Here is a 107,937-nt window from a genome sequence, read left to right on the forward strand (position 1 = left end):
TCTCAGGAATTCCATATGCGATAGCCCTGCCACGAGGGGGGAGATCGGCTGTATGCGGCGCTTGCGCCTCTTTCTTTGCGGCCATCCTTCGCGTAAGGCGCCGGGCAAATCCTTTCATCGCAGGCTCAGCCCCGGAAACCGTATGATCAGACTTGAAAGCATCAGCAAGCAGAACGGCCGTCAGCTTGTCTTCATCGAAGCGTCGGCGTCGCTGCAGAAGGGCGAGAAGGTCGGCCTCGTCGGGCCGAACGGCGCCGGCAAGACGACGCTGTTTCGCATGATCACCGGCCAGGAGCAGCCCGACGAAGGCCAGGTGCAGGTCGATCGCGGCGTCACCATCGGCTATTTCAGCCAGGATGTCGGCGACATGGAAGGCCACAGCGCCGTGGCCGAAGTGATGAACGGTGCCGGGCCGGTAAGCGAAGTCGCGGCCGAGATGGCAGCGCTCGAGGCAGCCATGGCCGATCCCGACCAGGCCGACCAGATGGACGAGATCATCGAAAAATATGGCGAGGCTCAGCACCGCTTCGAGGAACTCGACGGTTATGCGCTGGATGGCCGCGCCCGCGAAGTGCTGGACGGTCTCGGCTTTTCGCAGGAGATGATGGACGGGGATGTCGGAAAGCTCTCCGGCGGCTGGAAGATGCGCGTGGCGCTGGCCCGCATCCTGTTGATGCGGCCCGACGCCATGTTGCTCGATGAGCCAAGCAACCATCTCGACCTGGAAAGCCTGATCTGGCTGGAGTCCTTCCTGAAAAACTATGACGGCGCGCTGTTGATGACCTCGCACGACCGCGAGTTCATGAACCGCATCGTCAACAAGGTGGTCGAGATCGACGCCGGTTCGCTGACCGCCTATTCCGGAAACTTCGAATTCTACCAGCAGCAACGCGCGATCGCCGACAAGCAGCAGCAGGCACAGTTCGAGCGCCAGCAGGCGATGCTGGCCAAGGAGATCGCCTTCATCGAGCGCTTCAAGGCGCGCGCCTCGCATGCCGCGCAGGTGCAGAGCCGGGTGAAGAAGCTGGACAAGATCGACCGCGTCGAGCCGCCCAAGCGCCGCCAGACCGTATCCTTCGATTTTCTGCCGGCGCCGCGCTGCGGCGAGGACGTGGTCACGCTGAAGAACGTCCACAAGGGCTATGGCAGCCGCTCCATCTATGAGGGGCTCGACTTCCAGGTTCGCCGCCGCGAGCGCTGGTGCATCATGGGCGTCAACGGCGCCGGCAAGTCGACGCTCTTGAAGCTGGTCGCCGGCGCTTCCGAGCCCGACACCGGCACGGTCGCGCGCGGGCCGAGTGTGAAAATGGGTTATTTCGCCCAGCACGCGATGGAGGTGCTGGAAGGCGAGCGCACCGTGTTTCAGACACTGGAGGACGCGTTTCCGCAGGCCGGCCAAGCGCCGCTCAGGGCACTTGCCGGCTGCTTCGGTTTTTCCGGCGACGAGATCGAGAAGAAATGCCGCGTGCTGTCAGGCGGCGAGAAGGCGCGGCTGGTGATGGCGCTGATGCTGTTCGATCCGCCCAACCTTCTGGTGCTGGACGAGCCGACCAACCATCTCGACATCGCCACCAAGGAGATGCTGATCACGGCATTGTCGCAGTACGAGGGCACCATGCTTTTCGTCTCGCACGACCGGCATTTTCTCGCCGCGCTGTCCAATCGCGTGCTGGAACTGACGCCCGAAGGCATCCACACCTATGGCGGCGGCTATACGGAATATGTCGAGCGGACGGGGCAGGAAGCGCCGGGGTTGAGGAGCTAGCCCTACCGCAGCGAGATGCTCATACCACTAAGGTCGGCGTTGACCTGCAGGCCGACCTGCCTGCCCGTCAATTCGAGCCGGGCGCCCTTGTCATTGCTCATGACGATCACCTGAGCCCCTTTGCCAAGCGCGCCGCCACCGCCTGCCGCACCATAGACCCCGGTCACATCCCGTGCACGTTTGATGTGGCGCACGGTACCTTGAAAATAGGTCTTGGAGACGCCGAAGGCGAGACCGCCCGAGACGCCGCCGACCGAGATGGGATAGCGGCGGCCATGGAAGGTCAGCGTTCCTTCGCCTCCGGAGCCACCGACGAAGAAGGCAGCCTTGTAGACGGCGAAGCGGATCGTGCCGCTGTCGGCATGCGCGGCGCTGGCAAAGCCGATGCTCGCGGTGGCGATGGCGGCCACCGCGATGGAACGAAATCCGGATGAAATCTTCATGGTGAGAACTCCTCAATGTCGCCGCTTTGCCGGCCGCAGCGTGGGATCAAAGTTACAACTGAACAGTCTCGCCCGTGATTTGGTTCCAGGCCCCATGATTTGGTTCCAGGCATGGGTTCGAATCCGGCGGCTGGAAGGCCGGGAGAGGGCGGCGGATTGCGGAGGGTGGGGAAGGCGCCTGACCGCAGCTATCGCCTTGTGGGATGAAGAGGTCTATGCAGGCCCTTTACAAGGCTCAGGAGAGGCTTCGGATGAGAATCGCAATCTGCCTCGCATTGACCGCGGCAGTGGCCGGATGCGCGACCTCCCCGGTCGACTATGAGGCGTCGCTTTCGCAGCAGGACCAGAAATGGGCTTCGCCGGCATGCCAGCAGGCCCGCAGGGCGGCTTCGGATTACGAGGCTCGCGAGAAAGAGCATCCGGGGTGGGGTTTCGGCGTCTTGCTTGGTCCATACTCGATGGGGCTCGTCGCAGCCATCAAGGAGCATGAGCAGAAGCAACGAAAACTGTTCGCCCGCGAGGTGCACCTGCAATGCTCGAGCTTGCCGCTGCCGAAGGAACTGCAGGGCGATTTGAACCCTGGCGTGCCGCCGACGAAGTATCCATAGCCCTGCCGCGCCTTCCCAGCCCCAAAGGCACCGGGGCTGCGAAGCGGCGCGAGTGGAGAGCCGCCGTTGGACCTAAGCAGTCATGGCGCGATCAACATCAGCCAGTAAGTGCCAAGCAAGTCACCACTTGACCCGCAAGCCCAGTGAACCGGTCAGCGCATGACTGTCACCGAAGTCTTTGAGGCCCGTCCGGGCGGCGGCTTCGCCGAACACCGAGAACCTGTCGTCGGCCCAGTTGATCGTGCCGCCAATACCGAGGCCGCCCCAGAGTTGCTCGTTGCGGTTCGAAAGGGTGCTGCCGGCGAGGTCGACAGATGAGCCATCCTCAAAGTCGTAATAGAGGTTGGCGATGCCGTAGAGATTCGTGTGGCCGGCGCGGCCCGTGCGGTCCTGCCACTGCGTCTGATGGTCGAGCGAGAGGCCGAGGCGGCCAAGCAGGCTATCGTTGGTGCCTGGGGTGACCCTCGCGCCAAAGGCGTCGGTGAAGGCGTCGAGGTCGACCGACGACCAAGCCAACTGGGCTTGCGGCGTCAGCGACCAATTGGGATCGAGCATGATGCGTTTGCCCGCTTCGACGCCGAGCGCGTAGCCGACACCGTTGTTGCCGTCGACGAGCCGCTGTCCGGCGGTCGCCGAATCGAGATTGCTGTCGTACCAGATCACCTGCGCCTGGCCGTCGAGGTAGAAGCCTTCCGCGCCGTACCAGGTCAGCGAGCCGGAAACCCCGGTGCCGGTGCTGTCGATCGACCCGCTGCCGAAGACCGACGAGACGTCGGCGGACACGGTGCCATACTGGAAGGCGACGCCGCCGATGAGCTGGCCGGCCGCGCTATCGGACAAAAGCATGTCGGCGCCGGTCTGCAGCCTCCAGGTCGAGGTATCATACGTCGTTCCGGTGGTGGAGCCTTCCGGATTGTAAGAGCCGCTGGTGCCTTCGATCCTGCCCCACAAGCCGATGCCGGCCTCGGCCTTCACCTCGTCGGAGACCCCGTCGGCGCCCTGCGCTTCGATGGTCCACGAGCGGTTGCCGAGCCGCTGCTGTAGCGTGCCCAGCTGGTTGAAGCTCTGTAATGTGCCCGAATAGGCCTCGTACAGCGGTGCGCCTGCCTGATAGAGCGGAGTTCCGGGTCCGCTGCCGTCGATAAGGGCGGAGCGCAAATACCAGTCGCCGTCGCCGGGCGTGCTGACGCCGCCTTGGTACATCCGGTAGGCATAGGCACCGCCAACCACCGCCTGATCGCCTTCGAAGGTGTAGTTGCCCTGGAGGGAAAAACTGCCAGTCGATACTCCGCCGACATCGACGATCTTGATGCCTTCGACCGTCTGCGCCCCGCCACCGCCGAGATTGACAACCTGGAGCGTGCCCGTGCCTGACGTACCCCCGGCGATAACCAGCATGTTGGTCTGTGAGTTGTCGGCACCCAGGGCGGTGCCGATGAGAATATTGCCGCCATTGCCGACATAGTCGCCGCTGACGGTCAGCTTGCTTCCAAGGCTGCCGGCAATGCCCACGGTCCCGGCATTGGTCAGGCCAGCGATGGTCTGCGACGTGCCGGCGAGATCGAGCGTGGCGCCTGAGCCGACCGAGAACTGCGAGGAGGAACTGAATGCGTTCGCTGCGCCTGCGGCAAGCGTGCCGCCGCTGACCGATGTGGCACCGGTAAAGCCTGAGTTGTCGGATGCGAGCACCAGGGTGCCCTGGCCGTCCTTGATGAACGTGCCGGCACCCGACAGCACGCCGGCATAGCTGGCGTTGGCGACCTGGTCGAAGGTGAAGGAGTTGCCCGCGCCGATAGAGACATCGCCACCGAAGCGCTCGGCCGCCGAGACGAGGCCACCCTGGTCGACGGTCCAGTCGAGCAGCGAGGTGCCGGCTAGCTTCAGCGTGCCGGCACCGTCCTTCACCATCGTGCCGGTGCCGGAGATATCGCCGGCAAAGCTGGCATCCGCCACCTGGTCGAACACGACAGTGCCGGAATTGCCGATGTCGCCACGGATCGAAGCCGCGTTGCCGACCAGCGTGCCGGCACTCACCAGCGTGTTGCCGCCATAGCTGTTCGTTTCGGTCAGCGTCAGCGTGCCGGCGCCGGTCTTGGCAAGATTGCCGGCACCCGAGATCGCGCCGGACAAAGTGAGGTCGGCCAAGGTGTCGAAGGTACCGCCGGGCGCCGCAAGCGTGATGTCTCGCGCCGAGGAGAAGACGGCGGTGTTGCGCAGCGTACCGCCGGAGAGGGTCAGGTCGCCGGCGGCGTCGCCGAGATTGTTGTCGGCCGCAACCGAAAGCACGCCGCCCGAGACGGCCGTTCCGCCTGTGTAGGTGTTGGCGCCCGACAGCACCAGCGTGCCGGCATCGGTCTTGGTCAGGCTGCTCGCCCCGGTCAGCACGGAGGCGATGGTGGCGGTATAGCCTGCTCCGGCCAAGGTGCCGTCGCCGACCCGAATGATGCTCTCGCCGCCAGCGCCGGCAAGCGTGATGGCGTCTCCCTCGATGCGATAGCCGTCGGCGGCGAACTGCATTCCGGTGACCGCAAGCTCGCCAGCGCTGTCGTCGGCGCTGACGGTACCGCCAAGTGTCTGGAAGATGGCGAAACCGGGCTGCGGCTTCATCGCGCCTGTCACCAAGCCGGTGCTCGTCGTCCAGTTCGGGCTCGTCGCCGTCCAGGTGCCGTTGCCACCGTCGACCAGATTGTTGTTGGCATTCCCGGCCGCGTCACCGTCCCAGAACAACAGGTCATTGCCGGCGCTGCTGACCAGATTGACCTGGTTGGCGACCGAGGTCTGCACCGTCAGGTCGGCTGTCGTTACGCCGGCCGGCAGATTGCCCAACTCGAGGCCGTTGTCGGTCAGCGCGCCGCCATAATTGATCAGCCGGTAGACACCGGGGCCGAAGCCGCCGACATCGGTAATGTCGAGGCTGCCGTCCAGCGTCAGGTTTCCGGTCACCTCAATCAGGTCATTGACGCCGCCGCCGACAATGCCGGCTTGGCCAAGCTCATAATCAAGGATCGAGCCGGAGCTCAGGCTGAGCGATCCGACCGTGAGGGTGCCAGGGCTGGACCCCGGCGCCAGCATGCCGCCATCGGCGATGATGACCGCGCCGCCGATCGAGCCGGAGCCGCCCAGCGTCGCACCGCTGTTGACCGTCGTCTGCGAGCTGCCGAGCGAACCCTCGACGACAAGCTTGCCGGCCTCGACCGTCGTCGGGCCGCTGAGAGTGCTGGTTCCCGTAAGGCTCAGATTGCCAAGACCCTGCTTGGTAAGGGAGCCGCTGCCATCCATGGAGCCGGCAAAGGTGGCGTCGGTCGGCTGGTCGAAGACGAGCGCTCCGTCGTTGAGGATTCCGCCGGTGCCGAGGCTCGAGGCTTGACCGGTCAACGTGCCGCCGGTGATCACCGTGCCGCCGCTGTAGCTGTTCAGGCCGGTCAGTGTCGTGCCGCCCGAGCCCTGCTGAACCACCGCGCCGCTGCCTGAGATCGCACCACCGACGATCAATGCATCTGAGCGGTTGAATGCCAGCGTGCTGTCGTTGAGGACATTGCCGACAATGCTGCCGCCCTCGCCGACTTGGAGCGTGCCGTTATTGATGACAGTGCCGCCGGTGTAAGTGTTGGCGCCCGACAAAACCATCGTCCCGCCGCCTGCTTTCGTGAGACCGCCTGCTCCGGAGATGACATTGCTGAGCGTGAGGATCGTGCCGACATCAGTCAGAAACGTTCCGCCTCCTGTCAGGGCGATTGTCCGGCCGCTGGTGATGTCGGCGGTCGTCTGCAGTGTGCCGCCACTGAAGGTCAACCCGCCGGAGGCGGCGCCCAGATTGTTGTCATTCGAAATTTGCAGGGCCCCGCTGCTCAAAGTCCAGGGCGTAAGGGCGGTCGTCGTCCCCGTCAGTGTCCAGGTGCTGCTTCCTGTCTTTTCATACAATCCGAAGCCGTCGTATTTGGCGCCAGCGCCGATCTTGGACACATCAAAACTGGCGCTGCTGTCGCCGCCCAGCTTGAAAGTGTCGGCAGTGCTGAATGCAACCACATTGCCGCCGATTACCGAGCTCGCTTGAAGCTCCAGAGAATTAACTCCGCCTGTGAACTCGATAGCCTTGCCGGTGATCGGAGTTCCACCACCGGCGCCGACGGCGCCGCCGCTGATCGTGCCCGCATTGATAACCGCGATGTTGGCGCCCTTGATCCCCGCTGCGCCATCGCCGCCTGCCAAGGAGCCCTGGCCGCCACTGCCGCCAATAATCGTCGCACCTTGATTGTTGATGACGGTTCCACCTGAGAGCAGCAGAACAGCGGCGCCACCGTCCCCACCGCCGCCGAGAAGGGCTCTTCCGCCGGCGCCCCCCAGCAGATTCCCGCTGTTCTGGATTGTCCCGCCGCCGATCAGGACGATGGCAGCCGCGCCGCCGCCGCCGCCTGCTTGGGCCCCAACTGTAGAGCCACTAGTGCCACCGGTAACGCTGCCGCCCGCCTCTACAACGACATTTGCGGACGAGAATATGCCGACGCCGCCACCACCGCTGCCGCTGTTGCCACTGTTCCCACCTCGGCCCCCAGTGCCACCAACCACCGATCCTGTGCCAGTAACCGTAACGTCGGCCGTGGCACTGACGCCCACACCGCCACCACCGCCGCCGCCGCTCCTGACGACGCTGTTTGTGCCAGGTGAGCCCGAAGCGCCGGCTCCGCCGCTGATGCTGGTTGCAATGGTCCCGTCTGTGGAGATGACCAGACCCGTAGCACCAGTCGCACCGGCAACGCCGTTTGGGTTGTTGGCTGTCGAGCTTCCCGATCCCGACCCTCCGGGCGCACCATTGCCCGTCGTGAGATCAACGCCGCCACCACCGCCGCCGGCGGTAGCGCCATTGGGGACATTCTGACCCGTGGCACCCGCTAGTGCACCGTCCACACCCCCTTGTCCGGCGCCTACGCCGCTTCCATTGCCGCCATCGGCCCAAGCGGGCGCGACATTCAGCGCGAGTGTGACAGCAAGGATCGCAAGGGCGGAAGCGCTGCAGCGAAGCGACACGTCCTGCTGCAAGCGCGCGAGGCGCAAAACCCAAATCCCGTCGCGCGCCAAAATCCGCTCCGCCATGCCTAAGCTCCCTGATTCCTGAGTGCGCCGAAGGCAGCATGAAAGCTATTCGCCCGCAAGACGTTTATAGTCACGAGAGCTACCAAGAAGCTAACAGTGACCAGTAAAATCAAGTCTGCGACGTTTGAGTGACAGATAATACGTCGATATTAGATCTAGCTTATCAAAGAGACCTTACGGAATCGCGAGAACAATCTCGCCGCATGGGTCTGCAGGGAAATTTTCGGAGCTCCTGGCCCTCAGCGATCCCATCGAGTGAGCTCGAAGGCTGCCCAGCGCAAGCCGGGTGGACAGAGCGTCATCACTGGACCGGGATTTCCCTCTCACGCCATACCCCTGTCGCCGCGGGGGCCTCAGCGATGTCAGCTACTGGGATGCGGCTACAGTCTGTTCGATGACCGACATGAGGCGCGAAGCAGACTTCCTCCCGGTCGGACGCAATAGCGCTTCGTAGAATTACGGTGACAGTGTAAATTACGGCGGCAGTGCACTTTTTACCCTGTCAGTTGTCGCCTTACCCCCCGGCCAGCCTCGGCAGCAAAAAAATCTCCGCCCCCTCCGGCAGCTTCTTCGACCACGTATCGCGATAGATCGTCCCGTCGATCGCAACCGCGATGCCTTTCTCGATCCAGGGCTCGAGGCCGGGATACTGTTCAGCCAGCTTCCTGAACAGCTCCCTTATGTCCTTGGCCTCGATCTCGACCTTGCTGTTGCCTCCGGCGGTCGCGGCGAGCGAGCCCCAGAGCGTTACTTCGACCATTCGCGAGACCCCTATTCGGGATGGAGCATGATGTTATCCGAAAACCGCTTCGCACTTTTCGGCATCATGCTCTAGCCGCCTCGATCGCCGCCAGGATGCGCGGCGGCGACATCGGGATGTGCGTCATGCGCACGCCCGCGGCGTTCGACACCGCATTGGCGATGGCCGCCAGCGGCGGCACGATCGACGTCTCGCCGACGCCGCGCACCCCGTAGGGGTGGTTGGGGTTGGGGATTTCGAGGATCTGCGTGTCGATCATCGGCAGGTCCGAGCAGACCGGGATGCGGTAGTCGAGGAAGCCGGCGTTCTGCAGCCGCCCGTCCTTGCCGTAGATATACTCCTCGTTGAGCGCCCAGCCGATGCCTTGCGCGGCACCGCCCTGGTACTGCCCCTCGACATAGGTCGGGTGCACCGCCTTGCCGGCGTCCTGCACGACCGTGTAGCGGATAACCCTGGCGGCGCCGGTATCGGGATCGACCTCGATATCGCAGATATGGGTGGCGAAGGAGACGCCGGCGCCATCGGCGACGAGTTCGCTGTGGCCGGCGATCGGTCCGCCCGTCTTGCCCGATTCGACCGCGATCTCCTTCAGCGACAGCTTGCCGAGATTGCCGTGCTTCTCGCCCTTGGCGATCGCGTGGCCCTTTTCCCAGACCACGTCGTCGACGGCAATGTCCCACATCTGCGCGGCGCGTTCGCGCAGGATCTTGATCGCATTGCGGGCGGCCGAGATCGTCGCCATGGAAGACGAGAAGGTGCCGCGGCTGCCGTCCGTCATGTCGTTGTAGCCGAGGCTGGAGGTGTCGGCGACGATTGCCTTGACCTGGGAATAGTCGATGCCGAGTTCCTCCGCCGCCACCAGCGACAGCGACGCGCGCGAACCGCCGACATCGACCGTGCCGACGGCCAGCGAGACCGAGCCGTCCATGCCGATGTTGAGGTCGGTGCAGGTCTGGCCGCCGAAGTTGAACCAGAAACCGCAAGCCATGCCGCGGCCCTGGTTCGGGCCCAGCGGCGCCTTCATGTGCGGATGGCTCTTCACCGCCTCGAGCGTCGGGCCGATGCCGATCGGGCCGTAGACCGGACCGTAGGAGGATCTTGTGCCTTCCTGCGCGGCGTTTTTGATCCGGAAGTCGACCGGATCCATGCCGATCTTCTTGGCCAGCTCGTCAACAGCGCTTTCCACCGCGAACGCCGCCATGGGCGCGGAGGGCGCGCGGTAGGCCGCGGTCTTGGGCCGGTTGACCAGCACTTCGTAGCCCACCGTCTTGACGTTATCGAGCTTGTAGCAGGCGAACGCGGTCATGGCGCCGATCTCGGCCCAGGAGCCGGCATACGGGCCACAGCTGTAGCGGAGCGTCGCTTCGGCGGCGGTGATCGTGCCGTCCTTGCGGGCGCCGATCTTCACGTCGATCGAGGTGGCGCTGGTCGGACCCGAGGCGCGGAACACCTCGTCGCGGGTCATCACCAGCTTCACCGGCCGGCCTGCCTTGCGCGACAGCGCCAGCGCCACCGGCTCGGCCCAGACATGGGTCTTGCCGCCGAAACCGCCGCCGATCTCGGAAGAGGTGACGCGCAGTTTCGAGGCTTCCATGCCAAGCAGCTGGGCGCAATGCTGGCGGTAGACGAAATGGCCCTGCGTGCACACCCAGAGGTCGGCAGTGCCGTCGGAGCTGAAATTCGCCACGCAGGCATGCGGCTCGATATAGCCCTGGTGCGTCTGCTCGGTCTTGAAGGAGCGCTCGACGATGAAGTCGGCGTGGCCGAAACCCTGATGGACATCGCCATGGCCAAACTGGCTGCGCTTGGTGACGTTGGAGGGTTTTACCGGCTTCTCCTCGAGACCCTCGGTGAAGATGGCATCATTGATCAAGGGCGCCGTGTGCTTCGCCGCCTCGTCGACATCGGTGACATGCGGCAGCAGCTCGTACTCGACCTCGATGAGCTTCAGCGCCTGCCTGGCCGTGCGGGCGTCGATCGCAGCGACCGCGGCCACCGCGTGGCCGTCATAAAGGGCTTTCGTGCGCGCCATGCAATTGTCGAGGACGTCGTACATGGCGGCATCGCCATCGGTGAGGTCCGGCAGGTCGGCCGCGGTGATCACTGCCTTGACGCCGGGGAGCTTTTCCGCCTTCGAAATGTCGATCTTGACGATCCTGGCGTGGGCGTGCGGGCTTCTGAGAACACGCCCGACCAGTTGGCCGGCCATGTTGAAGTCGGCGCCGTAGCGCGCGCGGCCCGTCACCTTGTCGATGCCGTCGGGACGGATCGGACGCGTGCCGACGGAGGTGAATTTACGTCCGGAAAAACGTGGATCGAAATTCATCTCAGGCTCCCTTCATCACGATGGCCGCGTCCTGGACGGCGCGCACGATCTTGTCGTAGCCGGTGCAGCGGCACAGGTTCCCGGCGAGGCCGAAGCGGATTTCTTCCTCGGTCGGGTCGGGGTTCTTGGCCAGGAGGTCCTTGGCCGCGATCAGGAAGCCCGGCGTGCAGATGCCGCATTGCAGCGCCGCATGCTCGAGGAACTTCTGCTGCAGCGGGTGCAGCGTATCGCCATGGGCCATGCCCTCGATGGTCTCGACGCGGCGGCCTTCAGCCTCGGCGCCGAGCACCAGACATGAGCACACCAGCCGGTCGTCGAGGATGATGCTGCAGGCGCCGCAGTCGCCGGTGCCGCAGCCTTCCTTGGCGCCCGTCAGCCCCAGCCGATCGCGCAGGACGTCGAGCAGCGTCTCGTCGGGCTGGCAAAGATATTCGACAGCGTCGCCGTTGATTGTCGTTGAAACTGCTACACCAGCCATCATTTGCCTCCCGCACGTGCATAGGCGGTCGTTGCGGCCCGCTTGGCCAGCACGCCCGCAACTTTTCTTCTGAATTCGATGGTGCCGCGCTTGTCGTCGATGGGACGGCATGCCCCCGCGCAAACCTTGGCGAGCCGCTCCAGCGTCGCTTCGTCCAGCCTGGAGCCGATGAGCACCTCCGCCGCCTCTTCGACCAGAAGCACCGTCGCCGCCACGGCGCCCAGCGCCACGCGGGCCGATTTGACCACACCGTGCTCATCGAGCGTCAGGTTCACGCCGGCGCTGACCACCGCGATGTCCATTTCGGTGCGTGGAATGAAACGCAGATAGGCATCGCCCGAGCGCGGCGCTTGGCTGTCGAGCAGGATCGCCTCGATGATCTCGCCTTTGGCGAGCGACGTCTTGCCCGGCGCGGTCGGCACGCTCTGCACGGGGACAGTGCGCCTGCCCGCCGGCCCGACGACCACCGCCTTGGCGCCGGCGGCAACCAGCGCCGGCACGCTGTCGGCGGCCGGCGATGCGTTGCAGAGATTGCCCACGATGGTGCAGCGTCCCTGCACCTGCTTCGATCCGATCAGCTTGGCCGCCTCGACGACACCGGGCCATGCCTTCCTGAGCGCGGTGTTCTCCCCCAGGACGGCGCAGGGAACCGCCGCGCCGATGCTGAAGCCTTCAGCCGTTTCCCGGATCTCGCTCAAGCCGTCGATCGCCTTGATGTCGACGATCAGCTCTGGTTCGGCAAAGCCGCCCTTCATTCTGACCAGGAGGTCGCTGCCTCCCGCAAGGATGGCGGCCGTACCAGCCGACCCGGCCAACTGGCCAACGGCATCTTCTATTGAAAGCGGACGTATGTAGCGCATCGTCTCCCCTTGGTCATCGCGATTTCAGCGACCGTTATAAACAGTCTCCTCATAATGGCCATCCGGTTCCTCATCTGCGGCGATTGGGCCAGGCGCCGCAATATCCAGTCCAACAGACCGAAAGTGGCGCACTGAATGCGGCAACCGGCTTTGAGACGAGTTTCGTGAAACTTCGGTTGTGGATCAAGTGCGCTCATTCGCTTTTGTCCGCCTTTGGACCGGAACGGCCTTTAGGCCGGGCAGAGCCGCTGCCTGGCCGCCCCGGCTGAAGCCCCTGTGTTCGGCAGCCGCCCGAAACGCCTGCGGCGGCTGGCCAAGGGTACGCAGGAAGGCGCGCCGCATGCGGCCGGGATCGCCAAAACCGGCGGTTTCGGCGATGCGCTCAAGCGGGAGATGGCTGGTCTCGATCGCCGTTCGGGCCGTCTCAAGGCGCATGCGCTCTACGGCTTTTGCCGGCGTGACGCCGGTCTCGGCGGTGAAGGCGCGGGCGAAGTTGCGGGGACTCATGGCCGCGTGATCGGCCAGGCATTCGACGGTCAGCGGTTCGGCCAGGTTTGCCCGCACCCATTCGATCAGCGCGGCAAAGCGCCCGGTTCGCCCGCCCAGCTCGACGAAGGCCGAGAATTGCGACTGGCCGCCCGGCCGGCGCTGGTGCACGACGATCTGCTGCGCGGTGCGGCGCGCCACCTCAGCGCCAAGGTCATCTTCGACGAGGGCGAGCGCCAGGTCTATTCCGGCCGAGATGCCGGCCGACGTCCAGATGTCGCCATCCCTGATGAAAATACGCTCGGCATCCAGCCTGACCTTCGGGTAGCGGCGGTGGAAGTCGTCGCTGCTGGCCCAGTGCGTGGTCGCGCGGCGGCCGTCGAGCAATCCCGCCTTTGCCAGCAGGTATGCGCCCGTGCAGACGCTGCCGATGCGCCGCGCCGAGGCGCGCCTCAACCAGGCGACGATCTCGTCCATCGCCTCCATGGAGCGGATGATTTCGCCGCCCGATACGATAACGGTGTCGAAAGGGCCGTCGCGCAGAGGCCTGGTGAGGAGCTTCAGACCCGAAGAGCTTTCAACGTCGCCGCCGCCGGGCGCCAGCAAAACCAGCTCATAGTTGTCCGGGCGGCAGCGCTCCGCAATCTCGAAGACTGTAGTCGGCCCGGCCGCATCCAGAAGCTGGAAACCGGGGTGAACGACGACGGCAACTTGCCTGCGCATGGCAGTATTCGCCCGATTTATGTCATTTCGGACGAAACGTAACGCCGATACCCTCGTCGTCAAGCCATCTGGAGATCGGACCCCATGAGTTGGCGACTTGCGTTGTGGAGCAGTGCCGGTGCCGCCGGCCTTGTCGTGGCGGAGCACGGATTGCTACGCCAACTGGCCCACAGGGCGCTTGCTAGCGCCAGCCACGGTGCCCGCACGGCCGACTTCGTCGCCATGCAACTCGAATATCCCGGGTCGGGCGCATCGCGGTGACGATGCCGTGCTGAAGCGACGGCGGGTGTGTGGCCGTCTTCCGAGCACCGATTTTTCACAGCAAGGGAGTGACTGATGAAAGCATTGATCGCCGGGGCCGGCATCGGCGGCCTCACCACTGCTCTGTTCCTGCATGAGGCAGGCATCGAGGTCGAACTGTTCGAGCGGGCCGACGACATCCGCGAACTTGGCGTCGGCATCAACATGCTCCCGCACGCTGTCAAGGAGTTGGCCGGGCTTGGGCTGATGCCGGCGCTCGACGCGGAGGGGGTGAGGACACGCGAGCTTGTCTACACCAACCGCTTCGGCCAGATCGTATGGCAGGAATTGCGCGGCATCGATGCCGGCTATGAGGTTCCGCAAATCAGCATTCATCGCGGCAGACTGCTGGGGCTGATCCACAGGGCCGTGGTGAACAGGCTTGGCGGCGACATCATCAATACGGCAAGCCTTGTCGATGCCTTCGAGCAGAGCGAAGGCGGGGTCGTGGCGCATTTCCGCCGGCATGACGGCTCGCGAGGCGAGGCGCATGGCGACCTGCTCATAGGCGCTGACGGGATCCATTCCGCCGTCCGGGCCGTGCTCTATCCCGAAGAAGGGCCGCCGATCTGGAACGGCACGATGCTGTGGCGCGGCGCCACGCCATGGCCGGTCTGGCGCGACGGGCGCACCATGGCGGTTGCCGGCGGCAATTTCGCCAAGTTCGTGTATTATCCGATCGAACCGGATCGCGAAGAGCCGGAGACCAGGCTGACAAACTGGGCGGTGATGGCCAATACCGGTGATAGCGGCACATCACCGCTGCGTCCCGGCGACTGGAGCCGCCCGGGCGTGATCGACGATGTGCTGCCCTTCGTGCGCGACCGGTTTCAGCTTGATTTTGTCGACCCTGCCTCGATCATCCAGGCAACGGATGGCTTCTACGAATATCCGAACTGCGACCGCGACCCGCTGCCGCGATGGTCGTTCGGGCGGGTGACGCTGCTCGGCGATGCGGCGCATCCCATGTATCCGGTCGGGTCGAACGGAGCCAGCCAGGCAATACTCGACGCCGGTTGCCTCGCGATGCATCTGGCCGCGGGACCAACCGTCGAAGCCGCGCTCGCGCGATATGATGGGGAGCGGCGGCCGGCCACATCGGCCATCGTGCTGGCCAATCGGCAAGGCGGGCCGGAAGCGGTCATAGACTTGGTCGAGGCCCGGGCGCCGCATGGCTTTGATGACATCGACGCCGTCGCTTCGCGCGAAGAACGCAAGAGCGTGGTACGCGGCTATGCGTCCCTGGCCGGGTTTGCAAAACCGAATTGACCGGGAGCGGGCGTTTTTGCGCCCTAGAGATCGGCCTCGGCGAAGATGCGCGAGGCCCAGTCGAGGAAGACGCGCAGGCGTGGCGAGAGCTGACGGTTCTGCGGGTAGAGCGCCGACAGCGGCGTTGGCGATGGCGGATAGTCGACCAGCACCTCGACGAGCGTCCCATCCGCCAGATCCTTTTCGAAGCGATAGCGCGGCGCCTGGATGAGGCCGAGGCCAAGCCGCGCCAGATCGGCGGCGGTGTCGGAATTGTTGGCGGCGACGCGGCCTGGCAGCCGCACCTCACGGATATTGCCGGCGACGGTGAATTCGAACGGAAGGGTCTCGCCAGTGCGCGACGAAACAAAGCCCACCGCCTGGTGACCGTCGAGCGCATCGGGGGAGGCGGGCGTGCCGTGGCGTTCGAGATAGCCAGGGCTGGCGCAGGTGATCTCGCGGATGACAGCCAGCCGCCGCATGATCATGCCGCTGTCGGGTAGCTCGCCGACGCGGATGACACAGTCGACGCCTTCACGCTCGAGATCGACCAGCCGGTCGCTTTGGCCGATCTGCAGGTCGATTCTGGCATAGCGGTCGAGGAACTCCGGCAGGCGCGGCAACAGGAATGTGCGGGTGAGCAGCGTGCTGGCGTCGATGCGCAGCAGCCCGAAGGGCTCCGCATTGCGGAAGGCGGCTTCGGCATCCTCGATTTCGGCCAGGATCGACAGGCAGCGCCGATAGTAGGCTTCGCCGTCCTGGGTGGCGTTCACCTGCCGCGTCGTTCGTTCCAGAAGCCGCGCGCCGAGATGCTCTTCCAGTCGCCGGATGGCTTCCGTCGCCGTTGAACGCGGCAGGCCGAGATCGGCTGCGGCAGCGGTGAAGCTGCGCCGCTCCAGAACGCGAACGAAGAGCCGCATCGTGTCCAGTCGATCCATGGCCTTTGTTCGCAGTTTCCGAATAGTGATGTCAATAGGTGGCTGATTATCCGGAAAGCCGCCCGACCTATATCCGTGTCACCAACACACGGAGAGACTTCCATGACATCCAATCAAACAGATACGGGTGGCCAAACCAGAACCGCGATCGTGACCGGCGCCTCCAAAGGCATCGGCGCCGCCATCGCACAGCGGCTCGCCCGCGACGGCGTCGCCGTCGTCGTCAACTATGCACGGGGCCGCGCCGAGGCCGAAGAGCTTGTGCGCAGCATCGAAGCCGGCGGCGGCAAGGCGATCGCCGTTCAGGCCGATATCGCCGATCCGAATGGGATCGCAGCGCTGTTCGACGCCGGCGAGAAGGCGTTCGGCGGCATCGACATCCTCGTCAACAATGCCGGCGTCATGAAGATGTCGCCGATGGCGCAGACCGACGATGCTTCGTTCGACACGCAGATCGCGATCAATCTCGGCGGCGTGTTCCGCGGCATGCGGGAAGGCGCGCGCCGGCTTCGCGACGGCGGCCGCATCGTCAACTTCTCCAGCAGCGTCGTTGGCCTCTACCAGCCGGGCTATGGCGTCTATGCCGCCACCAAGGCCGGCGTCGAGGCGATGACCCACATCCTGGCCAAGGAGCTTGGCGCGCGCCGTGTCACCGTCAACGCGGTGGCGCCCGGGCCGATCGAGACCGCCCTGTTCACGGACGGCAAGAGCGAGGCGCAGATCGAGGCCATCGGCAAGATGATCCCGCTCGGCCGGCTTGGCCAGCCCGACGACATTGCCGGGCTGGTCTCGTTCCTCGCCGGACCGGACAGCTTCTGGGTCAACGGACAAATCATCCGCGCCAATGGCGGCGTCGTCTGAGGCGTCGCCGACCGCTCCACCCCGAACCTGAAACTCCACAGAAAGGAAAAGATCATGCCATTCGCCAACATCAAGTTACCGCAAGCAGCGCTCTCCAGGGCGCAGAAGGAAGACCTCATCCATCGAACGACAGCCATGTTCGTCGACTTTTTCGGCGAGGGTGCGCGCCCCTTCACGATGGTGCTGGTGGAGGAGGTCGCCGACGGCGGCTATGGCCGGGCCGACGAAGTGTTCGTCGTGCCGGAAGTTTTTCGCGCAAAGGAGTAGTGCCGGGCCGACCTCCTCTCCCGACTTCGTGAGGCGAGGAACTCCAGTCTAGTAAAGTTTGCGCCAGAACCCCCACCCGGACCTCCGGTCCGACCTCCCCACAAGGGGGAGGTAGGGAGCCCAGCTTTTCCGCATTTCCAAAAAAGGCGCTGTTCGGCAGGCGGGCAGGGCGCCTTCCTCACCCTCCCCCTTGTGGGGAGGGTCGATGCGAAGCAGCGGGGTGGGGGTCTGCGCGGCGCTGCAGCGCTTGGGTTTGCAAGCGTAGACCTCCGCTTCAATCGCCCTTCGTCGCGCCAATCCAGTCGGCCGCCACTTCGGCAAACAGCCAGTCGCGGAACGCCCTGATCTTTTTCTGGCGCAGCGCGCCGTCGCGGTAGACGACATAGTAGCGCGAGGCGGATTTCAACGCGAGATCGAAGGGACGAACCAGCCGCCCCGCCGCAAGGTCGGCCGAGACCAGCGCGCTTCGGCCGAGCAGCACGCCTTCGCCATGCACCGCGGCCTCGACGGCGAAGGTGGCGGAATCGAAGCGCACGCCGCGCTTCGGATCGACATCTGCCACGCCGGCATGTTGCAGCCATGTCGCCCAATCGATGCGAAAGGCATCATGGATCAATTTGTGATGCCTGAGATCCGCCGGCAAGCGCAGCGGATGTTCGCCTTGCAGCAGTTCCGGGCTGCAAACGGGGAAGACCTCTTCATCGGCGAGAAATTCCGCTGTCACTCCGGCATAGCCGCCCTTGCCGTAGCGGATGGCGATGTCGATGCCGTCGCTGACGAAATCGGAAAGCACGCCGGAGGTCGACAGCCGCACGTCGATATCGGCGTTGGCGCGGTGGAAACGATGCAGCCTCGGCACCAGCCAGCGGCCGGCAAAACCGTCCGAAGTGCTGACATTCAGGATGCCTGTCGTGCGGTCGGGCGTGGCGGCGATGGTGGCGGCGGCGATCTGGTCCAGCGCCGTCCTGACTTCCGATGCATAGGCGGCGCCCACCGGCGTCAGGCGAACGGACCGCGTTCCCCGATCGAAAAGCTGGATGCCCAGCCTGTCCTCGATGTTGCGGATTGCGCGGCTGACCGCGCCATGGGTGACGTTGAGTTCAGCCGCCGCCTTGGAGAAACTCAGATGCCTGGCGGCGGCCTCGAAGGCGGGCAGGGCAGTGAGGGGCGGTAGTTTGCGCGGCATGATCCACCTGTGAGCGTTGCTCACAAATCCTGCACAAAGAGTCGTTTGTCGTCCAGCCCAGAAATGTTCAATCTGTTGGTGTAGCAGCGCATGCAGATCGGATTCTCCATCTCACCGTTGCGCTGAACGACCAGAAACAGTGTGAGCAATCGTCATGCTCGTCCTCCGCGGACGGCGTCGGCACGCTTGCGCCTAGGCAAATACAGGAGACGGACAATGAACCCGACCTTCGAATCCATCGGCGCCGCGATGAGCGGTCTTGCACTCAGAACCGCTGCAGTCGTCGAGCGCCGCCGGGTGCTTCGCCGAGTTTCACGCTTCTCGAATCCTCGCTTGCACGACATCGGCTTCGAGCGCGACTGGGACGGTTCCATCCTGCGCAATGGGAGGGCGATATGACCAGCACCCTGATCATCGGCGCGACGGGGCTGCTGGGTGGCGAGATGGCGAAGGCCAGCGCAGGCAATGGCGATCGCCTGCACGTTCTGGTTCGTCCGGCAACAGCCGGTAATGAAGAACGGCTGCGTTCGCTGAAGGAGCTCGGCGCCAAAATCCATGTCGGCGATCTCGACGACTATGACAGCCTTGTCCGCGCCGCCGGTGCGGTGGATCGCGTCATCAGCTCGGTGCATGTGGATTCGGCCAGCGAGATGACGCTGGTGCGCGCGCTCAGAGATGCCGGCGTCTCCCGCTATGTACCTTCCGCCGGCTTCGGCCTCGACTTTGCCGCCGCTGCACCGGGCTCGGTTCCGCCGCTCGACCTCAAGCGAGCCGTGTTCGACGCGATCAGGCAAGCGGATCTGCCCTATACGGTGATCTACACCAACGGCTTCTTCTCGACCTGGGTGACGACGCTGGGCGACCTGATGCGCTTCGGCTCGTCGCCCTTGCCGTCCGAAGAGGTGACGCTTTATGGCGACGGCAATGTGCCGGCGACGTTTGTCAGCGAGAAGGACATCGCCGCCGTCACCTTGCGCGCGTTGAACGACCCCAGTGCCATCCGCAGCGAGATCCGCATCGCCCAGAACGAGATCACCCAGAACGAAATGATCGATCTGTGGCGCCGGGTGAGCGGCCGCTCGCCGCGCATCGTGCCCCAGAGTGCGGCGGAGCTTGAGGCGATGATCGCATCAGCCCCCTGGCTCGGACTGCTGCGGGCGTTTTGGATACGCGGTGAGACGGCGCTCGAAACGGCCACGCCGGAAGCCGGCGCGCTCTATCCGGAGCTGACGTTCGAGACCATCGAGAGCGCCTTTGTGGCGATGGCGGGCACCGCTGGGCGGTAGGAGCAGAAGCGCGGCGGCGCAACTGCCGATCTCCCCCACTTGTGGCAGGGCTATCGCATATGGAATTCCTGAGATGTCTGCCCGGCACGGACCCCCACCCCTAACCCCTCCCCACAAGGGGGAGGGAGACTTCCGTTGGCGCTGACCCAGGAGAATCGCCTGTCTTTCGGCGCCAAGAAGAATGGAAGGCACGCGGCAGCGTTCCCTCCCCGTTGTGGGAGGGTTAGGGTGGGGGTTCTTCCTCGCAAGAATCCATATGCGATAGCCCTGCTGTAAACGGGGAGAAGGACGATCCTATTGACGGGCGGCGCTGGCTTCGACAATTGAGCCCCCACTACATCGCAACCACGCGCCCCATTCCCCGCCGAACCGCCTCGCGATAGGCGAGATCGGCCGCCACCATGTCCTCCATAGCAACGCCCATGGCCTTGTAGACGGTGACCTGATCGGCGCTAACCCGTCCCGGCCGCCGCCCGAGCAGCATGTCGCCGAGCTCGGTTCCGGTTTGCGGATCGAGGTCAGCGAGTTCGCAGGAGCCGACCGGCGTCGGGGCAAAGGCCTCCCTGGTCTCGACGAACAGGCTGGCCCTGCCGATAAGCTCGACCGGCAGTTCGCCGCCGGGCGGGGCGACGCCGACCGATGAGATGTGAGTGCCGGGCCGCACCCAGTCGGCCGAGATCACCGGCGCATAGGAATGCGTTGCCAGGCAGACGACGTCGGACGAACGCACCGCGGCCTCGATATCGGCGACGGCGACGACGCCGGGATGCTGCGCGGCAAGCGCCTGCGCATCGGCGAATTCCTTCGAGACGACGCGGATCTCGGTGAAGTCGCGCACCAGCGGCAGAAGATTGAGATGCTGGCCGGCCTGCACACCGGCGCCGACCACCGTCGCGACCTTGGCGTCGCGGCGGGCGAGTTCACGCACCGAGAGCACGGCGGAGCCGGAGGTGCGCACGGCGGTGATGTAGGTGCCGTCCATGACGCAGACCGGCATGCCGGTCTGCGGATCGAACAGATGGATGGTGGCGAGGTGGCTGGGGATGCCTCTGGCGACGTTGCCCTCGAAGACGTTGACGATCTTCACCGTCAGATGCATGCCTGCCATCCATGCCGACATCGCCAGCGAATAGCCGACCTGCGGAATGTCGAGCTGCGGCCGTGCCGGATTGACCACCTTGCCGCCGGACAAGGCCTTGAAGCCGCCGGCGAGCACGTCGAGAAGCTGGCGCAGGTCGATGCAGGTTTTCACCTCGGCCTCGCTCAGGATGAGTACGGGCGTGTCACCCTTGGCCTGGGCGCTGCGGGAGGTCGATATCGCTGATGTCATGGAATCCGCTTTCGTTATGGGTTGCACGACAACGGTATTGCGATCTATCAGCGTGATGAAATATGCTGTTTTCGTTATTTTGGCGTGACTATCACGCGTGCCCGGCTCACAAAGCGTGAATCCTGAAATGGACGATCTCGACCGTATCGACCGCTCGCTGCTGCGTTTGTTGCAGGAGGACGGCCGCCGCACGACGCTCGATCTGGCGCGGCGGGTCGGCCTGTCGCCGACCGGGGCGACGCAGCGCGTCAAGCGGCTGTTCGCCGAAGGCTTCATCCGCGCCGTGCGCGCGGTGCTCGATCCTGCTCGGATCGGGCAGGCGCAGCTCGTCTTCATCGAGGTGCGGCTCGACCACACGGCGCCGCATGTCTTCGACCGCTTCGCCGAGGCGGTTCTGCGGGCGCCCGAGATCATCGAATGCCACATGGTGGTCGGCGGCTTCGACTATCTGGTCAAGGCGCGCATCGCCGACATGGCGATGTTCCAGGATTTTTTGCAGCGGGTCATCCTGCCGCTGCCCGGGGTGCGGGAAACGCACACCTACGCCTCGATCGCCAATGTGAAGCCCGACGCCCTGCTGCCGATCTAGACCGACGGCCTTTCTCCGGCATCCAGCAACCATTGCCGCACGGCCTGCGTCGGCTCGGGGTGGCGCTGTTTTCTCGGCATCACGACATAAAAATCCTGCGTGCCGCGCATTTCGCCGCTGACGGGCTGAACCAGGCGGCCCGTGGCGAGATCAGCGGCGACGAGGAAGCGGCTGGCCAGCGCAATGCCCTGGCCGGCGACGGCCGCGTCGATGGCGAGGCCCGTCTGGTTGAAGCGCATCCGTTTCAATTCGGTCGTCATCTTCAGGCCGACCGCTTTCTCCATGAATTCCGGCCACAGATTGTGGGCATCGTGCAGCAGCACATGGTGCTGGATTTCGGAGGCTGCGATTTCAGCAACACCTTCCAGCAGCAAGGCCGGGCTGCAGACGGCGACGATCTGCTGGGGAAACAGCAGGTCGACGATCAGCCCAGCGCCGAAGGGCGGGCGGCCTTGCCTGACCGCGATGTCGACGCCATCGGCCTGAAAGCTCGACAGGCTCTCGCTGGCCAGCACGCGCAGATCGACCAGCGGATTGTGCACGACGAAGTCGTGCAGCCTCGGGATCAGCCATTTGGTGGCGAAGCTCGGCGTCACGCTGATCGTCAGCCGTGCCGGTTCGGGGCGCAACAGCAGCGTCGCCTCCGAGATCAGGTCGAAGGCGCGGCGGATGTTGGGCACATAGGCGCGGCCCTCATCGGTCAGCGCCAGGCCGCGCGGCAGCCGCTCGAACAGCTTTGTGCCGAGATCGGCTTCCAACCCGCGAATGTGCTGGGCGACCGCCCCTTGGGTGACGTTCAGCTCTTCGGCGGCGATGCGGAAGTTGAGATGACGCGCCGAGGCTTCGAAGGCGCGCAGTGCATTCAATGGCGGCAGGCTGAGGAAGGCTTCAGGCATGCAGGAGTTTTTCTACAGGTTGATTTCAAGCATTCTGGTTCGAACCGGTGTGGAAAACCAGCTATATCGACGTTCAACTCCCGAAAACACCGTTTGCGGTGCCCGCCAACCCTGAGAGGAAAATCCGATGAGTGTAGAAAAAGTAGCTGTGGTGGTGGCCGGCGGCAGCGGCATGGGTGCGGCGGCGGCCAAGCGGCTGGCGGCGGACGGCTTCAAGGTCGCCATCCTTTCGTCTTCCGGAAAGGGCGAGGCGCTGGCTGGGGAATTGGGCGGGCTCGGCGTCACCGGCTCCAACCAATCCAATGAAGATTTACAGCGCCTCGTCGATCTGACGCTGGAGCGCTTTGGCCGCATCGACGTGCTGGTCAACAGCGGCGGCCACGGGCCGCGCGCGCCGATCCTCGAAATCACCGACGAGCAATGGCACACCGGCATGGATGTCTATCTGCTGAACGTCATCCGTCCGGTGCGCATCGTGGCGCCGCAGATGGTCAAGCAGAAGGGCGGCGCCATCATCAACATCTCGACCGCCTGGGTGGTCGAGCCGAGCCCGATGTTCCCGACGTCCGCCGTGTTCCGCGCCGGGCTTGCCGCCTACACCAAGATCTTCGCCAACACCTATGCCGCTGACAATGTACGCATGAACAATGTGCTGCCCGGCTGGATCGACAGCCTGCCGGCCACCGAGGAGCGCCGCGACAGCGTGCCGATGCAGCGCTACGGCACCTCGGAAGAGATCGCCGCGACCATCGCCTTCCTGGCTTCGGAAGGCGCCGGCTATATCACCGGCCAGAACATCCGGGTCGACGGCGGCATTATCCGCGCTATTTGAGGGCGTCGATCGGAGGGGGACTCCGGCATCTCACCCCAAGGAGCAAAGAATGCGGCTTTTGATACTCGGCACCGGCTGGATGGCGCAGGAACATGCGCGGCGCTTCATCGCCATCGAGGGCGTCGACATTGTCGGCGCGGTCGATGTCGATCTGGCGCGGGTCGGCGAGTTCGCCGACAGCTTTGACATTCCCAACCGCTTCACCGCGCTGGAGGAGGCGCTGGCATGGGGTGAGTTCGACGCGGTGGCCAATGTCACGCCCGACCGCATCCATCACCCGACCACCATGGCGCTGATCGCCGCCGGCAAGCCGGTGCTGTGCGAGAAGCCGCTGGCCGAAGACTTCGCCAAGGCGACCGAGATGGCCGATGCCGCCGAGGCTGCCGGCATCGTCAACATGGTGAACCTGACCTATCGCAATGTCGCCGCGCTGCAGAAGGCTCGCCAGATGGTGCTGGCGGGCGAAATCGGCATGGTCAGGCATGTCGAGGCGTCCTATCTGCAAAGTTGGCTGGTGTCGAAATTCTGGGGCGACTGGCGCACCGATCCGAAATGGCTGTGGCGCCTGTCGCGCGGCCACGGCTCGAATGGCGTGCTTGGCGATGTCGGCATCCACATCCTCGATTTCGCCAGCTATGGCGCCGCGGTCGACATCGACCATGTCTTCTGCCGGCTGCGCGCCTTCGACAAGGCGCCCGGCAACCGCATCGGCGACTACGGGCTCGACGCCAATGACAGCTTCGCCATGACGCTGGACTTTTCCAACGGCGCCTTCGGCGTGGTGCATGCCAGCCGCTGGGCAACAGGCCATCTCAACGAGCTGCGTCTGCGCATCTATGGCGAGAAGGGGGGCATCGAAGTGGTGCACAATCTCGATGGTTCGACGCTCAAGGCCTGCATCGGCGAAAACGTCGAGAACGCTATATGGGAAGAGCTCGACGCCGGCACGGTGCCGACCAACTACCAGCGTTTCACTGACGCAGTGCGATCCGGCGTGCAAGCCGAACCGTCCTTCCGCCATGCCGCCGAATTGCAGCAGGTGCTGGATCTGGCAGTGGTATCGGACGAGAAGCGCGCGGAGCTGCGGGCGAGTGCGGAAACGCGGTGAGCTGGGGCGAAGCGGCGGAGAGCGCGGGCGCCAGCGGTCGAGATAGCACTGCCGCCAACTTCGGATTGGAGGCTGCGCCAGTCAGGGGCCGGTCACGAGCGAAAAAACCAGTTTCTGCAAATTGCCGCCATCGCCGAATTCGACGCGGTCGAAATCTCGGCTTGCCTGCACACGCGCCTTCGAAATCGCGTCGAGCCGCTTGACCACCTCGGCCCTTGTCTTGCTGCATTTGGGATCGTCGGCGACGGTCAGGCCGTCCGTAGCGGCTTGGATATCGTGGACCATCTGGACCATGCTGGCGCCATGCACCTTCTCATGGGCGGCGACGCCGGCGATGAAGGTTTCCCAGTTCTTCTGGACGGCGGGCGGCAGGGAGCCGGAGGGTTTTGGCAAGGTGTAGGTGACGATCAGCTTCGGCCGCCCGGCCGTCAGCACGCAGTCCTTGCCCCTGGGCCGGTAGTCCCTTAACCCCCAGGTCAGCTTGAAATTGGTGTAGGCGATGGCACGGGCAATGCCGAGCTTTGGCCCTTTCTCGCCGATCGAGCGGTAGAGTTCGGCGCCGGACCGGCCCGAGATCGCGTAGGGCTCGATCTTCTCGACCGGCTTCCACTCGGCATGAGCGATGAGCGGCAAGGCCAGCAGGGCAACAAAGGACAGACACAGGCGAACGCAGGCTTTCAATCCAACTCTCCGCGAAACAGGACTGGTTGCCGCAACGGGCATGCCATCGGATCGCTTTTCCTATATGCTGCCGACGGGCGCTGCAAATGCCCTGGAGGCAGTCAATTGGGGGGAGTCATGAGAGCTGGACATCTCGTCGTCGTCGGTGCGGTTGCGGTCCTGCAGGCCGCGCAGCCGGCGTTTGCCGCGTCGTGCAACGGCTGGAGTGCGAAGATGGAGGAAGACGAGGGCGGCAGCGTGCTGACGTCTTCGGTCTGCGGCGGGCCGAAAGGCGATGCGCATCTGATGCTCACCTGTTTCGACACGCCGGTGCTGAGCTACGATCTCGGTGCCACCGGCCAGCAGCTGGAACCTGGCATCAGCGGTTCGTTCGCGTTCAAGGCCGACGGCAAGACGGTGACCAGGACGCTGCAGCTCGAGGCCATGTACAATTACTTCGTGGTCAACCTGGCGAAAGCCGATCCATTGCTCGACCTGTTGCGCGGGAAGGGCGATGTCAGCGTCAGTGCGGCCAAATATGGCGAGATCAGCTTTCCACTGAAGGGGTCGAGCGCGGCCATCGGCAAGGTGCTGGCGCAGTGCGGCAAGGCCGGGCCAGCGGATGGGGATTGAGGGGTTCTACAGTTCGATGCCGGCGCAGGAATGAGGCGGTTCTCGTTGGCTCACCGGGCTTGCTGCCGAACCACCCCACCCAGTCGCGCCGTCGCGGCCCTCAATTCCTCATCCGAAAACCCCGAAAAACCCAGCACCAGACCTTGCCGGGGCGCCCCGCCGATGAACATCGAGGACAAGGCCCTGGCGCCGACACCCGCCGCCTTCGCCGCCTCGACGATCGCGGTGTCAGGCCCGGCGCGCTTCAGCGTCGCCATCAAATGCAACCCCTGTTCGGGCACGGTTACTTCGAGGGCATCGCCGCAATGCGCCTCGAGGCCGGCGACCAGCACGTCGCGCGCGGCCTGGACGCGGCGGCGCACGCGCCTGAGATGGGCGGCGAAATGGCCTTCGTTCAACAGGTCGGTCAGCGCGCCTTCGGCCAGCGTCGAGGGGAAGCGGTCGGAGCGCGCCCTGACCGCCATCACGGCATCGAGCAGCGCTTCGGGCACCACGACATAGCCGATGCGCAGGCCGGGGAAGAGGATTTTCGAGAAGGTGCCGAGATAGGCGACACGGCCTGAACCGTCCATGCCCTGCAGCGAGGTCAGCGGTGGGCCGGCATAGCGGAACTCGCTGTCGTAGTCGTCCTCGATGATCCAGGCATCGTTGCGCCGCGCCCAGTCGAGCAAAGCGAGACGGCGGCGCATCGTCATCGTCACGCCGAGCGGATATTGATGCGAGGGCGTGACATAGGCCGCGCGCGCCTTGGAGCACAGGCTTTCGCCGATCTCGGGATCGAGCCCTTCCGCGTCGACCGGTACCCCAAAAACCCTGGCGCCGCTGCCGGCCAGCACGGCCTGCGCCATCGGGTAACAGGGGTTTTCGATCCAGACGGCATCGCCGGGGCTGAGCGCGGCACGCACCAGAAGATCCAGCCCCTGCTGCGTGCCCGAAGTCAGCACGATCTGGCCGGCGTCGCAGCGCACGCCGCGTGCGGTCCTGAGATAAGTTGCAATTGCCGTGCGCAGCGGCAGGCCGCCGCGCGGGTCGCCATAGCGGAAATGCTCCGGCCCGGGGCGGGCGAGGTGGCGCGACAACAGGATGCGAAACATATCGAGCGTGCGCGGATCCGACACCGCCACGCCAAGGCCGCAAGGCAGCGAGGTCGCCGCGTCGATCTCCGGCGGACGCGGCTTGACCAGTGCTGTCGGCAGATGCGGCACGTCAGGCGCGACGAAGGTGCCGGCGCCGACCTTGGCAACCGCAAACCCCTCCGAGATCAGGATTTCGAAACAGGCAACCGCCGCCGAACGCGACAGGCCGAAGCGCTGTGCGAGATCCCGGGTGGTCGGCAGTTTGGCCCCGGCGGCCAGCGCGCCGGTCTCGATCAGCCGCCGCAGCGCCGCATATAGTTCGCGGCTGCGCGGGCCGTCGCCCGGCAGGACCGGGATCAGCGCCGACCAATCCGGAAAATTGGTCTGGTTTTCTTCATCAGATTGGTTCTTTTATCAACCAATGTCATGGCGCATGGTTGGCAGACAACAACCAAGGATGCAAGCCGTGAACGACACGCCAGCCAGCTTTCCGACCACCAGCCGCAACCGTGTCAAGCGCCTGCACGAGCGCGGCAGCTACGACCATGCGGCAGTCTTCGCGGTGCTGGATGCCGGGCTGCTGTGCCATGTCGCCTATACGTTCGACGGCCAGCCCTATTGCACGCCGACCATCCACTGGCGCGAGGACGACATGCTCTACTGGCACGGCTCGTCGGCCAGCCGCATGCTGCGCAATCTGCGCGGCGGCACGCTGGCCTGTCTCACGGTGTCGCATCTCGACGGGCTGGTGCTGGCGCGCTCGGGCTTCAACCATTCCGCCAATTACCGCTCGGCGATGTGTTTCGGCACGGCGCGGATCATCGATGAGCCTGATGAGAAACTGAAGGCGCTGGCCGGCGTCGTCGACCGCTTCTACCCCGGCCGGAGCGAGACCCTGCGGCCGATCTCGGTGCAGGAGGCCAAGGCGACGACGGTGATCGGCATGCGCATCGAAGAGGCATCGGCCAAGGTGCGCGCTAAGGGCGTCGCCGACGACGAGGAGGATTACGGGCATCCGGTGTGGGCCGGCGTCATCCCGGTGCGGATGGTGGTCGGCGCCGCCGAGCCGTGTCCGAGGCTGCTGCCTGGGACGGTGCGGCCGCAAAACCTGGCTAGATATGCCGAGGGTGCGAGGCTCGATGAGGCGCTGACGCGGGCGCAGCGAGCGTATGAGGGCAAAGTTTAGCCAGCGCCTAGTGGGAGCGTATTCAAATCTTGCCGCTGCCGCCGCCTCGCGATATCTCGACACCATGATCACCTTCCGCCGTGCGCAGGCCTCCGACCTGCCTGATATCGTCGCGATGCTGGCCGACGATCCGCTTGGCGCCGGCCGCGAGGACGCCTCCTTGCCGCTGGCACAAGGCTATATCGACGCTTTCAACGCCATCGACGCCGATCCCAATCAGTTGCTGGTGGTGGCCGTGGATGGCGGCGAGGTGATCGGCACCTTGCAGATATCTTTCCTTGCGGGCCTGTCGCGCAAGGGCGCGTGGCGCGGGCAGATCGAGGCGGTTCGGGTTGCCGGCCACCGTCGCTCGGGGGGCGTCGGCAGGCTGATGACCGAATGGGCGATCGACGCGTGCCGGGCGCGGGGCTGCAGCCTCGTCCAGTTAACCACCGACAAGGGGCGGGCGGACGCGCACCGCTTTTACGAAAGCCTCGGCTTTACCGGTAGCCATCTCGGCTACAAGAAGAGCCTATAGGCGGGCGGCTGCACACTTTTTGTGGAACGGCTCGCGGCGTTCGAGCATCGCGCCACCGCTGGCGCATTCGGGAAATCGTTCAGGCATACTTCAACTCGCGACCAAGAGGGGATATAGGTCAGTCAAGTTGACCTATATTGCAGCGTCTGGGGAGGCGTGTCGTGACCCTTATGAATCTGTTGGCCTCGCGCTCATCGCGCATGAAAGCGTCCGAAATCCGCGAGCTCCTGAAGCTGCTCGACCAGCCAGACATAATCTCGTTCGCCGGCGGTATTCCCGATCCCGCGCTGTTCCCGGCCGAGGCGATCCGCGACGCCTATGCTTCGGTGCTCGGCGGCGCCGAGGCGGGTGCGGCGCTGCAGTACCAGGTCTCGGAAGGCTATCTGCCGTTGCGGCGCTGGCTCGCCGGGCAGATGGGCAAGCTCGGCGTCGCCTGTGACGAGGCCAACATCTTCATAACCTCCGGCTCGCAGCAGGCGCTGGATTATCTCGGCAAACTGTTCCTGTCGCCGGGCGATACCGCGCTGGTGACGTGGCCGACCTATCTGGGCGCGCTGCAGGCTTTCAACGCCTATGAGCCTCGCTACGATCGGCTGACCCCGGCCGGCGGCAACATGACGCCCGATGCCTATCGCGCGGCGGCGGCTGCAAATGGCGGCAAGGCCAAGTTCGCCTATCTGGTGCCGGATTTCGCCAACCCGACCGGCAACACGCTGAACCGTGAGCAGCGCGAGGCGGTGCTCGACCTTGCCGGCGAACTCGACATCGCCGTCATCGAGGATGCCGCCTATCGCGCGCTGCGCTATGACGGCGAAGGCGAGCCGCCGATCCTGGCGCTCGACTGCATCAGGTCCGGCGGTATCGACAAGGCGCGCACGCTCTATTGCGGCTCGTTCTCGAAGATCCTGTCGCCGGGCATGCGGGTCGGTTGGGTGTGCGCGCCGCGCCAAATCGTCGAGAAGCTGGTGCTGATGAAGCAGGCCTCCGACCTGCACAGCCCGTCGATCAACCAGGTGGTGATGCATCGCGTCGCCGAAGCCGTGTTCGACGGCCAGGTAGAAAAACTCATCGGCGCCTATCGCGAGCGCCGCGACGGGCTGCTCTCTGCACTGGAAGCCCACATGCCGGAAGGCGTGACCTGGAGCCATCCGGAAGGCGGCATGTTCGTCTGGGTGACGCTGCCGGAAGGGGCCGACGCCACCGAGCTTCTGGCGCGGGCGGTCAAGGAGGCGCGGGTGGCCTTCGTGCCGGGCAGCGCGTTTTATGCCGACGGCACCGGGCGCAACACGCTGCGGCTGTCCTTCACGCTCGCCGACCGGCGCGCGGTGAGCGAAGGCATTCCCAGGCTAGCCGCCATCCTGAAGGGATAGGCCGGCGCCGGAAGCCGGCTTTGCCTCCGCCATTACAGTCACCAGCCGCTCAAGCTTTGAAAGCCTGGTGCGAGCGAGCTTGCGGACCGGCTTTTCGAAACCTTCTTCGCCGTTTTCGACGACGAAGACCAACGTCATGAAATCGAGCATGAACTCATCTATGGCTGCCGCGACCTCGCGCGACCTGCCCTTGAACCGGCGCAGCAGAGCGGTTGCTTCCTCGATATCGTCGACACCGGCGCTGTCGACAAGCGCTTCGAGCCTCTGAAAACAATCCAATCGCAATTCCTCCCACCGCGCCACCAAACCCGGTTGCGAGCGGAAAGTTCCAAACTGAGAGTGGTCTCGCGAAAGAAATCGCCTCCACCGCTCGAATTCCGCGGTTTCGACCGGCCATCGGCAATTTTTTTGTTCGGGTGGAACCTCCGCGGCCAACAAAGGTTCTTACCAGGTCTGATCCCCCCTCAGACCTCTGAAGGCTAGACATGCTTTCCAAAGGCCCGCTGGATCCCCTCCCAGCGGGCCTTTGTTTGCTGGACGGAAGGAGTATCCGCATTGACGACGCCCTGTCCGAACCTAAATTCGAACCCACACGAGGAGGCGTTTTCATGGAAACCCAGGAATTGCATCGCGGCCGGCTCATCGACCACATCCAACTGGTGGTCGGGGACCTTGCGGCCAGCCGGCGTTTCTACGAGGCGGTCCTGCAGGCGCTCGATGTCCCGATTGGCGGCAGCGGCGCCGACTTTTTCTGGGCCGACGAGCTGTTTGTCTCCACTGCCGACAGCCGGGCCGCACAGGGAAAACTCACCGGCCGCCATCACCTGGCTTTCCAGGCAAGGGATCACGCCATGGTCGATGTCTTCTACAAGGCCGGGCTTGCGGCTGGCGGCACGGACAATGGCGCACCGGGCGAACGGCCCTATCACCCCGGCTATTACGCCGCCTTCCTGCTCGATCCCGATGGCAACAACATCGAGGCCGTCCATCACGGCCCCCATAGTCGCAGCGCCGCTTCGGTGAAGATCACCTTCTAAGCTGCCGATATTCAGCCGGCCGGGATCGCGGGCGCATGGGGCGATGCTGGAGAGAGAGGCTGCTTTGCGTTGCCAGATTGGTGGCCACGATGCTAACCGTGCAAATGGCGAGCGGGAATCGGTATCGAAGCAACGCGCGCTGCAAAATCCTCAATAAAACTCCCCTTACCCCCGTGGAGATATATTTTTTATGCAAAACCCAACAAGGGCGATCTGTGCCGCCACGCTTTTATTTGCGATCGGGGCCGGTGGCCTCACAAGTATATCACCTTTTGCTTATGTTTCATCGGCGCAGGCGCAGGAGGAATATCTTCCGACCCAGAAGGATTTTGTCGGTAAATGGAAACTGAACGGTGGGGCCATCCGGCCGCCGCGCGATATGAAGGATGCGCCGACACCGGAACAGGAAGCGGCCGCCAATGAATTCCAGCAGACGGTGACCGCGTTTTACGGGGCGTTCGACTATCTGGAGATCACGGCGGACGGCCGCTACAATTTTCATCAGCCGGGTGATCCGACGTCGGGGCCTTGCGTCTGGTGCGGAACCTGGTCCTTCAGCAAGAGTTCGGCGTGGCTCAAGCTGGAGACGGCGCCCAGGCTGGATATCTACGCCAAGGACGGCGACATGCAGATGACCTACACTGTCGAACCCGACGAAAAAACGAAATATGCATGGCTGGTATTCGGTTGGGCGAAGGCCGAGTAGGCGGCGGCGCACGGCTCGCCAAACGGGCCTAAGCGGCTTTTCATCTATCTCGTATCCTCGTATACAAGAGGGAGCCAGCCGCCCGAGGAGACCGCATGAACCCGCTGCCTGAAACCGTGCCGTTTTTCAGCCAGTGGGAGACGCCCGACCTGACGCTGGACGTCCTCGCCGACGGCGCGGATGTTGCGCTCAGGCGCGATCCGCTGTGGCGGAGGTCGGGCGCGGAAACTCTCGATGAGTATGCGGTCTGGGCCGCCAACATCTGCGGCATGGCGTGCCTGAAGATGATCCTGGCCAGCCGCGGCGAGATCGTGCCGACGATCGAGCTTGCCAGGCGCTGCACCTTATATGGCGGCTATGTCGTCAACGGGGGATCGATCAAGGGGCTGATCTACGCGCCCTTCGTCAGCTTCGTGAAAGAGGTTTTTGGACTCCGGGCCGAGGTGGTGACCAATGTCGCGACGGCGGAGATTCCGGCGATCATGCAGCGGACGCGCTTCTTCATCGCGTCGGTCAGCAGTTCGATCCGCTGGCCCGAGCGCGAGCCGCCCTCGAAGGGCGGTCATCTGGTGCTGGTCACGGCGGCGTCCGACGAGGGTTTCCGCTTTCACAACCCGTCCGGCCACGACCCCGCCACACAGGCAGACGCAGTGTTGGCGCCGGCCGATTTCGATCGCTTCTTCGCCAATCGCGGCATTGCCGTCGCCATTTGATTTTTTGACAGTCGAGGGATTTCGATGACCGGTAAGACAAGAGTGGCCATCCTCTATGGCGGGCGTTCGGCCGAGCATGACGTGTCGCGCCTTTCGGCCGCCAATGTGCTGAAGGCGATCGACCGGACGCGCTACGACATCGTGCCGATCGCTATTTCGCGAAGCGGCAGATGGCTGCTGCAACAACTTGATGACGCGGCAGGGGCGCCGGCATCCGAAGACGGCCCGGAGGTTGCATTGTTGCCCGGCGGCAAGGGCTGGCTGGTCGCCGTGTCGCGGGATGGTACGCAGCCTGACCTGCCCCCCATCGACGTCGTGTTCCCGGTGCTGCACGGGCCGTTCGGCGAGGACGGCTCGGTGCAGGGCTATGCCGAGGTCGCCGATGTCGCCTATGTCGGCTGCGGCATCCTCGCCTCGGCCGCCGCCATGGACAAGGATGTCGCCAAGCGGCTGATGCGCGAGGCGGGATTGGCGGTTGCCCGCTCCGTCACCGTGCATCGAAACGGCAAGCATTCCTTCCAGGAGATTGCCGGGATGCTCAGCCTGCCGTTCTTCGCCAAGCCGGCGCGCCAGGGCTCGTCCTTCGGGGTCAGCAAGGTGAATGACAGGGACGGCTTCGAGCAGGCCATCGACACGGCTTTCCGCTACGACCGCAAAGTGTTGATCGAGGAATTCGTCGAGGGTCGCGAGATCGAGTTCTCGGTGCTGGAGCGCGCCGACGGGTCGCTGACGGTGTCGCTGCCCGGCGAGATCATTCCGGCCGGCAAGCATGGCTTCTACACCTATGAGGCCAAATATCTCGATGCCGACGGCGCGCTGGTCAAGGTGCCCGCCGATGTCCCGGCCGATGTGGCCGAGAAGGCCAGGGATATGGCGCGGCGGGCATTCCAGGCGCTTGGCTGCGAAGCCATGGCGCGCGTCGATTTCTTTCTGCGCGCCGATGGCAGCCTGCTCGTCAACGAGGTCAACACCATTCCCGGATTCACCGACATCTCGATGTACGCCAAGGCGCTGGCGGCAACAGGCATCGGCTACAGCCAAACCATCGACGTGCTGATCGAGCACGCGCTGGCCAGGCATGCGGCGCGCTGATCCGAACGAGCGAGCCTGACTTCCATTCCGCGCGTTGAGAGCGCGGCCGACGCGGGCGGGATCATTGCCTGTTGAGTGAGGTGTATTTCATCGTTGGCTAAAGTTGTACGTCGGCTCTATATGCCCGATCATGGCATTTGGCAGGGAGGCATCACGTGGCCAATCGTCGAAACGGCACGGCGTCTTCGGCTGATGGGCCGGGGGACGCCCTTTCAGCGGCCGCGCTTCATCCGCGAACCTCATTGCCAAATGTGGCGGCCATCGTCACGACAGTGGCGGCACTGTATTTCGGGCGCGAGGTTTTCCTGCCGATCGCGATCGCGCTGCTACTGACCTTCGCCCTGGCGCCGCTTGTCTCAGCTCTTAAAAAGGTCGGTATCCCCCGGATTGCCGCCGTCATTGCCAGCGTGCTCGGCGCTTTCGCGGCCCTTGGCCTGTTCTCCTTCATCGTCGCCACGCAGGTCAGCGAACTGGCGCAGAACATCCCGGTCTACCAGACCAACATCCTGACCAAGATCCGCTCGCTCAAGGAAACCGGGGTGGGGGGCGGGATCCTTGCCAGACTGAGCAAGGTGGTCGAGCGGGTCGGCCAGGAGATCGACAGGCAGGACCCCTCGCTACCGGCTGCCACCCCGGAAAAGCCGCCGCGCGAGCCGGTGCCGGTCGAGATCGTCGCGCGCGAAAGGCCGCTCCAGGTCCTGCAGAACATCGTCGGGCCGCTGATCAGCCCGCTTGGGTCGGCCGGGCTGATCATTGTCGTCGTCATCTTCATGCTGCTCGAGCGGGAGGATCTGCGCGACCGCTTCATCCGGCTTGTCGGCTACGGCGACCTCCACCGCACCACCGAGGCGCTTCAGGATGCCGCCAAGCGGGTGGGCCGCTATCTGTTGATGCAATTGGTCGTCAACATCGTCTACGCCGTACCGATCGCGATCGGGCTCTGGGCTCTCGGTATTCCCAATGCGCTGCTGTGGGGGCTGCTGGCGCTGGCGCTGCGTTTCGTGCCCTATATCGGCCCGATCATAGGCATGCTTTTGCCGCTGTTCCTGGCGCTGGCCGTTGCGCCGGGCTGGTCGCTCGTGCTGTGGACGGCCGCCCTGTTCGTGGTGATGGAGCTGATCACCGGCAATGTCATCGAACCCTGGCTCTACGGTTCGCGGACAGGACTGTCGCCGCTGGCGATCATCGTCGCGGCGATTTTCTGGACGTGGCTTTGGGGGCCGCTCGGGCTGATCCTGTCGACACCGCTCACCGTCTGCCTGGTGGTGCTGGGCAGACACGTGCCGCAGTTTGAATTCCTCGACGTTCTGTTCGGCAACGAGCCCGTGCTCGAACCCCATGCGCGCCTGTACCAGCGGCTGCTGGCCGGCGATCCGGAAGAAGCCACCGACCATGCCGAGGAGATGCTGGAGGAGAAATATCTGGTCGAATTCTACGACAAGGTTGCCATTCCGGCGCTTCTGCTGGGCGAACAAGACCGTGTGCGCGGCGTCATGGGCGATTTGCAAAGGCGGCAAGTGGCGGCCAGTGCCCTGATGCTGGTCGCCAATCTCGACGACAGCGCGCAGGAGGAGGCAGGCGAGGAGGAGGAGCCGCCCGTGGCCGCAGAGGCGAGCGACGATGGCGATCCCAACGGGGAGGACGAGACCGACCTGCCCGATGGCACGGATATGTCCGTGCTTTGCGCCGGTGGGCGTGGCGAGCTCGACGACGCCGCCGCCGCGATGCTGGCGCAGGTGCTGGAGGTTCAGGGCGCGACGGTATTGAAAGCCGGCTTTGCCGATATGGAGCCCGCCAGCATTCGCCGCCTTGAGCTCGAAACCGTCGACACCGTCGTGGTCGGATTCCTGAACCGGGATTCCGTCAAGCACGCCCGTTTCCTGGTTCGCCGGCTGAAGCGCGCGAAGGCCGCACTTCGGGTGGGAATCGTGTTCTGGTCGGAGGCCGCTGCTGAGGACAAGGAGACGGCCGACAAACTGGCCCGTGACATGAACGCGGATTTCGTGGCGCATGGCATGGTCGACGCCGTGCTGGGCGCGCTGTCAAACGAGCCGCCGGTCGCGCTCAAGCTTGTCGCCAAACGGCGCATGCGGCGACAGCGGGCCGCGTCCAAGAAGGTCACGGCGGCAGCGGCGGGTTAGGCCCTGCCTTTGCCTTCTTCGGCAGTGTCGGGGTCGACAAGCCAGGCACGAATTGCGGAAAATAGTTCAGACCGATGTCGATTTCCGGGAGGCCCATTCGTCTTGACGATAGGGAGCCGAAGAATTCACCCAATCAGGAACGATGCGATGACAATCACCATCACGGCATTTAAGCGATCGCCCGATCGCGGCAAGGGACTGGCGCGCGATACGCGCGTTCGCTGGGCGCTCGAAGAAGCAGGGCAGCCTTATGAGGTTCGGTTTGTTTCCTTCGCGGAGATGAAGGCGCCTGGCCATCTGGCACTCCAGCCCTTTGGCCAGATCCCCACCTATGAGGAGGGTTCTCTCTCACTGTTCGAGACCGGCTCGATCATCCTTCATCTTGCCGAGCAGCACGCGGGCCTGCTGCCCGGCGATCGCGATGCCCGCGCGCGTGCGATCACCTGGATGTTTGCCGCACTTAACACAGTCGAGCCGCCGATCCTCGAATTAACGACGGCAAAGATATTCGAAGCTGACAAGCCCTGGAGCGAGGAGCGTTTGCCATTGGTGAAGGATCGTGTTCGCGCCTGTCTCGACAGGCTCTCGGCTCGCCTGAGCGCCGCCGAGTGGCTCGACGATGCATTCAGCGCGGGCGATCTGTTGATGGTATCGGTGCTGCTGCGACTAAGAATGTCGGGCATTTTGGACGAATATCAAAACCTTGCTGCCTATGTGGCGCGCGGTGAAGCTCGGCCCGCTTACATCAGGGCTTTCGCTGCGCAATTTGCGGTCAACGCCCCGAGCACGCTGGACAGGCATGGCGCGAACGCTCTGAGATGTTCGCAAAGCCAGGGATGATGCAGCGGATTGTAATTCTTGGAAATGCCGGAAGCGGCAAATGACCCTGGCGCGGCAGATCCCAGACTTTTGCAGGCGGTGAGGAATGCTTGAAATTCGCCCAGCCCAAGAAGCCGACCAGCCGGCGATCGTGCAACTGTGGCACCAGGGCTGGCATGATGCCCATGCGCATCTGGTTCCGGCCGAAATCCTGGCGTACCGAACGCCCGCGCATTTTTCGCTGTGGCTGGAGCAATCCGCCGATGCATTCCATGTGGCGGCAGCCGATGAACTGCTTGGCTTCGTCGCCATCAACGGAGCGGAGCTGGTGAAACTCTATGTAAGCCCGCAAGCACGGGGAAGCGGGACCGCCCGCGATCTGCTGTCACGCGCCGAGCATCTCTTGTCCGAGCAAGGCGTGGCTGAGGCCGAGCTTTTCTGCACGGCGGGAAATCTCCGCGCGCAGAGATTTTATGCCCGCGAAGGGTGGCGCTTGAGCCGCACCTTCGAAGACGCACTTTGGCTGCCGGACGATGTCGCCGGCAGGTTCACCGTGGAAACCCACTGCTATCGGAAGCATCTGGGCTTTCGGTAGCTTTGTCTATTCGGAACGACCTTGGCGAGACCGTCGCGGACGCTGGAGCAGGCACCCCTACCGATCGACCATCGCCATGCCCCGCTCGGTGTAGCGCGGGCCGGAGACTTTTCCCGGCGCAAGCGCTGCGTCGAGCGCGGCCATCTCGGCGGCATCGAGTTTGATGGCGGCGGCGGCGACGTTCTCTTCCAGATATTTTGTGCGCTTGGTGCCGGGGATCGGCACGATGTCGATGCCAAAGCCGTCGCCCTTCGCCAGCAGCCAGGCCAGCGCGACCTGGCCGGGCTTGACGCCGCGGGCAGCGGCAATGTCGCTCACCTTGGCGGCCGCCTCGACATTGGCGTCGTAGTTTTCGCCTTGGTAGCGCGGGTCGTTGCGGCGATAATCGCCGTCGGGATAGTCTTCCGCGCGCTTGACCTGGCCGGTGAGAAAACCTCGGCCGAGCGGCGAGAACGGCACCAGGCCGATGCCGAGTTCGCCAAGCAGCGGGATGATCTCCGGCTCCAGATTGCGCTCCCACAGCGAATACTCGCTCTGCACGGCCGACACCGGATGCACGGCATGCGCCCGGCGGATGTTGGCCGCACCCGCCTCCGACAGGCCGAAGAAGCGCACCTTGCCTTGCGCGATCATCTCGCCGACGGCGCCCGCGACATCCTCCATCGGCACCGCCGGGTCGACGCGGTGCTGGTAGAGGAGGTCGATATGGTCGGTTCCGAGGCGGCCGAGCGAGGCTTCCACGACCTCTCGAATGTGCTCGGGCCGGCTGTCGGTTCCGACCTGCTTGCCGTTTTCGATGCGAAAGCCGAATTTGGTGGCGATCGTCACCTGGTCGCGCTTGCCCGTCAGCGCCCGGCCAAGCAGGGCTTCGTTGTCGTAAGGGCCATAGACCTCGGCGGTGTCGAGGAAGGTGCAGCCGAGTTCGATGGCACGGTGCAGCGTGGCGATGGATTCGGCCTCGTCGGCCGGGCCGTAGGACTGGCTCATGCCCATGCAGCCGAGGCCGATGGCCGAGACCTGCAGCCCTTGGCTGCCGAGCTTGCGTGTGTTCAGGGTCATGGTGGGGTCTCCAAGGAGGGGATGCCGCGACTATAGCAGCCGCATCGACATTGGCCGATCAATCGACACTCTATTCGATCAGGATGTGGGCTTCACGCGCGGCCTCGACGAGCGCCGCCCTGGCGACGTCGGGGGCGACATCGCCGCTCGTTGCCCGCCGGCAGGCGCGCAGCGCGGACTGATGCTTCGGGCTGCCTGCGTCACGCCAATGTGTGGTGAGCAAATCAATGGCCTGCTGTGTGTTGGACAGATGGTGGATGGAACCGGTGACGCCGACCGAAACCGCCACAGGGTTCGAGAACCATGCCGTTTGCATTGGAACCACCTCGATAGGGCTGAAGCGATAACGCCTATGGCCGCTCAAAGGTTTCGTCGATGCCAATCAATCCTGTGTGAGAGTTGCCGATACCTCCCAATGGCATTGGGCGACCCCATCTTGTCCGCGCGGCTCACATGTTCGAGGAGACGTCGCGGGTGGACGGTGTTTTGGGTTTGTGGGCGGCACGTTGCCGCGGCGCCTGATGGGCGGGGCGGGGTTTGACTGTGTTCACGACAGTGGGCGCCTGCGCCTTGCGGCGCTTGAGCCAGCTGGCTGACAGTTCGGCAAGGAGACTGCGCAAGCCTTTCACGACGTCCTCCTCTTGTAAGGGTGACAAGGTAATTTTCGTCGCCCCAACTTGTTCCGCCGGAAATCATTCCGCGAAAAATAAAGGTTCTTGCCGGCGAAAGCGCCGGGCATCACCTGCCGATATAGGCGGCCAGTTCGTCCGGCGTCCCATTCGGGAAGGCCTGTTTCAGAAAATCCAGGAACGCCGACACGCGCGCGCTGAGCAGCCGCCGGGAGGGGTAGAGCGTCCAGAGAGCGATCTCCGGGCCATCGATGTCCCCCCAATTCACCAGGGTGCCGTCAGCCAAATCGTGGCTCACCAGGGAAATTGGGAGACGTCCAACACCGACGCCGGCCCGCACCGCATCCCGCACCATGATCAGCGTCGACAGAGCAAGGACAGGCTCGACCGCAATCGTCGAGCGGCCACCATGGTCCTTCACGTGCCATGTCTGGCGTTCGCCTGTGCCGCGTGCAACGCCAGGAGCGGCCTGCCCACCGGTCGTACGAGGAAGGTCCGGGCTCGCCACAACGACCAGGCGGTCGCGGAGAAACGCCCGTCCGACCAGGCTTTCGTCGGGTTTCGGATTGACCCGGATCACCAGGTCGTAACCTTCCTCGATCATGTCGACAGCCCTGTCCTCCGTCGTGACCTCAAGCCTCACCTCGGGATGCTTGAGGGTAAATCCCGCGGCGATCCTTCCCATCGCGGTCTGAGAAAAATGCAGAGGTGCGCTGATCCGCAGTCTGCCCTTGGGTCTCTGGCCGCCCGAGGCGATCTCGGCGGCCGTCTCGTCCAGCTCGGCGAGCAAGGTCCCCGTCCGCTCGAAGAGTGCTCGCCCTTCCTCGGTGAGCTTCAGGTTGCGCGCACCCCGTTCAAACAGGCGCAGGTCAAGGCTGCTCTCCAAGTCTCCAACCCGCCTGGACAGCGTTGCCTTGGGCCGGCCGGTGGCCCTTGCCGCTTTGCCGAAACCCCCATGGCGGGCAACGAGGTTGAAATCGGTCAGGGCCAGAAGATCCATGAGTGTTCCACCAGTGAGACGGTACGTCTAAAATTTCGGCCTGTTTGACTGTTTGTGAGCCACACATATTGGGCCTGTCAAGCAACCCAACAGGAGAAATTCCATGACCATCCTCGTTACCGGCGCCACAGGCAATGTTGGCCGCCAAGTCGTCGAGCACCTCGTCAAGCGCGGCGCCGATGTCCGTGCTCTCGTCCGCGATCCGTCGAAAGCCAGATTCCCGGCGGGCGTATCGGTCGCGCACGGCGACTTTCTCGATGTCGATTCGCTGCGCAAAGCCATGTCCGGTGTTTCCACCCTGTTCCTCTTGAACGCCGTGGTGCCGGACGAATTCACCCAGGCTTTGGTCGCGCTGAACGTCGCCCGATCGGCGGGCCTCGAGCGGATCGTCTATCTCTCGGTGATCCATGCGGACGTCTATGTGAACGTGCCGCATTTCGCCGGCAAATTCGGCGTCGAGCGAATGATCGAGCAGATGGGCTTCCAGGCTACGATCCTGCGCCCGGCCTACTTCATCCAGAACGACCTGATGATCGAAGACGTCATCACCGGCTACGGCACCTACACAATGCCGATCGGCACCAAGGGGCTCGCCATGGTCGACGTGCGTGATATCGCCGAAATCGCCGCTCTCGAGCTGCTGCGTCGGGAACGATCCGCAGAGCCGCTTGCGCTGGAGCGGATCAATCTCGTCGGTCCGCAGACACTGACCGGGACGGATATCGCGGCCATCTGGTCCGACGTGCTCGCACGCCCGATCAGCTACGGCGGCGACGATACCGAAGGTTTCGAGCAGAATCTCAAGCAGTTCCTGCCTGCCTGGATGGCGTACGACATGCGCTTGATGGGCGAGCGGTTCCTGACCGACGGCATGCTGCCCGACGCCGGCGACGTCGAGCGCCTGACCGCGCTTCTGGGCCGCCCGCTGCGTCCCTATCGGGACTTCGCCTCACAAATCGCCGGCTCCGCCTGACGGAACAGCTCTCATCATCACCAGGGTACAGAAACAGCAGGGCGGCCTTTTGAGGAGGCCCCCTGACTGGCACGGGACAAATGCGCGTTCAGCCGGAACTGCCCTACTGCAGGGTTGCCGGACCAGGCCTGTCGAGTTGGGCGATCACGTGCTCGCCACCGTCGCCACCGAGCCCATCCACGAACAGACCAGCTACGCCGTCGAAATTGGTGAGCCCGTCGAATTCAATTGCGGCGCCAATCAACTGGGCTGCCTGGAAGACAAGGTATTCGACGTCCTCGAGGGCGACGTTTTCGGCCAGATTCCTGACCCTTACATGCTCCGCCACCGCCGTGATGCTGACGATGCCGGTCTTCCTGAAGGCGATCTGGACCGCTGAACGGACGTCATCGCGCAGTCGCGCCGAGTAATTATACCGCATCGAAACCTCCCGAAGGGAACGGTTTTCTGTTCAGATCGCACAATGCGGCAAAGACTTCGCCTTGGCAAGTCACGAATTAAATAATACCCAAATAAATCAACCAGTTAGCATAGTTATGCAAGTGTGCGCCTTACGCCGAATACCCGTCAGGCTCATCATGAGCACGAGAAGCGGTTCACACATCGCGAGGTCTTGACGCGCTAGGAGCGGTTTCCTAATTATGAGGTAAATGAGTTGAATGCTCATTCGACGTAAACGTGGTCCAGAGCGAGGGAAGCGCGATGACTGAACTGGAACGCCCGGAACGGTTGCAGATCATGCTGACGTCAGACGAACTGGCGGCGCTGGAAAACTGGCGCTTCGACAAGCGCATGCCGAGCCGTTCGGCCGCCGTCAGGGAATTGCTGCGGCGCGGTCTTGCCGCGGATGGCTTCCTGACGGCGGAGCAAGGGGCGAAGTCGCAAGACTTCGGCATCCTGCCAACCGCCGACGGCAATGGCATTTCCGACGGCGGCAAGGAGTAGAGCGGTTCACCGCGCGTGGGCCGCCCTGGTCCCCGCAACGGTCGGCGGTCGCCGCGCGGTGCCGGCCGGCGTAGCGGACGATAACTCTCGATTCAGAGGATGTTTGTCGTCACTTCGACGACGATCGCGGCACCTTCCAGGCTGCCATTGGTGACGTGCACGACGCGCGATACCCGCAGATCCTGCGTGGTTCCGTCGATCGACAGCGCAACGCTTTCGCCAATCCGGGGAACCGCCTGGAAAACGGCGTCCGTGGCCTCCGGCCGGTTGTCGATCGATATGCGGCAGTTGACGGTCATGAGATGTCTCCTGTGTCGGCCCGGTGGTCAACGCGGGGTCCGCGAAATGGTTTCAGGAGGCCGGATGCAACTTAATGGCGCCCGGATCCGTAACGCAGTAATTGCTCCATTGTTCATCGTAACGGAGCAACAGGGCTCGCCGGGGAGGGCGTTGGGGCTGCCTCGGCGAGCTTGATCGCTTTGCCCGGGGGCGCTGCCTCACCGAGGTATGGAGACGAGTTTCGGCGCCCGCAATTCCCCGGCCATCCTTGCCGCCTGGAAAATTGTCATCAAAACCAGGATGGGCTCACCCTCGGTCGGGTTGATGGTCAGGACGACGCGGCCAAGCTCGTCGCTCATGCCGCAAGACCAGTCCTTGACGGCTATCACCTTTCTGGCGGCCATATGCCTTCTCCTGCACAGGAGGTTCTCTGCGGGCTACGCCGTCTGGAGTTGGTCGGCAGAACCTTCGCGCGATATTGCAACCAGCCGAAATGCGGCAAATGCGGCCAATATCATGAAAACCGCCGTGATGTTCAGGGACATCGCCGATGCAAGGACGCCCCCGTCAAAGCAACTCAGTTCCATGTCGCTGCACCCCTTCGATCCACTGTCGGCCAGGATGATGATCCTGCTTCGAGTGAAATACAAGCGCGCGCTAATACGCTGAAGCCGGCTGGCCAGTCTGCGCGCAGCTTCGAACCAGCCGAACGCTTGGTTGCTTGCTGGTTCCCGCTCATGGGCTCGAACCACGATTCACGCCTTCAAAGGGCGCTGTCCTACCATTAGACGAAGCGGGAAAATGCAAGTTGCCCCCACCCCTAGCCGGTTCCCGCGCCGGGATCAACGCAATGCGGCGGCAAAGCGACTTGAGGCGCGGTCTCAGTCCGGAAAGTTGGTGACAGGTTCCTCGCAGCGGTAGACGGGGCAGTTGCCGTCACGGGTCGGGACATAGGCCGACATCGGCACCTCCGGCCAGTCGCATTCGTTGCCGAACTGCCTGACATAGCGGTCATAGGTGTTGGGGCCGGTGGTCAGCACCACGGCATGATGGCTTTGGAGCAGTTGCCGGAGTTGGTCGCAACTCATCGTGCGGGTATCGGGCCTGGCTTCGGCGAGGCCGGTCGCGGCCAGCAGGATCGCTGCCGTCATCAAGGCAATTCGGCGCATCGGCATGGCTGTTCCCTCGAATGGATGTATTGGCCGAAACTCGCATCCCGGCGGGTGGTTCCGCAACCGCCGGCCGGCCGTCGGTGGCGGCGCAACCAAATGGTCCGTCGTGCATTGCTGGGGATGAATGGCAGGAAGCCCTACGAAACCCCGCAATGGCGTCCCGGAAACGGGGATCGCGAGGCCATGTGCTGTTCTTTTTGCGGCGGCCGCGACCACAGCTACGAGGACTGTCCGCAAAGGGATGCCGACGCCGATCCAGCACCGAATGCCCCTGACCCTCCCAAGCCGGACTGATCGGCACCGGTTGCCGCACCGGCGATATTCGCTGCGCCCCACCGGCATTCGCACATCTGCCTGAGGTCCTCGACGCCGTCCGGCTACATCCTGACCTTGCCGGTGTTACCGATTTCCGGGCGGCTGTCGCTGACCGTTGCCGCCAGCATCTTCACATAGCTGACCACGGTGCCGGGACTGTCCCAATACTGGGCATCTTTCGGCGTCACTTTAAGCACGCGGATCGAAGGGTCATCGGCACTGTCCCACCAGGCCTTGGCCGGGGTCGACCACAACTCCCTGATCTTGGCGCGGTCGTTCGAAACCGCCGCCAGACCGCTGACGGAAACATATTTCTGGCCGCCTGAATCGGCGAAGGCGAGACCGACATTGGGCTCGGCTTCGATCTCGTCGTCCTTATGGCTGTCGACATCGGTGAGGAAGTAGATTGCGTTTTCGTCGCGCACCACATGCGCCGCCATGGGTCGCGAGCGGATGTCATCGCCTTCGCGGGTGGCCAGCATACAGAAACCGATCCTGTCCATCAGCTTCCAGACCCGGTCGAGATCGCCGTCGCTCATCGTGTGCCTCCTTATTGAGCCATCCATGGGGGTGTCGGGTGCAACTCGCGCAAGCGCGCAAGGTTCCAGTGCAAGGTCCAGTCATGAACTGCCCGGACTGTTCCTGGGAGGAATGTTGGGAGGCGATTGCAACCAAAACCCACCGCGGCGCATTGGTGGCCATGCGCGCAATCCGCGCATGAGGGAGAAGGGGTCGACAGTGACAGATTTGGCGGGCTTTGATGCCTTGATCGCCATTACCGCCGATGCGCGGCTGGCGGCGATTGTCGATTCGTCCTTCGACGCCATCGTCAGCAAGGATTTGAACAGCATCATCACCAGTTGGAACGCGGCGGCGCAACGCATGTTCGGCTACACCGTCGAAGAGGCCGTCGGCCGGTCCGTGCTCATGCTCATCCCCGATCATCTCAAGGATGAAGAGACCGACATCATCAGCCGGGTCCGCAAAGGCGAACTGCTGGCAAGCTATGAGACGATCCGCCGACGCAAGGACGGCGGCCTCATCGCCGTGTCGCTGACCATTTCGCCGATCAGGAACGCGTCCGGCGAGATCATCGGCGCCTCGAAGATCGCCCGCGACATCACCGCCAGCAAGGAGAGCGAGCGCCGGATCAGGCTTTTGCTCCGCGAGGTGAACCATCGCGTCAAGAACCAGTTCGCGGTGATCCTCTCGATGATCCGGGAGACCAGCAAACGCTCGACCGATCCGCGCGAGTTCGAGGAGTTGATCCGCTCCCGCATCATGGCGCTGTCGCGGTCGCACGATCTGCTGGTGAACTCGGAATGGGCCGGCGCCAGCCTCTTCGACCTCGCCCAGGAGCAGCTCAAGCCGTTCGGCCACGAGGCGCGGGTATCGCTGTCCGGACCGCTTTTGACCTTGCAGCCGAATGCCGTGCAAAATCTCGGCATGGCATTTCATGAGCTCGGCACCAACTCTTCAAAATATGGCGCGCTGGCGAGCGAGGCCGGGCGGCTCGAGATCACCTGGCGGATCGTTGAAGGCGTTTCGGACAAGCGGGAAATCCATCTGGTTTGGGACGAGACGATGCCGGTGCGTGAAGGAGAGCGGCCCGGGGGGCGGCAAGACGAAAGCACGCGCAAGGGTTTCGGCACCGTCGTCCTGCAACGGGTCGCGCCGCAATCGCTGAACGGCTTGGCGGTGCTGGATCGCAGCCCGGGCCATCTCAAATGGTCCCTGACGGCGCCCCTGGACTCGATCATCGTTCCGGAGCTCGGCGCCGACCTGCCCGAAACCGAGACTTCCTGAGCCTTGAGGTCTGGTTCCATCAACCTCCCTTTGGCAGATGCGTTTTCAAAAGCGGCCGCATCCTTGCCGCACCTGGCGGTGGATTCAGGAACCGTGACCCGGCGGCCGCGTTGTGGCGTCACGCTTTCGGAGGGGACATCATGGAACAGCTCGTCGAGGAATTCGGCCATTCCACCTACACCTCGTTTCCGGTCATCGCGGCGCGGCTGTTGCTGGCGACGCTCTATGGCGCGGTCATCGGTTTCGAACGCGAATGGCGCAATCGCCCGGCCGGACTTCGCACGCATATTCTCGTCTGCGTCGCCGCCGCCACCTTCGGCATCCTGACGGTCGAGATCGTGCACGCGCCGATGTTCGCGGGGGAATCGGTCAAGGTCGATCCGATCCGGGTGGTCGAGGCGGTGACCGCCGGCGTCGCTTTCCTCGCCGCCGGCTCGATCATGTTTTCGCGCGGCGAGGTGCATGGGCTGACGACCGGCGCCGGCATGTGGCTGGCGGGCGCGATCGGCGTCGCCTGCGGACTGGGTCTTTGGCAAGTGGCCGGGTTCGGCACGCTGATCGTGCTGGTCGTTGCCGGCTTTCTGCGCCGGTTCGAACGCGGACCCGGCCTTGCCGCCGGTGATGAAGGCAGTCAAGCAAAGGCGGAGAAGGAGGGGGCTTCGGCCCGATCAAAGGAAGAGCGAAGGTAATTCCGATCGCCGGGAAATGCCGTGACTGGTTTCACCGAAGAAGCCGGCCAGCAGATCGGCCGTGCGCGCCGGATTCTCTTCGGGAAAGAAGTGCCCGCCCGGCATCGCCTGGCCACGCACATCGTCGGCCCAGCCGCGCCACAGCGCCAGCGGCCCGCCTTCGCCGGCATACCAATCCGCTAAGGCGCCCTGACCGCTCCATAGCGCCAGCAGCGGGCAGCGGATGCGCCGGCCGGCTGCCTTGTCGGCATGGTCGTGCTCGCGGTCGAGCGTGGCTGCCGCCCGATATTCCTCGCAGATGGCGTGGGCGTGGGCAGGCGCGCGCAAGGCCTCGATATAGGCCTGACGCACTTCGGCTGGAAACGCCGATGGCGGCGAGCCCCAGCCGTTGAGCGCATTGTCGACGATCGCCTCGGCGGCGCCGGACAGGATCTTTTCCGGCAACGGCTCAGGCTGCGCCAGCAGCGACCATGGCCAATAGCCCAGCGCCAGCCTGGCGTCGGCCCGGTCCCAGGCATCGGCGGTCGGCACGATGTCGAGAACGGCGAGCCTGTCGATGCTGTCCCGATGATCGAGCGCCATGCGGTAGGCGACACGCCCGCCGCGATCATGACCGGCGACCATGAAGCTGCTGAAACCCAGCTTCTCCATCAGCCTCCTCATATCGGCGGCCATGGCACGCTTGGCATAGGGTGCGTGGTCCGGAGTGGACGTCGGACAGGAACTGCGGCCATAGCCGCGCAGGTCGGCGCAGACGACGCTGAACCGGCTGGCCAGAGCGGGGGCGATGTCGCGCCACATCAGATGCGTTTGCGGAAAGCCGTGCAGCAACAGCAGCGGTGGGCCGCCGCCGGCACGCAGGCAGTATATGCCGGCATCGCCAATGTCGATTTCCGTGCTTTGAAAACCTTCGAACATGACCGCCTCCGGCACGCGCAACGGCCGGCAAACGGGTTTGGTTGCAATGCCGCCGGCGAGGCGGCCAACCTTTTTCTTCGACAGGCGTTGTCCCTGTGAAGGGAAGGTCGCCGCGGGCGGCCGTGAAAGAAAAGAAGGAGGCAGTGATGAGAACTCTCGCTATCATGCCACTAGGCCTCATGCTGGCGCTGGCAGTGCCGGCCGCGGCCCAGCAGCAGAACGACAGCCAGGCGCTGCAGGCCGACAAATGCAGGGCTCAGACCGAGCAAGGGGCAAAACAGCAGCCTGAACAGCAGGCCGATGACGGCAATTTGACCGCGAAGCTCAACGACTGCGGCGGCGTGCTGAAACCACCCCCGACGGGCGACCAGGGCATGGCGGCGCCCGCTCCCGACGAAGGCAAGACGCCGGTGATCAAGCCTGGTGAAGTGCCGCCCCAGCCGCCGAAACAATAAACGCCGGCTCGTTGGTATTATCGCGCAAGCTAATGGAACCTCGTTATCTTGGGAGCGTTTTTCTCACGACTTGAAATTTGGAGAGATTATCGTGAGAGATATTGCAGCCACTGCCACGTTGCTTGCCTCGATAGCGATCGTGATTGCCTTGATTCTGCTGGCGCCAAAGAGTTTTGGCTTCGAAACCTCTCACCCGATCGTACAGGGCGAGCTTCCGGCGGAATAATCGGATCGATTATTCGGATACGGAGTGATCAGGACCGATTTGCACGAAGCAGGCGAGGCACGATGCCCCGCCTGCCTTCTATTGAAACCGCTATCGCACCAAAACGCCGGAGTGGCTGCAGAGCGCTGCGAACGCTTCCTGTGCCTCGGCAGCACCTATCTTGGTTTCCAGGGCGGCTTCGACCTTCTCGCGCGCCGCCTGGTAGAACGGCCCGCGCTTGGCCTGCGGCCAGTCGATCAGGATTTCGCTGGCATCCTTGAGCGTGGCGACGTCGCGGATCGTATCCGACCCATGCGGCTTGATCCGCATCGGTGTGGGCAAAATGAGATCAGGCATGGCCCCTGTTCCAACTACTGGAGGAGTTTTGCTTCGCGCGCGGCGTCGATCATCGCCCGCATCGCTTTTTCCGCCGGCGTCCAGCCATCCAGCGCATCGCGGCAACTGCGCAACGCCGCCCGGTAGCGCCGTCCCTGGCCAGCCGGCCAGTCGCCGAGGCATTCCAGGCCTTCCCAGGCGCTGCGGATGATGCGCTCGCGCTCAGGCGCGAATTTCAGCCTGATCGGGCGGGGAAACATCTTGTCGTTCAACGGTTGTCTCCATGATTGCCGCAAGTCGCCGGGGCGACATGCGTGAGAGGCATCCGGTAACGTCGGCGGCAGGGCAGGGTTCCCTTCCCCGGAGATCAAATCTCAGCGTCGATGTCCGACAGCGATCTCGGCGTCGGCGCTTCGGCGTTGTGCTGCGCTGGGCGGTCGTGCTCGAACTGTTCGGTGCCGGACAGAGCGTGCAGCCAGGTCTCGCGCCTGGAGGTCCACAGTTCATATTCGGGCACGAGATCGGTCGGCGCGATGTCGAGGCTGCCGATCGCCACCTCGGCCTCGTTGTCGTCGACCCAGGCGACGCGGCCGCCGCAGGTCGGGCAAAAGCTGCGCGTGCCATAGGAGCTGACGAGGCCGGTCGTCTCGAAGGCCTCGCGCGGCCAGATGGCAAAGGCCGAGTAGACCGAACCGCCGGCCTTGCGGCAATCCTTGCAGTGGCACAGGCCAACGCGCAACGGCGGGCCGTGAACCTCGAACTGCACGCCGCCGCACAGGCAGCTGCCGGTCCTGCGTATGGTGTCGGACATGACGACCTCCCTCAATGCGTGGCGCTGCGGGCCGGGTGGGACAGATGCTCGTCTGCCGTTTCGTTGGCCAGGATGAGAAACCGGGAAAAAGACATCCTGTTCACCGTACCACCAGGCCCGGTTGACACGGCCCGCAGCATCTTCAACGCCGTCCAGGCGAAATGGTTTCGGGCCTAAAGCGCGCCGCGCCCGAACGAGTTCAGACGACCCGCTTCATGCATGTCGTTCTCCCAAAACCGAGATCCACTTGTGGGCGACATGCGCTAGCCGCGGGCCGCCATATGGGCGTCGAGCTTCTTGCGCGAGGGTCCGTAGCGCTTGATGATGGTCTGTGCCTCGCTTGGCGGAATGCCGTATTTGCGGGCAAAGGCGGCAACCTCGTAGGGCTCTTCACTCGAGACCTGCTTGCGGTCCTGCTTCGTCTTCGACTTGTCGTCAGCCATCTCAGGCCTCGCTTTCTGTTGTCGGGACGCGCAGCCTTCGGCGCCCGCGATCAACACGACATAACACAGATTGGCGCCGCCGGTTCCACCAGACGACATGGCCAGGCTGCAACCGGCCTGTATCAGGCCGATGGCCGCATGAGGTCGGCGCCGGAAGCGTGGTCGCCGTCACATTCGGAGCATGCAGCGCTGAGGCCGGGGCAGCCGCGCCGGTGCGTGCCGGCGGGGCAGCAATGGCCGTTGGAACTCGTCCAGCGCGGGCATTCGAAGACCTGGCCAGCGCCACCGCAGCCGCTGCACTCCAGCGGCGCCGACCGCACGCCATGAGATATTGCCCCAAACCTGACGCTTGTACGCAAATTTCAGCCCACCCAAAATCGCTGCGCCGGCACGCCGGTGCATTAGCCCCGACTAACGATAGCACTTCCGTGATTACCAACAAGTTTCAATCGCGCGATGCGCCGGAAAGCCGTTCGGGCCGGCGTGTCGTCAGGCCGGCTTCAGCCGCATCGCGGCGAGATACATGAGCGCCGAGGCGGCCTGCCCGCGGTCCCAGCCGGCGGCCTGGACCTTGCGGAGCAGGGCGGCAAACCGAAAATCGCTCTTTGCTGGCGCGGTGCGAGGCTTCGAAGCCTCCTTCGACCGCGGCAAGCGCCCTGTCGAGAAAAATTGGCCTGGCGTGTCGGACCTGGCGCCCGTCGCGCGTCCTAGGAGCGAGCAATCTGCAAAGCTGGAGAACGAGCATGTCGTCGCAAATCACTCAATCGCCGTGGCAGACCACGGCCCTTCTCATCGCCCGGCTGATCTTCGCCGGCGTCTTCCTGATGGCCGTGACCTTCAAGTTCATGGGCATGGACGCCACCGCCGGCTATATCGCCGCCGCCGGCTTTCCGTTTCCGCTGTTCCTGGCCTGGTGCGCGGCGATCCTGGAAGTCGCGCTGGTGCTGTGCTTCCTGACCGGCGCCTTCTTCTCGCAGGCGGCCCTTGTCGCCGCCGCCTATGTGCTGTTCCTCGCCCTGGCCTTCCACGGACCCAGCCACTGGGCCGGCAACCAGGCCGAGTTCGGCTTCTTCGTCGACCATTTTTCGTTCCTGGCCGGACTGCTGTTTGCGGCCGTGCATGGACCGGGCAAGGTGCTTTCGCTCAATTTGGGATGGCCGGGCAGGGCTTGAGGCGAGACCGACCGGCACCGCGCGAAGGACGCGCGCCGGGCCTGCCTTGGCACCCCCTCACAGCTGGTCGTTGTAGGGTTCCTTTATCTTGCCGACCATGCGGGCCAGCTTCGAAAAAGACGGCATCTCCGCCTCCGGCTGGCACTGGTTGGCGAGTTCCAGCAGCCGGATCGGAAAGTTGACGGCGTCGCGGCTGGACGCGGACATGCCTTCGGACCGCTCCTGGTTGGTTTCGCCTGCCTCGGTCTTGCGCAAGGCCAGGTCGATTTCCTCCGCCGTCAGCACCCCCTTTTGAACCAAGAGGCGGTTGATCGAGGCGACGGCCATCAACAGGCCTTCGAGTTGCAGGTTGGCGACATTCATGGCGATTGCTCCCGTGACTGGGGTTGAAACGCGCGAGCGGCATTTCCGCTCCAGAAAGGCTGCGGGCGAACGCCTATTCCTGCGTCAGCCGTTCGCCATATTCGCGCCACAGCGCCTTGACCTCCAGGCTGCCGAGGCTGCCGATCGAAACATCCCCACAGCTGATGGCGACGGCGCCGATGTCGTATTGGGGGTAGGCGTTGGCGACGAAACGGATGGCTTCGCCCAGCGAACGCACGCGGATGACCGGATCCGCCTGACCCTGGCCGGTGCTGCGCACGCCGGAAACCATGGCTGGTGCATGCCGCATCCTGAACACGGATGCCATGGCTGGTCTGTCCATCGTCCTCTCCCACAAGGCCGTGCGACGGGAATCATTCCATGAGCTTCGACGAATGATTTCACACCTGCCGGCTTGTGACCAGCCGCCGGAAAAAGGAGGGTTTTACGCGCTTTGCCAGCGTCGGTCAGGCCGGAATTGCGATCGATTTAGGAATTTTTTCTCAGAAAACGGTTGACGGGGTGAGTGCAGCTATGCTACATTTTTGTCCATGGTGCTGAGTTGCGCCAACGACCCGCCCCTGAGGCGGGGTTTTTGTTGCTGGGCTAGACATGTCGGCAGGACAGAGGGGGGCCCCAAGGAATGCCATCCTTCGCCCGATGACTCATTTCGCAATCCGAGAGACACCCATGACCCGCTACGCCACCATCATCACCGATGCTGACGGCCAGGAAATCGTCAGCGCGATCGGCGAATTCGAAGGCATTGCGCCGCAGCCATGGGGCGTCTCGAGGAGGTCGCGCCCGGCATAAAGATCGGCATGGTGCGGGACGACGCTGGCGAGTTCGGGTTCTCGCAGGCCGGCATCGCCGGGCACCTTGTCGGTCTGGTCATGGCGCGTCTCAGGGCGCGGGCCGGTCTGGCAAGGCCTGCCCCGGCGGCGAAGCCTGCCGACGCGGCAAAGCCAAAGCGCGTCCAGGGAGCCAAGAAGCGCACCAGGAAGAAATCCGCTCGTTCAAAGAAACCGGCCAGCCGGGCCGGATCGATGCCGAAGGCCGGCATTCCCGCTGCCAACGCCGTGGGTGGTGACGTCCGTGACTGACAAGACCGCCGCCGGGCCAACGCGCCGCAAGCCGGCAAAGCGCAAACCCGCCGCCAAACCGGCCGCGCAAAAGCCGCGCCGCAAGCGCGCCAAGAAGACACTGGGCGACGATTTCCTGGCTGCCGTGCGGGCTGATTTCCGCGCCTATGGCGCCGGCGTGATCGCCCAGGTGCGAGCCGACAAGCCGGACCAGTATCTGAAGATCGTGCTGTCGGTGCTGCCCAAGGATTTCGATGCCAAGATCAACCAAATGGACAGCCTGAGCGATGACGAAATCCGCAGCCGCATCCGCGCCCTCGAGACGATCGTCAAACCGTTCCTCGAAGAACCCGGTGATGTCCGTGAAGATGGAATATCTGGCGCTGCTGGCCGAACTGGACAGACGGCGCCGGACCAATCAATTGGCGGCCTATAGACCGTATGAACGCCAGGCCGAGTTTCACGCTGCAGGCGCGCAGAACCGCGAGCGCCTGTTCATGGCCGGCAACCAGCTCGGCAAGACCAGGGCAGGGGGCGCCGAATGGGCCATGCACCTGACCGGCCGTTATCCCCAGTGGTGGCAAGGCAAGGTTTTCGACACGGCCGTTCGGCTGTGGGCGGCCGGCGTCACCGGCGAAGGCACGCGTGACAATCCGCAGCGTGTGCTGGTCGGTCCGCCGCAGCAGCAGGCGGCCTGGGGCACGGGCATGATCCCGGCCGACGCCATTGTGCAGACCTTCATGGGCCGCGGCGCACCGGGCGCGCTGGACAGCGTCGTGGTGCGCTGGGGTGGCGGCGGCGACGTGCAGGCCGATGAATCGGTGCTGTCGTTCAAGAGTTTCGAGAAGGGCCGCGAGAAATGGCAGGGCGAGACTTTGCACGGCGTCTGGTTCGACGAGGAACCGCCGCTCGACATCTATTCCGAAGGCCTGACCCGCACCAATGCGACGGGCGGCATCACCATCGTGACGTTCACGCCGCTGCTTGGGATGTCGGATGTGGTGCTGTTGTTTCTGTCGGCGTCGCAAGTGGAGGGGATGGCCAAAGGCAGCGGATGAAGACGTTCAAGGGTATTTGCTGCCCGCAAGCTGTCTGGCGCGGGCCTTGGGATCGGTTGCTTTCCGGGTTAGCGGTTGGCACCATATCCTTTCATCACCCGTAATCTGGTTGTACCAGACATTGCATACTTTATTTGGTGTGTCCGGGATACAAACTTCGCGTTGGAACCCTGAAGAATTGGCGTACATCTTGCAGGTTTTCTTACTCGTATCATACGGAACGTTCGATTGGCATGCCGACGCGGTCGCGGCAATGGCCACAACGATTGCTATGCGGATCATGTATCTCCCCCAATTGGCCAGCAGCTTTGCATTGATAAACAGTATTATTAATGGCGGTTACTCGTCCCGGCAAATAATTTAGGCAGACTGATATGTCTCGACACGTCACCTTCATGACCATCGACGATGCCGCGCACTACACGCCGCAGGAGCGCGCGGCGATCGTCGCGGCCTATCCGGCGCATGAGCGCGAGGCGCGGGCTCGGGGCATTCCGGTGCTGGGTTCGGGCCGCATCTTTCCGGTGGCCGAGGCGCTGATCGCCTGCGCGCCGTTCCGGCTGCCGCGCTACTGGCCAAGGCTCGGCGCGCTCGATTTCGGCTGGGACCATCCTTCGGCCGCGGTCGAGTTGGCCTGGGATACGGAGGCCGATGTCGTCTATGTCACCAAGTCTGCGCGGGCCTCGCAGCAGACGCCGGCGATGCAGACGCTGACGCTCAAACCATGGGGCGAATGGCTGCCCTTCGCCTGGCCGCGCGACGGCCGCCGCGAAACGCTGGAAGGGGCGGGCGTGGCGCTCGCCCGGCAGTATTCGGCACACGGGCTGAACATGCTGACCCGCCACGCGCAATTCCCCGACGGTTCGGTCTCGGTCGAGGCCGGGCTGATGGAGATGCTCGACCGCATGCAGAGCGGCCGCTTCAAGGTGTTTGCCACGCTCGCCGACTGGTTTGAGGAATTTAGGTTGTTTCATCGCAGGGATGGCCAGGTTGTGAAGCTGCGGGATGATTTGATGGCGGCGACACGCTATGGCGTGATGATGCTGCGCGAGGCGGTGGTGGACCCGGCGGAGTTCAGGTCGGCGAGAAGGCCGGCGGGGCAGAGCGACCCGCTGGGGGCGTTTCGGTAGGGGCAAGGCTCCCCACACTTCGTCATTCTCGGGCTTGACCCGAGAATCCATGCCGTGATGGTCGCCGGGGAACGCGGCACGTCAGAATCCTGCGCCGTAGCAGCGCTCCAAGGTCACGGCATGGATCCTATGGTCTGCGCCGCGTCGCTCCGCTCCTTGCTCCGCCATAGGATGACGAAGAGACAGGGCGCGCCGGCCCTGCGCCTGTAGTCCGCAACACCGAATTACGGTGAATTACGGTGACAGTGCACTTTTATCGGTTGCACCATGTGACCGCAGCGAACCTCCGGACTGAAGCACCGGCACCGTAATTCTAGCTTATCGGCTAAACTTGGCAGCCAAAGCCACCAGAAAAAAGAGAGTCGAGACGGCGAGTGCCGCTCCCACGACAGCAAAAAGGCAAAGTATAAGTAAAGCACTGCGAAGGTGGTAACGCCAACCAGGCGTCGGAAAGTCAGAACGTCTGAGCTTCGGAGAACGAGCCCTGTTTTTGATCGAATGGAGCCTGTTCTCCACGCGGACAAAAGTTCACGAACGCAGTAGAGTGTGGCCGAGGCGAGGACAATGAAGACGATACCGCTAGCCACTGTGTCGCTTAGTATCTTTGTGTCTGAAATCACTGGCGTTATCTGAACTGCTTGGTGCTGGAGTTTCATGGAAGATAAGCGCTGTATGCGGGGATGTCAGCAACGAGTCGAGAGCGGGATTGCAAATAGACCCTATCCTGTCTGAACGGCACAAAATCATTCGGCTGCGTGGACGAGAACCTGTCTGTAAGCGAATACGATGACAGTGCACTCTTACCCGTCACACCACCGCAATTCGTATTGACGCCGCAAGCTACTCCACGATCTTCCAATAAGAATCCTTGCGGATCACCTTGCCGTCGCGAAACGTGTAGAAGTCGCAGCCTCGAACTTCCTTTTTCACACCTTCGCGGGTGGTGCCGGTGAGGGTCCATTTCGACATGCCGGTCTCGGCAGCCTCGTCGGCAAAGTGCTCAGCCTTGCCGTAGTGGACATCGGGCAGGCCTTCGAAGCGTGTCGCCAGCGCGTCCCGTACGTTGCGCTTGCCCTCGCAACGGGTTCCCCAGGGCTCGGCTCCCCTCGGCATCTCCAGGACGCAGTCGTCGGCGAAGAACGCCATGATGCGATCGAGATCGTGCGCGTTGAAGGCTTCGCATAGCTGCGTCAGTGTCGCTCGAATGTCCATTCGCCCGTCTCCTGGATAGCCGTCGATGTCCGAAGTAGGTCACTGGGGACGCGGCCGGTCAAGTGCGCAGGCCGCCGAGACGTCGCCCGGAAGCGAGAACTGCATTCTATTGCTCAGGCCTGCTCATGCCCCTTCGCATCATGCCCGCAACCCTTCGCGACCTGTCCTACATCGCAGCCAATTTGCGCCCTGAGGACCGGGCCGAGATCGACTGCCAGCTCGACCATTGGTCGCCGGCACTGCTGGCGCTGACGGCGCTGCAGGGGTTTGCCTATGTCGCCGAGCTGGACGGCAACCCGGAAGCGGGCTTTGGCGCTGCCGAACAGCGCGGCGGCCTGTGGATCGCCTGGAGCTGGGGCACGCGCCGCATGAAGCGCTGCGTGCCTGGGATCACCGACTTCTTTCACGCCGTGCTGGGGCCGCAGGTATCTGCGCGAAGCGCCTGGCGTGTCGAGGCGCGGGCGCTGGCCGCCAATGAACTGGCGCTGCGCTGGCTCGGCCAGCTTGGCGCGACGCAACGCTGCCTGTTGCCGGGTTACGGCCGCAACGGCGAAGACTTTTTCCTCTACGACTGGACAAGAACCTCTAATCTTGGAGAAGGCTGGAACCATGTGTCTGTTTCAAAAACCACCGGAACTGAAGCCGCTGCCGCCGGTGCCGACGGCGCAGGACAAGGACGTGCAGGCGCGCGAGGCGGCATTGCGGGCTGAACTCGAACAGCGGAACGGCACCGCCGGCACCATCAAGACCGACCTCGCGCCAGGCAGCCTCACCGGCCAGCGCCGCGTGCTGCTGGGGCTATGACCATGACCGCGATGAAGCGCAGTTTCAGGAAGCGCGTGTGGGACTGGTGGGTGTGGCGACGGCATGCAAGGGTGATGAAAAGGCGGGGGTGATTAGCCGATCTCCCCCCTTGCGGGGGAGATGCCCGGCAGGGCAGAGGGGGGTGTGAAGGATCGCTACCCTTCCGCATATCTCACGCCCAGCCGAAGGCGCTTTGTGTTTGGCCGATAGGCCGAGGGACAGCACCCCCCTCTGTCCTGCCGGACATCTCCCCGCAAGGGGGGAGATTGGCAGCTTCAGCCCCTCACGCCTTCTTCGCAAAAGCCCAGACCATCAGCGGGTATTCCTCGTCGTTGCTCAAATCCCGCCACAGGCCGTAGGCGCGGACGGGGCCGCCGATATGGGCCCTGGCGCAGGCCTTGTTGCCCCAGCCGTGGACCTTGACGTTGGCTTCCGCGAAGCCGCCCTCGACCATAAGCTGCTTGAGGCCGGCGGGGGTCCATCTGTTGTAGTCGTGCGGCCTGGCGTGAACGCGAAACAGGAAAGGTGTCGCCACCATCGCCCAGCCGCCGGGCCTCGTCATGGCGTGGATGTTTTCCACCGCCGCGTGAGGCCGCCGCACATGTTCCAGCACCTGGTCGGCGATGACGATGGAATATTGCTCGTCGGTGCGATCCCTGCAGATGTCGAAGGCCGGAAAATCGACCGAGCGGTAATTGGGGCACATCGCCCGCCAGTAGCGGTTCCAGCCGGGCGAGATCTCGATCACGTCGGAAGCCTTGCGGTTGCCGGCTTCCAGAAAGAGCGTGAACGCCTCGATCTGGCGGATCCGCAGCCAGTTGCGGGAATCATAACCGATGAGCCGTTTCACGGCGCGTTTGCTTTGGCTTTTCAGGGCGGCAAGGCTTGTCGTCACATCGACCTCCTCCAAAACCCGCCGCGAGCAAGTTCGTAGCACCGCCAAGTGGGCAAAAGATGACAAGGGAAGGCTGGCGCGAGGCACCCCCCTCTGTCCTGCCGGACATCTCCCCCGCAAGGGGGGAGATTGGATGTGCTGCCGCTTTCGCCAATTGCCGACGTTGCAGGAAACGCGCCGTCGGCAAAACTGCCGATCTCCCCCCATGCGGGGGAGATGGCCGGCAGGCCAGAGGGGGGTGCTGTCCCTCCGCATCTCCAATCAATCGGCAGCTCCGCCGCGCCAAACAAGTGAGAACATCATGACCGATTCCCGCGCCCGCAATATCCTGTCCCGCCAGTCCGAGCTCGAGAGCGAGCGCAGTCAGTACGAGGCTGTGTGGGAGCAGGTGGCGGAGTTCTGCGACCCCGATGCGCCCGATATCTGGAGCGGCCGCCGAACCGGCAGCCAGGACTCGCAGGCGGAGCGGCAGGAGCGGCGCGGCGCCCGCGTCTATGCCAACACCATCAACTCGGCCGCCAATCGGCTGGCCGCCGGGCTGGAAAGCCTGATCATCCCGCAGTCGGAAAAATGGCACGGGCTGTCGACGGCGGCCATGAATGACGAGGAGACCGACGAGGAAAAGGAATGGGCGGAGGCCTTGCGCGATTTCCTGTTTGCGCTGCGCTACTCCGCCAATTCGAATTTCGTGCCGGCGACGCAGGCCTGCCTGCGCAATGTCGTGCGCTATGGCCCGGCCTATCTCTATGCCGAGGAAGGGTTCGGCGCGACGCTGATCCGCTATGCCTCGATCCCGGTGGTCGAGGGCTATCTCAGCCGCAACCGCTGGGGCCAGGTCGATATTTTCCACCGCCGATACGAGCGCACGGCGCGGCAGGCGGCGCAGCTGCTCGGCTATGAAAAACTGCCGGCGCAGATCAAGGTTCTGGTCGACGATTCGGCCAAATGCGAGACGAAGATCTCGCTGATCCAGTGCATTGAGCCGCGCGACGAGCGCAAGATGTACCGGCTCGGCGGCCAATACCAATATCTCGACACGGCCTTCGCCTCCTACCACGTCATCGAGGACGAGGAGGAGATCGTGCGGGAAAGCGGTTTTCGCACCTTTCCGGTGTCGACCTTCAACTGGCGCCGCTACGAGGGCGACCCCTATGGCATTTCGCCTGCTATCGAGGCGCTGACGACCGTGCGCGAGGAAAATGCCGTGCGCCGTTCGGGCTTGCGTGCCTTGCAGCAGATCACCGATCCGGCGACCGCCTCGAAGGCCCGGCTCGACTACGTGCCGGTGCTCAATCCGGGCGAGAATTATCCGGGGCTGATCGACGACAATGGCCGGCCGCTGATCGCGCCAATCTCGACCGGGCAGAACCCGACCTATGCCTTCAACTACGCGCAGAGCCGCGCCGACGAGATCCGCGACATGATGTTCGTCAACCTGTTCCAGACACTGGTGCAGAACCCGCAGATGACGGCGACCGAGGCGCTGATCCGCCAAGAGGAAAAGGGCGCGCTGCTGGGGCCGTCCGGCTCGATCATCCAGGCCGGCTTCGCCAGCAATCTCGATCGCGAGCTCGGCATTCTGGAGGACAAGGGGCTCTATGACGAAGACAGCCGCTTCGTGCCGCCGGAGAGCCTGGCCGGCAAGGCGGTGCGGCCGACCTTTACCGGCCCGCTCGACGTGCTCAGGCGCTCGGCCGAAGCGCGCGACACCATCCAGGTGGTGACGACGGCCATGCAGATGGCGCAGTTCGATCCAGGCGTGATGGACAACATCGACAGCGACGAGGCGATCAAGATCGTGCAGAGCGCCGGCCGCAGCCCGCAGCGCATCTTTCGCCGCAAGGAAGAGGTGGACGAGTTGCGCGATGCGCGTGCCAAGGCCAGTCAGGCGCAGGCCGGCATGGCGGCGATCGCCACGGCTGGGAAGGCTGCCAAGGATGCGGTGCCGGCGGCGGTGCAGGCGCGCGACAGCGGCCTGCTCGACGGGTTGCAAGACATGCTGGGCGGCGCCCAAGATGCGCAAAGTGGTCAAAGCGGGCAGCCCGTCGGCCCGACGGGTGGTGGCGCATGAGCCGGAAACGCTTTGCCCATGCCGGGCAGGCCGGCAGCCCTGCCAGGGCGCGGGAGGCGCTGGCCAAGGCCTATCTCCGAGTGTTTTCCGGCGAGGGCGGCGAGATGGTGCTCGCCGACCTCGCGGCGACGACCGGCTACTACCGGCGTCCGTCCTATGGCGAGTGGATGGCACGCACCAGGACGCCGAACGGCTTCGAGCTGCACAGCGCGCTCAGCAATGCGCGCGCCGAGGTGGTGCAGCACATTATGGGGTTCCTGACGCTCGATGACGCGCAGCTTGTGGCGCTGGAGAAGGCGGCAAGGGCGGAGGGGTAAAAGCTGCCGATCTTCCCCCCTGTGGGGGAGATGCCCGGCAGGGCAGAGGGGGGCGCGGTCCCGCCGACCTTGCCGCGTTCATCGCACGACAATCAAATCACAAGCGGCCGCTCAAGCTTGGCCGTAGGTGGCAAGGGCATGGGCATGTTCAAAGTTCGGCGACGACAGAGGTAGGCGCTCTACGGCGCGCCCCTCTGTCCTGCCGGACATCTCCCCCACGAGGGGGGAGATTGGCTGTTTCGGCACCGGCGCCTCAGGTCGGCTGACCCACGAGGCAGCACCGCTGCTCCGGAGCGACAAGTATGGAACAGATTTCCAAGCCTTGTTGCTGAAGATGAGATGCACTCTCTTCAAAATCTTCGCGGCATACCAAAAAGATTAGACAACCTTTTGCACAAGCCCGTTTTCCGATTCGAATGGGATGAATTTTATGCGTCGCACCCCCAGCCAACTCGTCAGCAGGTGCTGGACTACGTGACTTATATCGACAAGAAATATGGGCATCTGTTCAATCCCCCGATAGGTGAGTGATGCAATACTTTAAAATACGGCCGAACGTCGCTGGCGGGATCGGCGAAAACACCGTTCTCGACTCGAGCGTCCATCCACCAATCGTGACCAAGCTTCACTATGAGGTAGAGGGCTGGTTCGGCGATGTGATCGTTGCGACATTCCCCTGTTTCCTCGTCACTGAAGAAACCCAGCGCGCACTGAAGAAGATGAGCTTTTCAGGTGCGACGTTCGCCGACGCCGAGGTGACTACCTCCGAAGAGTGTCAAGAGGATCAACCCGGGCTGGAGCTACCACCTTTCGTCTGGCTGAAGGTAAATGGGAAGGCCGGCCGCGACGATTTCGGGATCGCAATACCCTTCCGCCTTGTCATTTCGAAACGCATTCTCGATTTACTGGAATCATTGGGAATGCCGTTTGCTGTGGTCGAGCCTTACGAGCAGTAACGAATTACGCTTTTTGAATTGCGGTGACAGTTCATTGTTGTCGGCTGCACCCATGTGATTGCAGTGAACCTTCAGACTGAGGACTGGAAATAGTGCACTGTCACCGTAATTCGGAGAAAAGGCTAAATTCAGCAGAAAATCTTCGTGGTATCCCTAAGAAATTTAATGATATTCTGCATCTTGTTATCCGTAGAGCCGAAAATGACGAATTCTACGCAAATTACCCGAATCCGACAGAGCGGCAAGTTCTTGATCATCGGACAATGATGGATAAGAAGTATGGTCATCATTTCGTCCCGTCTGTCGGAAAGTATAGGTGAGCAATGGATTATTACTATGTGCAGCCATTTGTTGCTGGCGACTTTGGCAAAAACACGGTTCTCGACAACCGCGTTCACCCGCCGATCGTGCACAAACTGCACTATGAGATCGATGTTTGGATTGGTGATGTCCTGATAAGGAGTTTTCCTTGCTATCTTGTTACCGAAGAAGTTCAGCGGGAATTGTTGAAGATAGGTGTTTCGGGGTTGACGTTTGCCGATGTCGAGGTGACTGCCTCGGAGCTGTTCCATCGGCTGCAGCCAGAGACGAAACTTCCACCTTTCGTCTGGATGAAGATCCATGGGCAGCGTGGACATGACGACTTTGGGATGGCTCCGAACCACGAGCTTGTTGTTTCAGAACGTGCCCTGGACGTGTTTGAGCGCCTCGGCAATGAGTCAGCCGGGATTCGTTCATTCGACGAGCCGGAAATGGATTGAATGATCCTGGTGACGGCGCAGGTAATCAGGAGCGGAGATGACGAGCTCGATTCTGCCCCGGCTCGCACTGCCTCGCGAAGTTCACCGACAACAGGCTACGCCGTGGTGGAATCAGTTGCTGAAGGACCTGAGAGGATAGCGGTGGGATATAGTTTAACTGAGGGAAGTTTCGAGGCACCGGCTGAATCCGCGGTCGTCGATGGCCTGTCCGCAGGCTTGGGAGTCACGCTACCCAAGGATTACACTGACTTCCTCAAGGAGCATAATGGGGGTGAAGGCTTCATTGGCGATAGCTATTTAATTTTTTTCAAAGCCGAAGAATTGGCTGACTTCAATCGAGAATATGAGGTTGAAAAATATGCGCCAGGCATCCTCTTGTTCGCGTCGAAAGGAGGAGGGGAAGCCTATGGCTTCGACACCGACGATGTGGAAATGCCAATCGTGCGCATCCCGTTTATATTTATGGAACGGCAATCCGCCGAGGCGATAGCGCGAGACCTCGCCGATCTATTTGCTCGGCTGGAGGACTGGAAATGAGCGTCCAAGATACAATTTCGCGCTCCAAAGGCATGGAACTGTGGTGCGCTTCTGGAATCGAACTATCGAAATTCAGCGTAAGGCGGCACTGGAAAAGGCTTCACGGGCGGAGGGGTGAGGCGGTGGCGATGAAGCTACCTTGCCTGCCGGCGTTAGTTGTTCGACCAGCCAAGCAATTGGCTTTTCGTCCGCTGCGGAACACTCCCCAACTCCCCGTAGAACGGGGAGAAGGGGCTAGTGATCAATAATCGCCGTTGTAGTACCGGTCGTCGCAGGGCGCGGTGTAGATGCGGCCGCGGCGGTCCTGGTAGCGGCACATCTGTTCGCCGCGGCGCTGCGGCGTGGTGGAGCTGCCGACGACCGCGCCGAGCAGGGCGCCGGCGCCGGCGCCGATGAGCGTGCTTTCGGTGTTGCCGCCGATGGCCTGGCCGACGAGGGCGCCGCCGGCGCCGCCGATCAGCGCGCCGGTTCCGGCCCGCTGCTGGCCTTCGGTCTGCGCGCAGCCTGCCAGTGCTGCGGTCATCAGCACGGCGGCGATGGCTTTGTGAAAGTTCATGTGCGGTCTCCCTTGAAGGCCTGAAATTCCCTATGGCTCGTCCCGTGCGGTCGCATTGCGGCGGAACGGGGGCACGAAGCCTCACGATATAAGACATGGTTTCTCGGGCGTTGATAGGCCGAGGGCCGAAAACATCTCTTTCGAACAAGGCGCTAGCGGTGCTCCTTGTCAAAATGATTCAGCCTTCGACGGCTCGCCCCGCTGGGGCTTGATTGGTCGAGCTGCCAGAATTGCCACTGAAAAAATGGAGAAATGCCATGACCCGAGGTATTCCCCGGACGCTTGGTCGTGCCGCCGCCCGCGAGGCCGGCCTTGCCCCGCCCAGGCCTGGCCTGAAAGCCGTCACCACAGGGCAGGGCGGATCGTACCGCACCGTCTTCGCCTTCGCCGGCATGCAGGTGCCGGTCACCGATGCGCTGGCCTATGCCGCCCAAAAGATCTTCGACTTCACCAAGGGCAAAGTGCGCATCAAGGGCGGCACGGCCCGGCTGCAGTTCGCTGTCCTCGGCACCCGTGCGGCGACCATCAACGACAATGCGGCGCTGACTTGGTCGCTGGGCTCGGCCGCCGCATCGAGCGCGACGCTGGCCTCGACCATGGTCAACGTGCTGGCCTCGACGGCCCGCACACTCGACGGCACTGGCGCCGCACTCTCCACCGCCTTGACCGCCGACATCGCCGCCGCCGTGACGCTGGATGGCACGGTGACGCCGGTCGATCTCTATCTCAACCTGGCGTTTGCCACCGGCACGGATATCGATGCCGACGGTGTGCTGGCGATCACGGGTACGATCACGCTGCTTTGGGAGAACTGGGGGGATAACGCCTAGTTGCCGATGACGCGGCCAATCTCCCCCCCTCGTCGGGGAGATGCCCGGCAGGGCAGAGGGGGGGCGCTGTCCCACGAGCCTGTCCTGCTGATTAGCATTTGCATGCCTCGGGAGGGCATCGGGTGACGAAGAGCGTCGAACGCTTGCGTTCCTTCGCGCCCCCCTCTGTCCTGCCGGACATCTCCCCCACAGGTGGGGAGATTGGCAGCTTTGCCGCCGGCTGATTTCTAACCCCTAGCAAAGGAACATTACATGACAGATCTGGCAGACGCCGGGTCCGTGGCGGCGCGTGCGCAGCCGGCGGGCAACCCGGCACAGTCACCGGCAGGCACGGATAACGGGTCCGCCGCGCCTGGCGGCAAAAGTTGGTTTGACGGTCTTTCCGAAGGCAACCGCAAGCTCGCTGAAACCAAGGGCTGGACCAAGCCTGAAAGCCTCGATCGGGTTTTCACATCCTATGCGGAGCTGGAGCGGCAGCAGGGTGAGAGCCTGCGCCTTCCCGCCCCGGACGCGCCACCGGAAGACTGGGACCGGTTCCACGCCCGGCTGCCCGAGGCCATGCGTCCGGTCACGTCGTCCGAGAAGGTCGAATACCTCAGGCCGGAAGGCTTGCCGGAAAACTTCGCCTATTCGGACGAACTCGCTCAGGTGTCCAAGGCTTGGGCGGTCGAAGCGGGTGCCTCGCCGAAAACCGCGCAGGCCTATCACGACAGGTTCGTCGGCTACATGGCCGAGCAGGCCAAGCATCAGGAGATCGCGCTGGCCCGCTCGGTGGAAGCCACCCATGACGAGCTTGTCAGGGACTGGGGACCGACCGATAGCGACGGCTTTCGCCAGAGACTGGAGGTCGCCAACCGGGCGATGAAGAAGCTCGGCCTGGTCGACGCCTACAAGGCGAAGGGCATCCTTCTGCCTGACGGGGCGCTGACCGATCCGCAGATCGCCAGGGCGTTCCAGGCGATCGGCGAGGCGATGTTCCGGGAAGACACGATCGACGGCGGTGCTTCTTCCAGCGGAGCCAATCCGTTCAAGCGCAATGCCGCCGGCGAACGCAACCTGACTGACATTTCGGCCCTCGTCAAAAGCGACCCCGCCCGCGCAAGGCGGCTGGCTCGCGAGGCGGGAGAAAATCCCGACCGCTGGATGCCGAACAACCCGCTTTAGTCCGTTTGGAAACTCTACTCCGGCGGCCATCCGGCGGCGTTTTCTGTGCTTCCGGTGCTCACGGACCCAAACGTCCGCTGCGCTCCGGTTCTCGAAACCACCACCAGCTGATTCACCGGAGCGAGTTTCGAAATGGCCTCTCAAGCTCGCCGCCAAACCCAAACCTGAAGGAAGAGAAAAATGGCAGATGCCTACACCCGTATCGCGGACGCGATCGTTCCGTCCGTCTATGCGCAATATGCTTTCGAGGAGCATGTCCAGTCGCTCGAAATCTACCAGACCGGAATCCTGTTTTCCGACCCGGCCATCTCGTCAAAGCTGTCGATGGGCGGCCGCTCCGTCGACATGCCCGGTTGGAAGGATCTCGGCAACGACCCGTCCGAGCCGGTCAATGACGATCCGGCCGATTCCATCGAGATGAAGAAGATCGGCTCGCGCCGCGAGGTCGCCGCCCGCAATGTCCGCGCCCAGGCGTGGGGCGTTCCGGACCTGACCTCGATCCTGGCCGGCGACGATCCGCAGAAGCTGATCGTCAAGCGGCAGACCGAGTACTGGCAGCGCGCCAACAAGCTGACCCTGCTCGGCATCCTGAAAGGCGTCGTCGCTGACAACGTCGCCAATGACGGCGGCGACCTGGTGCGCACCACCGGCGCCTCCATCGTCGACACCGACATCATCGAGGCCGCCTATCTGATGGGCGACCGCGCGGACAAGTTCAAGACGATCTGGATGCACTCCAAGCAGATGAAGGCGCTGAAGCTCGCCGACCTCATCGACTATGTGCCGTCTTCCGAGCAGGGCGGACCGCTGATCCCCTATTATATGGGTCTGCGGGCCGTGGTCGACGACGATATCCCGGTCACGGCGGGCGTCTACACCGCCTTCATGTTCAAGGACAAGGCGATCCTGTGGAACGAGCTGCCGGTCAACACCGAGGGCGGCCCGCTGGAGTTCGACCGCAAGCCGCGCCAGGGCCATGGCGGCGGCATCACCGAAATGGTCGGCCGCCGGCATTTTGTGCCGCATGTGCCCGGCACCCGCTTCCTCGACGCCTCCTCGGCCGGCGAATTCGCCACCGATGCGGAACTGGCGCTGGCTGCGAACTGGGACCGCACCGCGTCGAGCGTCAAGAACATGACGTTCATCGCGCTGAAGACGACCGAGGCCTGATAGGACCGAGGCGGGGGGCGGGGGCGATGCGCTCCCCGCTTCTTTTCTAAACTTGGCGCCGGCCATGTTCCGATCCTGGCGTGACAAACAGAGCCGGAATCCATCGCCGGCACAGGATTGGCCCGCCGAATCAATGCGTGGGCAACACGCTCGTTGGCGGCCTCTCCAAAATCCGGATCCGACGAAGGCATCGGCCTCGAGCGCCATTGCCGGCCGTGCCGCAGCGGCCGGGTGATTTTCGGCCGTTCAGCCCTCAGTGCTTCGTGAGCAGGGAACAGCCATGGTACACATCATCCCCCTTTCCATTGGCCAGCGCCGGCTCGACACCGGCAACGCGCCGCAATATCCGCAGGGGTCGCCAATCGGCGGCGCCATGCACGGGCTGGGCGATCACCTTTCCGCTGTCGCCGAGCGCTACCAGCAGATGAAGGACCAGCAGGAGGCGTTCGACGCCGAATTGGCCCGCCGCCGCTTCCACGGCCAGATCGCGCAGGCGGAAGATGAGGTGACGGCCAACGCCCCGGCTGACGGCGCCGGCCTGCATGAGACATGTACGGCCAGGTCAATGCGTACGACGGCAGGGTCGTCAAGACCGGCCTGTTCGACAGGCTGTTCGACAAGGCTTTGCCGAACATGCCTGAGAGCCAGCGCGCCGCTTTCGCCGAGCACAAGGAGACGATGCGCAGGGTTGGCTCGCTGCGCATGGCGCAGCGGCAGCTTCAGCAGCGCGAAGACTATGAACAAGCGCAGGTCGACACGGTGCTCACGACCAGCGGCATCGCCATCGGCAACGCCGATCCCGACGATCCTGTCACCTTCGAAGTAGCCCGCCAGGAAGGGCTCGACTTGATCGCCAAGATGGGGCTCGACCCCGGGATCAGACAGCAGAAGGTGAAGGACTGGTTCGGCACCGCGGCCAAGACGCGTTTCGAGGCGCTGATCGCCAAGGATCCGAAACGCGCGCTGGAGACGTTTGGTGTCAGGACCCCGGAAGAGTCTTCGGGAGACGTTCAGCCGATCACTTGGGTTCTTGCCTCGGGCAGATCAGAGGCGGCTGCCGCGAAAGGCGGTCGCGTTGGCAAGCTCACGCCAGACGAGCGCGTGGCGCAGGCGTTTGGGGACATTGCTCCGGCGCCTGATACGGCGATCAAGCCCGCAACCGACCATCTCGCCGACCTGTCTCCAGATGACATTCAGCGGCTGATCAACCAGGCACACGCCGCGAATACGGCCCAATTGATCGAGGCGCGCACCAACATCGCTCTCGCTGCGCAGAACGCCCCGAACGCGATCGCCAATACGGGAAGCTATTCCGGCAAGATGCCCAGCCCCGCCGACTTCGCCGCCGTTTATGGCGCCGAGGAGGGCGGCGATCGGTACCAAGACTTCAGCTTGAAGATGGATGTCGGCCGCCAAGCCTTTGGCATGCGGACGATGCCCAACCAGGCGATCCACGCAGCGCTGCGCGATGCGGAGCCTGGGCCGGTCGGCTCCAACGAAGAGGAGACACGGTATCGGGTTACGGCTGCCGCTGCGCTCAAGACCCTGGACATGAGGCGGGCGGACCCTGCTGGCTACGTCCGCGAGGTCTTCCCCAATGTCGACGCCGCGTGGAAGGCGACAACGAGCCCGGATGGCAAGTCGGAGACCGGCAATCCGGAGGCGTACAAATGGGCCATCGCCGTCTCTGTCGCAGCCCAGAGGCAACTCGGCATCGAGACCCCTCAACCTCTGCCGAAGGCCGTTGTCCAAAGCATAGCTGACACCTTCGGCGACAAAAACATGCCGCAGGCTAAGAAGGACATCATCCTGCGTGATCTTCTAGCAGCAGCGCCCGATCCGGGTGTCCGCCAGGCCTTATCTCAGCAGTTGGATCAAGCTGGCCTTTCTCGATCGGCCCAAGTCGGCCCGATCGTCACTGCTGCGACAGTGCAAGGACGGCTTCCATCAGCGCCTCCTGGCGAAGCCCGGTCTGCACTCCAACGAGGTGCGGACGACTTCGGCGATTATCTGAGCGAGGGTTTCGAGGCCCTAGGCCGAATCCCGCATGACATTGGGATAGCTCTCCAGGATCTGCACGATTCTCCTTTGGGTTTCCTTGAGCAACTGCCCGCCACCCCTGGCTCGGGGGCGGTTGTTGAAGGGCGCTTGGCATTAGAGACAGTCGGCGAAGCTGTTGCAAAAGGCTTGGCCATAATCCGCGGCGGGACCGGCAAGTTTGCCAAACCGCTGGAGGAGTTTGCAACAAGTGGTTCGCGCGCCACATCGGAGCTTGCCGCTGAGGGCGCGGTGGCTCGCCAAGCCGTCGGTGCGGAGGCTCGTGCAGTAAATGCAGCAAATGAGGCCGCTTACCGCTTGGGCACAGGCGCAAAGCCCGACAAGGCCGAGCTTCTTGAAATAATAAAGTCAATCGCGAGAGACCCCTCAAAGATAAAGTACGCGGGGGCATCGTTTGGCAAGGCTCTTTCAAAAAATTACCGCAAAACGTTTCTCGACGCGAACCCGAAACTGGAGGGTGAAGTTGTGGTCCACCACGCGGCTGAGCAGCAAATCTTGAACAGATATCTCGGGCTCGTGGCCGAAGAGGAGATGCACTCGCTTCAGAATCTGCGTGGGATTCCTAAAAGCTTGGACAACCTCTTGCACAACAAAATTTTCCGATACGAATGGGACGAATTTTATGCGTCGCATCCTCAGGCCACTCGTCAGCAGGTGCTGGACTACGTGGCTTATATCGACAAAAAATACGGACATCTGTTCAACCCTCCAATAGGTGGATAATGCAGTATTTCTATATCAGACCTGATGTGGCTGGTGGGCTTGGCAGAAACACCGTTTTGGACCCCAGCGTCCATCCTCCGATTGTGACCAAGCTCCACTACGTGGTAGAGGGCTGGACCGGTGATGTGCTCGTTACGACGTTCCCGTGTTACCTCGTCACCGAAGAAACCCAGCGTGCACTGCAGAACATAGGTTTTTCGGGTGCGACGTTCGCTGAAGCCGAAGTGACGACATCCGAAGAGTTTCATGAATATCAACCTGGGCAGGAACTTCCACCTTTCGTCTGGTTGAAAGTGAATGGGAAGGCTGGCCGCGACGACTTCGGGATCGCAGCAAACTATCGCCTTGTCATCTCGGAGCGCATTCTTGATTTGCTGGAATCATTGGGAATACCGTTTGCAGTGGTCGAACCCTACGAGCAGTAACGGATTACGCTTGTTGAATGCGATAACAGTCCGTCTTTTGTCGGCTGCACCATGTGACTGCAGCGTGCACTGTCACCGTAATTCCAGAAGACACTGCATCCGAATGGCCGAGGAGGATTTTCCCTATGGGGAAAAAATGAAGGTGCTGGATATCGTTGGACGGTTGTCGGAATTTGACGAGGAGGACCCGGTCTACGCAGCGGAGCCCACAATCTACGCGGCGGAGCCTTGGACCGAGGATTCAGACGCAATGGTTTTGCCTCAGCAGGATGGGGTGTTGGTACCAGCCGAGGCAGCTAAAGAGGGCCTGGCATACTTTCTCGAAATCAACCTTGCGATCGAGATTACCGAGGCTTTGGTTGCATCCGCAGAAAGAAAAGCCAAGCGTTTCCGCTATCTGCGAACGCGTTATTTATTATGCCACCTATGATGCGTGAGAGGTTAAATGTCGACTAACCCACGTTATGACGGACAGCCGCTGCTTAGACTGCTGGATGTTTATGTGCTCTGGGCGATCGGAGAACTTTCTCAAGAGTCGGAAGAGGGCTTGAAAAGAATGGCCCCCAAACTGCAATCTCTGTTTGGTGGCGATGGACGGTGGCATCACGCAATTGCCCAAGCCATGCACATGCCCGGAGGAATCCCGGCAGCAATCCGGGATATGTGGGCAAGGAATCTCAAAATCGCTCGCGTCAACGGCACGACCCTCCCGCCCGAGAGATTTGCCGAGATATTCGTGGACAACAACTTCGCGGATTGGGCGTTCTGTAGCGCCAGATTTTCAGACCTTCGCTGCCCCTCAACCTCCTGCCGGGACCTTCTCCCCGTCAACGGGGATGATCAATAATCGCCATTACATCGATAAGAAATACTGAAATCTGTTCAATCCTCCGATAGGTGAGTGATGCAATATTTTTACATAGAACCGAACGTTGCTGGTGGGCTTGGCAACCACACCGTTCTTGACACGAGTGTCCATCCGCCGATTGTGACCAAGCTTCACTACGAGGTAGAGGGCTGGTTCGGCGATGTGCTCGTTACGACGTTCCCGTGTTACCTCGCCACCGAAGAAACCCAGCGCGCTCTGCACAAGATGGGCTTTTCAGGTGCGACGTTCGCCGAAGTCGAAGTGACAACCTCCGAAGAGTTCCATGAGGACCAGCCTGGGCAGGAACTTCCGCCATTTGTCTGGTTGAAAGTGAATGGCGAGGCTGGCCGCGACCACTTCGGTATCGCAGCAGATTATCGCCTCGTCATCTCGCAACGCATTCTCGATCTGCTGGAGTCGTTGGGAATACCGTTTGCCGTGGTCGAGCCTTACGAACAGTAACGGGATTACGCTTTTGAATTGCGACGACGGCTCATTTTTGTCGGCCGCACCCATGTGACTGCAGTGAATCTTCAGACTGAGAACTGGAAATAGTGCATTGTCACCGCAATTCCTCATGGGAACGGCATCGCTCCAATCTCATCCAGGCGTCAATAATGCAGCGGGTGCTTTGAGACATGCCGAATGGTCGGCCAAGATGGCGCAATCGCTTGGGGTCAACGAAGCGAAGAAGATATCGGATGCCTATGAGATATCCCATCCGAATGACCGATATGAGCGCGCGATGGATTTGATAAATAACAATGTCGGCCGTGTGTTGGGCGAAGCTTTACCCGGGGTCGCGCCCGACGAAATCGCGCGCCTTGCCCTGGAGGCCGGACTACTTCAGACTTCACTGCCTCCGGCAATGATCTTTCACGAGAAAAGAAAATGAAGAAAGTGATGGTTCTGACGACCGCAACTATCTTGGTGGCTGCTGCAATTTTTGTTTATTGCAGCCCTCTTCTCGTCAAGCTTGAGAAGGACGGATTTGTGGGCGGAACGCTGGAAATTGCAGGCACCAAACTGGATGAAGCGGCAGGATCTGGAACGACGTACCACCTCGTTTTCGTGAATGAGGAATCCAGCGCGAGCGTTTCTTGCAGCAAGGATGGGAAAGTTACAAGCCGGGATGGATATCTATCTCCATGGCTTGGGTGGTACGTAAGTTTCCATCTTTCGAATTGCTCGATTAGTGGATTTCGTCCGATATTTTAAGGGTTGGAATCACGAATAACAGTGAGATGCCGGAGATCTCGCGCGTTTTGTCGATAGCATGTCCGGACTGAGACTTGGAAAATAGTGCGCTGCCGCCGTAATTCCTCGTTCTGACAATATTTCTTAGCGCCTCCTCCGTCCTGCCGGCTTTCGTCATTCGGAAAGCCAAGCAGTTGGCTTTCCGTCCGCTACGCGGACCACTCTTCAACCCCACGAAGGGAGATCGGAGGGGGCGTAGAGCACGATCTCTGAATATCGCCATCCAAACCCCCAGCCGCTTCGCAGCGGCTTTTTTCATGCCCGGAGAAAATCATGACCCGACCCACATGGACGAGGCGCTGACCCATGGCCATCACCCCGCTCGATATCGCCAACATGGCGCTGGCCGTGCTCGACGAGGCGCCGATCGACAGTCTCGATCAGGACGTCAAGGCGGCACGGCTGCTCAACTTGCATTTCGACCTCGCAAGGGAAGCAGAACTTACCAAATGTGCCTGGGTGTTCGCCATCCTGCGCGCCACGGTTGCCGGGGCGGACACCGGCAGCGATTGCGGCTTGACCTTTGCCTATGAACTGCCGGCCGACTGCCTGCGGCCGCTGCCGCTGACCCGTGATGGCGAGCCGGACGGCGTGCCGATTTCGTGGCGCCAGGAGGCGGGGCTGATCTATTCCGACCAGTCCGGCCCGCTGACCATCCGTTACGTCGCCAACCTCACCGATCCCAACGACTGGGATGCGCTGTTCACCGAGGTTCTGGTGGCGGCCCTTGCCGTCAAGGTGGCGCATCCGCTGACGCACAAGTCAGGCATGATCGATATTGCCCGCTCGGCCTATGACCGGGCGCTGGACGCGGCGCTCAACGCCAACGCCATCCAGCGCGGCAGCCGGCTCTACACCGCCTCGTGGTCCAATCAGCGCGGCGACAACAGGATTGCGCGCTGATGACGACGCTCTATCCCGTCCAGGACGTCTTCACCCGCGGCGAGATCTCGCCGCGCCTGCATGCACGCGCCTCGCTCGACTTCTATCGGGCGGCGCTGGCCAAATGCGAGAACTTCATCACCCTGCCGCATGGCGGCATCCGCAAGCGCGGCGGCACCTATTTTGCCGGCGAGGTGAAGATTTCCGCGAAGACGACGCGGCTGATCCCGTTCATCTTCTCGGCCGATCAAGCCTATGCGCTCGAATTCGGCGACCGGTACATCCGCGTCCATGCCTATGGCGCGCGCGTCGACACGGTGGAGGTCGCTTCGCCCTATCTCGAGGCGGACCTGTTCGAGCTCGCCTATGTCCAGTCGGCCGACCAGATGTGGGTCACTCACCGGGACTATCCGCCCAAGGTGCTGACGCGCAGCGCACACACGGCGTGGGCTCTGACGGATTTTGAATTCCTCGACGGTCCCTACGACCCGGTCAACGACACGGCGACGACGCTGACACCGTCCGACACCGGGCATCTGACGCCGCAGATGACCAGCAACACGACGCCTTCCGGTACCGCTTCCACCGGCAGCGGCAGCACCTCTGCCTGGCAGATGTTCGACCGCGACAAGACGCAGGATATCGAAATTGCGAGCGGCGGCGACGGTTACATTCGGTTCCGCAATGCCGGCGGCGTGCAGCACGTGGTCGACGCCTACTGGATCACCACGTCGCGGCTGGCAACGGGCGATTACGATTTCTTCACTGCTTGGGAATTGCAGGGTTCCAATGATGGCACAAACTGGGTCACCCTGGACACGCGTACGGGCGAACTCGGCTGGGGCAATGGCGAGACCCGCTTCTACGACTTCACAAACAAATCAGCGTTCGAATACCATCAGTTGGTGTTCAGCGGCGGCGGTGGAGACGATGCAGTTGTCACCGTCTCGGCCGAGCTGGCGATGCATATCGCCGCTTTCGATCAGACGCCGTTCGATCTCACGGCGTCCTCAACCATCGGCATCAACAACGACACCGGATTTCAGGTCTCTGATGTCGGTCGATCCATTCGCCTTCTAGGAGCTGACGGCATCTGGCGCTGGGCCAGGATCACCAGTCGCACCAGCACGACGGTCGTCAAGATCATTCTCTACGGCCATGCGCTGCCGAACATGAACCCGATCACGCGCTGGCGGCTCGGCACCTTCGTGCCCGGCAAGTACGTCGAAAGCGGGTCGCTCTACGAGGAGCGGCTGGCCTTCAGCCGCAAATTCTCGGTCTATGCCTCGGCCACCGGCGATTTCGACAATTTTGCACTGGGCGAGAAGGACGACGACGCGCTGGAGTTCGTCCAGGCGGGCGGCGGCCAGGCCAACGACATTGTCTGGATCGCCGACAGCGACGGCGCGCTTCTGATCGGCACCTCAGGCGGCATCCGCGCCCTGTCGGGCTCGGGCATCGACGAGGCGCTGACGCCGTCCTCGTTCAAGAACCGGCGCTCGCGCACCTTTGGCTGCGCCCGCATCCGCCCGGTCGATGCCGGCCAGTCGTTCCTCTATGTCACACGCTCGCGCAAATCGATCGCCGAGCTGACGCAGACGGCGCAGAGCCGTTTTGCTTCGGACGATGTCGGCCAGGTCTCCGAGCATATTCCCAAAAAGGGTGTGGTCGAGCTCGCCTTCCAGACCGATCCCGACCCGTTGCTGTGGTTCCCGCTCGAGAATGGCGAGCTTGGCGGCTACACCCATCAGCCGAGCCAGGAGGTGCGCGGCATGCACCGGCATCGCCTGGGCGGCAACGTCAGCGGGGCGGGCTCCGATGGTTCAAATTGGGCTGATGTCGAAAGCGCTGCGGTCACCCCCGGCCAGGACGGCAATGACGATCTCTGGCTGATCGTGAAGCGCAGCATTGGCGGCGTGACCAGGCGCTACATCGAGATCAAGACCGCGCCGTTCGAATACGGCGCCATCGCGGACGCCTTCGAGGTCGATTGCGGCCTGTCCTACGCGGGTCTTGCGGTCACCACGGTGGGCGGCGCCATGCACCTTGCCGGCCAGTCCGTCGATGTGCTCGCCGACGGCAAGGTCTATCGCGGGCTGACCGTCAGCGGCGGCGGCACCGTCACGCTGCCGGGCGGTTCTACCGCCGCCAAATGGCAACTCGGCCTGCCCTACGCGGCGGGCGCCGACACGCTGGAGCTCGATGTCGGCGGCCGCGACGGCTCCATCATCGGCCGCCGCAAGAAGGTGGCGAAGGTGATCCTGTCGCTGCTCGAGACCGACACCACGGGGCTTCAAGTCCAGTCCTTGATGCGCGGCCGCTGGGAGCCGGTGCGCATGCCCTCGATCATCGCGCCGGACGGGCGGGCAACGCTGTTCACCGGCAATGTCGAGGTGCCGATCGACGACAGCTGGGAAGGGCAGGGCCGAGTGCGGATCCGCCATGTCAACCCGACGCCCTGCACGATCCGTGCGTTCACGCCGGTGTTCGACGCCGAGCCGTAGAGCGCCGGCGTTGAAGATGGTGATTTCCCCCCTTGAGGGGGAGATGTCGCCGGAGGCGACAGAGGGGGTCGGTTCGACCGGACGCCAACCTCCTCCACGTTGAAAGAGGATGCCGACGCTCCACGCGAAGCGCCAATCTCATCTGCCGCGGTAGGTCGCACCCGGTCGTGCCGACCCCCCTCTGGCCTGCCGGCCATCTCCCCCTCGAGTGGGGAGATAACAATTCACCAAAGGATCCCCGAAATGACATCTCCCCATGCCGAAATCCTCGGGATGGCGCGGACGGCTGCCGAATTCGCCGCCGTCATCGCCTTGCTCGACACCGACCTCAACGACGCGCTTCACTGCAGAACCGAACTGGCGCAAGCCGAGGACCGCGCGGTCTTCGGCGATGGCGACCTGGCCGCCGCGCGTGCCGCGCTGGACGACTGCAACGACCAGATCGGGCTGCTGGAAAAGACCATCGACGCCGCCGGCAAGCGCCGTGCGGAGGCCGCGCAAGGCGAAGCGCGGGCCGACATCGCCGCGCTTGGCGACGAGATCAAGGCCAAAGCTGCAACGCTTGGCGAGCGCTGGGGCAGCGCCCGCCGGCTGGTCGAGCTGCTGCGCCAGGAATTGTTCGAGGCCGATGCGCTCGCCCGCACCATTGCCACCGCCAACGGCCTGTTCGATGCCGCCGGCGTCGCCGAGCTGAAGATCAATCTGACCACGACCCGCCGCGCCGCCATGGCCGGCCCGCGGGCCGCTGCACCCGCCCGTCTCAGCCGGCCGGCGTTGCAGGCCGACAGGCTGCTTGTGTCGTTCCTCACCCCCGGCGGTGCGCTCGACCCGCGCCCGGCGCTCGGCGCGCCGGTGGACGGCGTCAAAAGCAAATTCATTCCCGCAAACACCTCCTTTGGCGAACGAGGCTGAACGCATGTGCACACTTGCCCTTATCGGCACCGCCCTTTCTGTTGGCGGCGCGCTGGTCGAAGGCCAGCAGTCGAAGCAGATGGCCGACTATCAGGCCAAGGCCTACGGGCAGCAAGCGCAGGCCGAGGCGCAGAGTTCCGCCTTCGAGCAGAGCCAGGAGCGCCATAAGCAGGATCTCCTGCTGGGCCAGGCGCGTGCGCAGGCCGGCGCCTCGGGCGTCGGCATATCAGGCTCGCCGGCCGAGGTGCTGGCCGCCAATGCCAGGCAGGGCCAGCTTGATCTCGACGCGATCCAGTACGGCTCGAAACTGCGCCAGAACAGTCTCAATACGCAAGCCGCGCTCTCGCGCTTCTCCGGCAAGCAGGCGGTCACGGCCTCGATCTTCAAGGCCGGCAGCAATCTCGTATCGGGTCTCTCCGGCCTCTACGACCCGACCAAGGCCGTGACCTTCGGCAAGGGCGCCTTCCCACCGCCGCCGGGCGGCTCGTCCACCGGAGGCCTCTACTGATGGCCACCATTCCGCTCCACATAGCGCAGCGCCGGCTCGATGCCGGCAATGCGGTGCCGTACCCCGGGGGATCGCCGATTGGCGGCGCCATGCAGGGTCTTGGCGACCAGTTCTCGGCTATCGCCGAGCGCTACCAGCAGATGAAGGACCAGCAGGACGCGTTCGACGCCGAACTGGCGCGGCGGCGGTTCACCAGCCGGATCGGGCAAGCCGAAGACGAGGTGGCGGCCAACGCCCCGGCTGACGGCGCCGGCCTGCATGAGGCCATGTACGGCCAGGTCAATCCGCGCGACGGCCGGGTGGTCAAAACAGGCCTGTTCGACAGGCTGTTCGGCGATGCCTTGCCTGATATGCCCGAAAGCCAGCGTGCTGGTTTCGCCAGGCAGAAGGAGACGATGCGCGCGATTGGCGCACGGCGCATGGCGCAGCGGCAGCTCCAGCGCCGTGACGAGTATGAGTTGGCCGAGTGGACCAAGGTCGACACCATGTCCACGGGTTCCATCGCACAGGGCGACCCGAACGACGCCGAGACATTCGAGGCGATCCGGCAGAGCGGCTTCGACCTGATCGCCAAGATCGGCAACTCGATCATTCGGCAAACAGCCGAGGCCACCTGGCGCACCAACACGGCCAAGGCGCTGGTCCAGGCAATGATTGCCCAGGATCCGAAGCGGGCGGCTGAGATGCTGGGTGCGGGGCGGGCTGGCAGCCGGATCAAAGATGATACGGCCGAGGCGGTTGGTGGCCCACAGGCAAATACCACAAGTTTTGTGGCGCCAAGAGACGATCGCCTTGGCGAGCCGACGCCATATGAGCGAGCGGTGCAGGTTGTCCGGGACGACATCCCGCCTGAAGACAGGCCAGCGTTGGCCCAGAAAGCGCGGACCGCTGAGATCGCACGGCAGGTCGAAACACGAACCAACATCGGCCTCGCCGAACAGAATGCGCCAAGCTCCATCAGGGAAACTGGAACCTATTCCGGCCCCGTGCAGACTCCGGAGCAGTTCATCGCTCTCTACGGCGCCACCGAAGGCGTCAGGCGCTTCCAAGCCTTCAGCCAAGCAATGGATGTCAGTCGGCAATTCTACAGCATGCGTGGCATGTCGAATGAGGCCGTTTTGGCCAGAGTCAAAGAGTCCTCGCCCAAGGCCGATAGTGCTACGCCGGAAGAGGACAGCGCGCGTCATGAAGTAATAGCCACGGCCGCCGACCTCACGCTCAAAGAGAGGCAGGGCGATCCGGGTGGCTATGTACGTAAGACGTTCGCGAATCTCGATGCGGCTTGGAACAATCTTTCGACGCCGGAAGACTATCAGGCAGCCATCATCGGCTCGATCGCCGCTCAGCAGCAACTGGGCTTCGAGAAGATTCAACCGCTGCCCAATTCCGTGGCGGGAGGCGTCGTCGACGGACTCAAAAACGGAACAAACCCGCAAGATCCCGCCCTAAACAACCTCTTTGCTGCACTGCCTACCGAAGCTGCCCAAAAGGCAATGCTAGACCACCTAATTCGGACAAGTGCAGCGCAGACAGAGAGAAGCCTAGCTGATCGAACACGTCGCGATTGGATAGTCGACCCCGAAATGCTGCTCGATCTGCGCCAAGCAGCCGAGTTGGGTCTGCGGGACTCGCATGTAGACGTCACGAATTACATTCCTACGCCCCAAGATAAGCTTGGCTACCTTATCGCCGGCGATAGTAAGCCAAGCAGCGTGCGGCGTAATCTGGCGCGGATGCTGGTTGGCTCCGAGGGAGCCGGCGAGCAGGGCATCTCGCTGCTCGGCATTGCGCCCATGGTCGCGGCCGATAAGGCTGTTGCGTCCGCGATGTCTGGCAACGTCGGCGACACCATTCTCAATGTCTTAGGAACGCTCCCCACCGAGAAATTGGTATCCGTCGGCCTGCAACAAGCCGGCAAGATTGCGGGGCCTTTGGTTAAGGAACTCTCGCAGGTCTTGAGGCGGTCCGACGACCTAGCGGAGGGGGCCGAGGCGCTTGTTCGCAGAAGCAGCGGCAAGCTCGCCGACTCGACGGAGGACGCTCTTTCTGAAGGAGCGGATCTTTACAAAGGCGTAGACGACTTACCTACACCCGGGTCCGAACCGCTGACAGAAGAAGCAGGCGACGGCGCTAGTCGAGGGCCGACCGGTCAATTCTATAGTGTGGTGTTCGAGACAGAGATAGATTCTGCATTATATCCGAACGTTTCGCGCCCACGCCATTTCCAGGCGGCCAACGAAGCCCTGCTGGTGCTAATGGAAAGAGAGCCGGATTTCGCGAAAGCTCTGCAAGATGCGGGAATTAACCTCCAGCGGACAAAGAGGGGGCTCGTTCCCCGAAGAGCGCCCCCCGGCTACACTTGGCACCACGACACAAAAGCCGGTGTGATGCAACTTGTCCCTAGATCGCAGCATGATCCTGGGACTATCTTTCAGAAAGCATTGCACCCGAATCGTCGAGGAGGATTTTCTTTATGGGGAAAATAATCAAGTTGTTGGATATTGTTGGACGGTTGTCGGACTTTGACGAGGATGACACGATTTATGTGGCGGAGCCTTGGACTGAAGATTCCAATGCAATGGTTGCGACCGCACCCGACGATAGCACGGTGCCTCCGAAGGCGGCAGCCAAAGCGGGGCTTACATATTTCATCGAGATATTCATTGCGATTGAATTTACCGAGGCCTGGGTAGCTTCACTGAAGGAAAAGCCCAGCCTGTCGGCTATCTGCCAAAGACTCATCGAATACGCCACCAATGATGCGTGAGGGGAAACATGGCGACTAACCCACGTTACGATGGACAGCCGCTGCTTAGGCTGCTGGAGCTTTATGTGCTCTGGGCCATTGGAGAACTTTCTCAAGAGTCGGAGGGTGGCTTGAAAAAGATGGCCCCCAAACTGCAATCTATCTATGGCGGCGACGGACAATGGCATGATGCAATTGCCCAAGCCATGCACATGCCCGAGGGAATGCCGGCAGCAATCCGGGATATGTGGGCAAAGAATCTCGAAATCGCCCGTGTCAATAATGTAACGCTTACGCCCCAGCAATTTGCCAAGATGTTCGTGGACAACAACTTCGCAGGTTGAACGCTGTTTTCTGATTGGAATTGCGGTGCTGGCTGGCGTTCTACGGCGCCCCCCTCGTCCTGCCCGACATCTCCCCGGAGGGGGATTACGGTGACGATGCACTTTTATGAATTCTATCGATACGGATCGGAGTGAAATCTAGACAAAGAAAATAGTGCAAGAGCACGACTCGCCAAATGTAGGCAGCCCCGAAGCAAGAGCCTGGGCGCGAAATTATCTAAAAGATCGATAGTGCGTGCGAAAAGCGCGGCAACTGGGTTGCTGACCGAGGCGAAAAGGCTGATGCCGACCTTGTGCTGCAGTTACGGTGACAGCGCACTTTTATCGGTCCCACCCATGTGACGGGGGTTAACCTCCCGACGCGCCCACGCCCCAAAATCAGACCCTTTTCACAGCCTCGCTTGCGCGGGGCTTTTTTCATGGAGCAAGCCTTATGGCCCGACCTGCAACCGCCGCCGTTCGCCTGTTGACCGGCGAGCGCGAACCCGTGCGCCTGGCAACGACGGCGAACCTGGAGACGATCGTCATCGACGGCGTTGCCTGGATCCAGGGCCTCAAAATGGTTGACGGCGTCCAGACAGCGACCGGCGACCGGGTGCTGGTCAAGGATCAGGCGGACGCCAGGCTGAACGGCATCTATACGGCCTCGGAAGGCTACTGGTACCGCGCCGCCGATGCGCGCACGGGGCGCACCATGCAGAAGGGAACGACGGTGCATGTCCAGGAGGGCACGGCTTCGGCCGCTTTCGTCTATGCCTTCCAGACAGTGAGCCCCGTGATCGGTGCCGACGACATTGTGCTGTCGTTTTACCAGTCCGACGACACCGTCGGCGATATCCAGGCAGCCGCGCAAGGCATCATCGACCGGGCCCAGGCCGCGGCGGACGTGGCGACGGGCGCCATGACGACGGTGCTCGATCCGCAATTCGCTACGCTCGCAGCCGCCCAGGCGTTTTCCCCGCCGATCGCCCCGACATACATCCGCACAGCCTTCTACGACAGTCACCAGGTAGCAGGCAGCGGCGCGATTTATCAGAAGAACGGAACGAGTGCCGGGGATCTGGTGATCATGCTGGCCGACCATGCGACGATTGTTGGTTATTCGCTGTCGGGCACTCCCACGGCGACCCAAAAAGGAGCGCGCAAAGACAACGTCAATGACGACGGCCCGGCGGTCCAGGCTGCTTACAATCTGGCGATCGGGGGCGTCGACCTTCCTGCTGGGACCTATAGGATGGTTCCCGGTCCTGTCTCACCCTTCACGCTCGCCGGACAACCCACAAATAACATCTATCGGGCAGTTGCGCTGACGGTGGACAATGTGGCGATCACCGGGCGCGAGGCGGTGCTTCACGGCGTGAGCCGCCCTGGCGTCAGCGCAAATGATGTTCAGCCGGTGTTCTCGACCGATATGAATATGGCGGTTGGAACGCGGAAGAACATCACCTTTGACGGCGTTACCTTCGATAGCGTCAACGATGCCGATGCAATTAACAGCAACCAGCGGCTTGCCTACGTGGTAGGCGTCGATGGGTTGCGATACCTGGATACAATCGGCCGTTCCAGCGGGGGGCGGCGCGGCTACTATTCCCACATTCAAAACTGCAAAAACGTCCAGATCAATGGGCATTTTCACCAAAAAATGACAGGTGGCTTCAATGTCCGCTACGTCGATAGCCTTGTGATTACGAACTTCATTTTTGATGATTTCTCAGAGGCGATCGATCTCGACGGGACAAGCAAGCGCGTCGTCATCCGAAATGGCGTTTTCAAGTCGACGTCTCGTCTGAACCAGTGCATTGACGTCAACGATCAGGTTGATGCCTCGATTGGCGACTTCTCTGTCTTCAATGTTGGCAATATCGCCACGATAAACTACAAAACCACGACACCGGAGATTTTCGCCGATTACGTCGCCGGAAACCCGGTCAGAAACTACCAACTTTCCAAGCGCATCCTTATCAGCAATATTTCCGGTTCAGCGGTCGGCACGACGGCCGCTCCCGTTTTCTACATCGGCTGGGATTGGGCGGCTGGCGGCCACCCAGGCGCTGGTCCAGTGCAGGACATCACGCTTGAAAACATCACGCTCGATGACCACAGTTATTTTTGGATACGCGAAGGCATCAACGTCAAGCTCAAGGACATTACATCCTACCGTGCGATTTGCGGGTTCAACCATGCTCTCACCTGTTTTTCAGCGGTGGGGAATGGCGATCAAATCGGGTGGTCAGACCTCGACATAGATATCGATGGCCTGCGCATTGAGGCCTCCGACAAAGGTGGCATTAGCATTCAGTCGGCGTCTCGTGTGAAAGTGCGACGCCTGGTGACGCGCGGCAACAACACGGCTGGTGGCACTCAAACTGATCTGACCATTACAAATCTCGGCGCGCGAGCTGGCCGCGCCTCAGTTGATGATTGTGACATCGAAGGCGATGTGATCTTGAACGGAGACAGCACTGCCATCCCTGCTTGGGCTCCCGACACTATCTACAAGCGCAACGCTCTTGTGACAAACGGCGGCAACGTCTACCGCGCCACAGCCGAAGGTCGGTCGGCGGGCAGTGGCGGGCCGGCCGGAACGGCGCTGTCGGTGACGGACGACGGCTCAGCTTCAATTGCCGCGTGGGCGGTATCGACTGCCTATGCGGTCGACAATGTGGTCTCGCACGGTGGTGCCTTCTTTATCTGCGTAGGGGCGGGCATCTCGGCGGCGGCAGGAGGACCTGCGGGGACCGATAATCGCATTTTCGACGGAACGATCATCTGGCGCCCCATACAGGGCGCGGTGAAATGGCAGTATCAGCTTTACCCCTATGCGATCATGTGGGGGAAAAACAACAAGGTCCGTGGAACTGTGACGGTGCAGGGTGATGCGCAGAAATACATCTTCGCCGAAAGTATTGCGGCGCAACTTGACGATTACGCCGCGACTGGCACGATAAACAAGAGCGTGTTTGTTGCCCGCCGTCGCGGTCGCATCGTTCGCGCCAGCTACCAAACTACAGCCGACGTCGCAGCCGACGCAGTCAACTACCGCAACTTGATCGTTCGCCGCTTTCGCGGCGGGATCTCCACAAACGTTTCCACTATTGATACCACAGCAGTCGGGCTGACAGCCTTTGTCACGCGCGACGGTGGAGTAGCCAGCAACTCCGCTGGCGCTGATCTCGAGCCCGGCGACGTTGTCATAGTAAATTCAAACTCCGCCGGCGCCGGGCGGGTGCTTGCCGGTGTCGCTGTTACTATCGATTTCATGGAGTTTTGACTGGCCCCTGCGTCGCATCGATACAGGATCCGCGCACCTACTGCGCGCGCGTCCGAGCTGCATTTATATGCCAGGGGCGATCCTATGATTGCACTTTGAAGTAGGGGACGACCACAAATACAGACAATAGAAAGCGCTCGGGCCGCCAGCACCACAAGGGACCGCTACAGTTCGCGCACCATCTGCGGCTCCTCATCGATGCGGAGTCGTCCCCAGGTTCTCTTTCGATTGTGAATTTCTCATGATTCGGCGCCGTGCGCGCATCGCCATGACAAGTCTCGAAGGCGCCGCCGCGCAGTCAGCTAGCGGCTATGCCGCCGGCCTTACCCCTCTCAGCCTCGCTTTCGCGAGGCTTTTCCATGGAGCAAGCCAGCATGGCCCGATCTTCAGCCGCCGCCGTTCGCCTTCTGACCGGCGAGCGCGAACCCGTTCGTCTGGCGACGACCGCCAGCATTGCGTTTTTCGGCCTTCAGACCATCGACGGGGTGGCGACGGAGGTGGGCGACCGCGTGCTGGTCAAGGACCAGGCCGACCAGACGCAAAACGGTATCTATACGGTAAGCGAAGGCCGATGGTTCCGCGCCGCCGATGCCCGCACCGGGCGCACCATGCAGAAGGGAACGACGGTGCATGTCCAGCAGGGCAACGCCTCGGCCGATTTCGTCTTTGCCTTCCAGACGCTGAACCCTGTGATCGGAACCGATGACATTGTGCTGTCGTTCTACCAGTCCGACGACACCGTCGGGGATATCCAGGCAGCCGCGCAAGGCATCATCGACCAGGCACAGGCCGCTGCGGACGTAGCGACGGGCGCCATGACAACCTTGCTCGATCCGCAATTCGCGACCAAGGCGACGGCGGAGGCCTATTCGCCGCCGATAGCACCCACATACATCCGCACCGCCTTCTACGACAGCTCTCAGGTGGCAGGCAGCGGCGCTGTGTACCGCAAGAATGGAACGAATGCCGGGGATTTGGTGATCACGCTGAGCGATGGCATGATGAAGACGGGCTATACTCTCGCCTCAACCCCGGTACGGCATCAATGCTCGGGGCGCGTGGTGGCGGTGCGAATGCCACGGCTGCAATAGGTGCACTGCTCGCGGGCAGCTATCCGCATGTGCTGATTGACGGCTCCTACCAGACCGACGGCAACCACACGATCTCGACAGCGAAGAAGCGCGTCGAATGCCTGGGCGGCTCTGCCCTGATCCTGCGCGCGCCAGTCGGTACCGTTACCGGCCACCATCCCGTCATCGATATCGCCGCCGATGACGTCCTGATAGACGGGGGCCTCACGATCGATGGTGGATCACATGCCGGCTACCAGGCTTCTATCGGTATTCGCGTCGGCCTCTCCACTGGTGCACGCCGGAAGCGGCCGACAATTCGTGGCGTGAAAGTCCGCAATCTTGGCCTTGCCGGCGTGATGGCGCTCTGTGTCGACAGCCCGACGATTGAGGACATTGACGGCTATAACATCGTCACGCCAACCGGCGGCGAGTTTGGCGACACGGTTTACGTGGCCGGCGTCCGTAAGCCGATCGTGCGCAACATCCGGTCGGCGAAGTGCAAACGCGACGGCGTCGTGTTGACCTATACGGGGAATCTAAACACCACCGACGTGTTGGTCGACGGGGTTTTCGCAGATGCACATCTCGACAGCCCCTCCGCCGGTGTCTGGGTGGAGATGACCGGTGCGCGAGATCCACGAGGGATCATAACCAACGTGGTGGCGAATGACTGTCTGGTTGGCATAGCCGCGACTGACGCCAACAGCGAGATCGTCATTTCGAATGTCAAGGCAATCGGCAACCGGCTCTCCGGTAGTTCTGCCGGTAACGTCTTCGGCGTTCAGATTCAGTCGGGCCGGCTCGATAACTGGTACGTCGATCGCTACAACACCGCTCTGCAATTGGAGCCAAACGGCGAATATCAGTTCGCCCTCAGCTCGCAAGTTGGATCGTTTGCGACTGGCGAAACGGTCAGCGGCGGCACCTCTGGCTCGACCGGAACCCTGCGGTTCCAACATTTTGAAATCGTCATCACCGGTTCAACCGTCGACTATGAACTCGGTGAGACGGTGACTGGCGGTTCATCCGGCGCGACGGGCATCTTGGTCGACTTCTTTGCCAACGTGCTGAGGGTCTTGCCGGTAAGCGGGACATTTCAGGCCGCTGAAACAATCACTGGAGGCATCTCTGCGGTTGCCAAAACGGCAAACAGCGCGACCCGGCGCATCTATGTGCGCGGTTCGGCCGGCATCTTTCCAGCTGGCGAGACAATCAGGGGCGGAACGTCAGGTGCCACAGCTGTAATCGCCGCGCCCTACCAGACGCCTCTTGCGATCGGCCCGGGCACGTTGATGAACTGCTCGACCGACGCCATTGTCGTTGCGAACGTCGTGACACCGGCAAGCCTTAGCCTTTCTAGCATCAGGGGAAACACCCAGTCGCATGGTATCCGGTTCAACCTTTCCGTGGGCCAGCGGCTGCGCAAAGCCAGTCTCAGGGACATCGCCCTGAAGAACTCTACCGCCATTGGCGTTGCCTTTCGGGTGACCACCGGCGGCGCGATAGACGAAATGCTGGTCGATGGTTTCGACATGTCGGAATGGGTTGGCGATGGCACCGGCAGTTCCATCACGGCCGGCACCGTGACCAGGTTTATTGGCGGCAACAATCCCGGTCTGCAGGGGACGTCGAGTGTGCCGATCAATCTGACCGTCAACACGACGCTGTCTGGGCTTCACAACCGGGCACTCTGCCACAACAACGGCGCCGGCGCGACGTGGACACATACGCTGCCGCCTGCCGTGCCTGGCCTTCGGATCGGCTTTGCCGGAGTACACGCAACCCATGTCATGAACATCAAGCCCAACGGGACGGATACGATCAAGGGCGGCGGTGCAGGAAAATATCTCATTCTCGATCCCGGCGAGCGCGTAACACTGGAGGCCTATACGGTAGGACTGTGGGTTGTCAGTTCGGCTATCGGCTGGTCAGGGGATTTCGAAGCCTAGGATGAATTCGCAACTTTGCGTAAGGGTACTGCGTCATGCCTAAGTTGATCGTTGCGAGGATGACGAAAACTAGAGGATACGTCAGCTTCAATTTTGTGGCCAACAACACAACCGACAGGCCAATGCCCAAGAGCGGCAAGTTCGACAAATACATGGCAACCCCTACAACTGCCCATAAGCCGTATCGGAGCAGAAAGTCGAGGCCAACGCCGAGATAGCCAAATGTGAAGAACATCGGTATCTGACTTTCGCTTAGGCCAAACAGCGCTATCCGCTGGTAGGAAAATGCCCACTCCATCATCTGATCGTGCTGCGTGCCCTCGATATAGAGTTGCGATCTTGTTTCAAGATTCAGCAACGCCCAATATATGATGATTGAAAGCAGCGCTATACCGACGGCGGCCACAAGAAGTCTCCATCTTCGAGCAGCAAAAAATTGGTGGAGCCCAACAACTCCGCAGAACATTGCGACGAACATCATGCCGCCAAGCGACATCGTCGCGATCGCTGAAAGAATGCCTAAAATTGATACCTTGGAGAGCTTGCGCGAAAGGGCGTACTCGCCAGCAAGCAGGCTTGCGATCATAGTCGAATGGGTGCCTGGTTCATTCGACAAGCCTGCAAAGCGCGGCACTCTGCCGACAGCAAGCTCAAGTCCTTTCTTACTCATGACCGTCTGGTCACCAAGGCCAAGACTTGCAAGCGGGTCAAAATAAGTTCGGAACGCCGCGAAATAGAAAATCTGGAACAGGACCATAAGCGCGTGCGCAGCGATCGCCCATCGCAAACCAACCAACAAAGGGCGACTGTCTTTGGCAAAGCAAGCTGGAACGAGGATGAGAGCCAAGCTGCTGCCAATAGTGCCTAGGACTGCTTTGGTGCCGCCCCCTTCGGTGAAAGTTCCGCACATCCCGACTAGTAGGAAAGCAACGATCCAAAAAGCACTCGCCTTGACCGGCGCACTTAATAGAGGGATCAGCATGAGAAGCCCGAGGTAGCAAAAGGCGGCCACCCCGAATTGAGACAGGTAGACACTTTGCAGACTCATTGCGATGACGGCAGCGGCGGCGTAAATTGTCTTAAGTTTGTCAGCAAAAGTTGACTGCCTATCGATTAGAATACTTTTTGTTTTTGTGTAATAGTGTGACATCGTGCTAGCAGGACTTGTAGACAGGGATCGTCCCGCAAAGAAATCCGGATTCTGTCAACGCCGTTGCTAAGTCAAGCGCCCCGTCAATCTTGCATTGCGCTACGATAAATCTACCCAAGGTTGCCACCGTCTTCCCATCGCATGGGGTGCCGCCGCCAACAGGCTTACATTTCACATAGGCATTTTCATAAGAAAGCCTAACGCTATGGGCTACTTTTTCCGCAGACGTCGTACCTGATGGCCTAACTCCACAGAGAACAATGGAAGTGCCATCCACCTCGAACGAATTAGCGGTGAGCACGGTCAGTCGACCTTTGATGTCCTTTATTTCTGCCAGCTTCGGCACGGCTTTGGGAACCTTGGGAGTGGCGAATGCTAGGACGCCGATAGTCATGACCGCTCCAAGTCCGACGGCAATGGCAATGAAAGCAATTGGTCTCACGGCTGTCTCACCTCGAATCGGCTATCACTGCGCCTTTATAAACGCGATTGTTCCCCCAGTTCGGCCAAACTCTGTAAATCCACGCCTGGTTATGTTCCGCTCCAACTCCAGCGCTTCGGCAGGGCCGGTCAATTTGGGGTGGAACTCGATGATGAGTTTTTCAAATAACTCAAAATGGTTTGGCGGAATGCTCGTTTCAGCGCCTTCGATATCCATGATCAAGACGGTTGGCCTAAACGGCAGGTCTGAAACGATTGTCGGGATTGAGAGCATAGGTATTGTGAGTCGTTCGGCTTCGTTGTCTCGACGCAACGCGCTGGATGACCAGAAATTTCGGCTGATACCGAAGCTGATAGAACCGTCGGCCGGACCTACAGCGACGGTCCTAAGAACGGGCAAGCTTATCCCATTGAGGCGAAAGTTCTCGCGGATGGATGCCTCTAGGCGAGGGTTTGCTTCGACCATGCAGTAATCATCGATGCCGATGTCGATCATGCAGTTCAACGCCATGAAGCCGATCGCGCTGCCGGCCTCCAGAACCTTGTCGTGGTGGCTCAAAAAGCGCGAAGCCAGAGCCGCATCTTGATCCTCGTAACCTCTGGCCATCACGTACCGCATGCGGCGGGAGACGCCATCCAAAGACAGGGCGATGTTCCGGACTGTTACCGTTCTTCTGCCGGCGGTAAGAATTTCAAAGCCAATATCGCGCACGTTCCGTATAGCTTCCAAGATCATCTCGGTTCCTTACGAGCTGGAATCAGCAGCCGAAAGTAAACGCGCCGGCCCAACTTCTGGCAAGGTGCATGACTCATATCCACGGCTTGCCCGGTTCATGGTTTTCTCCGACTGCGGACTTCCTGATCATCGCATCACTCTGCAGCGCCCTGCGTTTTTCCCGCCTCGCATTTCCTCGACCGTGAAGTTCCTCCACGGTCTCCCCGACCATAGTTCAATCATCAAAGGAAACACCATGGACCGCAACTTCGCTCGGGCGCTTGCGCTTGTTCTCAAATCGGAAGGCGGGTGGTCGGACAATCCGGCTGACCCCGGCGGCGCCACCATGAAGGGCGTGACGCTTGCCAGCTTCCGCCGCTATGTGAAGGCCGACGCGAGGAAGGCGGATCTGCGTGCGATCAGCGACGCGCAGGTCGCCACCGTTTATCGCCGCTTCTACTGGGACGCTGTGCTCGGCGCCGAATTGCCCGATGGCGTCGACCATGCGGTGTTCGATTTCGCCGTCAACAGCGGGCCTGGCCGGGCGGCCAAATATTTGCAGGCGGCCGTCGGCGTTGCGCAGGACGGGCGGATCGGACCGGTCACCGTCGCGGCGGCCAAGGCAAAGCCGGCCGGCGTCACCATCGATGCGCTTTGCGATGCGCGGCTGGCGTTCCTCAAGCGGTTGCCGACATGGGCAACATTCGGGCGCGGCTGGTCCGATCGTGTCAGGTCGGTGCGGGTTCAGGCCCTGCTGATGTCGGCGCAGGGCCCCGCGGCACCGGTGGCCGCGCCGGCGTCGCCCAGGTTTGAGACATCGGCTGATGTGATGCCGGCGACCCAGCCCGTGCAGCCGGCGTCCGGCGGCAAGACGGCTGCCGCGGCCGGCATCCTCGTTCTCATGGCCGGAGCGCTCGCGGCCTTCCGGCATCGGGTCGCCGATTTTTTCGGGGGCCTGTTTCAATGACATGGTTCAACACCAATGCGCTGCACAATCTCCTCAACACGCTGATCGCCATCATCTGCGGCGGCGCGCTCGCCGGCTTCGACTGGACGCTGCTCGGGGTGAGCGACCGCACCGCGCTTCGGATCAGCGGCGCCATTGCCCTTGCCAAGATCATCATCAACGCGGTGCGTGACGGGCCGCGCGGCATGGTCGCGCCGCCGGCCAAGGAGACATGAGATGGGAACACTCGCCCTCGCGCTGCTTGGCCAGGCCTGGCCGTATCTTCTGGCAATGGGCGCCGCGCTTGCCGGTGTCTGGACCGCCTATGCCAAGGGCAAGGCCAGCCAGAAGGCCAGGCAGGATGCCGCCGACGCAGCGGCGCGCACCGAAGCCCAGAAGATCGACGATGCCGTCGCCGGCCGGGCGCCGGACGACAACAGGGGGAGGCTGGCCAGATGGTCAAAATCATAGCGCTCTCGCTCCTGCTGGCCGGCTGCACCAAATCAGGCGGGTCGTTCTGCGCGGCCGGGCATCCCCTCCGGCCGACAAGGGCAGAGGCGGCGACCCTTTCCGATGCGTCGGTGGCGGCGATCCTGGCTCACAACGAAAAGGGCCAGAAACTTTGCGGCTGGAGGCCATGATGAACGATCTTTTCGACCTGCTCGGCATCAAGGGACCGGTCGTGGCGGCGGGTCTCGCCGGCGGCGTTCTGCGCGCGCTGTCGCGGCATCGCTACAAGCTGCGCGAAATGGTGGCCTCGCCGATCTGCGGCGCACTTGCGGCGGCCTACCTGACGCTACCGGCGGTTTCCTACGCCAGGATCGCCGGCCTGCCGATGCCCGATCCCGCCGACGACACCACCACGCTGGCGGCTGCCTTCCTGATCGGCGTCTGCGCCATGTGGATTTCGGACGTGCTGTTCGAGTTTGTGGTGCGGAGATTCAAGCCGGGGGTGGAGGAGTAGCTATTGGCACCGCGTCGTCTGTTGGCTACTGCCTCGGAATTACCGAGGCAGGCAACCTGGCGCGGCGCTGCTCTCATTTCCAGAAACGACCGCTGCCCGCTTCGGCTCACGCCGGGGCGGCTTTTTTGTATTTCCGATCGGCTATTGCTGAGCGGCATTCGATCTGACCGGTCTCGTCATCGCCCGTTGTCACAAGCAAGTTAATCATGTCGGTTATGCATAATGATTATTGTTAATTTTTGATTGATGCACCGAAACTAGATAAAGACTTGAGCGGATGAAGTGTTCATATATTGTTAAACAAGAGGTAGACCACAGAAGACGGAAGCCATCTCCATCATCAAACGGGAGTAGCTTTCATGAACAAGTTCACTGTTATTTTAGCCGCTGTTGCAGTTGCATCGTCCGTTGGAGCCGCCGAGGCAGGTTGTGGGTGCGGAGGTTCGGGCGGCTGGGGAGGCAATTCGGGCAGCCTGATCAATGTTTCGCCATCCATCGACCTTGGCAAGATCACCGCGCTGAACGACGTGCTCAGCGGCAACAACATCCTGAGCGGCAATGTCGTCTCAGGCATTCTGAACGGCAACAAGACCAACATCGTCGGTGGCGTTCTGAGCGGGCTCGGCGTCAACCTGCTGGGCGGCAACAGCTACAGGCTGGGCAAGCGCCACTAGTTCGGCGCTGCATTCCAATCATCGAAGACAACCCAAAATAGCCCGTTCCGGTTCGCCGGGCGGGCTATTTTCGCGTGTCGGGCCGATCAAGCGAGGATGTTGACCGCGCGTGCCGCGACCAGCGCGATGGTCAGCAGCGAGATCATGGCCTCGGCCATCATCAGCAGCTTGGCGCGCTGGGAGAGTGGCAAGGTATCGGTGGGCGAAAATGCGGTCGCATTGGTGAAGGCGAGGAAGAAATAATCGACGAAGCCGGGCAGCCAATCTCGAAGCTCACGGTCGTTCAACGTCATCTGCGCGAACAGGAAATCGGCCTGTGCGAGCTTGACGAGGCCGCAGGTCGGCGGACCGCCGCGGTCGGTGCTCCAGAACCACAAGGCAAACACGATGACGTTGGTAACCCAGATGTTGAGTGCGTCGATCAGCAGCGTCGTACCGCTGTTGCCGGCATGGCCCTCCAGCAAGGCACGCACCAGCAGGACCAGCGAACCGCAATTCATGATGCTGATGATGGCGGTCATGGTCAGGGCTGTTCTGCGGATCATGACCCGAAACTGGCCGATCGCATGCCACTCGTGGTCCTCGACCGCCTTTCGGGTGGCGGCCTGTGCCCAGGCGGTGGCCACCGACAAGGGCAGCAGCAGGGCCGCCTCCAGCGCGGGCGCCACCCAGCGCGGCCCGAATGAGAGATTGTTGATGACCAGAAGCTGCAGGCAGATGATGACGAGAACGGCCGCACGGGCCATCCAGAAATCGAGCGCACGGTAATGAATGACGGCATGGTGGTGGCGCATTTTTCAAATCCTGGATGCTTTTTTGGGGACGGGAGCCGGTCAGGCGTAGGCGACACCTGCCGCGATCACGCCCAAGGCGCCATGCCCGGCATGTTCAGGGTGCTGCGGGATGGCGTGTTCCATTGTTGTCTTGCTGGCATGTGATGACGGGAGAGGCGGCATGGTGGCGCGAAACTCTGCCTCAATCTTGGTTTTGCCATGGTCGGCCAAGTATACATTTTCGTAAGCTTCAAGTTCTGGGCTGTTCGTAAAACCGTCCGGTGTGATTTATCCACCGCATGACGCGAATCGACGAACCCATGAACGGTTGGCTGCCGGTCGGCAGTTCTGTTCCAGGCGACTGGCGGCAGTCGTCGATCTGGCCGGGTCTGATGCGCTATCCAGAAGCCGGCCTGGCGCTTTTATGCCTGACGCAGATCCTGTGCTGGACCGTGGTTCCGGCGCTTGTCGATGCCGCCCCGCCCGGCGATGTCGTCGAGAGCTTCATGTGGGGCCGCGAATGGGTGCTTTTGACCTACAAGCATCCGCAGCTCCCCGGCTGGCTGCTCGAGATCAGCCATCTTCTGACCGGATCGTTCCGCTGGCCGCAATATCTGCTCGCCCAGCTTGTCGTCTCGGCGACCTTCGTCTTCGTCTACCTGCTGGCCCGCGACATGCTCGGGAGAACCCGCGCGCTGGCCGCCGTGCTTTTGATGCCGTCATTGTATTTCTTCGGCTGGCCGACACCGCAGTTCAATCATGATTACGCGCAGATGCCCTTCTGGGCCGCAATCTGCTGGCTGCTGTGGCGTGCGGGCCGTGGCGGTGGGCCGGGCTGGTGGCTGCCGCTCGGACTGGTGTCGGGCGTCGGGCTCTATGCCAAGTTTTCCACCGGGTTGCTGTTGCTCTTCGGGGCGATCTGGCTGTTGTCGGACACACGGGCACGCAACCGGCTCGCCACGCCCTGGCCCTGGCTTGGGCTCGCGGTTTTCCTCGCCGTCGCCGCGCCGCTGGCCGTCCAGCTCTACCGCATCGATTTCCTGCCGCTGACCTATGTCGCCGGCCGCGATGAATGGGTGTTGGTCCACCGCGCCCGCCTTTACTATATCGGTGTCCAAATGGCGGGGCTCTGCGGCTTATTGCTGGTGCTGTCGATATCGGGGCTGTTGCGGCGTTCGCCCGCGCCGGAACAGCCCATCGAGCGCGGCGCGCTGGCCTATCTCGTGTGGATGGGGCTTGGTCCGGCGGTGCTTGTCATGGTGGCTTCGCTGTTCACCGGCGCCGGCGAGGCGTGGGGCGCGCCGATGTACAATCTGGTCGGCGTTGTGGCGCTCGCCTTGCTGGGTCATCGGCTCGGCGCCGTCGAACTGCGACGGCTGGCGATCTGCGCGTTCGCCTGCATCCTCGGCATGTCCGGTGCCTATGCGGGCATCCGCTGGACGAGTTGCAATTTGCGCGGGCGCATGGATGCCGTCTGCTGGCCAGCGCGGCAGATTTCGGACGAAGCCGAGGCGGTCTGGCACGCGGCGGTGCCCGGTCGGCTCGACATCGTCGGCGGCGATACCCGCATCGCGTTGCTGGCGGGCCTCAACGCCTATGACAAGCCGTCGATCTTCACCGACCTCGACATGCGGCTCGCCCCCTGGATCACCAGCCAGCGGCTGCGCGATCACGGCATGCTCCTGGTCTGGCCCGGGAGCGGCGTGCCACCTCGGCTGCTGGCGTGGCTGGGCAACATCCCCGTCAAGACCGTTCTTTTCGACTGGTCGCTCAGGGCACCACCGGTGGCGATCAGCTTTGCCGCCATTCCGCCTGGCCTGAAGCTACCGGGTTTGATCGACAGCCTCGCCCAAAACGAGCAACTGAAGTAGATCCACCGCGTCCGCTGGACGAAGCAGGTGACAATGCCCATTTATGGCGAGACCACTTGCTTTTACGCAATTCCAGACGGAAAACCGCTACACACTTTTCCTGGAATTGCTTTTGAGGAGACGTGACATGGCGACTTCGACCGAACGTGCAGTCCTTGCCGGCGGCTGTTTCTGGGGCATGCAGGATTTGATACGGCGCTATCCCGGCGTCATCTCCACCCGTGTCGGCTACAGCGGCGGCGACGTGCTCAACGCCACCTACCGCAACCACGGCACCCACGCAGAAGCCATCGAGATCAATTTCGATCCGGCCATCATAAGCTTTCGCACGCTGCTGGAACGCTTTTTCCAGATCCACGATCCGACGACCCGCAACCGCCAGGGCAACGATGTCGGGACGAGTTATCGCTCGGCGATCTATTACACCAGCGACGAACAGAAGCGCGTCGCCGAGGACACCATCGCCGATGTCGATGCCTCGGGCCTGTGGCCGGGCAAGGTCGTCACCGAAGTCGCACCCGTTGGTCCATTCTGGGAAGCCGAGCCCGAGCATCAGGACTATCTGGAGAAATATCCCAACGGATACACCTGCCACTTCGTCAGGCCAGGCTGGAAGCTGCCGGTTCGCGAGACGGCGGTTTCGTAGATTCGCAACTGCGATTTGCCCTGCATTGCTGCTCGACGGTGTCGTCGAGCAGATCATCGCATCCAAACCCCTTCAGTCAGCGCGTCTTGTCGCGTGGTGAAGCCATCGAGCTTTCACCAATGTGCGAAAGCGCCCTTCGAACACCTTCGTCAACGGCGAATGCGGTGCGGTAGGCAAACACGGTCAGGCGGTTGACAGCCTGCCGTATCGCGGTCCAATTGCGCAGGAAGAGTTGATTTCGGGAGACGGGCCGTGAAAAAAGTTTACGAAAAGCCAGTGTTTGTAAAACGCGAGCGTCTTTCGGTTGTAACTGCCTTGGCATCGCCTTCCACTCAGCCGACCTGACAAGCTCGCCCTGATCTGTCGGCCCGTTTGAGCCGCCGAAGATGAGGCCGATCGAATCGACCGATCACTCGGAGCCGATCACAGCCGTTTTTGTCCTCGATATCTCTAACTATACGGGGCCTCTGCTCGCCGGCTGGCTAGAGGCTGGAAATGCAATTGGCGCGATCATCGTGCCCGGGTTCCGGCGTCGTCCCACCGGTTTCAGCATTGGCAATTTCCGGCGAAGGCTTCAACGCAAGCTGCTGCTCAGGCGGTTTATCGGTAACACGCCTGTCAAGTTTATCGAATTTGGCCGCCCTTACGATTGGAATGCGCTTGGTCGGCAATTGTCTGACGTCCGCGCCGATGTGCTGGTCTGCTACACTTTGCCTGTCTTGATCCCTCAAGAGGTTCTTGGCCATTTTTCCAAAGGCGGGGTCAACCTCCACCCGGCGCTGCTCCCCGACTATCGAGGGCCCCACCCGATCCAGCGCTTGGCCGTGGACGGCCGGTATGCGGCTCATGGCGGCGTCACGCTCCACAAGATGTCCGCCGGTTTTGACGAGGGTGACATTCTCGGGCAGGTGCCGTTTTCCGAAGCTGACTGGACATCGAGAGAAGCCTTGGTCGACAGCACGGCAACCGCTATGCGGATTCTGGTGAGCGAGGCGGTGCCGGCCTACTGCCGGGGGCTGTTGTCAGGAATGCCGCAGCCGAAAGGCGACTTCGTCTGGGCGCGGCTTCAGCCCAGCCACCTGATAATCTCGCCGGCCATGTCGGTCGAGCATGTTGTACGGCTATGGCATGTGCTTGGCCTTCTGCCAGGCATCTATCTTGAAATCGGAACGCGCAAAGTCAGGCTGGGATTCCAGATCAGAAGGCTGGGGCCCTGCACAGGAAAGGCTCCGGTCAGGCGGTGGGGAACAGTGGAATTCGATCTCGCCAACGGTCGGGTCCTGTATTTTACCTACGGTAGAGTGCTCAAACGGCTGCTCAATTCAAAACACCTATTTTCGCGCCCGCCCGCCGGGAAACCCGCTCCAGAAATCCGGCTGTTCGGCAAAGCGAGTGCTGCGGACCAGAAAAACGGATGAAGTCGCTGGGCGATGCCCAGCGGCTTCATCCGTTTGCGACGTGGTTACTTGCCACAATGATTATCGTTTACCGTTGGCGCCGTCGCGTTACCATCGGCGTCCGGCTGCGCGCCTTGCGGGTTGGTCGGGCAATTCTGATCCGCGTTCGAATTCATGTCCCCTACCGTGCCAGTCGTGCTGTTGGTCGTGCCCGGGTCGACAGTGTCCGGCTCGATCGTATTCGGGGAAGCCGGCGTGTTCGGCTCAACCGTCACCGACTTGCCGCTGCCGCTTCCATTTGCGTTGTTGCTGCCGGCGCTTTGCGCCATGGCTGACGTGGCCAGACCAATGGTGAGAACCGAAGCTGCGAGGATTTTCATGAACATGGTTTGTCTCCATTTCTGTGAAGTCGTCGCTTATTTTCTACGAAAGTGATCGCGTTGCGACTGTGAGGACAACCGGTCGCGGCGGCGAAGGTTCCCGACAAAATTCCGCTCAGGCGCACCGTGACTGGCGCAATGCTTTTGGCGCAGTGCTCTGAAAAAACGGCTTTCCCTTGAACTCGAATGATGCTTTAAGGCGCACATCCACAGGGGTGCTCCGTACGGTCGGGGCTGAGACGGGGGCGGCAAGCCCACAGACCCTAGAAGCTGATCTGGGTAATACCAGCGGAGCGAGGCGGGCGATGTTTTCAGGCGCACAGATTTCCCTATACCCCATGACCGACGATTTCGTCGGTGTCATTCTTGGCGCGCTCGGTGCGCTCGATCCCTGGCGCGACAAGCTCAGGATCGAGACCGACGACATCTCGACCTTGCTGGTCGGGCCGCCCGAAGTGCTGTTTCCCGCCATGCGTGACCTCTTCGTGGCGGCGGCACGCAGCGGCAAACATTGCGTGTTGTCGGCCACCATCTCGCGCGGGTGCCCTGGCGAACCGGATGATCCGATCTGCCGCTCCGATGCACTTGGCGGGCCTGTCGGGTCGCTCGGCCCGCGCAAGGATGCGGCCATCGCGGCGGTGCGCAATGCTGCTGCCACCGGCCAGCCGGCGGCGGCGCAGTTCTCGCTCTATGTGATGGGCACCGACGACCACATGGACGAGATCTACGGCTGCATCGATTTTCTCAAGCAGTCCGGCGTCTATGAGCGTTCTAAGCATTTCTGCACGAAACTGCGCGGTGATGCCGGTGCGATCTTTTCGGCGCTGGACGAGGCCTTCTGCCGCTTCGGACCAGGCGCCGGCCACGTAACCCTCGACGTCACGGTCTCGGCCAACAGCCCGTCGGCTGTCTGAGCCAGCCGCGCTTTCGCGCTGCCGTCAAAGGTTGTCTCCCGTGGCCACATCATCAGTCGCTTCGCGCCCGATCGCGGGTCTTCTTGTCAAGGCAATGCCGGCCATGATCTCGGTCGGTTTGCTCCTAGTGGCGTGGGAGCTTTATGCCACCTATTCCGGCATCAGGCCGACGATACTGCCGGCGCCGTCGCGCGTTTTCGAGCAAGCGCTGCTCAATCGCCAGGCGCTGGCCGACAACGCCATTCCGACCATCGGCGCCACGCTGCTCGGCTTTGCCTGTTCGCTCAGCGCCGCCTTCGTGCTGTCGATGCTGGTCGACTTCTTCCAGCCGCTGCGGCGTGCGCTGTTTCCCGTCTTAATCGTCAGCCAGACCTTGCCGCTGGTGGCGATCGCGCCGCTGGTGGTGCTGTGGTTCGGCTTCGGGCTGGCGCCCAAGATCATGCTGGTGGCGCTGGTTACCTTCTTTCCGATGCTGGTTGCATTGGTCGAGGGTTATGAGTCGACCGAGGCCGAGATCGGGCAAATGCTCCGCGCCATGGGGGCAGGGCGCTGGCGCATCTTCGTGCTGGCGCGGCTGCCTTCGGCGCTGCCCTATTTCTTTGCTGGGTTGAGGATCTCCATCACCTATGCCGTGGTCGGCGCGATCTTCGCCGAATATGCCGGTGCCGCGAAGGGGCTGGGCATCTATATGCTCAACGCCAAGAACAATTTCCGCCCTGACCTGGTTCTTGCCGCCGTCGGAGTGAGCGCTGCCCTGACCCTTGTCCTGTTCGGGTTGACTGTACTGCTGCAGCGCCTTGCGATGCCCTGGGAGCGGGCCGGCAAGGAAACCGCCGGGAAGGGAGCCTGGCGATGAGCCGGCTGGAACTGCGGTATGTGCGCAAGGCGTTCGGTGGGCTCGACGTGCTGGCCGATATTTCGCTTAGCGTCGGCGCTGGTGAATTCGTCTCGATCCTTGGACCCTCGGGCGCCGGCAAATCGACGCTCTTTCAGCTTCTGACCGGCGCCGAGCATGGCGAGGGCGAGATGTTGTTCGACGGCGCGCCGCTCGACGACCACGGCAGGCATTTCGCCTTCATGCCGCAGCGTGACGCGCTGATGCCGTGGCGGCGCATCCTCGACAACGCGACGCTCGGGCTCGAAGTCCAAGGCATGAGGAGACAGGCGGCGCGGGTGCGCGTTGCGCCGTTGTTTGCCGAATTCGGGCTTGCCGGCTTCGAGCGGCATTTTCCAGCGCAACTGTCCGGCGGTATGCGCCAGCGCGCGGCCTTGCTGCGCACGGTGGTGCAGCAACGCGACATGCTTTTGCTCGACGAGCCGTTCGGCGCGCTCGACGCGCTGACCCGCACGGCCATGCAGCGCTGGCTGGAACAGATGTGGCGGCATCATCGCTGGACGGCGCTCCTGATCACCCATGACGTGCGCGAAGCCGTGTTCCTGTCCGACCGCATCTATGTGCTGTCGGCGCGCCCGGCCCGCATCGTGCGTGAAATTAAGGTGCCGCTGCCGCGCCCGCGCAGCCTTGGCGGCGATGCCGCGCGCCAGGCAAGTACGCTCGAGGCCGAGATTCTCGACATCATCGTCAACGCCACCCCATCCAAAGGACACGATCATGACTGACTTGACGCGCCGGCAGGCCTTGTTGCTGACCCTTGCCACAGGCCTTCCGCTCATTGCCGGATCGGGGCGAGCCCAAGCACAATCGGCACAAAAGGTCACCGTTGCCCTCGACTGGACGGTCAACACCAACCACATCGGACTGTTCGTCGCCCGCGACAAGGGCTTCTATCGCGAGGCCGGGCTCGAGGTCGACATCCTGCCTTACAGCGATACCGGTGCGGGCACGCTGGTTGCAAATCGCGTCGCCGATTTCGGCATCAACGGCACCATCAGCCTGTTCACCCAGAGAACCGCCGGAGCGGACCTGAAGGGCGTCTATGCGGTGGTGCAATCGGAAACCGGCCGCGTGGTCTTCAATGCGGCCCGCAGCGAGATAGTAAGCCCGAGAAACCTTGACGGCCTGACCTATGGCGGCTTCGGCAGCGCCTGGGAAAACGCCCTGATATCGACCATCATCCGCCATGATGGCGGCAAGGGCAATTTCGAGACGGTGACGCTCGGCACCTCAGCCTATGAGGCGCTGGCCAATGGTTCGGTCGATTTCACGCTCGAAGTCTCGACCTGGGAGGGTGTCGAAGCCGAGCTCAAGGGCGTCAAACAACGCAGCTTCGTCTATGCCGATTACGGCGTGCCTGACGAGCATACGACACTGATCTCTTCGAGCGAAGCCTATCTCCAGGCAAACCCCAAGCCTGCGGCAGCCTTTGTCCAGGCGACACGGCGCGGCTACCAGTTCGCGGTCGATCACCCCGAAGATGCGGCAGCCCTGCTGATCGCGGCCAACAAGGATGCGTTGACCAATCCGGCGCTGATCCACGCCTCGCTGAAGGCGCTGATCGACGGCCATTATCTGCGCAGCCAAAGCGGCGCCATCGGGACGATGGATTCGGCCAAGATGGAAGCGATCGGCGACTATCTCTTCGCGTCCGGCATCTTGCGCGATGCCGATGGCAAGCTGGTTGCTCAACGCCCGGATTTCGGGAGCTATTTCCGCAACGACTATCTGAGCTAGTCTGCCAAGATCAAATGAAATGGGTCGCCCGTCTTTCTGGACGACCGCGTGGAGCAGGGTCGTCTGGATGTGGCACCCTGGCTCCCTGACAGCCAGTTTAACACCGATCTGATCTTGTTGATTAACTGCCCGGCAATGGTTGCGTGCAAAGGTCGCCTCGAGGGATCATCGGGGTGTTTGCATTGCTCATATCAAAAAGCGAGGCGCTTTCGCACGTCAGTGACGGCAGGATTCTGTCCGCAGCCCGAAAGCGCGAAATCCTGGTGGATTTGCGTGAAGGTTTCTTTCGGATCTGCGCGCTGGCCTTCGCGGGCATGTTCGTCTACCGCGGCGTATATCACCTGATGCTCGACCCGACCCGCATCAATGTGGCGCTGGTGGCAATCTCCGAGATACTGACCTTTACCTGGCTGCTTCTGTCGCGGCGACCGCAGGTACGCGACTGGAACCCGCTGACGGTGGTTGTTCGGTGGTCGCCAGTTTCGGTGTCGGCTTCATCGACCTGGAACCGGGCGTGGCCATCATCCCGGTCTATGCCGCTGCGCCGCTGCAAGTCCTGGCGTTGGGGTTCGTGATCTGGGGGAAGATATCGCTAGGGCGTTCTTTCGCCATTCTGCCGGGCAATCGCGGCGTGATGACCGACGGTGCCTACCGCCTGGTGCGGCACCCGATCTATGCCGGTACCTTGCCGGTCATGTCCTGTTCCTGCTGTCGGCCTTTTCCTTCTACAATCTTGCTGTCTACGCCGCGATCACCTTCTTCCAGGTTCATCGCATCCTGCGCGAAGAGGCGCTGTTAGCCGCCACGCCGGAATACCGGGACTATATGAAGCGCGCCCACTACAGGCTGTTCTACGGGATCGTCTGACAAGCGGGCCGGCGCAGAATCGTTCGGCCTGCAATCACGCTTGCACTCTCTCACTCCCGCATCCGGCCGCCGATAGACTCTGGCCACTTGCAATCATCGCGGCGGTCTTGCTGATCTTGCGAGAGGCCTATCCATGTCCAGCGCGGTGTGCGGCATGGAGCAGAGTAACGTCCGATCGCCAATGCCTTACGAATTGTTCGTGTAAAGAACAATTATTCAAACTTTAATATCATTTTGTTTCAGAAATTTTGTTGATGTACACCACGCCTCAGGTTCAGTATTCTCTCTCTGAAACTGAAATTCACCACCTCGCGTAGTTGATCTTGCAATCGGCCTCTCGCCAATTGCTTTAGCGCAACGACAACAGGAGAGTGTTATGGCTCACACCATCAAGACAGTCGCCAATATGTTGGCGGGTAGTGCGGTAATTTTAGCTCTTTCCCTGCCCGCCAATGCTGCGGGAATCGGCCTTGGCGTTGGTGCCTCGGTGGGTGGTAGCGGCGGCGTCAATGCCGGTGTCGGGGCTTCCGTTGGCGGCAGTGGCGGCATCAGTGCCGGAGTGGGCGCCTCGGTCGGCGGCAGCGGTGGTGTAAATGCCGGTGCCGGTGCCAATGTTGGCGGCTCGAGCGGTGTCAATGCTGGTCTCGGCGCTTCGGTCGGCGGCAGCAACGGCATCAATGCCGGCGCGGGCGCCAACATCGGAGGGTCTGGCGGCATTACGGCCGGCCTTGGCGCCAATGTAGGCGGGGCGAGCGGCGTCGGCGTGGGTATTGGTGGCGGCATCAATCCAGGCAATCCGTCGAACCCGAGCAATCCGTCCAATCCGTCAAACCCCAGCAGGCCGAGCCTGCCGGGTGTCGTGGCCCAGATGTCGGATAGCAACGTGGCGCGAATGAAGAAGCGCTGCGTCGACGTGCTCAGCAGCGAAGGCGCCTACGACCGCGATCTACGGCAACTCTGCCTCCTGATCGCTCGTCGCTGATACTGGAGGGGCCGGGGATTGGAAGTGCCGAATCAGCCGTGAGGCTCGACCGCACTCTCCTGGCCTCCGGCCGGTAGGAAAGCCCGCCACGCTGGCGGGCTTTCTGCGTCCACAGGCGTGCCGGAATCAAATTCTGGTTGCCATCATCTGGATGGCCGCTTCTGTTGCCGGCAGACCTCTTCCGCACGCGATGCCCGCCACAATCGCGCGGAACGGTAGAGCCTTTGGAGCGCTCGTCTTTGAACATCGCTATGAGTCTTGGAACCATACCGATCATCATTGCGCTGCTTGGCGGCCTCAGCGGCCTCGGTGGCGGTCCGTTCTACGGCACCGGCTACTATGGCGGCGGCGGCCTTGGGCTCGTGCTGCTCATCGCCATCGTGCTTGTCGTGCTCGGGCGTATCTAGCCGGGTTATCGCAACTGATCGCAATCTCGTGAGCGCCCCCAATATCGGCGTGCACCGGATTGTGATGCAGGCAAGCCGGCTTGTGATCCTGCACTCTGCAAAACTTTCGTATGGTCATTGCGGTCCACACCCCCCCCGTGGAAACAAGAGGAGAGGGTCCCACCCCTTGTCCTCCTCCAAGGCCCGCTCCGGTTCACCGTAGCGGGCTTTTGCTTGCTGGCGAGGGGAAACCGGCTCGCATCAAACCCTATGGGCAAGGCATCCAGAAGCTGACGCCAGTCGACTATTCCATGTCAGGTACGTCGCCGCTGACGAAGAGCGTGTTCGGCGGGCCGTATTCGCCCAGCGTCGGATCGGCCTCGCGGCTCCAGGCGATGACGCCGGCATGCTTTGCCGCTAGAGCCCTGGCGGTGCGTATGGCACGGTCTTCGCTCTGCTGGTCGGCGGGTCCAAAGGCTGGGAACAACTCGCCATCCTCACCGCGATCGAACGCGACCACGACGATCAGCCTGGGATTTTTCTGGCCACTGGAATCGGACATCTTGCACCTTTGTCGCGGAACCTATCACATTGCGCGGGGTTGAAGGCCGCGAATCGATGAATGCCGACTTTGGGGAGTGGCATCGTGCAAGATCAGCGTTTCGATGAGCCGGTCAGGATTGCGCTCGGCCGATCGCGAAACTCGATCTTCAACGTGGAGCGGGTCGCTCAGGCTGCCGACATCCTGCTGAACCGCTGGCCGGTTGCAACCGGGCAAAAGCATATGGTTGCCCGTAAGGTCTGTCTGGCCGTGCTAGAGGGAAAGAAAGAAGTCTCGGCGGCAAGGGCGGCGTTCATCAACGCCGCTATCGAGGCGGACATTCTCGTTGAGCCGCGTGAGGTGTCGATCCCGTAGCCTGCCCGGTGAAATTGAATCAAGGATCGGCTCTATCCTCTTGGTTGATCTCGGTCTTTCACACCGGCTTTTCCGGGCCATGGCAACCGGCCAGTTCGGCGCGCTCTGCGGACAATCCGAAATTCGGGGTTCATTGGGCCTGTTTCCGGCATCTGTTGACACGGCATTTCTATCCAGATATTGAACAGGACTATACAGGTTCACTGAACAGGTGCCTATATGAAGCGGCGCGCGGTTCAACTGTCTCCCGGTACGGGCAAACCCGAGCAGATCGCCACCGTTCTCGAACATGAAATCCGCTCCGGTGTTCTCGGCTTCGGCGACCGCCTGCAAAGCGAGAATGAACTTGTCCAGCGCTTCTCCGTCAGTCGCAATACGGTCCGCAAGGGCCTCGAAGAACTGTCCAGCCGCGGGCTGATCACGACCAGGGTTGGTATTGGCTCGTTCGTCACCTTCGACGGCAAGCCGGTCGATGACTCCATCGGTTGGTCGCGCGCGCTGGCCGATGCCGGCGCCAATGCCGAGACGCGGACGCTGCGGCTGGAGGTCATCGAAGACCCCGATCTTGCTGCGCTGCTTGGTATCGAAAGCCCGTTCTTCATTGCCGTTGACCGGGTGCGCACCAACGCCAGCGACGGCCATGCGATCTCCATCGAGCGCAGCCGGCTGCCATTGTCCTCCGAGCTTGAGGACGTACCGTTGCGCGGACTGCGCGAGGGCTCGCTGCACCAGACGCTGCGCGCCGCCGGCCTCATTCCCGACCATGGCGAGGAATGGGTCGAGATCGAGATGCTCAATGCCGAGGATGCGGCCATCCTCGGTTGCCCACAAGGCACGCCCTTCCTGCGCGGCCGCCGGCTGACGCGTGCGGCTGACGATCGGCCGATCGAGTATGTCACCAGCCTGCTCAACCCGGCACATTTTGCGCTGCATATGAGGTTCTGAGCGATGTCGGATGCAACCAGCAAGGCCATCGATCGCGCCATGGGCGCGCTTGTCGGCGGAGCGCTGGGAGATGCGCTCGGCATGCCGACGCAGCTTTTGTCGCCGGTTCGCATTGCCGAACTCCACGGCCATGTCGAGGATTTCATCGAGCCTTTCGCCGATCATCCGGTGTCGAAGGGACTGGCTGCCGGCACCATCACCGACGACACCGAACAGGCGCTGCTGCTCGGCCGCATCCTGGTCGAATCCGGCGACCGTTTCGACCACGCGCGCTGGGTCAATGCGCTGCTCGACTGGGAGCGCGAGGTCAAGGCGCGCGGCAGCTATGATCTCTTGGGGCCGTCGACCAAACGGGCCATCGACGCCATCAACAATGGCGTACCGGCCGAGGAAGCGGGACGCAGCGGCGACACCAATGGCGCGGCCATGCGCATCGGGCCTGTCGGCATCATGATGCCGCTCGAACCATTGGAGGCGTTCGTCGCCAAGGTGGCGGAGACCTGCCGGGCGACGCACAACACCTCGATCGCAATCGCTTCCGCTGCTGCCGTTGCCGCTGCCGTCAGCCGCGGCATCGCCGGCGGTGGCTGGCGCGATGCTTCCGCCAGCGCCGTCGCGGCGGCGAGGCGAGGGGCGACGCTTGGTCATTGGGTCACCGGCGGCGACATCGCCGCGCGTATCGTCTGGGCGCAGGACATCGTGCGCGGCAAGGCGATCAGGGATGCCATTCGGCTGATCACCGATCTGGTGGGTACCGGCGTCGCCAGCCAGGAATCCGTCCCGGCGGCCTTCGCCGTGCTGGAAGTCGCCCGTGGCGACCCATGGCAAGCAGCTATCATCAGCGCCAATATCGGCGGCGACACCGATACGATCGGCGCCATCGCCGCCGGCATGGCCGGCGCCTGCAGCGGTTTTTCCCGATTGCCGCAACAGCATATCGCCCGGCTTGTCGGCCTCGACATGTCAGAGGTTCGCGCGCTTGCCGCCGACCTCGTGGCAGCAAGGGTGGCGAAAATCGGTTCCGGCAAGGATGCGGCGGAATGAGCGGCCGTCTCGTCCATGTCGGCAGTGCCGTGGTCGACTATGTCTACCGCATCGACGCCCTGCCGGCGCCCGGCATGGAAAAGACGGCGTCGAGCTTCGCCCAGGTCGCCGGCGGCGGCTTCAACATGATGGTCGCGGCCAGCCGCACCGGCATGCAGGTGGTGTTCGGCGGCCAACTCGGCAGCGGACCCAATGGCGATTTCCTGCGTGCCGCTTTCGCCGCCGAGGGCATCGCGACGCTGACGCCGCCATCGCCATTGACGGACAGCGGCAACTGCGTCGCCATGATTTCGAGCGACGCCGAACGCACCTTCGTGTCGTGGCCAGGGGCGGAGAGCGTGCTCAGCCGCGACCTGATGGCGCCGGTCGCGGTGGCGCCGGGAGACTGGGTGTTCACCTCCGGCTACACGCTAAGCTATCCCAAGAGCCGCGATGCGCTCACCGATTGGATCGAGGCACTTCCGGCAGATATTCCCTTCGTCTTCGATCCGACGCCGGTCATCTCGGACATTCCGCGTCCCATCCTGTCGCGGGTGCTTGCCCGCACCACATGGCTGAGCTGTAACACGACGGAAGCCGCCGAGATTGCCGGCCCAGGCGATGTCGAGGGACTCGCGGCACGACTTCTCGCCGACCACTGCCCCAAGGCTGCTGGCGTGATCATTCGCGCTGGCGCGAAGGGTTGCCATATCAGGCTGGCCGACGGCACAGCGCAGACCATTGCCGGCTTCAACGTCAGCGCCATCGACACCAATGGCGCCGGCGACACCCATATCGGCGGTTTCGTCAGCGCGCTGGCGCACGGCATCCCGCCCTTCGAGGCAGCGCGCTATGCCAATGCTGCAGCGGCCATTTCGGTCACCCGCCATGGCGGCTCGTCGGCGCCGACGAACCGCGAAATCCAGACATTCCTGAGCCATGCCGCCGACCCATCGGGAGCAGGCCGGACACAGAAGGCCAATGCATAACAGCTGGAAAGCCTGACAAGCCCGGGAAGCGGGCAAACCCACAGAGAGGAACCAACCATGCGCATGCCTGACTTGACTGCTCTGCTGACGGCGACCGCCGTCTTTACCTCCGCACTCACGTTCGCCGCCAAGGCCGACGAAGTGCATGTGCTCAACTGGAAGGGCTACGGCGCCGACGAGCCGTGGGCCGTCGAGGCTTTCGAAAAGGCGACCGGCAACAAGGTCGTCAACGATTTCTTCAATTCCGAACAGGAAATGCTGACCAAGATCCGGACCAATCCCGGCCTCTACGACGTCGTCATGATCAACGCCGCCTTCAACGACCAGGCGATGGACGGCAAGCTGATCCAGCCGATCGACGTTTCCAAGCTGCCGAACTACGCCGACATCAGCAAGGACAAGGCGGGATCGCCGATGCTCGTCCACGACGGCAAGGTCTATGGCGTGCCGTGGGTATGGGGCCTGACGGCGCTCGCCATCAACGAAAAATCCTTCGACAAGCCGCCGACGAGCATCGCCGAGATGTGGGATGCCGCGCACAAGGGCCGTGTCGTCATTCGCGACGACGCCGTTGAAGCGGTGCAGTTCGGCGCCATCGCCACTGGCCAGAACATCAACGACATCAAGGATATGGATGCGGTCAAGACGAAGCTGACCTCGCTGATGCCGCAGATCAAGACCTTCTGGAGCTCGGAGAACGACTGGAACCAGATGGTCGCCTCCAACCAGATCGACATCGGCACCTACTGGAGCGGCTCGGCCGATCGCGCCAAGACGCATTTCAAGCTGCCGGTCTCGCTGGTCGTGCCGCAGGAAGGCGCCGTTGCCTGGCTCGACGCGTTTTCCATTCCGGTCGGCGCCAAGAACGTAGCCGGCGCCGAGGCCTTCATCAACTACATGATCGACCCGAAATTCTACGTCGAATGGGTCACCAAGGTCGGTGCTCCCGTCTCCGCCAACACCAAGGCGGTGGAAGCGCTGCCCGAGGATGCCTTCAACCGCAAGGTCATGGGTGATCCCGAAGTGGCCAAGCGCATCCAGTTCCAGGCGCCGATCACCGACGCCCAGCGCGAAGCCTATCTGGCGCTCTGGCAGCAGCTTAAGGTCGACGTGAAGTAATCACAGCCAGGCCAGCCGGCGGTTCGCGTCGGCTGGTTCTTCCAATACTGGGAGGAGGGTACCATGGCAGCTGCGACAGCGTCGCGAAGCGGGCTGAGACCGGCATTGCCGCTGCTGGCGCCAGCCTATCTCTGGCTGACGGTGGCGATCTTCCTGCCGCTGTCGGCCATGGTCTTTTTCTCGTTCATGACCGAGCTGCCGCTGTCGGGAAAGCCGTGGGCGTTCACGCTTGGCAACTATGCCGCCTTCTTCTCGCAAAGCCTCTATCTGACGCTGCTGCTGGCCTCGCTGCGGCTTGGCCTCGAAGTGACGCTGTGGTGCGTCGTCATCGGCTATCCCGCGGCTTACGTGCTCGCCAAGGTGCTGAAGGGGCGCAGCCGCGAGGCGATCTTCCTGCTCGTCATCCTGCCGTTCTGGTCGAACGGGCTGGTGCGCATCTTCTCCTGGGCGATGGTTTTGCGCGAAGGTGGCATCCTTGACACCGCGCTCAAAGCGGTGCTGCCGTTCAAGATCAACATCGACCTGATGTATTCCTATCCGGCCGTCATCATCGGGCTGGTGCATTCCTATGTGCCGTACATGGTGCTGACCTGTTATCTCACGCTGCAGGCGATCGACGACTCGTTGATCGAGGCCGGGCGTTCGCTTGGAGCCTCGCGGTTGCAGGTGCTGAAGCGGGTGATCATCCCGCTGTCGATGCCGGGGTTGGTCGCGGGTGCGGCGCTGATCTTCGTGCCGGTCGTCGGCTCGTTCATGGAACCGCGCATCCTCGGCGGCCGCACCGGCACCTTCTACGGCACGGTCATCGAGGACCAGTTCGTCGCCGTGTTCAACTGGCCGCTCGGTGCAGCGCTCTCCTTCATCCTGCTGGCGGTGGTGCTGGTCATCCTGGCGGTGGCGTCGCCGGTGCTGCGGAGGGCCGCGTGATGGCGACGACCCGCATCCTCGAATGGCTCGGCCGTCTCTACATCTGGCTGCTGCTCGCCTTTCTTTATCTGCCGATCATCATCATGGCGCTGATGTCGTTCAATGTCTCGCCCTTCTACCAACTGCCGTTCGAATGGACGACCGAATGGTACGCCTCGCTGTGGCAGAACGACCAGCTGATCGCGGCCACCTGGAACAGCGTCGAGATCGCGGTCATCACCACGATCATCTGCGTGGTGCTCGGCTCGGCTGCATCATTGGCGCTCTATCGCTACGAATTTCGCGGCAAGAAGTTCCTGCAGGCGATGCTGTTTCCGCCGATCGCCATACCGTGGCTGATCACCGGCACGGCGATGCTGATTTTCTTCTTCGGTGTCGGCATCGGCCGCGGCCTGCATGCGATCCTGCTCGGCCATGTCGCGCTGGCGCTGCCCTATGTCATCGTCGTCGTCTCGGCCCGGCTGCAGACCTTCGCGCCGGAGCTGGAAGAGGCGGCGCGCTCGCTCGGCGCCAACCAGTGGCAGGTGACGAGGCGCGTTACGCTGCCCTGGATCATGCCCGGCGTCATCGCCGGCGGGCTGTTTGCGTTTGCCGTTTCGTTCGATCAGTTCGTGGTGTCCTATTTCCTGGCGACGCCGGGGCAGACGACGCTGCCGGTCGAAATTTATGCCGCGATCCGCAAAGGGTTCACGCCCGAGATCAATGCGGTCTCGACAATCATCATTGTCGTGTCAATGGCGCTGATGCTGCTCACGGCGCGCTTCTTCAAATTCGGCGGAGAGAAATAATGGCCGGCGTGCAGGTTTCGAACGTCTCGCGCAGTTTCGGCGCGCACAAGGCGCTGGACGATGTCTCCATCGATTTCGCCGATGGCGGCTTCTATGCGCTGCTCGGGCCGTCGGGCAGCGGCAAGACCACGCTGCTCAGGCAGATCGCGGGGTTCGATTTTCCCGACAGTGGCCGCATCACCATCGGCGGCGAGAGCGTCGAGCGGGTGCCGGTCGAAAAGCGGCGCATCGGCATGGTGTTCCAGAACTATGCGCTGTTTCCCAACATGAGCGTTGCCGACAATGTCGCCTTCGGCCTCTCTGTGCGCGGCGAGGCCAAGGCGATCATCGCGACCGAGGTGCAGCGCGCGCTCGATCTTGTGCAGCTTGGCAAGCTCGGTGGCCGCCGCCCACATCAGCTGTCGGGCGGCCAACGCCAGCGTGTGGCTCTCGCCCGCGCCATCGTCACCAAGCCGCGCGTGCTGCTGCTCGACGAGCCATTGGGCGCGCTCGACAAGGCGCTGCGTGTCGACATGCAGATCGAGCTCAAACGTATCCAGCGCGAGATCGGCATCACCACGATCTTCGTCACCCACGACCAGGAAGAAGCGCTGACGATGAGCGACCGCATCGGCATATTGCGCGACGGCAGGCTGGTGCAGGAAGGACCACCGGAGGAGATCTACGACCGGCCGAAGAGCGAATTCGCCGCCACCTTCCTCGGCGACGCCAACATTTTTCGCGGCGATACGACGGGCGATGGCATCCGGCTGCCGGACGGCACGGCGATTGCCGCCGGCGCGGGTGCTCGCCTTGCTGCTGGTGCCAAGGCGAGTTGTGCGGTGCGGCCCGAACGCATCCGTATTGCTATTGATGGCGGGGCTTCGGATGGCAACGCCAACATGCTCAAGGGGCAGGTCTCCAAGCGCATTTTCGCCGGCAACAACAGCACAT

General features: G+C 62.6%; 126 protein-coding genes, 1 tRNA gene and 1 riboswitch (1 of these 128 only partly in view). Of the genes, 85 read left to right on the plus strand and 42 right to left on the minus strand.

The window, feature by feature from the left end; all coding sequences use genetic code 11:
- Positions 1-142: 142 nt before the first annotated feature.
- On the plus strand, positions 143-1,765 hold the full coding sequence (locus tag EOA19_RS19905) for an ABC-F family ATP-binding cassette domain-containing protein (RefSeq protein ID WP_128304577.1): 1,623 nt from the start codon (positions 143-145) through the stop codon (positions 1,763-1,765).
- Positions 1,766-1,767: 2 nt separating this feature from the next.
- On the opposite strand, the gene EOA19_RS19910 is transcribed toward EOA19_RS19905, so the two are convergent.
- Positions 1,768-2,208: a hypothetical protein gene (locus EOA19_RS19910; RefSeq protein ID WP_023813342.1), complete on the minus strand. Its 441-nt coding sequence runs from the start codon at positions 2,206-2,208 to the stop codon at positions 1,768-1,770.
- Positions 2,209-2,459: 251 nt separating this feature from the next.
- On the opposite strand from EOA19_RS19910, the gene EOA19_RS19915 reads away from it, so the two are divergent.
- Positions 2,460-2,816 carry a hypothetical protein gene (locus tag EOA19_RS19915; protein ID WP_031213633.1) on the plus strand — a complete coding sequence of 119 codons (357 nt, stop codon included), beginning with the start codon at positions 2,460-2,462 and terminating at the stop codon, positions 2,814-2,816.
- A gap of 120 nt (positions 2,817-2,936) precedes the next feature.
- Here EOA19_RS19915 and EOA19_RS19920 read toward each other — a convergent pair whose 3' ends face one another.
- The 6 genes from EOA19_RS19920 to EOA19_RS19945 form a co-directional block, all read right to left on the minus strand.
- The gene (locus tag EOA19_RS19920) at positions 2,937-7,907 is read right to left on the minus strand and encodes an autotransporter outer membrane beta-barrel domain-containing protein (protein WP_128304578.1); all 4,971 of its coding nucleotides are present in this window, start codon (positions 7,905-7,907) and stop codon (positions 2,937-2,939) included.
- A 514-nt stretch (positions 7,908-8,421) separates the two neighbouring features.
- Positions 8,422-8,667: a MoaD/ThiS family protein gene (locus EOA19_RS19925; RefSeq protein WP_127398960.1), complete on the minus strand. Its 246-nt coding sequence runs from the start codon at positions 8,665-8,667 to the stop codon at positions 8,422-8,424.
- A gap of 64 nt (positions 8,668-8,731) precedes the next feature.
- On the minus strand, positions 8,732-10,993 hold the full coding sequence (locus tag EOA19_RS19930; protein WP_128304579.1) for a xanthine dehydrogenase family protein molybdopterin-binding subunit: 2,262 nt from the start codon (positions 10,991-10,993) through the stop codon (positions 8,732-8,734).
- 1 nt (position 10,994) lies between these two features.
- A complete protein-coding gene (locus EOA19_RS19935; protein WP_023813348.1) occupies positions 10,995-11,471 on the minus strand; it encodes a (2Fe-2S)-binding protein in 477 nt (158 codons plus the stop codon).
- Positions 11,471-12,331 (minus strand): xanthine dehydrogenase family protein subunit M, encoded by an 861-nt coding sequence (locus EOA19_RS19940; protein WP_128304580.1) that lies wholly within the window; start codon positions 12,329-12,331, stop codon positions 11,471-11,473. Before EOA19_RS19940 ends, EOA19_RS19935 begins: the two co-directional genes overlap by 1 nt.
- Positions 12,332-12,514: 183 nt before the next feature.
- Positions 12,515-13,540, minus strand: a complete 1,026-nt coding sequence (locus EOA19_RS19945) for a GlxA family transcriptional regulator (RefSeq protein WP_128304581.1) — start codon at positions 13,538-13,540, stop codon at positions 12,515-12,517.
- 84 nt (positions 13,541-13,624) lie between these two features.
- Between EOA19_RS19945 and EOA19_RS35285 the strand changes: the two genes are divergently transcribed.
- Positions 13,625-13,801 carry a hypothetical protein gene (locus EOA19_RS35285; RefSeq protein ID WP_023813351.1) on the plus strand — a complete coding sequence of 59 codons (177 nt, stop codon included), beginning with the start codon at positions 13,625-13,627 and terminating at the stop codon, positions 13,799-13,801.
- A gap of 75 nt (positions 13,802-13,876) precedes the next feature.
- Positions 13,877-15,109, plus strand: coding sequence for a flavin-dependent oxidoreductase (locus EOA19_RS19950; protein ID WP_128304582.1), 1,233 nt, complete (start codon positions 13,877-13,879; stop codon positions 15,107-15,109).
- Positions 15,110-15,132: 23 nt separating this feature from the next.
- Here the strand turns inward: EOA19_RS19950 and EOA19_RS19955 are convergent, their stop codons facing one another.
- Complete coding sequence (locus EOA19_RS19955) at positions 15,133-16,026, minus strand: LysR family transcriptional regulator (RefSeq protein WP_128304583.1); 894 nt, start codon at positions 16,024-16,026, stop codon at positions 15,133-15,135.
- Positions 16,027-16,128: 102 nt separating this feature from the next.
- Between EOA19_RS19955 and EOA19_RS19960 the strand changes: the two genes are divergently transcribed.
- Positions 16,129-16,887, plus strand: a complete 759-nt coding sequence (locus tag EOA19_RS19960; RefSeq protein WP_023813354.1) for an SDR family oxidoreductase — start codon at positions 16,129-16,131, stop codon at positions 16,885-16,887.
- 54 nt (positions 16,888-16,941) lie between these two features.
- Positions 16,942-17,154, plus strand: coding sequence for a 4-oxalocrotonate tautomerase family protein (locus EOA19_RS19965; RefSeq protein ID WP_023813355.1), 213 nt, complete (start codon positions 16,942-16,944; stop codon positions 17,152-17,154).
- A 274-nt stretch (positions 17,155-17,428) separates the two neighbouring features.
- Here EOA19_RS19965 and EOA19_RS19970 read toward each other — a convergent pair whose 3' ends face one another.
- Positions 17,429-18,340 (minus strand): transcriptional regulator GcvA, encoded by a 912-nt coding sequence (locus EOA19_RS19970; protein WP_128304584.1) that lies wholly within the window; start codon positions 18,338-18,340, stop codon positions 17,429-17,431.
- 216 nt (positions 18,341-18,556) lie between these two features.
- Here EOA19_RS19970 and EOA19_RS19975 point away from each other — a divergent pair, with 216 nt between their 5' ends.
- Entirely contained in the window at positions 18,557-18,739 is a 183-nt protein-coding gene (locus EOA19_RS19975; RefSeq protein ID WP_128304585.1) for a DUF1127 domain-containing protein, read from the plus strand.
- The gene (locus EOA19_RS19980) at positions 18,736-19,626 is read left to right on the plus strand and encodes an NmrA family NAD(P)-binding protein (RefSeq protein ID WP_128304586.1); all 891 of its coding nucleotides are present in this window, start codon (positions 18,736-18,738) and stop codon (positions 19,624-19,626) included. Before EOA19_RS19975 ends, EOA19_RS19980 begins: the two co-directional genes overlap by 4 nt.
- A 334-nt stretch (positions 19,627-19,960) precedes the next feature.
- Here the strand turns inward: EOA19_RS19980 and EOA19_RS19985 are convergent, their stop codons facing one another.
- Positions 19,961-20,956 (minus strand): ornithine cyclodeaminase family protein, encoded by a 996-nt coding sequence (locus tag EOA19_RS19985; RefSeq protein ID WP_023813854.1) that lies wholly within the window; start codon positions 20,954-20,956, stop codon positions 19,961-19,963.
- Positions 20,957-21,083: 127 nt separating this feature from the next.
- On the opposite strand from EOA19_RS19985, the gene EOA19_RS19990 reads away from it, so the two are divergent.
- The gene (locus EOA19_RS19990; protein ID WP_023813853.1) at positions 21,084-21,545 is read left to right on the plus strand and encodes an Lrp/AsnC ligand binding domain-containing protein; all 462 of its coding nucleotides are present in this window, start codon (positions 21,084-21,086) and stop codon (positions 21,543-21,545) included.
- Here EOA19_RS19990 and EOA19_RS19995 read toward each other — a convergent pair.
- Positions 21,542-22,441 (minus strand): LysR substrate-binding domain-containing protein, encoded by a 900-nt coding sequence (locus EOA19_RS19995; RefSeq protein WP_128304587.1) that lies wholly within the window; start codon positions 22,439-22,441, stop codon positions 21,542-21,544. The genes EOA19_RS19990 and EOA19_RS19995 overlap by 4 nt on opposite strands.
- Before the next feature lie 127 nt (positions 22,442-22,568).
- Between EOA19_RS19995 and EOA19_RS20000 the strand changes: the two genes are divergently transcribed.
- Positions 22,569-23,273: an SDR family oxidoreductase gene (locus EOA19_RS20000; RefSeq protein WP_023813851.1), complete on the plus strand. Its 705-nt coding sequence runs from the start codon at positions 22,569-22,571 to the stop codon at positions 23,271-23,273.
- 49 nt (positions 23,274-23,322) lie between these two features.
- On the plus strand, positions 23,323-24,381 hold the full coding sequence (locus EOA19_RS20005) for a Gfo/Idh/MocA family oxidoreductase (protein WP_128304588.1): 1,059 nt from the start codon (positions 23,323-23,325) through the stop codon (positions 24,379-24,381).
- An 81-nt stretch (positions 24,382-24,462) separates the two neighbouring features.
- Here the strand turns inward: EOA19_RS20005 and EOA19_RS20010 are convergent, their stop codons facing one another.
- Positions 24,463-25,062 carry a DUF922 domain-containing Zn-dependent protease gene (locus EOA19_RS20010; protein WP_128304589.1) on the minus strand — a complete coding sequence of 200 codons (600 nt, stop codon included), beginning with the start codon at positions 25,060-25,062 and terminating at the stop codon, positions 24,463-24,465.
- Between the two features lie 117 nt (positions 25,063-25,179).
- Between EOA19_RS20010 and EOA19_RS20015 the strand changes: the two genes are divergently transcribed.
- Positions 25,180-25,674, plus strand: coding sequence for a hypothetical protein (locus EOA19_RS20015; protein WP_245486222.1), 495 nt, complete (start codon positions 25,180-25,182; stop codon positions 25,672-25,674).
- Positions 25,675-25,724: 50 nt separating this feature from the next.
- Here EOA19_RS20015 and EOA19_RS20020 read toward each other — a convergent pair whose 3' ends face one another.
- Complete coding sequence (locus tag EOA19_RS20020) at positions 25,725-27,110, minus strand: PLP-dependent aminotransferase family protein (RefSeq protein WP_128304590.1); 1,386 nt, start codon at positions 27,108-27,110, stop codon at positions 25,725-25,727.
- A 73-nt stretch (positions 27,111-27,183) separates the two neighbouring features.
- Between EOA19_RS20020 and EOA19_RS20025 the strand changes: the two genes are divergently transcribed.
- From EOA19_RS20025 to EOA19_RS20035, 3 genes are all read left to right on the plus strand, one after another.
- Positions 27,184-27,936: a pyridoxamine 5'-phosphate oxidase family protein gene (locus tag EOA19_RS20025; protein ID WP_164892969.1), complete on the plus strand. Its 753-nt coding sequence runs from the start codon at positions 27,184-27,186 to the stop codon at positions 27,934-27,936.
- Positions 27,937-28,000: 64 nt separating this feature from the next.
- Positions 28,001-28,453, plus strand: coding sequence for a GNAT family N-acetyltransferase (locus EOA19_RS20030; protein ID WP_128304592.1), 453 nt, complete (start codon positions 28,001-28,003; stop codon positions 28,451-28,453).
- Between the two features lie 170 nt (positions 28,454-28,623).
- Positions 28,624-29,823, plus strand: a complete 1,200-nt coding sequence (locus EOA19_RS20035; RefSeq protein ID WP_031213765.1) for a PLP-dependent aminotransferase family protein — start codon at positions 28,624-28,626, stop codon at positions 29,821-29,823.
- Here the strand turns inward: EOA19_RS20035 and EOA19_RS20040 are convergent.
- Complete coding sequence (locus EOA19_RS20040; protein ID WP_245273301.1) at positions 29,800-30,102, minus strand: hypothetical protein; 303 nt, start codon at positions 30,100-30,102, stop codon at positions 29,800-29,802. The two genes, EOA19_RS20035 and EOA19_RS20040, sit on opposite strands and share 24 nt — an antisense overlap.
- Positions 30,103-30,431: 329 nt before the next feature.
- Here EOA19_RS20040 and EOA19_RS20045 point away from each other — a divergent pair, with 329 nt between their 5' ends.
- The 7 genes from EOA19_RS20045 to EOA19_RS20075 all read left to right on the plus strand — a co-directional run bounded on the left by EOA19_RS20045 (position 30,432) and on the right by EOA19_RS20075 (position 36,926).
- Positions 30,432-30,860, plus strand: a complete 429-nt coding sequence (locus EOA19_RS20045; RefSeq protein WP_128304593.1) for a VOC family protein — start codon at positions 30,432-30,434, stop codon at positions 30,858-30,860.
- 190 nt (positions 30,861-31,050) lie between these two features.
- A complete protein-coding gene (locus EOA19_RS20050; protein WP_128304594.1) occupies positions 31,051-31,566 on the plus strand; it encodes a hypothetical protein in 516 nt (171 codons plus the stop codon).
- Positions 31,567-31,661: 95 nt separating this feature from the next.
- On the plus strand, positions 31,662-32,279 hold the full coding sequence (locus tag EOA19_RS20055; RefSeq protein ID WP_128304595.1) for a C39 family peptidase: 618 nt from the start codon (positions 31,662-31,664) through the stop codon (positions 32,277-32,279).
- Positions 32,280-32,303: 24 nt separating this feature from the next.
- Positions 32,304-33,371, plus strand: coding sequence for a D-alanine--D-alanine ligase family protein (locus EOA19_RS20060; protein ID WP_128304596.1), 1,068 nt, complete (start codon positions 32,304-32,306; stop codon positions 33,369-33,371).
- Between the two features lie 155 nt (positions 33,372-33,526).
- Entirely contained in the window at positions 33,527-35,512 is a 1,986-nt protein-coding gene (locus EOA19_RS20065; RefSeq protein WP_128304597.1) for an AI-2E family transporter, read from the plus strand.
- A 147-nt stretch (positions 35,513-35,659) separates the two neighbouring features.
- Entirely contained in the window at positions 35,660-36,352 is a 693-nt protein-coding gene (locus EOA19_RS20070) for a glutathione S-transferase family protein (RefSeq protein ID WP_128304598.1), read from the plus strand.
- 85 nt (positions 36,353-36,437) lie between these two features.
- A complete protein-coding gene (locus tag EOA19_RS20075; protein ID WP_128304599.1) occupies positions 36,438-36,926 on the plus strand; it encodes a GNAT family N-acetyltransferase in 489 nt (162 codons plus the stop codon).
- A gap of 57 nt (positions 36,927-36,983) precedes the next feature.
- Here the strand turns inward: EOA19_RS20075 and EOA19_RS20080 are convergent, their stop codons facing one another.
- From EOA19_RS20080 to EOA19_RS20095, 3 genes are all read right to left on the minus strand, one after another.
- Positions 36,984-37,985: an aldo/keto reductase gene (locus tag EOA19_RS20080; protein WP_128304600.1), complete on the minus strand. Its 1,002-nt coding sequence runs from the start codon at positions 37,983-37,985 to the stop codon at positions 36,984-36,986.
- Positions 37,986-38,055: 70 nt separating this feature from the next.
- Entirely contained in the window at positions 38,056-38,301 is a 246-nt protein-coding gene (locus tag EOA19_RS20085; RefSeq protein WP_128304601.1) for a DUF982 domain-containing protein, read from the minus strand.
- Between the two features lie 422 nt (positions 38,302-38,723).
- On the minus strand, positions 38,724-39,614 hold the full coding sequence (locus tag EOA19_RS20095; protein ID WP_023813832.1) for a LysR family transcriptional regulator: 891 nt from the start codon (positions 39,612-39,614) through the stop codon (positions 38,724-38,726).
- Between the two features lie 103 nt (positions 39,615-39,717).
- On the opposite strand from EOA19_RS20095, the gene EOA19_RS20100 reads away from it, so the two are divergent.
- Positions 39,718-40,587: an NmrA/HSCARG family protein gene (locus EOA19_RS20100; protein WP_128304602.1), complete on the plus strand. Its 870-nt coding sequence runs from the start codon at positions 39,718-39,720 to the stop codon at positions 40,585-40,587.
- A gap of 103 nt (positions 40,588-40,690) precedes the next feature.
- On the opposite strand, the gene EOA19_RS20105 is transcribed toward EOA19_RS20100, so the two are convergent.
- On the minus strand, positions 40,691-41,008 hold the full coding sequence (locus EOA19_RS20105) for a hypothetical protein (RefSeq protein ID WP_023813830.1): 318 nt from the start codon (positions 41,006-41,008) through the stop codon (positions 40,691-40,693).
- Positions 41,009-41,289: 281 nt separating this feature from the next.
- Between EOA19_RS20105 and EOA19_RS20110 the strand changes: the two genes are divergently transcribed.
- The gene (locus EOA19_RS20110) at positions 41,290-41,532 is read left to right on the plus strand and encodes a hypothetical protein (protein WP_023813828.1); all 243 of its coding nucleotides are present in this window, start codon (positions 41,290-41,292) and stop codon (positions 41,530-41,532) included.
- A 92-nt stretch (positions 41,533-41,624) separates the two neighbouring features.
- Here EOA19_RS20110 and EOA19_RS20115 read toward each other — a convergent pair whose 3' ends face one another.
- Positions 41,625-41,831 (minus strand): hypothetical protein, encoded by a 207-nt coding sequence (locus EOA19_RS20115; protein WP_013530768.1) that lies wholly within the window; start codon positions 41,829-41,831, stop codon positions 41,625-41,627.
- Between the two features lie 198 nt (positions 41,832-42,029).
- Entirely contained in the window at positions 42,030-42,215 is a 186-nt protein-coding gene (locus EOA19_RS20120; protein ID WP_013530769.1) for a hypothetical protein, read from the minus strand.
- A 112-nt stretch (positions 42,216-42,327) separates the two neighbouring features.
- Between EOA19_RS20120 and EOA19_RS35290 the strand changes: the two genes are divergently transcribed.
- Complete coding sequence (locus tag EOA19_RS35290; protein ID WP_155930617.1) at positions 42,328-42,480, plus strand: hypothetical protein; 153 nt, start codon at positions 42,328-42,330, stop codon at positions 42,478-42,480.
- Positions 42,481-42,536: 56 nt separating this feature from the next.
- Here EOA19_RS35290 and EOA19_RS20130 read toward each other — a convergent pair.
- From EOA19_RS20130 to EOA19_RS20140, 3 genes are all read right to left on the minus strand, one after another.
- Positions 42,537-42,610 (minus strand) — tRNA-Gln (locus EOA19_RS20130).
- An 82-nt stretch (positions 42,611-42,692) separates the two neighbouring features.
- Positions 42,693-42,986 (minus strand): hypothetical protein, encoded by a 294-nt coding sequence (locus EOA19_RS20135; protein ID WP_023813826.1) that lies wholly within the window; start codon positions 42,984-42,986, stop codon positions 42,693-42,695.
- Between the two features lie 374 nt (positions 42,987-43,360).
- Positions 43,361-43,837, minus strand: coding sequence for a pyridoxamine 5'-phosphate oxidase family protein (locus EOA19_RS20140; protein ID WP_023813825.1), 477 nt, complete (start codon positions 43,835-43,837; stop codon positions 43,361-43,363).
- A 199-nt stretch (positions 43,838-44,036) separates the two neighbouring features.
- Here EOA19_RS20140 and EOA19_RS20145 point away from each other — a divergent pair, with 199 nt between their 5' ends.
- Positions 44,037-45,104, plus strand: coding sequence for a PAS domain S-box protein (locus EOA19_RS20145; RefSeq protein ID WP_023813824.1), 1,068 nt, complete (start codon positions 44,037-44,039; stop codon positions 45,102-45,104).
- A 140-nt stretch (positions 45,105-45,244) separates the two neighbouring features.
- On the plus strand, positions 45,245-45,793 hold the full coding sequence (locus tag EOA19_RS20150; RefSeq protein WP_023813823.1) for an MgtC/SapB family protein: 549 nt from the start codon (positions 45,245-45,247) through the stop codon (positions 45,791-45,793).
- Here EOA19_RS20150 and EOA19_RS20155 read toward each other — a convergent pair.
- Positions 45,773-46,711: an alpha/beta hydrolase gene (locus tag EOA19_RS20155; RefSeq protein ID WP_023813822.1), complete on the minus strand. Its 939-nt coding sequence runs from the start codon at positions 46,709-46,711 to the stop codon at positions 45,773-45,775. The genes EOA19_RS20150 and EOA19_RS20155 overlap by 21 nt on opposite strands.
- A gap of 146 nt (positions 46,712-46,857) precedes the next feature.
- Between EOA19_RS20155 and EOA19_RS20160 the strand changes: the two genes are divergently transcribed.
- Together EOA19_RS20160 and EOA19_RS36415 are read left to right on the plus strand one after the other, a co-directional pair.
- The gene (locus EOA19_RS20160) at positions 46,858-47,166 is read left to right on the plus strand and encodes a hypothetical protein (RefSeq protein ID WP_023813821.1); all 309 of its coding nucleotides are present in this window, start codon (positions 46,858-46,860) and stop codon (positions 47,164-47,166) included.
- A gap of 91 nt (positions 47,167-47,257) precedes the next feature.
- Entirely contained in the window at positions 47,258-47,392 is a 135-nt protein-coding gene (locus EOA19_RS36415) for a hypothetical protein (RefSeq protein ID WP_023813820.1), read from the plus strand.
- Between the two features lie 90 nt (positions 47,393-47,482).
- On the opposite strand, the gene EOA19_RS20165 is transcribed toward EOA19_RS36415, so the two are convergent.
- The 5 genes from EOA19_RS20165 to EOA19_RS35295 form a co-directional block, all read right to left on the minus strand.
- Complete coding sequence (locus tag EOA19_RS20165; RefSeq protein WP_023813819.1) at positions 47,483-47,728, minus strand: DUF982 domain-containing protein; 246 nt, start codon at positions 47,726-47,728, stop codon at positions 47,483-47,485.
- A gap of 14 nt (positions 47,729-47,742) precedes the next feature.
- Positions 47,743-47,979 carry a DUF982 domain-containing protein gene (locus EOA19_RS20170; protein ID WP_023813818.1) on the minus strand — a complete coding sequence of 79 codons (237 nt, stop codon included), beginning with the start codon at positions 47,977-47,979 and terminating at the stop codon, positions 47,743-47,745.
- Between the two features lie 95 nt (positions 47,980-48,074).
- Positions 48,075-48,518 (minus strand): GFA family protein, encoded by a 444-nt coding sequence (locus EOA19_RS20175; RefSeq protein WP_023813817.1) that lies wholly within the window; start codon positions 48,516-48,518, stop codon positions 48,075-48,077.
- A gap of 263 nt (positions 48,519-48,781) precedes the next feature.
- The gene (locus EOA19_RS20180; RefSeq protein ID WP_023813816.1) at positions 48,782-48,961 is read right to left on the minus strand and encodes a DUF3606 domain-containing protein; all 180 of its coding nucleotides are present in this window, start codon (positions 48,959-48,961) and stop codon (positions 48,782-48,784) included.
- Positions 48,962-49,450: 489 nt separating this feature from the next.
- Positions 49,451-49,612 carry a hypothetical protein gene (locus EOA19_RS35295; RefSeq protein WP_023813815.1) on the minus strand — a complete coding sequence of 54 codons (162 nt, stop codon included), beginning with the start codon at positions 49,610-49,612 and terminating at the stop codon, positions 49,451-49,453.
- Between the two features lie 92 nt (positions 49,613-49,704).
- Between EOA19_RS35295 and EOA19_RS20185 the strand changes: the two genes are divergently transcribed.
- Entirely contained in the window at positions 49,705-50,133 is a 429-nt protein-coding gene (locus tag EOA19_RS20185) for a DoxX family protein (RefSeq protein WP_023813814.1), read from the plus strand.
- A gap of 57 nt (positions 50,134-50,190) precedes the next feature.
- Here EOA19_RS20185 and EOA19_RS20190 read toward each other — a convergent pair whose 3' ends face one another.
- Together EOA19_RS20190 and EOA19_RS20195 are read right to left on the minus strand one after the other, a co-directional pair.
- A complete protein-coding gene (locus tag EOA19_RS20190; protein WP_023813813.1) occupies positions 50,191-50,496 on the minus strand; it encodes a hypothetical protein in 306 nt (101 codons plus the stop codon).
- A 73-nt stretch (positions 50,497-50,569) separates the two neighbouring features.
- Entirely contained in the window at positions 50,570-50,839 is a 270-nt protein-coding gene (locus tag EOA19_RS20195) for a hypothetical protein (protein WP_023813812.1), read from the minus strand.
- 347 nt (positions 50,840-51,186) lie between these two features.
- Between EOA19_RS20195 and EOA19_RS36420 the strand changes: the two genes are divergently transcribed.
- The 5 genes from EOA19_RS36420 (at position 51,187) to EOA19_RS20215 (ending at position 53,766) form a co-directional block, all read left to right on the plus strand.
- A complete protein-coding gene (locus EOA19_RS36420) occupies positions 51,187-51,309 on the plus strand; it encodes a hypothetical protein (protein ID WP_281040484.1) in 123 nt (40 codons plus the stop codon).
- The gene (locus EOA19_RS20200; protein ID WP_245486224.1) at positions 51,276-51,599 is read left to right on the plus strand and encodes a hypothetical protein; all 324 of its coding nucleotides are present in this window, start codon (positions 51,276-51,278) and stop codon (positions 51,597-51,599) included. Before EOA19_RS36420 ends, EOA19_RS20200 begins: the two co-directional genes overlap by 34 nt.
- On the plus strand, positions 51,592-52,014 hold the full coding sequence (locus tag EOA19_RS20205; RefSeq protein WP_023813809.1) for a hypothetical protein: 423 nt from the start codon (positions 51,592-51,594) through the stop codon (positions 52,012-52,014). The genes EOA19_RS20200 and EOA19_RS20205 overlap by 8 nt, the downstream gene beginning before the upstream one ends.
- The gene (locus EOA19_RS20210; protein ID WP_245273300.1) at positions 51,935-52,636 is read left to right on the plus strand and encodes a terminase family protein; all 702 of its coding nucleotides are present in this window, start codon (positions 51,935-51,937) and stop codon (positions 52,634-52,636) included. The genes EOA19_RS20205 and EOA19_RS20210 overlap by 80 nt, the downstream gene beginning before the upstream one ends.
- A 374-nt stretch (positions 52,637-53,010) precedes the next feature.
- Positions 53,011-53,766, plus strand: coding sequence for a terminase family protein (locus EOA19_RS20215; RefSeq protein ID WP_023813806.1), 756 nt, complete (start codon positions 53,011-53,013; stop codon positions 53,764-53,766).
- Positions 53,767-54,606: 840 nt separating this feature from the next.
- On the opposite strand, the gene EOA19_RS20220 is transcribed toward EOA19_RS20215, so the two are convergent.
- Complete coding sequence (locus EOA19_RS20220; protein WP_128304603.1) at positions 54,607-54,978, minus strand: nuclear transport factor 2 family protein; 372 nt, start codon at positions 54,976-54,978, stop codon at positions 54,607-54,609.
- A 125-nt stretch (positions 54,979-55,103) separates the two neighbouring features.
- Between EOA19_RS20220 and EOA19_RS20225 the strand changes: the two genes are divergently transcribed.
- On the plus strand, positions 55,104-55,688 hold the full coding sequence (locus EOA19_RS20225; RefSeq protein WP_128304604.1) for a hypothetical protein: 585 nt from the start codon (positions 55,104-55,106) through the stop codon (positions 55,686-55,688).
- Entirely contained in the window at positions 55,657-55,782 is a 126-nt protein-coding gene (locus EOA19_RS36425) for a hypothetical protein (RefSeq protein WP_281035567.1), read from the plus strand. The genes EOA19_RS20225 and EOA19_RS36425 overlap by 32 nt, the downstream gene beginning before the upstream one ends.
- 283 nt (positions 55,783-56,065) lie before the next feature.
- Here EOA19_RS36425 and EOA19_RS20235 read toward each other — a convergent pair whose 3' ends face one another.
- The gene (locus EOA19_RS20235; protein ID WP_128304605.1) at positions 56,066-56,677 is read right to left on the minus strand and encodes a methyltransferase domain-containing protein; all 612 of its coding nucleotides are present in this window, start codon (positions 56,675-56,677) and stop codon (positions 56,066-56,068) included.
- Positions 56,678-56,978: 301 nt separating this feature from the next.
- Here EOA19_RS20235 and EOA19_RS20245 point away from each other — a divergent pair, with 301 nt between their 5' ends.
- The 5 genes from EOA19_RS20245 to EOA19_RS20265 all read left to right on the plus strand — a co-directional run bounded on the left by EOA19_RS20245 (position 56,979) and on the right by EOA19_RS20265 (position 61,319).
- Entirely contained in the window at positions 56,979-58,748 is a 1,770-nt protein-coding gene (locus EOA19_RS20245; protein WP_128304606.1) for a portal protein, read from the plus strand.
- Positions 58,745-59,065 (plus strand): hypothetical protein, encoded by a 321-nt coding sequence (locus EOA19_RS20250; protein WP_128304607.1) that lies wholly within the window; start codon positions 58,745-58,747, stop codon positions 59,063-59,065. Before EOA19_RS20245 ends, EOA19_RS20250 begins: the two co-directional genes overlap by 4 nt.
- A 530-nt stretch (positions 59,066-59,595) precedes the next feature.
- Complete coding sequence (locus tag EOA19_RS20255) at positions 59,596-60,021, plus strand: hypothetical protein (protein ID WP_128304608.1); 426 nt, start codon at positions 59,596-59,598, stop codon at positions 60,019-60,021.
- Positions 60,022-60,344: 323 nt separating this feature from the next.
- Entirely contained in the window at positions 60,345-60,782 is a 438-nt protein-coding gene (locus EOA19_RS20260; protein WP_128304609.1) for a hypothetical protein, read from the plus strand.
- A complete protein-coding gene (locus EOA19_RS20265; RefSeq protein ID WP_245486226.1) occupies positions 60,783-61,319 on the plus strand; it encodes an SMI1/KNR4 family protein in 537 nt (178 codons plus the stop codon).
- Between the two features lie 241 nt (positions 61,320-61,560).
- Here the strand turns inward: EOA19_RS20265 and EOA19_RS20270 are convergent, their stop codons facing one another.
- Positions 61,561-61,875, minus strand: a complete 315-nt coding sequence (locus tag EOA19_RS20270) for a YMGG-like glycine zipper-containing protein (protein WP_027040217.1) — start codon at positions 61,873-61,875, stop codon at positions 61,561-61,563.
- A 257-nt stretch (positions 61,876-62,132) separates the two neighbouring features.
- Here EOA19_RS20270 and EOA19_RS20275 point away from each other — a divergent pair, with 257 nt between their 5' ends.
- The 3 genes from EOA19_RS20275 to EOA19_RS20285 all read left to right on the plus strand — a co-directional run bounded on the left by EOA19_RS20275 (position 62,133) and on the right by EOA19_RS20285 (position 65,039).
- Positions 62,133-62,705 carry a hypothetical protein gene (locus EOA19_RS20275; RefSeq protein ID WP_128304610.1) on the plus strand — a complete coding sequence of 191 codons (573 nt, stop codon included), beginning with the start codon at positions 62,133-62,135 and terminating at the stop codon, positions 62,703-62,705.
- Between the two features lie 252 nt (positions 62,706-62,957).
- A complete protein-coding gene (locus EOA19_RS20280; RefSeq protein WP_128304611.1) occupies positions 62,958-63,869 on the plus strand; it encodes a hypothetical protein in 912 nt (303 codons plus the stop codon).
- Between the two features lie 180 nt (positions 63,870-64,049).
- On the plus strand, positions 64,050-65,039 hold the full coding sequence (locus EOA19_RS20285; RefSeq protein ID WP_128304612.1) for a Coat protein: 990 nt from the start codon (positions 64,050-64,052) through the stop codon (positions 65,037-65,039).
- Between the two features lie 253 nt (positions 65,040-65,292).
- Here the strand turns inward: EOA19_RS20285 and EOA19_RS35640 are convergent, their stop codons facing one another.
- The gene (locus EOA19_RS35640) at positions 65,293-65,583 is read right to left on the minus strand and encodes a hypothetical protein (RefSeq protein WP_206638062.1); all 291 of its coding nucleotides are present in this window, start codon (positions 65,581-65,583) and stop codon (positions 65,293-65,295) included.
- A 5-nt stretch (positions 65,584-65,588) separates the two neighbouring features.
- On the opposite strand from EOA19_RS35640, the gene EOA19_RS35645 reads away from it, so the two are divergent.
- The 16 genes from EOA19_RS35645 to EOA19_RS20360 all read left to right on the plus strand — a co-directional run bounded on the left by EOA19_RS35645 (position 65,589) and on the right by EOA19_RS20360 (position 84,559).
- Positions 65,589-67,820 carry a hypothetical protein gene (locus EOA19_RS35645; protein WP_206638064.1) on the plus strand — a complete coding sequence of 744 codons (2,232 nt, stop codon included), beginning with the start codon at positions 65,589-65,591 and terminating at the stop codon, positions 67,818-67,820.
- Complete coding sequence (locus tag EOA19_RS20295; protein WP_023814095.1) at positions 67,820-68,245, plus strand: hypothetical protein; 426 nt, start codon at positions 67,820-67,822, stop codon at positions 68,243-68,245. Before EOA19_RS35645 ends, EOA19_RS20295 begins: the two co-directional genes overlap by 1 nt.
- 103 nt (positions 68,246-68,348) lie before the next feature.
- Positions 68,349-68,675 carry a hypothetical protein gene (locus EOA19_RS20300; RefSeq protein WP_128304613.1) on the plus strand — a complete coding sequence of 109 codons (327 nt, stop codon included), beginning with the start codon at positions 68,349-68,351 and terminating at the stop codon, positions 68,673-68,675.
- Between the two features lie 474 nt (positions 68,676-69,149).
- Positions 69,150-69,575, plus strand: a complete 426-nt coding sequence (locus tag EOA19_RS20305; RefSeq protein ID WP_128304614.1) for a hypothetical protein — start codon at positions 69,150-69,152, stop codon at positions 69,573-69,575.
- Positions 69,576-69,672: 97 nt separating this feature from the next.
- Positions 69,673-70,008: a hypothetical protein gene (locus tag EOA19_RS20310; RefSeq protein ID WP_128304615.1), complete on the plus strand. Its 336-nt coding sequence runs from the start codon at positions 69,673-69,675 to the stop codon at positions 70,006-70,008.
- The gene (locus tag EOA19_RS20315; RefSeq protein WP_128304616.1) at positions 70,005-70,331 is read left to right on the plus strand and encodes a hypothetical protein; all 327 of its coding nucleotides are present in this window, start codon (positions 70,005-70,007) and stop codon (positions 70,329-70,331) included. The genes EOA19_RS20310 and EOA19_RS20315 overlap by 4 nt, the downstream gene beginning before the upstream one ends.
- 345 nt (positions 70,332-70,676) lie before the next feature.
- Positions 70,677-71,273: a hypothetical protein gene (locus tag EOA19_RS20320; RefSeq protein ID WP_023814089.1), complete on the plus strand. Its 597-nt coding sequence runs from the start codon at positions 70,677-70,679 to the stop codon at positions 71,271-71,273.
- The gene (locus tag EOA19_RS20325; RefSeq protein WP_128304617.1) at positions 71,273-73,756 is read left to right on the plus strand and encodes a hypothetical protein; all 2,484 of its coding nucleotides are present in this window, start codon (positions 71,273-71,275) and stop codon (positions 73,754-73,756) included. Before EOA19_RS20320 ends, EOA19_RS20325 begins: the two co-directional genes overlap by 1 nt.
- A 243-nt stretch (positions 73,757-73,999) precedes the next feature.
- Complete coding sequence (locus tag EOA19_RS20330; protein ID WP_031213875.1) at positions 74,000-74,668, plus strand: hypothetical protein; 669 nt, start codon at positions 74,000-74,002, stop codon at positions 74,666-74,668.
- 4 nt (positions 74,669-74,672) lie between these two features.
- Positions 74,673-75,176: a hypothetical protein gene (locus tag EOA19_RS20335; protein WP_031213873.1), complete on the plus strand. Its 504-nt coding sequence runs from the start codon at positions 74,673-74,675 to the stop codon at positions 75,174-75,176.
- The gene (locus EOA19_RS35300; RefSeq protein ID WP_164892970.1) at positions 75,176-77,662 is read left to right on the plus strand and encodes an HNH endonuclease; all 2,487 of its coding nucleotides are present in this window, start codon (positions 75,176-75,178) and stop codon (positions 77,660-77,662) included. The genes EOA19_RS20335 and EOA19_RS35300 overlap by 1 nt, the downstream gene beginning before the upstream one ends.
- Positions 77,650-77,943, plus strand: coding sequence for a hypothetical protein (locus tag EOA19_RS20345; protein WP_023814084.1), 294 nt, complete (start codon positions 77,650-77,652; stop codon positions 77,941-77,943). Before EOA19_RS35300 ends, EOA19_RS20345 begins: the two co-directional genes overlap by 13 nt.
- An 8-nt stretch (positions 77,944-77,951) precedes the next feature.
- Positions 77,952-78,266, plus strand: coding sequence for a hypothetical protein (locus EOA19_RS20350; RefSeq protein WP_023814083.1), 315 nt, complete (start codon positions 77,952-77,954; stop codon positions 78,264-78,266).
- Between the two features lie 433 nt (positions 78,267-78,699).
- Positions 78,700-81,537, plus strand: coding sequence for a hypothetical protein (locus EOA19_RS35305; protein WP_164892971.1), 2,838 nt, complete (start codon positions 78,700-78,702; stop codon positions 81,535-81,537).
- A gap of 374 nt (positions 81,538-81,911) precedes the next feature.
- Positions 81,912-82,628: a hypothetical protein gene (locus EOA19_RS35310; protein WP_164892972.1), complete on the plus strand. Its 717-nt coding sequence runs from the start codon at positions 81,912-81,914 to the stop codon at positions 82,626-82,628.
- Positions 82,583-84,559, plus strand: a complete 1,977-nt coding sequence (locus EOA19_RS20360) for a hypothetical protein (protein WP_164892973.1) — start codon at positions 82,583-82,585, stop codon at positions 84,557-84,559. The genes EOA19_RS35310 and EOA19_RS20360 overlap by 46 nt, the downstream gene beginning before the upstream one ends.
- On the opposite strand, the gene EOA19_RS20365 is transcribed toward EOA19_RS20360, so the two are convergent.
- The 3 genes from EOA19_RS20365 to EOA19_RS20375 all read right to left on the minus strand — a co-directional run bounded on the left by EOA19_RS20365 (position 84,528) and on the right by EOA19_RS20375 (position 86,886).
- Positions 84,528-85,709 (minus strand): hypothetical protein, encoded by a 1,182-nt coding sequence (locus tag EOA19_RS20365; protein WP_128304618.1) that lies wholly within the window; start codon positions 85,707-85,709, stop codon positions 84,528-84,530. The two genes, EOA19_RS20360 and EOA19_RS20365, sit on opposite strands and share 32 nt — an antisense overlap.
- Positions 85,710-85,713: 4 nt before the next feature.
- Positions 85,714-86,103 carry a hypothetical protein gene (locus tag EOA19_RS20370; protein ID WP_128304619.1) on the minus strand — a complete coding sequence of 130 codons (390 nt, stop codon included), beginning with the start codon at positions 86,101-86,103 and terminating at the stop codon, positions 85,714-85,716.
- Between the two features lie 72 nt (positions 86,104-86,175).
- Positions 86,176-86,886 (minus strand): FkbM family methyltransferase, encoded by a 711-nt coding sequence (locus EOA19_RS20375; protein ID WP_164892974.1) that lies wholly within the window; start codon positions 86,884-86,886, stop codon positions 86,176-86,178.
- Between the two features lie 235 nt (positions 86,887-87,121).
- Here EOA19_RS20375 and EOA19_RS20380 point away from each other — a divergent pair, with 235 nt between their 5' ends.
- The 6 genes from EOA19_RS20380 (at position 87,122) to EOA19_RS20405 (ending at position 89,449) form a co-directional block, all read left to right on the plus strand.
- Entirely contained in the window at positions 87,122-87,832 is a 711-nt protein-coding gene (locus EOA19_RS20380; protein WP_128304620.1) for a glycosyl hydrolase 108 family protein, read from the plus strand.
- Positions 87,829-88,047, plus strand: a complete 219-nt coding sequence (locus EOA19_RS20385) for a hypothetical protein (RefSeq protein WP_128304621.1) — start codon at positions 87,829-87,831, stop codon at positions 88,045-88,047. The genes EOA19_RS20380 and EOA19_RS20385 overlap by 4 nt, the downstream gene beginning before the upstream one ends.
- Before the next feature lies 1 nt (position 88,048).
- Positions 88,049-88,282, plus strand: a complete 234-nt coding sequence (locus EOA19_RS20390) for a hypothetical protein (protein ID WP_023814075.1) — start codon at positions 88,049-88,051, stop codon at positions 88,280-88,282.
- Positions 88,267-88,452, plus strand: coding sequence for a hypothetical protein (locus EOA19_RS20395; RefSeq protein ID WP_032909564.1), 186 nt, complete (start codon positions 88,267-88,269; stop codon positions 88,450-88,452). The genes EOA19_RS20390 and EOA19_RS20395 overlap by 16 nt, the downstream gene beginning before the upstream one ends.
- A complete protein-coding gene (locus tag EOA19_RS20400) occupies positions 88,452-88,775 on the plus strand; it encodes a hypothetical protein (RefSeq protein WP_013530789.1) in 324 nt (107 codons plus the stop codon). Before EOA19_RS20395 ends, EOA19_RS20400 begins: the two co-directional genes overlap by 1 nt.
- 359 nt (positions 88,776-89,134) lie before the next feature.
- Positions 89,135-89,449: a hypothetical protein gene (locus EOA19_RS20405; protein ID WP_127297818.1), complete on the plus strand. Its 315-nt coding sequence runs from the start codon at positions 89,135-89,137 to the stop codon at positions 89,447-89,449.
- Between the two features lie 86 nt (positions 89,450-89,535).
- Here the strand turns inward: EOA19_RS20405 and EOA19_RS20410 are convergent, their stop codons facing one another.
- A complete protein-coding gene (locus EOA19_RS20410) occupies positions 89,536-90,243 on the minus strand; it encodes a hypothetical protein (RefSeq protein WP_128304622.1) in 708 nt (235 codons plus the stop codon).
- Between the two features lie 39 nt (positions 90,244-90,282).
- Complete coding sequence (locus EOA19_RS35315; protein ID WP_164762750.1) at positions 90,283-90,453, minus strand: hypothetical protein; 171 nt, start codon at positions 90,451-90,453, stop codon at positions 90,283-90,285.
- An 89-nt stretch (positions 90,454-90,542) separates the two neighbouring features.
- On the opposite strand from EOA19_RS35315, the gene EOA19_RS20415 reads away from it, so the two are divergent.
- The 3 genes from EOA19_RS20415 to EOA19_RS20425 all read left to right on the plus strand — a co-directional run bounded on the left by EOA19_RS20415 (position 90,543) and on the right by EOA19_RS20425 (position 94,157).
- Complete coding sequence (locus EOA19_RS20415; RefSeq protein WP_128304623.1) at positions 90,543-92,093, plus strand: glycosyltransferase family 39 protein; 1,551 nt, start codon at positions 90,543-90,545, stop codon at positions 92,091-92,093.
- A 127-nt stretch (positions 92,094-92,220) separates the two neighbouring features.
- Entirely contained in the window at positions 92,221-92,739 is a 519-nt protein-coding gene (gene msrA, locus EOA19_RS20420; protein ID WP_128304624.1) for a peptide-methionine (S)-S-oxide reductase MsrA, read from the plus strand.
- A gap of 386 nt (positions 92,740-93,125) precedes the next feature.
- Positions 93,126-94,157, plus strand: a complete 1,032-nt coding sequence (locus tag EOA19_RS20425) for a formyltransferase family protein (protein WP_128304625.1) — start codon at positions 93,126-93,128, stop codon at positions 94,155-94,157.
- Between the two features lie 44 nt (positions 94,158-94,201).
- Here the strand turns inward: EOA19_RS20425 and EOA19_RS20430 are convergent, their stop codons facing one another.
- Complete coding sequence (locus EOA19_RS20430) at positions 94,202-94,522, minus strand: hypothetical protein (RefSeq protein WP_023814068.1); 321 nt, start codon at positions 94,520-94,522, stop codon at positions 94,202-94,204.
- A gap of 195 nt (positions 94,523-94,717) precedes the next feature.
- A riboswitch (TPP riboswitch) is annotated at positions 94,718-94,831 on the plus strand.
- Here EOA19_RS20430 and EOA19_RS20435 point away from each other — a divergent pair.
- The 7 genes from EOA19_RS20435 (at position 94,822) to EOA19_RS20465 (ending at position 100,318) form a co-directional block, all read left to right on the plus strand.
- The gene (locus EOA19_RS20435) at positions 94,822-95,430 is read left to right on the plus strand and encodes a YkoF family thiamine/hydroxymethylpyrimidine-binding protein (protein ID WP_128304626.1); all 609 of its coding nucleotides are present in this window, start codon (positions 94,822-94,824) and stop codon (positions 95,428-95,430) included. It overlaps the preceding riboswitch by 10 nt.
- 103 nt (positions 95,431-95,533) lie before the next feature.
- Positions 95,534-96,286: an ABC transporter permease gene (locus EOA19_RS20440; protein ID WP_128304637.1), complete on the plus strand. Its 753-nt coding sequence runs from the start codon at positions 95,534-95,536 to the stop codon at positions 96,284-96,286.
- Positions 96,283-97,050 (plus strand): ABC transporter ATP-binding protein, encoded by a 768-nt coding sequence (locus tag EOA19_RS20445; protein WP_128304627.1) that lies wholly within the window; start codon positions 96,283-96,285, stop codon positions 97,048-97,050. The genes EOA19_RS20440 and EOA19_RS20445 overlap by 4 nt, the downstream gene beginning before the upstream one ends.
- On the plus strand, positions 97,043-98,062 hold the full coding sequence (locus EOA19_RS20450) for an ABC transporter substrate-binding protein (RefSeq protein WP_128304628.1): 1,020 nt from the start codon (positions 97,043-97,045) through the stop codon (positions 98,060-98,062). Before EOA19_RS20445 ends, EOA19_RS20450 begins: the two co-directional genes overlap by 8 nt.
- A gap of 263 nt (positions 98,063-98,325) precedes the next feature.
- The gene (locus EOA19_RS35915) at positions 98,326-98,637 is read left to right on the plus strand and encodes a hypothetical protein (protein ID WP_245486228.1); all 312 of its coding nucleotides are present in this window, start codon (positions 98,326-98,328) and stop codon (positions 98,635-98,637) included.
- Between the two features lie 668 nt (positions 98,638-99,305).
- Entirely contained in the window at positions 99,306-99,911 is a 606-nt protein-coding gene (locus tag EOA19_RS20460) for a hypothetical protein (protein ID WP_128304629.1), read from the plus strand.
- Positions 99,912-100,162: 251 nt separating this feature from the next.
- Positions 100,163-100,318, plus strand: a complete 156-nt coding sequence (locus EOA19_RS20465; protein ID WP_023814061.1) for a DUF3309 family protein — start codon at positions 100,163-100,165, stop codon at positions 100,316-100,318.
- Positions 100,319-100,601: 283 nt separating this feature from the next.
- On the opposite strand, the gene EOA19_RS20470 is transcribed toward EOA19_RS20465, so the two are convergent.
- A complete protein-coding gene (locus EOA19_RS20470) occupies positions 100,602-100,859 on the minus strand; it encodes a hypothetical protein (RefSeq protein ID WP_023814060.1) in 258 nt (85 codons plus the stop codon).
- 84 nt (positions 100,860-100,943) lie between these two features.
- On the opposite strand from EOA19_RS20470, the gene EOA19_RS20475 reads away from it, so the two are divergent.
- The 8 genes from EOA19_RS20475 to EOA19_RS20510 form a co-directional block, all read left to right on the plus strand.
- On the plus strand, positions 100,944-101,213 hold the full coding sequence (locus tag EOA19_RS20475) for a DUF982 domain-containing protein (protein ID WP_027035091.1): 270 nt from the start codon (positions 100,944-100,946) through the stop codon (positions 101,211-101,213).
- Between the two features lie 219 nt (positions 101,214-101,432).
- Complete coding sequence (locus EOA19_RS20480) at positions 101,433-102,158, plus strand: GntR family transcriptional regulator (protein WP_023814058.1); 726 nt, start codon at positions 101,433-101,435, stop codon at positions 102,156-102,158.
- Between the two features lie 3 nt (positions 102,159-102,161).
- Positions 102,162-103,202: an ADP-ribosylglycohydrolase family protein gene (locus EOA19_RS20485; RefSeq protein ID WP_023814057.1), complete on the plus strand. Its 1,041-nt coding sequence runs from the start codon at positions 102,162-102,164 to the stop codon at positions 103,200-103,202.
- A complete protein-coding gene (locus tag EOA19_RS20490) occupies positions 103,199-104,170 on the plus strand; it encodes a PfkB family carbohydrate kinase (RefSeq protein ID WP_128304630.1) in 972 nt (323 codons plus the stop codon). The genes EOA19_RS20485 and EOA19_RS20490 overlap by 4 nt, the downstream gene beginning before the upstream one ends.
- A 57-nt stretch (positions 104,171-104,227) precedes the next feature.
- The gene (locus tag EOA19_RS20495; protein ID WP_128304631.1) at positions 104,228-105,289 is read left to right on the plus strand and encodes an ABC transporter substrate-binding protein; all 1,062 of its coding nucleotides are present in this window, start codon (positions 104,228-104,230) and stop codon (positions 105,287-105,289) included.
- A gap of 63 nt (positions 105,290-105,352) precedes the next feature.
- A complete protein-coding gene (locus EOA19_RS20500) occupies positions 105,353-106,216 on the plus strand; it encodes an ABC transporter permease (RefSeq protein ID WP_128304632.1) in 864 nt (287 codons plus the stop codon).
- Entirely contained in the window at positions 106,216-107,004 is a 789-nt protein-coding gene (locus tag EOA19_RS20505) for an ABC transporter permease (RefSeq protein ID WP_023814053.1), read from the plus strand. The genes EOA19_RS20500 and EOA19_RS20505 overlap by 1 nt, the downstream gene beginning before the upstream one ends.
- Positions 107,004-107,937, plus strand: the 5' portion of a protein-coding gene (locus tag EOA19_RS20510) for an ABC transporter ATP-binding protein (RefSeq protein ID WP_128304633.1). 131 nt of this gene lie beyond the right edge of the window; only the first 934 of its 1,065 coding nucleotides appear in the window; its start codon is at positions 107,004-107,006; its stop codon lies beyond the right edge, outside the window. The genes EOA19_RS20505 and EOA19_RS20510 overlap by 1 nt, the downstream gene beginning before the upstream one ends.

The organism is Mesorhizobium sp. M7A.F.Ca.US.010.02.1.1 (genome assembly GCF_004023085.1).
Lineage (GTDB): Bacteria > Pseudomonadota > Alphaproteobacteria > Rhizobiales > Rhizobiaceae > Mesorhizobium.

Excerpts from the sequence above, each read along its gene's own strand:
- EOA19_RS19905 (WP_128304577.1), top strand. The coding sequence starts at position 143 with ATGATCAGACTTGAAAGCATCAGCAAGCAGAACGGCCGTCAGCTTGTC.
- EOA19_RS19910 (WP_023813342.1), bottom strand. The coding sequence starts at position 2,208 with ATGAAGATTTCATCCGGATTTCGTTCCATCGCGGTGGCCGCCATCGCC.
- EOA19_RS19915 (WP_031213633.1), top strand. The coding sequence starts at position 2,460 with ATGAGAATCGCAATCTGCCTCGCATTGACCGCGGCAGTGGCCGGATGC.
- EOA19_RS19920 (WP_128304578.1), bottom strand. The coding sequence starts at position 7,907 with ATGGCGGAGCGGATTTTGGCGCGCGACGGGATTTGGGTTTTGCGCCTC.
- EOA19_RS19925 (WP_127398960.1), bottom strand. The coding sequence starts at position 8,667 with ATGGTCGAAGTAACGCTCTGGGGCTCGCTCGCCGCGACCGCCGGAGGC.
- EOA19_RS19930 (WP_128304579.1), bottom strand. The coding sequence starts at position 10,993 with ATGAATTTCGATCCACGTTTTTCCGGACGTAAATTCACCTCCGTCGGC.
- EOA19_RS19935 (WP_023813348.1), bottom strand. The coding sequence starts at position 11,471 with ATGGCTGGTGTAGCAGTTTCAACGACAATCAACGGCGACGCTGTCGAA.
- EOA19_RS19940 (WP_128304580.1), bottom strand. The coding sequence starts at position 12,331 with ATGCGCTACATACGTCCGCTTTCAATAGAAGATGCCGTTGGCCAGTTG.
- EOA19_RS19945 (WP_128304581.1), bottom strand. The coding sequence starts at position 13,540 with ATGCGCAGGCAAGTTGCCGTCGTCGTTCACCCCGGTTTCCAGCTTCTG.
- EOA19_RS35285 (WP_023813351.1), top strand. The coding sequence starts at position 13,625 with ATGAGTTGGCGACTTGCGTTGTGGAGCAGTGCCGGTGCCGCCGGCCTT.
- EOA19_RS19950 (WP_128304582.1), top strand. The coding sequence starts at position 13,877 with ATGAAAGCATTGATCGCCGGGGCCGGCATCGGCGGCCTCACCACTGCT.
- EOA19_RS19955 (WP_128304583.1), bottom strand. The coding sequence starts at position 16,026 with ATGGATCGACTGGACACGATGCGGCTCTTCGTTCGCGTTCTGGAGCGG.
- EOA19_RS19960 (WP_023813354.1), top strand. The coding sequence starts at position 16,129 with ATGACATCCAATCAAACAGATACGGGTGGCCAAACCAGAACCGCGATC.
- EOA19_RS19965 (WP_023813355.1), top strand. The coding sequence starts at position 16,942 with ATGCCATTCGCCAACATCAAGTTACCGCAAGCAGCGCTCTCCAGGGCG.
- EOA19_RS19970 (WP_128304584.1), bottom strand. The coding sequence starts at position 18,340 with ATGCCGCGCAAACTACCGCCCCTCACTGCCCTGCCCGCCTTCGAGGCC.
- EOA19_RS19975 (WP_128304585.1), top strand. The coding sequence starts at position 18,557 with ATGAACCCGACCTTCGAATCCATCGGCGCCGCGATGAGCGGTCTTGCA.
- EOA19_RS19980 (WP_128304586.1), top strand. The coding sequence starts at position 18,736 with ATGACCAGCACCCTGATCATCGGCGCGACGGGGCTGCTGGGTGGCGAG.
- EOA19_RS19985 (WP_023813854.1), bottom strand. The coding sequence starts at position 20,956 with ATGACATCAGCGATATCGACCTCCCGCAGCGCCCAGGCCAAGGGTGAC.
- EOA19_RS19990 (WP_023813853.1), top strand. The coding sequence starts at position 21,084 with ATGGACGATCTCGACCGTATCGACCGCTCGCTGCTGCGTTTGTTGCAG.
- EOA19_RS19995 (WP_128304587.1), bottom strand. The coding sequence starts at position 22,441 with ATGCCTGAAGCCTTCCTCAGCCTGCCGCCATTGAATGCACTGCGCGCC.
- EOA19_RS20000 (WP_023813851.1), top strand. The coding sequence starts at position 22,569 with ATGAGTGTAGAAAAAGTAGCTGTGGTGGTGGCCGGCGGCAGCGGCATG.
- EOA19_RS20005 (WP_128304588.1), top strand. The coding sequence starts at position 23,323 with ATGCGGCTTTTGATACTCGGCACCGGCTGGATGGCGCAGGAACATGCG.
- EOA19_RS20015 (WP_245486222.1), top strand. The coding sequence starts at position 25,180 with ATGAGAGCTGGACATCTCGTCGTCGTCGGTGCGGTTGCGGTCCTGCAG.
- EOA19_RS20025 (WP_164892969.1), top strand. The coding sequence starts at position 27,184 with ATGGTTGGCAGACAACAACCAAGGATGCAAGCCGTGAACGACACGCCA.
- EOA19_RS20030 (WP_128304592.1), top strand. The coding sequence starts at position 28,001 with ATGATCACCTTCCGCCGTGCGCAGGCCTCCGACCTGCCTGATATCGTC.
- EOA19_RS20035 (WP_031213765.1), top strand. The coding sequence starts at position 28,624 with ATGAATCTGTTGGCCTCGCGCTCATCGCGCATGAAAGCGTCCGAAATC.
- EOA19_RS20045 (WP_128304593.1), top strand. The coding sequence starts at position 30,432 with ATGGAAACCCAGGAATTGCATCGCGGCCGGCTCATCGACCACATCCAA.
- EOA19_RS20050 (WP_128304594.1), top strand. The coding sequence starts at position 31,051 with ATGCAAAACCCAACAAGGGCGATCTGTGCCGCCACGCTTTTATTTGCG.
- EOA19_RS20055 (WP_128304595.1), top strand. The coding sequence starts at position 31,662 with ATGAACCCGCTGCCTGAAACCGTGCCGTTTTTCAGCCAGTGGGAGACG.
- EOA19_RS20060 (WP_128304596.1), top strand. The coding sequence starts at position 32,304 with ATGACCGGTAAGACAAGAGTGGCCATCCTCTATGGCGGGCGTTCGGCC.
- EOA19_RS20070 (WP_128304598.1), top strand. The coding sequence starts at position 35,660 with ATGACAATCACCATCACGGCATTTAAGCGATCGCCCGATCGCGGCAAG.
- EOA19_RS20075 (WP_128304599.1), top strand. The coding sequence starts at position 36,438 with ATGCTTGAAATTCGCCCAGCCCAAGAAGCCGACCAGCCGGCGATCGTG.
- EOA19_RS20080 (WP_128304600.1), bottom strand. The coding sequence starts at position 37,985 with ATGACCCTGAACACACGCAAGCTCGGCAGCCAAGGGCTGCAGGTCTCG.
- EOA19_RS20085 (WP_128304601.1), bottom strand. The coding sequence starts at position 38,301 with ATGCAAACGGCATGGTTCTCGAACCCTGTGGCGGTTTCGGTCGGCGTC.
- EOA19_RS20095 (WP_023813832.1), bottom strand. The coding sequence starts at position 39,614 with ATGGATCTTCTGGCCCTGACCGATTTCAACCTCGTTGCCCGCCATGGG.
- EOA19_RS20100 (WP_128304602.1), top strand. The coding sequence starts at position 39,718 with ATGACCATCCTCGTTACCGGCGCCACAGGCAATGTTGGCCGCCAAGTC.
- EOA19_RS20105 (WP_023813830.1), bottom strand. The coding sequence starts at position 41,008 with ATGCGGTATAATTACTCGGCGCGACTGCGCGATGACGTCCGTTCAGCG.
- EOA19_RS20110 (WP_023813828.1), top strand. The coding sequence starts at position 41,290 with ATGACTGAACTGGAACGCCCGGAACGGTTGCAGATCATGCTGACGTCA.
- EOA19_RS20115 (WP_013530768.1), bottom strand. The coding sequence starts at position 41,831 with ATGACCGTCAACTGCCGCATATCGATCGACAACCGGCCGGAGGCCACG.
- EOA19_RS20120 (WP_013530769.1), bottom strand. The coding sequence starts at position 42,215 with ATGGCCGCCAGAAAGGTGATAGCCGTCAAGGACTGGTCTTGCGGCATG.
- EOA19_RS35290 (WP_155930617.1), top strand. The coding sequence starts at position 42,328 with ATGAAAACCGCCGTGATGTTCAGGGACATCGCCGATGCAAGGACGCCC.
- EOA19_RS20135 (WP_023813826.1), bottom strand. The coding sequence starts at position 42,986 with ATGCCGATGCGCCGAATTGCCTTGATGACGGCAGCGATCCTGCTGGCC.
- EOA19_RS20140 (WP_023813825.1), bottom strand. The coding sequence starts at position 43,837 with ATGAGCGACGGCGATCTCGACCGGGTCTGGAAGCTGATGGACAGGATC.
- EOA19_RS20150 (WP_023813823.1), top strand. The coding sequence starts at position 45,245 with ATGGAACAGCTCGTCGAGGAATTCGGCCATTCCACCTACACCTCGTTT.
- EOA19_RS20155 (WP_023813822.1), bottom strand. The coding sequence starts at position 46,711 with ATGTTCGAAGGTTTTCAAAGCACGGAAATCGACATTGGCGATGCCGGC.
- EOA19_RS20160 (WP_023813821.1), top strand. The coding sequence starts at position 46,858 with ATGAGAACTCTCGCTATCATGCCACTAGGCCTCATGCTGGCGCTGGCA.
- EOA19_RS20165 (WP_023813819.1), bottom strand. The coding sequence starts at position 47,728 with ATGCCTGATCTCATTTTGCCCACACCGATGCGGATCAAGCCGCATGGG.
- EOA19_RS20175 (WP_023813817.1), bottom strand. The coding sequence starts at position 48,518 with ATGTCCGACACCATACGCAGGACCGGCAGCTGCCTGTGCGGCGGCGTG.
- EOA19_RS20180 (WP_023813816.1), bottom strand. The coding sequence starts at position 48,961 with ATGGCTGACGACAAGTCGAAGACGAAGCAGGACCGCAAGCAGGTCTCG.
- EOA19_RS20185 (WP_023813814.1), top strand. The coding sequence starts at position 49,705 with ATGTCGTCGCAAATCACTCAATCGCCGTGGCAGACCACGGCCCTTCTC.
- EOA19_RS20190 (WP_023813813.1), bottom strand. The coding sequence starts at position 50,496 with ATGAATGTCGCCAACCTGCAACTCGAAGGCCTGTTGATGGCCGTCGCC.
- EOA19_RS20195 (WP_023813812.1), bottom strand. The coding sequence starts at position 50,839 with ATGGACAGACCAGCCATGGCATCCGTGTTCAGGATGCGGCATGCACCA.
- EOA19_RS36420 (WP_281040484.1), top strand. The coding sequence starts at position 51,187 with ATGACCCGCTACGCCACCATCATCACCGATGCTGACGGCCAGGAAATC.
- EOA19_RS20200 (WP_245486224.1), top strand. The coding sequence starts at position 51,276 with ATGGGGCGTCTCGAGGAGGTCGCGCCCGGCATAAAGATCGGCATGGTG.
- EOA19_RS20210 (WP_245273300.1), top strand. The coding sequence starts at position 51,935 with ATGTCCGTGAAGATGGAATATCTGGCGCTGCTGGCCGAACTGGACAGA.
- EOA19_RS20215 (WP_023813806.1), top strand. The coding sequence starts at position 53,011 with ATGTCTCGACACGTCACCTTCATGACCATCGACGATGCCGCGCACTAC.
- EOA19_RS20220 (WP_128304603.1), bottom strand. The coding sequence starts at position 54,978 with ATGGACATTCGAGCGACACTGACGCAGCTATGCGAAGCCTTCAACGCG.
- EOA19_RS20225 (WP_128304604.1), top strand. The coding sequence starts at position 55,104 with ATGCCCCTTCGCATCATGCCCGCAACCCTTCGCGACCTGTCCTACATC.
- EOA19_RS20245 (WP_128304606.1), top strand. The coding sequence starts at position 56,979 with ATGACCGATTCCCGCGCCCGCAATATCCTGTCCCGCCAGTCCGAGCTC.
- EOA19_RS20250 (WP_128304607.1), top strand. The coding sequence starts at position 58,745 with ATGAGCCGGAAACGCTTTGCCCATGCCGGGCAGGCCGGCAGCCCTGCC.
- EOA19_RS20255 (WP_128304608.1), top strand. The coding sequence starts at position 59,596 with ATGCAATACTTTAAAATACGGCCGAACGTCGCTGGCGGGATCGGCGAA.
- EOA19_RS20260 (WP_128304609.1), top strand. The coding sequence starts at position 60,345 with ATGGATTATTACTATGTGCAGCCATTTGTTGCTGGCGACTTTGGCAAA.
- EOA19_RS20265 (WP_245486226.1), top strand. The coding sequence starts at position 60,783 with ATGATCCTGGTGACGGCGCAGGTAATCAGGAGCGGAGATGACGAGCTC.
- EOA19_RS20270 (WP_027040217.1), bottom strand. The coding sequence starts at position 61,875 with ATGAACTTTCACAAAGCCATCGCCGCCGTGCTGATGACCGCAGCACTG.
- EOA19_RS20275 (WP_128304610.1), top strand. The coding sequence starts at position 62,133 with ATGACCCGAGGTATTCCCCGGACGCTTGGTCGTGCCGCCGCCCGCGAG.
- EOA19_RS20280 (WP_128304611.1), top strand. The coding sequence starts at position 62,958 with ATGACAGATCTGGCAGACGCCGGGTCCGTGGCGGCGCGTGCGCAGCCG.
- EOA19_RS20285 (WP_128304612.1), top strand. The coding sequence starts at position 64,050 with ATGGCAGATGCCTACACCCGTATCGCGGACGCGATCGTTCCGTCCGTC.
- EOA19_RS35640 (WP_206638062.1), bottom strand. The coding sequence starts at position 65,583 with ATGCAGGCCGGCGCCGTCAGCCGGGGCGTTGGCCGTCACCTCATCTTC.
- EOA19_RS35645 (WP_206638064.1), top strand. The coding sequence starts at position 65,589 with ATGTACGGCCAGGTCAATGCGTACGACGGCAGGGTCGTCAAGACCGGC.
- EOA19_RS20295 (WP_023814095.1), top strand. The coding sequence starts at position 67,820 with ATGCAGTATTTCTATATCAGACCTGATGTGGCTGGTGGGCTTGGCAGA.
- EOA19_RS20300 (WP_128304613.1), top strand. The coding sequence starts at position 68,349 with ATGGCCGAGGAGGATTTTCCCTATGGGGAAAAAATGAAGGTGCTGGAT.
- EOA19_RS20305 (WP_128304614.1), top strand. The coding sequence starts at position 69,150 with ATGCAATATTTTTACATAGAACCGAACGTTGCTGGTGGGCTTGGCAAC.
- EOA19_RS20315 (WP_128304616.1), top strand. The coding sequence starts at position 70,005 with ATGAAGAAAGTGATGGTTCTGACGACCGCAACTATCTTGGTGGCTGCT.
- EOA19_RS20320 (WP_023814089.1), top strand. The coding sequence starts at position 70,677 with ATGGCCATCACCCCGCTCGATATCGCCAACATGGCGCTGGCCGTGCTC.
- EOA19_RS20325 (WP_128304617.1), top strand. The coding sequence starts at position 71,273 with ATGACGACGCTCTATCCCGTCCAGGACGTCTTCACCCGCGGCGAGATC.
- EOA19_RS20330 (WP_031213875.1), top strand. The coding sequence starts at position 74,000 with ATGACATCTCCCCATGCCGAAATCCTCGGGATGGCGCGGACGGCTGCC.
- EOA19_RS20335 (WP_031213873.1), top strand. The coding sequence starts at position 74,673 with ATGTGCACACTTGCCCTTATCGGCACCGCCCTTTCTGTTGGCGGCGCG.
- EOA19_RS35300 (WP_164892970.1), top strand. The coding sequence starts at position 75,176 with ATGGCCACCATTCCGCTCCACATAGCGCAGCGCCGGCTCGATGCCGGC.
- EOA19_RS20345 (WP_023814084.1), top strand. The coding sequence starts at position 77,650 with ATGGGGAAAATAATCAAGTTGTTGGATATTGTTGGACGGTTGTCGGAC.
- EOA19_RS20350 (WP_023814083.1), top strand. The coding sequence starts at position 77,952 with ATGGCGACTAACCCACGTTACGATGGACAGCCGCTGCTTAGGCTGCTG.
- EOA19_RS35305 (WP_164892971.1), top strand. The coding sequence starts at position 78,700 with ATGGCCCGACCTGCAACCGCCGCCGTTCGCCTGTTGACCGGCGAGCGC.
- EOA19_RS35310 (WP_164892972.1), top strand. The coding sequence starts at position 81,912 with ATGGCCCGATCTTCAGCCGCCGCCGTTCGCCTTCTGACCGGCGAGCGC.
- EOA19_RS20360 (WP_164892973.1), top strand. The coding sequence starts at position 82,583 with ATGCTCGGGGCGCGTGGTGGCGGTGCGAATGCCACGGCTGCAATAGGT.
- EOA19_RS20365 (WP_128304618.1), bottom strand. The coding sequence starts at position 85,709 with ATGTCACACTATTACACAAAAACAAAAAGTATTCTAATCGATAGGCAG.
- EOA19_RS20370 (WP_128304619.1), bottom strand. The coding sequence starts at position 86,103 with ATGACTATCGGCGTCCTAGCATTCGCCACTCCCAAGGTTCCCAAAGCC.
- EOA19_RS20375 (WP_164892974.1), bottom strand. The coding sequence starts at position 86,886 with ATGATCTTGGAAGCTATACGGAACGTGCGCGATATTGGCTTTGAAATT.
- EOA19_RS20380 (WP_128304620.1), top strand. The coding sequence starts at position 87,122 with ATGGACCGCAACTTCGCTCGGGCGCTTGCGCTTGTTCTCAAATCGGAA.
- EOA19_RS20385 (WP_128304621.1), top strand. The coding sequence starts at position 87,829 with ATGACATGGTTCAACACCAATGCGCTGCACAATCTCCTCAACACGCTG.
- EOA19_RS20390 (WP_023814075.1), top strand. The coding sequence starts at position 88,049 with ATGGGAACACTCGCCCTCGCGCTGCTTGGCCAGGCCTGGCCGTATCTT.
- EOA19_RS20395 (WP_032909564.1), top strand. The coding sequence starts at position 88,267 with ATGGTCAAAATCATAGCGCTCTCGCTCCTGCTGGCCGGCTGCACCAAA.
- EOA19_RS20400 (WP_013530789.1), top strand. The coding sequence starts at position 88,452 with ATGAACGATCTTTTCGACCTGCTCGGCATCAAGGGACCGGTCGTGGCG.
- EOA19_RS20405 (WP_127297818.1), top strand. The coding sequence starts at position 89,135 with ATGAACAAGTTCACTGTTATTTTAGCCGCTGTTGCAGTTGCATCGTCC.
- EOA19_RS20410 (WP_128304622.1), bottom strand. The coding sequence starts at position 90,243 with ATGCGCCACCACCATGCCGTCATTCATTACCGTGCGCTCGATTTCTGG.
- EOA19_RS20415 (WP_128304623.1), top strand. The coding sequence starts at position 90,543 with ATGAACGGTTGGCTGCCGGTCGGCAGTTCTGTTCCAGGCGACTGGCGG.
- msrA (WP_128304624.1), top strand. The coding sequence starts at position 92,221 with ATGGCGACTTCGACCGAACGTGCAGTCCTTGCCGGCGGCTGTTTCTGG.
- EOA19_RS20425 (WP_128304625.1), top strand. The coding sequence starts at position 93,126 with ATGAGGCCGATCGAATCGACCGATCACTCGGAGCCGATCACAGCCGTT.
- EOA19_RS20430 (WP_023814068.1), bottom strand. The coding sequence starts at position 94,522 with ATGTTCATGAAAATCCTCGCAGCTTCGGTTCTCACCATTGGTCTGGCC.
- EOA19_RS20435 (WP_128304626.1), top strand. The coding sequence starts at position 94,822 with ATGTTTTCAGGCGCACAGATTTCCCTATACCCCATGACCGACGATTTC.
- EOA19_RS20440 (WP_128304637.1), top strand. The coding sequence starts at position 95,534 with ATGATCTCGGTCGGTTTGCTCCTAGTGGCGTGGGAGCTTTATGCCACC.
- EOA19_RS20445 (WP_128304627.1), top strand. The coding sequence starts at position 96,283 with ATGAGCCGGCTGGAACTGCGGTATGTGCGCAAGGCGTTCGGTGGGCTC.
- EOA19_RS20450 (WP_128304628.1), top strand. The coding sequence starts at position 97,043 with ATGACTGACTTGACGCGCCGGCAGGCCTTGTTGCTGACCCTTGCCACA.
- EOA19_RS20460 (WP_128304629.1), top strand. The coding sequence starts at position 99,306 with ATGGCTCACACCATCAAGACAGTCGCCAATATGTTGGCGGGTAGTGCG.
- EOA19_RS20465 (WP_023814061.1), top strand. The coding sequence starts at position 100,163 with ATGAGTCTTGGAACCATACCGATCATCATTGCGCTGCTTGGCGGCCTC.
- EOA19_RS20470 (WP_023814060.1), bottom strand. The coding sequence starts at position 100,859 with ATGTCCGATTCCAGTGGCCAGAAAAATCCCAGGCTGATCGTCGTGGTC.
- EOA19_RS20480 (WP_023814058.1), top strand. The coding sequence starts at position 101,433 with ATGAAGCGGCGCGCGGTTCAACTGTCTCCCGGTACGGGCAAACCCGAG.
- EOA19_RS20485 (WP_023814057.1), top strand. The coding sequence starts at position 102,162 with ATGTCGGATGCAACCAGCAAGGCCATCGATCGCGCCATGGGCGCGCTT.
- EOA19_RS20490 (WP_128304630.1), top strand. The coding sequence starts at position 103,199 with ATGAGCGGCCGTCTCGTCCATGTCGGCAGTGCCGTGGTCGACTATGTC.
- EOA19_RS20495 (WP_128304631.1), top strand. The coding sequence starts at position 104,228 with ATGCGCATGCCTGACTTGACTGCTCTGCTGACGGCGACCGCCGTCTTT.
- EOA19_RS20500 (WP_128304632.1), top strand. The coding sequence starts at position 105,353 with ATGGCAGCTGCGACAGCGTCGCGAAGCGGGCTGAGACCGGCATTGCCG.
- EOA19_RS20505 (WP_023814053.1), top strand. The coding sequence starts at position 106,216 with ATGGCGACGACCCGCATCCTCGAATGGCTCGGCCGTCTCTACATCTGG.